This is a genomic window from Shinella sp. HZN7 (assembly GCF_001652565.1).
Classification (GTDB): domain Bacteria; phylum Pseudomonadota; class Alphaproteobacteria; order Rhizobiales; family Rhizobiaceae; genus Shinella; species Shinella granuli.
The window spans coordinates 1,511,604-1,622,407 of sequence record NZ_CP015736.1; the positions used below are offsets into that span (position 1 = coordinate 1,511,604).

113 protein-coding genes, 7 tRNA genes and 1 pseudogene (1 of these 121 only partly in view) are annotated in these 110,804 nt (G+C 63.8%); 76 read left to right on the forward strand and 45 right to left on the reverse strand.

Annotated features, from left to right (window positions below; all coding sequences use genetic code 11):
* The 4 genes from gatB to shn_RS07295 all read left to right on the forward strand — a co-directional run.
* A protein-coding gene (gene gatB, locus shn_RS07280) for an Asp-tRNA(Asn)/Glu-tRNA(Gln) amidotransferase subunit GatB (RefSeq protein ID WP_064332481.1) crosses the window boundary here: on the forward strand, positions 1-1,417 show its 3' portion. Its footprint begins 86 nt before the window's first position; only the last 1,417 of its 1,503 coding nucleotides appear in the window; its start codon lies beyond the left edge, outside the window; it ends in the stop codon at positions 1,415-1,417.
* Between the two features lie 66 nt (positions 1,418-1,483).
* On the forward strand, positions 1,484-1,984 hold the full coding sequence (locus shn_RS07285; RefSeq protein WP_064332482.1) for a GNAT family N-acetyltransferase: 501 nt from the start codon (positions 1,484-1,486) through the stop codon (positions 1,982-1,984).
* Between the two features lie 153 nt (positions 1,985-2,137).
* The gene (locus shn_RS07290) at positions 2,138-2,533 is read left to right on the forward strand and encodes an NADH:ubiquinone oxidoreductase subunit NDUFA12 (protein ID WP_064329820.1); all 396 of its coding nucleotides are present in this window, start codon (positions 2,138-2,140) and stop codon (positions 2,531-2,533) included.
* Positions 2,534-2,711: 178 nt separating this feature from the next.
* Positions 2,712-3,167: a DUF2155 domain-containing protein gene (locus tag shn_RS07295; protein ID WP_064332483.1), complete on the forward strand. Its 456-nt coding sequence runs from the start codon at positions 2,712-2,714 to the stop codon at positions 3,165-3,167.
* Between the two features lie 229 nt (positions 3,168-3,396).
* Here shn_RS07295 and aat read toward each other — a convergent pair whose 3' ends face one another.
* From aat to shn_RS07320, 5 genes are all read right to left on the reverse strand, one after another.
* Positions 3,397-4,011 carry a leucyl/phenylalanyl-tRNA--protein transferase gene (gene aat, locus shn_RS07300; protein WP_064329821.1) on the reverse strand — a complete coding sequence of 205 codons (615 nt, stop codon included), beginning with the start codon at positions 4,009-4,011 and terminating at the stop codon, positions 3,397-3,399.
* 12 nt (positions 4,012-4,023) lie between these two features.
* On the reverse strand, positions 4,024-5,370 hold the full coding sequence (gene accC / locus shn_RS07305; RefSeq protein ID WP_064329822.1) for an acetyl-CoA carboxylase biotin carboxylase subunit: 1,347 nt from the start codon (positions 5,368-5,370) through the stop codon (positions 4,024-4,026).
* Between the two features lie 10 nt (positions 5,371-5,380).
* Entirely contained in the window at positions 5,381-5,842 is a 462-nt protein-coding gene (accB, locus tag shn_RS07310) for an acetyl-CoA carboxylase biotin carboxyl carrier protein (RefSeq protein WP_064329823.1), read from the reverse strand.
* Positions 5,843-5,864: 22 nt separating this feature from the next.
* Positions 5,865-6,302, reverse strand: coding sequence for a type II 3-dehydroquinate dehydratase (aroQ, locus tag shn_RS07315; RefSeq protein ID WP_064329824.1), 438 nt, complete (start codon positions 6,300-6,302; stop codon positions 5,865-5,867).
* Positions 6,303-6,453: 151 nt separating this feature from the next.
* Positions 6,454-7,212, reverse strand: a complete 759-nt coding sequence (locus tag shn_RS07320; RefSeq protein WP_064329825.1) for a DsbA family protein — start codon at positions 7,210-7,212, stop codon at positions 6,454-6,456.
* Positions 7,213-7,418: 206 nt separating this feature from the next.
* Between shn_RS07320 and shn_RS07325 the strand changes: the two genes are divergently transcribed.
* On the forward strand, positions 7,419-8,570 hold the full coding sequence (locus tag shn_RS07325) for a pyridoxal phosphate-dependent aminotransferase (protein ID WP_064329826.1): 1,152 nt from the start codon (positions 7,419-7,421) through the stop codon (positions 8,568-8,570).
* A gap of 82 nt (positions 8,571-8,652) precedes the next feature.
* Here shn_RS07325 and shn_RS07330 read toward each other — a convergent pair whose 3' ends face one another.
* Both shn_RS07330 and shn_RS07335 read right to left on the reverse strand, forming a co-directional pair.
* Complete coding sequence (locus tag shn_RS07330) at positions 8,653-9,417, reverse strand: SDR family oxidoreductase (RefSeq protein ID WP_064329827.1); 765 nt, start codon at positions 9,415-9,417, stop codon at positions 8,653-8,655.
* 131 nt (positions 9,418-9,548) lie between these two features.
* On the reverse strand, positions 9,549-12,428 hold the full coding sequence (locus shn_RS07335) for a ribonuclease E/G (RefSeq protein WP_064329828.1): 2,880 nt from the start codon (positions 12,426-12,428) through the stop codon (positions 9,549-9,551).
* Positions 12,429-13,062: 634 nt separating this feature from the next.
* Between shn_RS07335 and shn_RS07340 the strand changes: the two genes are divergently transcribed.
* The 3 genes from shn_RS07340 to prfB all read left to right on the forward strand — a co-directional run bounded on the left by shn_RS07340 (position 13,063) and on the right by prfB (position 18,248).
* Positions 13,063-14,304 (forward strand): N-acetylmuramoyl-L-alanine amidase, encoded by a 1,242-nt coding sequence (locus tag shn_RS07340; protein ID WP_064329829.1) that lies wholly within the window; start codon positions 13,063-13,065, stop codon positions 14,302-14,304.
* Positions 14,305-14,567: 263 nt separating this feature from the next.
* A complete protein-coding gene (locus shn_RS07345; protein ID WP_064329830.1) occupies positions 14,568-17,015 on the forward strand; it encodes a penicillin-binding protein 1A in 2,448 nt (815 codons plus the stop codon).
* 101 nt (positions 17,016-17,116) lie between these two features.
* Positions 17,117-18,248, forward strand: a protein-coding gene (gene prfB, locus shn_RS07355; RefSeq protein WP_133033364.1) for a peptide chain release factor 2 whose coding sequence is annotated in 2 segments (ribosomal slippage) — positions 17,117-17,185 and positions 17,187-18,248 — 1,131 coding nt in all. Because the reading frame shifts where the segments join, the coding sequence is not laid out codon by codon here.
* A 114-nt stretch (positions 18,249-18,362) separates the two neighbouring features.
* Here the strand turns inward: prfB and shn_RS07360 are convergent.
* The 5 genes from shn_RS07360 to shn_RS07380 form a co-directional block, all read right to left on the reverse strand.
* Entirely contained in the window at positions 18,363-18,857 is a 495-nt protein-coding gene (locus shn_RS07360) for a hypothetical protein (protein WP_064329833.1), read from the reverse strand.
* 34 nt (positions 18,858-18,891) lie between these two features.
* A complete protein-coding gene (locus shn_RS07365; RefSeq protein WP_064332484.1) occupies positions 18,892-19,665 on the reverse strand; it encodes an NAD kinase in 774 nt (257 codons plus the stop codon).
* A 124-nt stretch (positions 19,666-19,789) separates the two neighbouring features.
* Positions 19,790-19,984 (reverse strand): hypothetical protein, encoded by a 195-nt coding sequence (locus shn_RS07370; protein WP_064329834.1) that lies wholly within the window; start codon positions 19,982-19,984, stop codon positions 19,790-19,792.
* Positions 19,985-20,208: 224 nt separating this feature from the next.
* Positions 20,209-20,284 (reverse strand) — tRNA-Thr (locus shn_RS07375).
* Between the two features lie 54 nt (positions 20,285-20,338).
* Entirely contained in the window at positions 20,339-21,286 is a 948-nt protein-coding gene (locus shn_RS07380; RefSeq protein ID WP_064329835.1) for a LysR family transcriptional regulator, read from the reverse strand.
* 131 nt (positions 21,287-21,417) lie between these two features.
* Between shn_RS07380 and shn_RS07385 the strand changes: the two genes are divergently transcribed.
* Positions 21,418-22,041 carry an FMN-dependent NADH-azoreductase gene (locus shn_RS07385; RefSeq protein ID WP_064329836.1) on the forward strand — a complete coding sequence of 208 codons (624 nt, stop codon included), beginning with the start codon at positions 21,418-21,420 and terminating at the stop codon, positions 22,039-22,041.
* A gap of 72 nt (positions 22,042-22,113) precedes the next feature.
* Here shn_RS07385 and rlmB read toward each other — a convergent pair whose 3' ends face one another.
* A complete protein-coding gene (gene rlmB, locus shn_RS07390; RefSeq protein WP_064329837.1) occupies positions 22,114-22,989 on the reverse strand; it encodes a 23S rRNA (guanosine(2251)-2'-O)-methyltransferase RlmB in 876 nt (291 codons plus the stop codon).
* A 307-nt stretch (positions 22,990-23,296) separates the two neighbouring features.
* Here rlmB and shn_RS07395 point away from each other — a divergent pair.
* From shn_RS07395 to rpoC, 13 genes are all read left to right on the forward strand, one after another.
* Positions 23,297-23,381, forward strand: a tRNA-Tyr gene (locus shn_RS07395).
* Between the two features lie 25 nt (positions 23,382-23,406).
* A tRNA-Gly gene (locus tag shn_RS07400) sits at positions 23,407-23,480 on the forward strand.
* Between the two features lie 217 nt (positions 23,481-23,697).
* On the forward strand, positions 23,698-24,873 hold the full coding sequence (gene tuf, locus shn_RS07405; RefSeq protein ID WP_064329838.1) for an elongation factor Tu: 1,176 nt from the start codon (positions 23,698-23,700) through the stop codon (positions 24,871-24,873).
* A 303-nt stretch (positions 24,874-25,176) separates the two neighbouring features.
* Positions 25,177-25,833: a hypothetical protein gene (locus tag shn_RS07410; protein WP_064329839.1), complete on the forward strand. Its 657-nt coding sequence runs from the start codon at positions 25,177-25,179 to the stop codon at positions 25,831-25,833.
* Positions 25,834-25,967: 134 nt separating this feature from the next.
* Positions 25,968-26,043: transfer RNA gene (locus shn_RS07415), tRNA-Trp, on the forward strand.
* 191 nt (positions 26,044-26,234) lie between these two features.
* Positions 26,235-26,435, forward strand: coding sequence for a preprotein translocase subunit SecE (secE, locus tag shn_RS07420; RefSeq protein WP_064329840.1), 201 nt, complete (start codon positions 26,235-26,237; stop codon positions 26,433-26,435).
* Positions 26,436-26,451: 16 nt separating this feature from the next.
* Positions 26,452-26,982 carry a transcription termination/antitermination protein NusG gene (gene nusG, locus shn_RS07425; protein ID WP_064329841.1) on the forward strand — a complete coding sequence of 177 codons (531 nt, stop codon included), beginning with the start codon at positions 26,452-26,454 and terminating at the stop codon, positions 26,980-26,982.
* A gap of 202 nt (positions 26,983-27,184) precedes the next feature.
* Positions 27,185-27,616, forward strand: coding sequence for a 50S ribosomal protein L11 (gene rplK, locus shn_RS07430; protein ID WP_064329842.1), 432 nt, complete (start codon positions 27,185-27,187; stop codon positions 27,614-27,616).
* A 2-nt stretch (positions 27,617-27,618) separates the two neighbouring features.
* Complete coding sequence (rplA, locus tag shn_RS07435; RefSeq protein ID WP_064329843.1) at positions 27,619-28,311, forward strand: 50S ribosomal protein L1; 693 nt, start codon at positions 27,619-27,621, stop codon at positions 28,309-28,311.
* Between the two features lie 354 nt (positions 28,312-28,665).
* On the forward strand, positions 28,666-29,184 hold the full coding sequence (gene rplJ / locus shn_RS07440) for a 50S ribosomal protein L10 (protein WP_064329844.1): 519 nt from the start codon (positions 28,666-28,668) through the stop codon (positions 29,182-29,184).
* A gap of 60 nt (positions 29,185-29,244) precedes the next feature.
* Entirely contained in the window at positions 29,245-29,622 is a 378-nt protein-coding gene (rplL, locus tag shn_RS07445) for a 50S ribosomal protein L7/L12 (RefSeq protein WP_064329845.1), read from the forward strand.
* 254 nt (positions 29,623-29,876) lie between these two features.
* Positions 29,877-34,016, forward strand: a complete 4,140-nt coding sequence (gene rpoB, locus shn_RS07450; protein WP_064329846.1) for a DNA-directed RNA polymerase subunit beta — start codon at positions 29,877-29,879, stop codon at positions 34,014-34,016.
* 154 nt (positions 34,017-34,170) lie between these two features.
* The gene (gene rpoC, locus shn_RS07455) at positions 34,171-38,382 is read left to right on the forward strand and encodes a DNA-directed RNA polymerase subunit beta' (RefSeq protein WP_064329847.1); all 4,212 of its coding nucleotides are present in this window, start codon (positions 34,171-34,173) and stop codon (positions 38,380-38,382) included.
* Between the two features lie 61 nt (positions 38,383-38,443).
* Here rpoC and shn_RS07460 read toward each other — a convergent pair whose 3' ends face one another.
* Entirely contained in the window at positions 38,444-39,694 is a 1,251-nt protein-coding gene (locus shn_RS07460) for a helix-turn-helix transcriptional regulator (RefSeq protein ID WP_145925882.1), read from the reverse strand.
* A gap of 207 nt (positions 39,695-39,901) precedes the next feature.
* Between shn_RS07460 and shn_RS37515 the strand changes: the two genes are divergently transcribed.
* From shn_RS37515 to shn_RS07470, 3 genes are read left to right on the forward strand one after another with little or no spacing between them, the layout of a single operon-like run.
* Complete coding sequence (locus shn_RS37515) at positions 39,902-41,371, forward strand: M10 family metallopeptidase C-terminal domain-containing protein (RefSeq protein ID WP_064329849.1); 1,470 nt, start codon at positions 39,902-39,904, stop codon at positions 41,369-41,371.
* Positions 41,346-41,567, forward strand: coding sequence for a hypothetical protein (locus tag shn_RS36345; protein ID WP_133033373.1), 222 nt, complete (start codon positions 41,346-41,348; stop codon positions 41,565-41,567). Before shn_RS37515 ends, shn_RS36345 begins: the two co-directional genes overlap by 26 nt.
* A gap of 32 nt (positions 41,568-41,599) precedes the next feature.
* Positions 41,600-42,649, forward strand: a complete 1,050-nt coding sequence (locus tag shn_RS07470) for a cytochrome-c peroxidase (RefSeq protein ID WP_064329850.1) — start codon at positions 41,600-41,602, stop codon at positions 42,647-42,649.
* Positions 42,650-42,664: 15 nt separating this feature from the next.
* Here the strand turns inward: shn_RS07470 and shn_RS07475 are convergent, their stop codons facing one another.
* Entirely contained in the window at positions 42,665-42,961 is a 297-nt protein-coding gene (locus shn_RS07475; RefSeq protein ID WP_023514254.1) for a hypothetical protein, read from the reverse strand.
* 543 nt (positions 42,962-43,504) lie between these two features.
* Here shn_RS07475 and rpsL point away from each other — a divergent pair.
* The 31 genes from rpsL (at position 43,505) to rplQ (ending at position 62,879) form a co-directional block, all read left to right on the forward strand.
* Positions 43,505-43,876, forward strand: coding sequence for a 30S ribosomal protein S12 (rpsL, locus tag shn_RS07480; RefSeq protein ID WP_022719193.1), 372 nt, complete (start codon positions 43,505-43,507; stop codon positions 43,874-43,876).
* 55 nt (positions 43,877-43,931) lie between these two features.
* Positions 43,932-44,402, forward strand: coding sequence for a 30S ribosomal protein S7 (rpsG, locus tag shn_RS07485; RefSeq protein WP_023516514.1), 471 nt, complete (start codon positions 43,932-43,934; stop codon positions 44,400-44,402).
* 32 nt (positions 44,403-44,434) lie between these two features.
* Positions 44,435-46,534, forward strand: coding sequence for an elongation factor G (gene fusA / locus shn_RS07490; protein ID WP_064329851.1), 2,100 nt, complete (start codon positions 44,435-44,437; stop codon positions 46,532-46,534).
* Between the two features lie 65 nt (positions 46,535-46,599).
* Complete coding sequence (tuf, locus tag shn_RS07495) at positions 46,600-47,775, forward strand: elongation factor Tu (protein ID WP_064329852.1); 1,176 nt, start codon at positions 46,600-46,602, stop codon at positions 47,773-47,775.
* A 190-nt stretch (positions 47,776-47,965) separates the two neighbouring features.
* Positions 47,966-48,274, forward strand: a complete 309-nt coding sequence (gene rpsJ, locus shn_RS07500; protein ID WP_003507767.1) for a 30S ribosomal protein S10 — start codon at positions 47,966-47,968, stop codon at positions 48,272-48,274.
* A gap of 158 nt (positions 48,275-48,432) precedes the next feature.
* Complete coding sequence (gene rplC, locus shn_RS07505) at positions 48,433-49,116, forward strand: 50S ribosomal protein L3 (protein WP_024270438.1); 684 nt, start codon at positions 48,433-48,435, stop codon at positions 49,114-49,116.
* A 12-nt stretch (positions 49,117-49,128) separates the two neighbouring features.
* A complete protein-coding gene (gene rplD, locus shn_RS07510; protein ID WP_064329853.1) occupies positions 49,129-49,749 on the forward strand; it encodes a 50S ribosomal protein L4 in 621 nt (206 codons plus the stop codon).
* Positions 49,746-50,039, forward strand: coding sequence for a 50S ribosomal protein L23 (locus tag shn_RS07515; RefSeq protein WP_064329854.1), 294 nt, complete (start codon positions 49,746-49,748; stop codon positions 50,037-50,039). Before rplD ends, shn_RS07515 begins: the two co-directional genes overlap by 4 nt.
* A 30-nt stretch (positions 50,040-50,069) precedes the next feature.
* Positions 50,070-50,906 (forward strand): 50S ribosomal protein L2, encoded by an 837-nt coding sequence (gene rplB, locus shn_RS07520; RefSeq protein WP_064329855.1) that lies wholly within the window; start codon positions 50,070-50,072, stop codon positions 50,904-50,906.
* 15 nt (positions 50,907-50,921) lie between these two features.
* Positions 50,922-51,200 carry a 30S ribosomal protein S19 gene (rpsS, locus tag shn_RS07525; protein WP_023517272.1) on the forward strand — a complete coding sequence of 93 codons (279 nt, stop codon included), beginning with the start codon at positions 50,922-50,924 and terminating at the stop codon, positions 51,198-51,200.
* A gap of 2 nt (positions 51,201-51,202) precedes the next feature.
* Complete coding sequence (gene rplV / locus shn_RS07530; RefSeq protein ID WP_023514179.1) at positions 51,203-51,592, forward strand: 50S ribosomal protein L22; 390 nt, start codon at positions 51,203-51,205, stop codon at positions 51,590-51,592.
* Entirely contained in the window at positions 51,592-52,323 is a 732-nt protein-coding gene (gene rpsC, locus shn_RS07535) for a 30S ribosomal protein S3 (protein ID WP_064329856.1), read from the forward strand. The genes rplV and rpsC overlap by 1 nt, the downstream gene beginning before the upstream one ends.
* A 38-nt stretch (positions 52,324-52,361) precedes the next feature.
* Entirely contained in the window at positions 52,362-52,775 is a 414-nt protein-coding gene (gene rplP, locus shn_RS07540; protein WP_024270440.1) for a 50S ribosomal protein L16, read from the forward strand.
* Positions 52,776-52,787: 12 nt separating this feature from the next.
* On the forward strand, positions 52,788-52,988 hold the full coding sequence (rpmC, locus tag shn_RS07545) for a 50S ribosomal protein L29 (RefSeq protein WP_024270441.1): 201 nt from the start codon (positions 52,788-52,790) through the stop codon (positions 52,986-52,988).
* 12 nt (positions 52,989-53,000) lie between these two features.
* Positions 53,001-53,237: a 30S ribosomal protein S17 gene (gene rpsQ / locus shn_RS07550; RefSeq protein WP_024270442.1), complete on the forward strand. Its 237-nt coding sequence runs from the start codon at positions 53,001-53,003 to the stop codon at positions 53,235-53,237.
* 238 nt (positions 53,238-53,475) lie between these two features.
* Positions 53,476-53,844 (forward strand): 50S ribosomal protein L14, encoded by a 369-nt coding sequence (rplN, locus tag shn_RS07555; RefSeq protein ID WP_018328276.1) that lies wholly within the window; start codon positions 53,476-53,478, stop codon positions 53,842-53,844.
* Between the two features lie 12 nt (positions 53,845-53,856).
* Positions 53,857-54,168 (forward strand): 50S ribosomal protein L24, encoded by a 312-nt coding sequence (rplX, locus tag shn_RS07560; protein ID WP_064329857.1) that lies wholly within the window; start codon positions 53,857-53,859, stop codon positions 54,166-54,168.
* Positions 54,161-54,718: a 50S ribosomal protein L5 gene (gene rplE / locus shn_RS07565; RefSeq protein ID WP_064329858.1), complete on the forward strand. Its 558-nt coding sequence runs from the start codon at positions 54,161-54,163 to the stop codon at positions 54,716-54,718. Before rplX ends, rplE begins: the two co-directional genes overlap by 8 nt.
* A 34-nt stretch (positions 54,719-54,752) precedes the next feature.
* Entirely contained in the window at positions 54,753-55,058 is a 306-nt protein-coding gene (rpsN, locus tag shn_RS07570) for a 30S ribosomal protein S14 (RefSeq protein ID WP_064329859.1), read from the forward strand.
* A gap of 12 nt (positions 55,059-55,070) precedes the next feature.
* On the forward strand, positions 55,071-55,469 hold the full coding sequence (gene rpsH, locus shn_RS07575) for a 30S ribosomal protein S8 (RefSeq protein ID WP_064329860.1): 399 nt from the start codon (positions 55,071-55,073) through the stop codon (positions 55,467-55,469).
* A 42-nt stretch (positions 55,470-55,511) separates the two neighbouring features.
* Positions 55,512-56,045, forward strand: coding sequence for a 50S ribosomal protein L6 (gene rplF / locus shn_RS07580; protein WP_064329861.1), 534 nt, complete (start codon positions 55,512-55,514; stop codon positions 56,043-56,045).
* Between the two features lie 12 nt (positions 56,046-56,057).
* On the forward strand, positions 56,058-56,420 hold the full coding sequence (rplR, locus tag shn_RS07585) for a 50S ribosomal protein L18 (RefSeq protein WP_064329862.1): 363 nt from the start codon (positions 56,058-56,060) through the stop codon (positions 56,418-56,420).
* Between the two features lie 127 nt (positions 56,421-56,547).
* Positions 56,548-57,114, forward strand: coding sequence for a 30S ribosomal protein S5 (gene rpsE, locus shn_RS07590; protein WP_023515494.1), 567 nt, complete (start codon positions 56,548-56,550; stop codon positions 57,112-57,114).
* A gap of 13 nt (positions 57,115-57,127) precedes the next feature.
* Positions 57,128-57,331, forward strand: a complete 204-nt coding sequence (gene rpmD / locus shn_RS07595) for a 50S ribosomal protein L30 (RefSeq protein ID WP_064329863.1) — start codon at positions 57,128-57,130, stop codon at positions 57,329-57,331.
* Positions 57,332-57,342: 11 nt separating this feature from the next.
* Complete coding sequence (rplO, locus tag shn_RS07600; RefSeq protein ID WP_064329864.1) at positions 57,343-57,822, forward strand: 50S ribosomal protein L15; 480 nt, start codon at positions 57,343-57,345, stop codon at positions 57,820-57,822.
* Between the two features lie 315 nt (positions 57,823-58,137).
* Positions 58,138-59,478, forward strand: coding sequence for a preprotein translocase subunit SecY (secY, locus tag shn_RS07605; protein WP_064329865.1), 1,341 nt, complete (start codon positions 58,138-58,140; stop codon positions 59,476-59,478).
* On the forward strand, positions 59,475-60,059 hold the full coding sequence (locus tag shn_RS07610) for an adenylate kinase (protein ID WP_064329866.1): 585 nt from the start codon (positions 59,475-59,477) through the stop codon (positions 60,057-60,059). Before secY ends, shn_RS07610 begins: the two co-directional genes overlap by 4 nt.
* A gap of 228 nt (positions 60,060-60,287) precedes the next feature.
* The gene (gene rpsM / locus shn_RS07615) at positions 60,288-60,656 is read left to right on the forward strand and encodes a 30S ribosomal protein S13 (RefSeq protein WP_064329867.1); all 369 of its coding nucleotides are present in this window, start codon (positions 60,288-60,290) and stop codon (positions 60,654-60,656) included.
* A gap of 249 nt (positions 60,657-60,905) precedes the next feature.
* On the forward strand, positions 60,906-61,295 hold the full coding sequence (gene rpsK, locus shn_RS07620; RefSeq protein WP_023513823.1) for a 30S ribosomal protein S11: 390 nt from the start codon (positions 60,906-60,908) through the stop codon (positions 61,293-61,295).
* 103 nt (positions 61,296-61,398) lie between these two features.
* Positions 61,399-62,409, forward strand: coding sequence for a DNA-directed RNA polymerase subunit alpha (locus tag shn_RS07625; RefSeq protein ID WP_064329868.1), 1,011 nt, complete (start codon positions 61,399-61,401; stop codon positions 62,407-62,409).
* 44 nt (positions 62,410-62,453) lie between these two features.
* Positions 62,454-62,879: a 50S ribosomal protein L17 gene (gene rplQ / locus shn_RS07630; protein ID WP_023517174.1), complete on the forward strand. Its 426-nt coding sequence runs from the start codon at positions 62,454-62,456 to the stop codon at positions 62,877-62,879.
* Positions 62,880-63,066: 187 nt separating this feature from the next.
* Here the strand turns inward: rplQ and msrQ are convergent, their stop codons facing one another.
* Both msrQ and msrP read right to left on the reverse strand, forming a co-directional pair.
* Complete coding sequence (msrQ, locus tag shn_RS07635) at positions 63,067-63,702, reverse strand: protein-methionine-sulfoxide reductase heme-binding subunit MsrQ (RefSeq protein ID WP_064329869.1); 636 nt, start codon at positions 63,700-63,702, stop codon at positions 63,067-63,069.
* Positions 63,702-64,643: a protein-methionine-sulfoxide reductase catalytic subunit MsrP gene (msrP, locus tag shn_RS07640; RefSeq protein WP_064329870.1), complete on the reverse strand. Its 942-nt coding sequence runs from the start codon at positions 64,641-64,643 to the stop codon at positions 63,702-63,704. The genes msrQ and msrP overlap by 1 nt, the downstream gene beginning before the upstream one ends.
* Before the next feature lie 194 nt (positions 64,644-64,837).
* Here msrP and shn_RS07645 point away from each other — a divergent pair, with 194 nt between their 5' ends.
* Together shn_RS07645 and shn_RS07650 are read left to right on the forward strand one after the other, a co-directional pair.
* Positions 64,838-66,241 carry a DegQ family serine endoprotease gene (locus shn_RS07645; protein WP_064329871.1) on the forward strand — a complete coding sequence of 468 codons (1,404 nt, stop codon included), beginning with the start codon at positions 64,838-64,840 and terminating at the stop codon, positions 66,239-66,241.
* A complete protein-coding gene (locus tag shn_RS07650) occupies positions 66,238-67,545 on the forward strand; it encodes a replication-associated recombination protein A (RefSeq protein ID WP_064329872.1) in 1,308 nt (435 codons plus the stop codon). Before shn_RS07645 ends, shn_RS07650 begins: the two co-directional genes overlap by 4 nt.
* Positions 67,546-67,560: 15 nt before the next feature.
* Here shn_RS07650 and shn_RS07655 read toward each other — a convergent pair whose 3' ends face one another.
* A complete protein-coding gene (locus shn_RS07655; RefSeq protein ID WP_064329873.1) occupies positions 67,561-67,878 on the reverse strand; it encodes a DUF1883 domain-containing protein in 318 nt (105 codons plus the stop codon).
* 266 nt (positions 67,879-68,144) lie between these two features.
* Between shn_RS07655 and shn_RS07660 the strand changes: the two genes are divergently transcribed.
* Positions 68,145-69,089 (forward strand): alpha/beta fold hydrolase, encoded by a 945-nt coding sequence (locus shn_RS07660; protein WP_064329874.1) that lies wholly within the window; start codon positions 68,145-68,147, stop codon positions 69,087-69,089.
* 111 nt (positions 69,090-69,200) lie between these two features.
* On the opposite strand, the gene shn_RS36350 is transcribed toward shn_RS07660, so the two are convergent.
* The 4 genes from shn_RS36350 to shn_RS07670 all read right to left on the reverse strand — a co-directional run bounded on the left by shn_RS36350 (position 69,201) and on the right by shn_RS07670 (position 71,389).
* Positions 69,201-69,377 carry a hypothetical protein gene (locus shn_RS36350; RefSeq protein WP_162852978.1) on the reverse strand — a complete coding sequence of 59 codons (177 nt, stop codon included), beginning with the start codon at positions 69,375-69,377 and terminating at the stop codon, positions 69,201-69,203.
* 98 nt (positions 69,378-69,475) lie between these two features.
* Positions 69,476-70,114, reverse strand: a complete 639-nt coding sequence (locus shn_RS07665) for an alpha/beta family hydrolase (protein WP_064329875.1) — start codon at positions 70,112-70,114, stop codon at positions 69,476-69,478.
* A gap of 47 nt (positions 70,115-70,161) precedes the next feature.
* A complete protein-coding gene (locus tag shn_RS36355) occupies positions 70,162-70,332 on the reverse strand; it encodes a hypothetical protein (protein WP_162852979.1) in 171 nt (56 codons plus the stop codon).
* A gap of 64 nt (positions 70,333-70,396) precedes the next feature.
* On the reverse strand, positions 70,397-71,389 hold the full coding sequence (locus shn_RS07670; protein WP_168168896.1) for an endonuclease/exonuclease/phosphatase family protein: 993 nt from the start codon (positions 71,387-71,389) through the stop codon (positions 70,397-70,399).
* A 257-nt stretch (positions 71,390-71,646) separates the two neighbouring features.
* Between shn_RS07670 and shn_RS07675 the strand changes: the two genes are divergently transcribed.
* Positions 71,647-72,105 (forward strand): hypothetical protein, encoded by a 459-nt coding sequence (locus shn_RS07675; RefSeq protein WP_064329877.1) that lies wholly within the window; start codon positions 71,647-71,649, stop codon positions 72,103-72,105.
* Positions 72,106-72,167: 62 nt separating this feature from the next.
* Here shn_RS07675 and shn_RS07680 read toward each other — a convergent pair whose 3' ends face one another.
* The 5 genes from shn_RS07680 to shn_RS07700 all read right to left on the reverse strand — a co-directional run bounded on the left by shn_RS07680 (position 72,168) and on the right by shn_RS07700 (position 79,661).
* Complete coding sequence (locus shn_RS07680; RefSeq protein WP_064329878.1) at positions 72,168-75,986, reverse strand: vitamin B12-dependent ribonucleotide reductase; 3,819 nt, start codon at positions 75,984-75,986, stop codon at positions 72,168-72,170.
* A 626-nt stretch (positions 75,987-76,612) separates the two neighbouring features.
* Positions 76,613-77,194, reverse strand: a complete 582-nt coding sequence (locus shn_RS07685) for a hypothetical protein (RefSeq protein WP_064329879.1) — start codon at positions 77,192-77,194, stop codon at positions 76,613-76,615.
* Between the two features lie 184 nt (positions 77,195-77,378).
* Positions 77,379-77,876, reverse strand: a complete 498-nt coding sequence (gpt, locus tag shn_RS07690; RefSeq protein WP_064329880.1) for a xanthine phosphoribosyltransferase — start codon at positions 77,874-77,876, stop codon at positions 77,379-77,381.
* Positions 77,877-77,997: 121 nt separating this feature from the next.
* Positions 77,998-78,840: a universal stress protein gene (locus shn_RS07695; RefSeq protein WP_064329881.1), complete on the reverse strand. Its 843-nt coding sequence runs from the start codon at positions 78,838-78,840 to the stop codon at positions 77,998-78,000.
* A gap of 65 nt (positions 78,841-78,905) precedes the next feature.
* Positions 78,906-79,661 (reverse strand): competence/damage-inducible protein A, encoded by a 756-nt coding sequence (locus shn_RS07700; RefSeq protein WP_064329882.1) that lies wholly within the window; start codon positions 79,659-79,661, stop codon positions 78,906-78,908.
* A 171-nt stretch (positions 79,662-79,832) separates the two neighbouring features.
* Here shn_RS07700 and wrbA point away from each other — a divergent pair, with 171 nt between their 5' ends.
* The 3 genes from wrbA to shn_RS07715 all read left to right on the forward strand — a co-directional run bounded on the left by wrbA (position 79,833) and on the right by shn_RS07715 (position 81,724).
* Positions 79,833-80,432, forward strand: coding sequence for an NAD(P)H:quinone oxidoreductase type IV (wrbA, locus tag shn_RS07705; protein ID WP_064329883.1), 600 nt, complete (start codon positions 79,833-79,835; stop codon positions 80,430-80,432).
* Positions 80,433-80,556: 124 nt separating this feature from the next.
* Positions 80,557-80,641, forward strand: a tRNA-Leu gene (locus shn_RS07710).
* A gap of 264 nt (positions 80,642-80,905) precedes the next feature.
* Positions 80,906-81,724: a hypothetical protein gene (locus shn_RS07715; RefSeq protein WP_064329884.1), complete on the forward strand. Its 819-nt coding sequence runs from the start codon at positions 80,906-80,908 to the stop codon at positions 81,722-81,724.
* A gap of 70 nt (positions 81,725-81,794) precedes the next feature.
* Here the strand turns inward: shn_RS07715 and shn_RS07720 are convergent, their stop codons facing one another.
* The 4 genes from shn_RS07720 to shn_RS07735 all read right to left on the reverse strand — a co-directional run bounded on the left by shn_RS07720 (position 81,795) and on the right by shn_RS07735 (position 85,676).
* Positions 81,795-82,802 (reverse strand): inorganic phosphate transporter, encoded by a 1,008-nt coding sequence (locus tag shn_RS07720; protein WP_064329885.1) that lies wholly within the window; start codon positions 82,800-82,802, stop codon positions 81,795-81,797.
* Positions 82,802-83,446, reverse strand: a complete 645-nt coding sequence (locus tag shn_RS07725) for a DUF47 domain-containing protein (RefSeq protein WP_064329886.1) — start codon at positions 83,444-83,446, stop codon at positions 82,802-82,804. The genes shn_RS07720 and shn_RS07725 overlap by 1 nt, the downstream gene beginning before the upstream one ends.
* 115 nt (positions 83,447-83,561) lie before the next feature.
* Entirely contained in the window at positions 83,562-84,140 is a 579-nt protein-coding gene (locus shn_RS07730) for a hypothetical protein (protein WP_064329887.1), read from the reverse strand.
* Between the two features lie 81 nt (positions 84,141-84,221).
* A complete protein-coding gene (locus shn_RS07735; RefSeq protein ID WP_064329888.1) occupies positions 84,222-85,676 on the reverse strand; it encodes a TrkH family potassium uptake protein in 1,455 nt (484 codons plus the stop codon).
* 260 nt (positions 85,677-85,936) lie between these two features.
* On the opposite strand from shn_RS07735, the gene ilvA reads away from it, so the two are divergent.
* The 3 genes from ilvA to shn_RS07750 all read left to right on the forward strand — a co-directional run bounded on the left by ilvA (position 85,937) and on the right by shn_RS07750 (position 89,026).
* A complete protein-coding gene (gene ilvA, locus shn_RS07740) occupies positions 85,937-87,184 on the forward strand; it encodes a threonine ammonia-lyase (RefSeq protein WP_064329889.1) in 1,248 nt (415 codons plus the stop codon).
* Between the two features lie 114 nt (positions 87,185-87,298).
* On the forward strand, positions 87,299-87,613 hold the full coding sequence (locus shn_RS07745; protein ID WP_064329890.1) for an HlyU family transcriptional regulator: 315 nt from the start codon (positions 87,299-87,301) through the stop codon (positions 87,611-87,613).
* Positions 87,614-87,778: 165 nt separating this feature from the next.
* Entirely contained in the window at positions 87,779-89,026 is a 1,248-nt protein-coding gene (locus tag shn_RS07750; protein WP_064329891.1) for a diguanylate cyclase, read from the forward strand.
* Here shn_RS07750 and shn_RS07755 read toward each other — a convergent pair.
* Positions 89,023-89,484 carry an Lrp/AsnC family transcriptional regulator gene (locus tag shn_RS07755; RefSeq protein ID WP_064329892.1) on the reverse strand — a complete coding sequence of 154 codons (462 nt, stop codon included), beginning with the start codon at positions 89,482-89,484 and terminating at the stop codon, positions 89,023-89,025. The genes shn_RS07750 and shn_RS07755 overlap by 4 nt on opposite strands.
* A gap of 165 nt (positions 89,485-89,649) precedes the next feature.
* On the opposite strand from shn_RS07755, the gene ald reads away from it, so the two are divergent.
* Positions 89,650-90,768: an alanine dehydrogenase gene (gene ald, locus shn_RS07760; RefSeq protein ID WP_024270452.1), complete on the forward strand. Its 1,119-nt coding sequence runs from the start codon at positions 89,650-89,652 to the stop codon at positions 90,766-90,768.
* Positions 90,769-90,817: 49 nt separating this feature from the next.
* On the opposite strand, the gene shn_RS07765 is transcribed toward ald, so the two are convergent.
* The 8 genes from shn_RS07765 to shn_RS07800 all read right to left on the reverse strand — a co-directional run bounded on the left by shn_RS07765 (position 90,818) and on the right by shn_RS07800 (position 98,087).
* Positions 90,818-91,285 carry a DUF1203 domain-containing protein gene (locus shn_RS07765; RefSeq protein ID WP_064329893.1) on the reverse strand — a complete coding sequence of 156 codons (468 nt, stop codon included), beginning with the start codon at positions 91,283-91,285 and terminating at the stop codon, positions 90,818-90,820.
* 71 nt (positions 91,286-91,356) lie between these two features.
* Positions 91,357-92,391, reverse strand: coding sequence for a phosphotransferase enzyme family protein (locus shn_RS07770; RefSeq protein ID WP_064329894.1), 1,035 nt, complete (start codon positions 92,389-92,391; stop codon positions 91,357-91,359).
* Positions 92,392-92,589: 198 nt separating this feature from the next.
* The gene (locus tag shn_RS07775; RefSeq protein ID WP_064329895.1) at positions 92,590-93,150 is read right to left on the reverse strand and encodes an OmpA family protein; all 561 of its coding nucleotides are present in this window, start codon (positions 93,148-93,150) and stop codon (positions 92,590-92,592) included.
* A 98-nt stretch (positions 93,151-93,248) separates the two neighbouring features.
* Positions 93,249-93,839, reverse strand: coding sequence for a GNAT family N-acetyltransferase (locus shn_RS07780; protein ID WP_064329896.1), 591 nt, complete (start codon positions 93,837-93,839; stop codon positions 93,249-93,251).
* The gene (gene sseA / locus shn_RS07785; RefSeq protein ID WP_064329897.1) at positions 93,839-94,693 is read right to left on the reverse strand and encodes a 3-mercaptopyruvate sulfurtransferase; all 855 of its coding nucleotides are present in this window, start codon (positions 94,691-94,693) and stop codon (positions 93,839-93,841) included. Before sseA ends, shn_RS07780 begins: the two co-directional genes overlap by 1 nt.
* 219 nt (positions 94,694-94,912) lie before the next feature.
* A complete protein-coding gene (locus shn_RS07790) occupies positions 94,913-95,650 on the reverse strand; it encodes an alanyl-tRNA editing protein (protein WP_064329898.1) in 738 nt (245 codons plus the stop codon).
* Between the two features lie 5 nt (positions 95,651-95,655).
* Positions 95,656-96,696, reverse strand: coding sequence for a cysteine synthase A (locus shn_RS07795; protein WP_064329899.1), 1,041 nt, complete (start codon positions 96,694-96,696; stop codon positions 95,656-95,658).
* Positions 96,697-96,821: 125 nt separating this feature from the next.
* Positions 96,822-98,087, reverse strand: a complete 1,266-nt coding sequence (locus tag shn_RS07800) for a cyclopropane-fatty-acyl-phospholipid synthase family protein (RefSeq protein WP_064329900.1) — start codon at positions 98,085-98,087, stop codon at positions 96,822-96,824.
* A gap of 224 nt (positions 98,088-98,311) precedes the next feature.
* On the opposite strand from shn_RS07800, the gene shn_RS07805 reads away from it, so the two are divergent.
* Positions 98,312-98,524: a hypothetical protein gene (locus shn_RS07805; protein ID WP_064329901.1), complete on the forward strand. Its 213-nt coding sequence runs from the start codon at positions 98,312-98,314 to the stop codon at positions 98,522-98,524.
* Between the two features lie 78 nt (positions 98,525-98,602).
* On the forward strand, positions 98,603-98,794 hold the full coding sequence (locus tag shn_RS07810; protein ID WP_064329902.1) for a hypothetical protein: 192 nt from the start codon (positions 98,603-98,605) through the stop codon (positions 98,792-98,794).
* Between the two features lie 83 nt (positions 98,795-98,877).
* Here shn_RS07810 and shn_RS07815 read toward each other — a convergent pair.
* Positions 98,878-98,952 (reverse strand) — tRNA-Asn (locus tag shn_RS07815).
* Between the two features lie 164 nt (positions 98,953-99,116).
* Between shn_RS07815 and shn_RS07820 the strand changes: the two genes are divergently transcribed.
* Together shn_RS07820 and shn_RS07825 are read left to right on the forward strand one after the other, a co-directional pair.
* Positions 99,117-99,401, forward strand: coding sequence for a hypothetical protein (locus tag shn_RS07820; RefSeq protein ID WP_064329903.1), 285 nt, complete (start codon positions 99,117-99,119; stop codon positions 99,399-99,401).
* Positions 99,402-99,471: 70 nt separating this feature from the next.
* Positions 99,472-99,948, forward strand: coding sequence for a DUF2938 domain-containing protein (locus shn_RS07825; RefSeq protein ID WP_064329904.1), 477 nt, complete (start codon positions 99,472-99,474; stop codon positions 99,946-99,948).
* 210 nt (positions 99,949-100,158) lie between these two features.
* On the opposite strand, the gene shn_RS07830 is transcribed toward shn_RS07825, so the two are convergent.
* The 4 genes from shn_RS07830 to exbB form a co-directional block, all read right to left on the reverse strand.
* Positions 100,159-100,437 (reverse strand): hypothetical protein, encoded by a 279-nt coding sequence (locus shn_RS07830; RefSeq protein ID WP_064329905.1) that lies wholly within the window; start codon positions 100,435-100,437, stop codon positions 100,159-100,161.
* A 144-nt stretch (positions 100,438-100,581) separates the two neighbouring features.
* Positions 100,582-100,655: transfer RNA gene (locus shn_RS07835), tRNA-Cys, on the reverse strand.
* Positions 100,656-100,853: 198 nt separating this feature from the next.
* Complete coding sequence (gene exbD, locus shn_RS07840) at positions 100,854-101,291, reverse strand: TonB system transport protein ExbD (protein ID WP_064329906.1); 438 nt, start codon at positions 101,289-101,291, stop codon at positions 100,854-100,856.
* Positions 101,292-101,295: 4 nt separating this feature from the next.
* Complete coding sequence (exbB, locus tag shn_RS07845; protein WP_064329907.1) at positions 101,296-102,339, reverse strand: tonB-system energizer ExbB; 1,044 nt, start codon at positions 102,337-102,339, stop codon at positions 101,296-101,298.
* 310 nt (positions 102,340-102,649) lie between these two features.
* Between exbB and shn_RS07850 the strand changes: the two genes are divergently transcribed.
* The 5 genes and pseudogenes from shn_RS07850 (at position 102,650) to shn_RS07870 (ending at position 110,609) form a co-directional block, all read left to right on the forward strand.
* Positions 102,650-103,300, forward strand: coding sequence for a protein-L-isoaspartate O-methyltransferase (locus tag shn_RS07850; protein WP_133035428.1), 651 nt, complete (start codon positions 102,650-102,652; stop codon positions 103,298-103,300).
* A gap of 258 nt (positions 103,301-103,558) precedes the next feature.
* The gene (locus shn_RS07855; protein WP_064329909.1) at positions 103,559-104,959 is read left to right on the forward strand and encodes a TolC family outer membrane protein; all 1,401 of its coding nucleotides are present in this window, start codon (positions 103,559-103,561) and stop codon (positions 104,957-104,959) included.
* Between the two features lie 210 nt (positions 104,960-105,169).
* Positions 105,170-105,934, forward strand: a complete 765-nt coding sequence (locus shn_RS07860) for a PopZ family protein (RefSeq protein ID WP_064329910.1) — start codon at positions 105,170-105,172, stop codon at positions 105,932-105,934.
* Positions 105,935-106,073: 139 nt separating this feature from the next.
* Positions 106,074-109,001, forward strand: a complete 2,928-nt coding sequence (locus shn_RS07865) for a valine--tRNA ligase (protein ID WP_064329911.1) — start codon at positions 106,074-106,076, stop codon at positions 108,999-109,001.
* Positions 109,002-109,359: 358 nt separating this feature from the next.
* Positions 109,360-110,609 (forward strand): annotated as a pseudogene (locus tag shn_RS07870) (OmpP1/FadL family transporter).
* Positions 110,610-110,804: the final 195 nt, after the last annotated feature.

A 110,804-nucleotide genomic window follows, 5' to 3' on the forward strand; every position in this document is an offset into this window, starting at 1 on the left:
GGTGCACGCCCAGGTCCTCTCCAATTCCAAGCTGTTCTCCGGCGCCTCCACCGAATTCGGCAAGGCGCCGAACGCCAACGTCTCGCTCGTCGATGCAGCCATGCCGGGCATGCTGCCGGTCATCAACGAGGAATGCGTCAAGCAGGCCGTGCGTACCGGCCTCGGCCTGAAGGCGCAGATCAACCACCGCTCGATCTTCGACCGCAAGAACTACTTCTATCCGGACCTGCCGCAGGGCTACCAGATCTCCCAGTTCAAGGACCCGATCGTCGGCGAAGGCAAGATCACGATCTCGCTCGGGCCTGACCGCCAGGGCAACTTTGAAGACATCGAGATCGGCATCGAGCGCCTGCACCTGGAGCAGGACGCCGGCAAGTCGATGCACGACCAGCATCCGACCATGTCCTATGTCGACCTCAACCGTTCGGGCGTCGCGTTGATGGAGATCGTCTCCAAGCCGGACATGCGCTCGTCGGACGAGGCGAAGGCCTATATGACGAAGCTGCGCTCCATCGTGCGCTATCTCGGCACCTGCGACGGCAACATGGACGAAGGCTCCATGCGCGCCGACGTCAACGTCTCCGTGCGCCGTCCGGGCGAAGCCTTCGGCACGCGCTGCGAGATCAAGAACGTCAACTCCATCCGCTTCATCGGCCAGGCGATCGAATACGAAGCCCGCCGCCAGATCGGCATCCTGGAGGACGGCGGCACCATCGACCAGGAAACCCGCCTCTTCGATCCCGGCAAGGGCGAGACGCGCTCCATGCGCTCGAAGGAAGACGCGCACGACTATCGCTATTTCCCCGATCCGGACCTCCTGCCGCTGGAATTCGACAACGAGTTCGTCGGCAAGCTGCTCGCCGGCCTGCCGGAACTGCCCGACGACAAGAAGATCCGCTTCGTCAAGGATTTGGGCCTGTCCGTCTACGACGCCTCGGTGCTCGTCTCGGAAAAGGCGATCGCCGACTACTACGAGGCCGTGGCCGCCGGCCGTGACGGCAAGATCGCCGCCAACTGGGTCATCAACGACCTGCTGGGCGCCTTGAACAAAGACGGCAAGGCCATTGAAGAGACTCCGGTTTCACCCGGACAGCTTGGGCAGATCATCGATCTCATCAAGGACGGCACGATTTCCGGCAAGATCGCCAAGGACCTCTTCGAGATCGTCTGGAACGAGGGCGGCAACCCGGCGGAGATCGTCGAGGCGCGCGGCCTGAAGCAGGTGACGGATACCGGCGCCATCGAGAAGGCCGTCGACGAGATTATCGCCGCCAATCCGGACCAGGTCGAGAAGGTGAAGGCCAAGCCCACGCTTGCCGGCTGGTTCGTCGGCCAGGTGATGAAGGCGACGGGCGGCAAGGCCAACCCGCAGGCGGTGCAGGCCCTCGTCAAGGCCAAGCTCGGCATCGAGGACTGAAGCAGTTCCAGGAACGGTGTGAAGCGGTTTTCCGTCCGGAATCGCTTCGAAACAAAGGAATTTTCCATGTTCTTCGTCCGCACGGCCTCCGAGCGCGATCTGGCGAAGGTCAGCGCGCTCCTGGCCGAGACGTGGCACGCCACCTATGACGCGCTTTATGGCGCCGACAAGGTGAGCGAGATCACCGCGCGCTGGCATGCCGTGCCCGCGCTGAAGGCCCGGCTGGAGCGCAAGGACAGCGAGTTCGTCGTCGCCGACAACGGCAGGGAGCTTGCCGGCATGGGGTATGCGGCCATGGCGAAGGACCGGCCGAAGGTGGCGTTCCTGCATCAGCTCTACGTGCTGCCGCGCTACCAGCGCCAGGGCATCGGCCGCGACATGTTCGCCGAGCTCGAGACCTGCTTCCCGGATGCCAGCACCATGCTCCTGGAGGTCGATCCGCGCAACGAGGCGGCGGTTGCCTTCTACCAGGCGCACGGCTTTGCCAAGGTGGGCGAGGCGCAGCATACGGCGGACGCCGTCTCCGGCGTGCCGCTTGATGTCTACGAGAAGCCGCTCGGCGGCTGACCCGCGGCGAAAAGCCGGGGGCGAAGGGGCGGGAATCGCTGGACATTCCGGTGGTCTCGCGCCATAAGCGAAAGAAAGATCGCCCGCTTTCCGCGGGCGGCCCAACAGTCTCGGGCCGCGCTTCCGGCACGGCCCTGCCAAGGACGCCAGCCCATGAACCTTCTCAAGCAGATTTTCACCTGGTGGAACGGTCAGACGATCGGCACCCGCTTCCATACCTGGCGCTTCGGCACCCGGGTCGGCCAGGACGAATTCGGCAATGTCTATTACCAGGGCGGCAAGGATTCCGAAGGCCGCACGCGCCGCTGGGTGATCTACAACGGTTATGCCGAAGCCTCCGCCATTCCTGCGGGCTGGCATGGCTGGATGCACCACCGCACCGACGTTTCCCCGGCCGACGAGACGTACCAGGCCCGCGAGTGGGAAAAGCCGCACCGCCAGAACCCGACCGGCACCGCCCAGGCCTACCGCCCGCCGGGTTCGCTTGCCGCCGCCGGCGAGCGCCCGCGCGTGACGGGCGACTACGACGCCTGGACTCCGGGCAACTGATACCGATTTGGCCACATTTCGCCGCTAGAGCAATTCCAGCAAAAGTGCGTAGCGATTTTGCGTCGGGAATTGCGTTAAAACAATGAGTTAGAGCATTTCCGCTTTTCGGGGAAAAGCGGAAATGCTTCAGCTCCAGGCGACCGGCGAACGCCGGGGCGGTTCGCAGGAGATGGCATTCATGACATCAGGGTTTTTCTCGGCAAACGCCCGATGGCGGTTCCTTGTCGCCGCGCTTGCCGTGGCCGCCGCGGGCGCCGGGCTGATGCCCGTGGCCGCCGAGGCCGCCCGCATCGAGAACCCGGTCGCCGTTTTCTCCGGCATCGACAAGATCACCGGCCGCATCACCAATTTCGACGTCTATATCGGCGAGACCGTGCAGTTCGGCGCGCTCCAGGTGACCCCGAAGGTCTGCTACAGCCGGGACGACACCGAGGCGCAGAAGGTGACCTCCTTCGTCGAGGTCGACGAGATCACGCTCGACCGCAAGATCCGCCGCATCTTCACCGGCTGGATGTTCGCTGACAGCCCCGGCCTCAACGCCGTCGAGCACGCCGTCTATGACGTCTGGCTGACCGAGTGCAAGGCAAAGTCCGACGTGCCGCCGCCGGAAGATTCCCAGGCGAAGACCCAGTAAGGCGCTTTCCACGAATGTTGCGTCTGCGGCTGTGGATCCTCGGGTCAAGCCCGAGGATGACGGAGGGGAGGCGTTGGCTTCCTCCCATCGAACGGTTCGGCATGCAGCACCGGAACGATGCGGCATCGCGCGGTGCGGCATACCGGGTGGCTGCTTTGTCGCTGACTTCCCTTCTTGCGTCATCCTCGGGCTTGACTCGAGGACCCACGACCCACGGCACGCCTTTTCGTCAAAACGGCAGATGCGGCGAGGCCAAGGCGTTTGCCAGCATGTCCTCATACTCGATTTTCGGCACATCGATCGCGCCGAACGTCTTCAGGTGCTCGGTTGTGAACTGCGTGTCGAGCAACCGGAAGCCGCGCGCCTTCAGCCGCTCGACGAGATACACGAGACAGATCTTCGACGCATCCGTGCGCCGCGAAAACATGCTCTCGCCGAAGAAGGCGGCACCGAGCGAGACGCCGTAGAGGCCGCCGACGAGGTTTTCCCCCTCCCAGGCTTCGACCGAATGGGCGTGGCCCATGCGGTGCAGCGTGCCGTAGAGCGACCTGATCTTGGCGTTGATCCAGGTCGACGGCCGATCGGGCGCGGCCGCCGCGCAAGACGCGAGCACGGCGTCGAAGGCGGTGTCGAAGCGGATGTCGAAGGGCTTCTTGCGGATCGTCTTGGCGAGGCTGCGCGAGACGTGGAACTCATCGAGCAGGATGACGCCCCGCATGTCCGGCTCGACCCAGAACAGCTCCGGGTCGTCGGCCGAATCGGCCATCGGGAAGAGCCCGATGGAATAGGCGCGCAGAAGCAGGTCCGGGGTGATTTCCGGGTGCCGGCTGCGTCGCCCTGCCATGACCGACGCCCCTCAGGCGTCGGTCTTGCTGGCCAGATAATTCTCCAGCCAGTGGATGTCGTAGTCGCCGTTGGCGATGTCCTGGTTGCCGATCAGGTCCTGGAAGAGCGGCAGCGTCGTCTTGATGCCGTCGATGACGAATTCGTCCAGCACGCGGCGCAGGCGCATCATGCATTCGACGCGGGTGCGGCCGTGCACGATGAGCTTGCCGATCAGGCTGTCGTAGTAGGGCGGGATTTTATAGCCCTGATAGGCGCCCGAATCGACGCGCACGCCAAGGCCGCCCGGCGCATGGAAATGCGTGATCGTGCCCGGCGAGGGAACGAAGGTGCGCGGATCCTCCGCATTGATGCGGCACTCGATGGCATGGCCGGAAAAGACGATGTCTTCCTGGCTGACCGACAGGCCGGCGCCGGAGGCGACGCGGATCTGCTCGTGCACGAGGTCGATGCCGGTGATCGCCTCGGTGATCGGGTGCTCCACCTGCAGGCGGGTGTTCATCTCGATGAAGTAGAACTCGCCGTTCTCGTAGAGGAACTCGATCGTGCCGGCGCCGCGATATTTCAGCTTCTTCATGGCATCGGCGCAGACCTGGCCGATCTTCATGCGCTGTTCCACATTGAGGGCGGGGGAGTTGGCCTCTTCCCAGACCTTCTGGTGGCGGCGCTGCAGCGAGCAGTCGCGCTCGCCGAGATGCACGGCATTGCCCATGCCGTCGCCGACGACCTGGATTTCGATATGGCGCGGCTTGCCGAGATACTTTTCCATGTAGACGGCGTCGTTGCCGAAGGCGGCGAGCGCCTCGGAGCGGGCCGTGGAGACGGCTTCTTCAAGGTCCGCCTCGGACTTGGCGACCTTCATGCCGCGCCCGCCGCCGCCGGCGGTGGCCTTGATGAGCACGGGAAAGCCGATCTTGCGGGCGACTTCCAGGGCGTTCTCCGGCTTCACCTCGCCGTCGGAGCCCGGAACGACGGGGATGCCGAGTTCCTGCGCCGTCTGCTTGGCGGTGATCTTGTCGCCCATGATGCGGATGTGCTCCGCCGTCGGGCCGATGAAGGTGATGCCGTGCGCGTCGAGGATTTCCGCGAACTTGGCGTTTTCCGAGAGGAAGCCGTAGCCCGGATGCACGGCGTCGGCGCCGGTGATCTCGCAGGCCGCGACGATCTGGTGGATGTTCAGATAGCTCTCGCGCGACGGGGGCGGGCCGATGCACACGCTCTCGTCGGCGAGGCGCACATGCATGGCGTCGGCATCTGCCGTCGAATGCACGGCGACCGTGGCGATGCCGAGCTCCTTGCAGGCCCGAAGGACCCGAAGGGCGATTTCGCCGCGGTTGGCAATGAGGACTTTGGAGATCATGGGGGCCGCCTTATTCGATGACGATCAGCGGTTCGCCGTATTCGACGGGGCTTGCATCGGAGACGAGGATTTCGGTGACCTTGCCGGAGCGCGGCGCCGGAATCTGGTTCATCGTCTTCATGGCTTCGATGATGAGGATGGTCTGGCCTTCCTTGACGCTCGCGCCGACCTCGATGAAGGGGCGGGCGCCCGGGGCGGGCGAGAGATAGGCCGTGCCGACCATCGGCGCCGTGACGGCGTTCTTGTTGCTGCGCGCATCGGCGACCGGAGCGGCGGCGACGGCAGCCGGTGCGGCGAAGGCCGGAGCGGGCGCGGCGATCGGCGCCTGGACGAATTGCGGCGTGCCGGCGCGCGAGACGCGGATGCGCAGGTCGTCCTGCTCCACTTCGATCTCGGTGAGGTCCGTCTCGTTGAGGATGTTGGCGAGATCGCGGATGAGCGCCTGATCGATGCCGTGTTTCTTGTCAGCCATGGAAATGAGCCTCTTGTTTTTCTTATTTCGTGATGGACGAAAGCGCGTGGAGCGCAAGGATGTAGCTGTGCGCGCCGAAACCGCAGATGACGCCCTTGACGGCGGGTGCGATCATCGACGTGTGGCGGAATTCTTCGCGGGCATGCACATTGGAAAGATGCAGTTCGACCACCGGGATCTTGATGGCGCGGATGGCGTCGTGCAGGGCGATCGATGTGTGGGTATAGGCACCGGCGTTGATGGCGATGCCGGCGGCGGTGTCGCCGCCTTCGTGGATCCAGTCGACCAGGTCGCCTTCATGGTTGGACTGGCGGAACTCGACGGCAAAGCCCAGCCTCTCGCCCTCCGCCTTGCAGAGCGCCTCGATGTCCGCAAGCGTATGCCCGCCATAGATGCCGGGTTCGCGTTTGCCGAGGGCGTTCAGGTTGGGACCGTTGAGCACGAACAGGGTGGAAGCCATTCACAATTCCGCATGCTGGAAAGACAAGTACCTATAGACCGGCGGTTTCCACAGGGAAAGCCCCAAGGGCAGGGGCTTTGCCGGTCAAAGGAGGCGATGTCCACAAGCAGCAACGGCTGAACACGGCCAGCATGGCAGGAAGATGGCGGTTTCAGCAGGTCGCCTTGCCGCAGGCCCTCACATTGGCGATCTTTTCGCGAAGATCGTCCGCGCCCACCGCGCCGAACACCATCTCCTGGCCGAGCACGTAGGAGGGCGTGCCGGTGATGCCGAGTTCGTTGGCCAGCGAATAGGCCTCGCGCACTGCGCCGTCATGCGGCTTGTCGGCCATGGTCTTGCGGACATCCGCCTCGGCAAGGCCCATCGTTGCGGCAAGCGCGATGGCGCTTTCCTCCGTCGCGCGACCCTCGTTGCCAAGCAGCGCGCGGTGGAATTCGCCGTATTTTTCCGGCGCGAGGTCACGCACGGCGGCGCTCACCTTGTGGGCGGCGAGCGAATCGGGGCCGAGGATCGGCAGTTCCTTCAGCACGAAGCGGACGTTGCTGTCCTCTTTCAGGATCTCGTCCATGTCGGAGAGCGCGCGCTTGCAGTAGCCGCAATTGTAGTCGAAGAACTCGACGATGGTAACGTCGCCCTCCGGGTTGCCGAGCGCGATGTCGTAGGGCGAGGAGAAGATCGCCTTCTCGTTGTCGGTGATGGCGGACTGGGCCTTCGCCTGCTGCTGCGCTTCCTGCTTCTTCTGCAGGGCTTCCTGCACGTCCAGCAGAATCTCCGGGTTCTCGACGAGGTATTCCTTGATGAACTCGCCGATTTCCTTCTTCTGCGCATCGTCGAGGGCAAGGGCGGGCAGGGGGGCTGCGACCGAGAGGGTAAGGGCTACGGTGGCCGCGAGCTTCGTCTTGAATGTCATGTCTTTCCTGTCCTCGTCGTGATGCGCCGGAGAAGTGCCATTGGCGGCCCTGCACGTCAATGCGGACCGCGGCGCCTTCAACGACCTTATGGCCGGGCAGGCGCAAACGATAGGGTAAAAACGGCGGATTTTCGGCTCTCGCGGGATTGTGAAGGCGGGCATCTTGCGGCAGGAAGACGCGACCCGAAGAACCGGAAGGCAGTCCCATGAAACTCTCCCGCCGCGGCGCCGTCGAACCCTTTCACGCCATGGATGTGCTGGCCGAGGCGACGAAGCGCCGTGCCGCCGGCCGGCCGGTGATCTCCATGGCCGTCGGCCAGCCCGTGCATCCCGCGCCGGAGGCGGCGCGAGAGGCGGCCCGCCGCGCGCTCGACGTCGGCCGCATCGGCTATACGGATGCGCTCGGCCTGCTTTCGCTGCGCCGCGCCATCTCCGATTTTTACCGGCGCCATCACGGCGTTTCCGTCGATCCGGGCCGAATCGCCATCACGACGGGCTCGTCGGCCGGCTTCAACCTCGCCTTCCTGGCGCTGTTCGATGCCGGCGACCGCGTCGCCATCGCGCGGCCCGGCTACCCCGCCTATCGCAACATCCTCGCCGCGCTCGGCATCGAGACGGTGGAGATCGAGGTGAACGCGGAGAACGGCTTCACGCTGACGCCGGCAGCGCTGGAAGCGGCCGTCGCCGCCCATGGCCGCATCGACGGCGTGCTGCTCGCCAGCCCCGCCAATCCGACCGGCACGGTAACCGGCCGCGCCAACCTTTCCGCGCTCTCCGCCTATTGCCGGGAAAACGGCATCGCCTTCATCTCGGACGAGATCTATCACGGCCTCACCTTCGTCGGCGAAGAGGCGACGGCGCTGGAATTCGGCGAGGAGGCGGTCATCATCAACTCCTTCTCGAAATACTATTGCATGACGGGCTGGCGCATCGGCTGGATGGTGCTGCCGGAAGCGCTGGTGCGCCCGGTCGAGCGTATCGCGCAGAGCCTCTACATCTCCGCGCCGGAGCTTTCGCAGATCGCGGCGGAGGCCGCGCTGGGGGCGGAGGCGGAACTCAACGTCTATCGCGACGCCTACCGGGAGAACCGCGACTTCCTGGTGAAGCGCCTGCCGGAAATCGGCTTTGCCGTCGCCTCGCCGATGGACGGTGCCTTCTACGCCTATGTGGATGTCAGCCGCTTCACCAATGACAGCATGGCCTTCGCCCGCCGCATGCTGGCGGAGACCGACGTCGCGGCGACGCCCGGCGCCGATTTCGATCCGCAGGACGGGCATCATACGATGCGCTTCTCCTATGCCGGATCCTTCGAGGAGATGAGCGAGGCGGTCGACCGCCTCGCGCGCTGGCTCGCCTGAAGCGGGAAAAGTGATGCCGTTTCAGGCGCTTGTGGCGCGAAACGGAATCACTCCCGCAAGGCCCTGATTCTCCCTGTGAGCCTCAGATCCGGTTGATCGACACGCCGCCGTCGACGAGCATCGCCGTGCCGGTCGTGAAGCTGGAGGCATCCGAGCAGAGGAAGAGCGCCGCCTGGGCGATCTCCTCCGGCGCGGCGATGCGCTTGAAGGCATTGAGGCCGGCGATGAAATCGCGGGCCTCCGGCGTGTTCGCCACCTCCCGCCCCATCGGCGTGTCCGTCGCGCCCGGCAGCAGCGCATTCACGCGGATGCCCTTGCGCCCGTATTCCGAGGCCAGCACCTGCACGAGGCCGACAAGGCCGGATTTCGAGGCGGCATAGGCGGCAAGCCCCGGAAAACCCGCCGTGTAGCCGACGAAGGTCGAGGTGAAGACAAGGCTGCCGCCACCCCGCGCCTCCAGAGCCGGTAGCTGGTACTTGGCGGCAAGGAAGCCGCTGGTCAGGTTGACGGCGACGACGTTCTGCCATTCGGCAAGCGAAAGGCCGGTGAGAGGACCGACCGGGCCTGTCGTGCCCGCATTGTTGAAGGCGATGTCGAGGCCGCCGAATTCGACCTGTGCCGCGTCGACCAGCGCCTTGTGGTGCGCCTCCTCGCTCACGTCGCCCGGCACCGCAATGGCGGCGCCACCTGCCGCGCAGATGTCGCTGGCGAGCTCTTCGAGCTGCCCGCGCCTGCGGGCGGACAGCACGAGCCTTGCGCCCTGCCGGGCAAAGAGAAGCGCGGCGGCGCGGCCGATACCGGAACTGGCGCCGGCGATGATGGCGATCTTGTTGTCGAGGCGGGGCATGGAATTCTCCCTTGCTGGTTTCCTGCGGCCCGGATGTCGCAGAAGGGAGCGGCGGGAACCACCCGATTCCCGCAGACGAAAAAAGACCCGGACGATGCCGGGTCTTTTGATTTTCTGGATGCAGGCGGTTCTTAGAAGAAGCCGCGGCGCTGCCACCAGCCGCCCTTCTTGGGCTTTTCCGCTTCCTCGGCCGGCGCCGCTTCCTTCGCCGTCGAGGATTTCACCACCGGCTCGGAGGCGATCTTGGAGAGATCACGGTTGGCGCGCACGGGCTTGGCCGGCTCCTGGAGATCGGCGGCGGCCACTTCGACTTCCGGCTCGGCCGGCGTCACCTCTTCGACGGGGGCCGCGGCGACCGGTTGGGCCTCGATCTCGCTGCGGGCAGCCTCGTCGGTGGCGACCTCTCCGGCGGCCTTGGCACGGCTGCGGCGGGCACGCTTCGGCTTGGCCGGCGGCTCTTCGGCAACGGCCTCGACCGGGGCTTCCTCCGCGGCGACGGTCACTTCAGCGACCTCCACCTCGACGGCCACGCCCTCTTCGGCTTCATCTGCCTCGCCACCGGCGTCCTCGGCCTCTTCCGCGCCGGCTTCGACCGAACCGTCCTCGAGACGGTTGCGGCGGCCGCCACGCTTGCCGCGGCGGCGTCGCTTACGGCGCTCGGACGTGTCGTCGGCCTGTGCCTGGGATGCTTCCACACCCTCTTCGCCATCGGCATCGTCGTCGTCGAGCACATCTTCATCGCCGGCCTGCTCGCCGCCGAAGGAGGCGGTGTCGGTGCCTTCGCCATTCTCGCGGCCACGGCCACGGCGGCGGCGGCGGCGCTTGCGCTTGTTGCGGCCGTTCTCGTCGGAGGAGGACGACGCCGAGGCGGACTGCGCAGCCGCAGCGGGACGCGCTTCTTCCTCTTCCTCGTCGATCTCGTCTTCGATCTCGATGTCGTCGTCTTCGGGCTCGGGCTCGAAATGCAGGATCTGCTCGATCTTGACCGGGTTCTCGACGGCCTCGCCGCGGTCGATCGCGAAATGCTGCGCGCCGACATGGGCATCCGCCTCGATGATGATGGCGACGCCGAAGCGGCCCTCATAGTCGATGATCGTGCCGCGCTTGTGGTTGAGCAGGTAGAGCGCGATGTCGGGCGTGGTGCGCACGGTGATGTTGTGCGTCGTGTTCTTGAGCAGATATTCCTCGATGCCGCGCAGGACATGCAGCGCGACCGACGACTGCGAGCGCACATGGCCCGTGCCGTTGCAGTGCGGGCAGGTCTGCATGGTGGATTCGAGGACCGAGGCGCGGATGCGCTGGCGCGACATTTCCAGAAGGCCGAAATGCGAGATGCGGCCGACCTGGATGCGCGCGCGGTCGTTCTTGAGATGGTCCTTCAGGCGCTTCTCGACGGCGCGGTTGTTGCGCTTCTCCTCCATGTCGATGAAGTCGATGACGACGAGGCCGGCAAGGTCGCGCAGGCGAAGCTGGCGCGCCACTTCCTCGGCGGCTTCCAGGTTCGTCTGGAGCGCGGTCTCCTCGATGGAGTGCTCGCGCGTCGAGCGACCGGAGTTGACGTCGATCGAGACGAGCGCCTCGGTCTGGTTGATGATGATGTAGCCGCCGGATTTCAGCGTCACCTGCGGCTGCAGCATGCGGTCGAGTTGGGCCTCGATGCCCGAGCGCGAGAAGATCGGATGCACGTCGCGATAGGGCTGCACGACCTTCGCATGGCTCGGCATCAGCATCTTCATGAAGCTTTTCGCTTCGCGATAGCCTTCCTCGCCGGCGACGATGATCTCGCTGATGTCCTTGTTGTAGAGGTCGCGGATCGAGCGCTTGATGAGCGAGCCTTCCTCATAGACGAGGCAGGGGGCCGTGGAGGCGAGCGTCAGCGTGCGGACGTTCTCCCACAGGCGCATCAGGTACTCGAAGTCGCGCTTGACCTCGACGCGGGTGCGGTTCGCGCCGGCGGTGCGCAGGATGACGCCCATGCCCTGCGGAACCTCGAGGTCGCGGGCGATCTCCTTCAGGCGCTTGCGGTCCTGCAGGTTGGTGATCTTGCGGGAAATGCCGCCGCCGCGTGCCGTGTTCGGCATCAGGACGGAGTAGCGCCCGGCGAGCGACAGGTACGTGGTCAGCGCCGCGCCCTTGTTGCCGCGCTCTTCCTTGGCGACCTGCACGAGCAGGATCTGGCGGCGCTTGATGACTTCCTGGATGCGGTACTGCTTGCGCGGCTTGCGCTGCACGCGGTCCGGAACCTCTTCCATCGCGTCTTCGGCGCCGACGGATTCGATGACTTCCTTCTCCTCGCCGTGATGATCGTCGTCATCGTCGTCGTCATCGCGGCGACGGCGGCCGCGCGAGCGCTCGGCGGGCTCGGAGATCTCGTCGGTGTCGACAGCCATGGCCATCGCGCCGCCGGGTGTCTCGTCGTCGCCGCTTTCGGCGGGGGCGGCGGCCTCTTCGGCAGCCGGCGCGTCCTCGGCCTTCGCCTTGGCCTTGCGCGGGCGGCGCGGTTTCTTCGGCTTTTCGGCCGGGGCCTCTTCCGCAGGGGCGGCAGCGGCTTCGGCAACCTCGGGCTCGGCGGCGGTCTCGACAACCTCGACCTCTGCCTCTGCGGCCGCGGCGACCGGCGCCTCTTCGGCAGCCGCCGGGGCTTCGGCAACCTCCGCCGTTTCCGTATCCTCGGAAAGATCGGTGGCCGTCTCGACCGGTTCGATATCGTCGTCGCGACGATGTTCCTCGGCCTCGGCCCTCAGCAGGGCCTGACGGTCGGCAAGCGGGATCTGGTAGTAGTCCGGATGGATTTCGGCGAAGGCCAGGAAGCCGTGGCGGTTGCCGCCGTAGTCGACGAAGGCCGCCTGGAGCGACGGTTCGACGCGTGTGACCTTGGCAAGGTAGATGTTGCCGCGGATCTGTTTCTTGTGTTCGGATTCGAAGTCGAATTCTTCTATGCGGTTTCCGCGTACGACAACGACGCGCGTCTCTTCAGCGTGAGACGCATCGATAAGCATTTTCTCTGCCATGTAGATTGAGCTCCTCGGCGCAGCCGCAATCCTGGCGGCGAACCGTTCCCATCTAGGGAAGTGCCGGGGGAGGAGAGGGATGCGCCGGATATGTAAGTTCTCGTCGGGCCCCGGTGCGGGGTTGGCGGACGGAGGGCGGCCGGTACGCGAACGCCCCGGTGCCTGTTACCCTCTGATAAAATCCGCTGTGACAACATCAACGTCCAACGAGAATGCCTGTGCCATAGACCTGATCGGTCCGATGAAATTGCCCTTGGGTAAGGGCGTTTGGTGGAAATCCACCTTGACTGTTCCGGCCACCGCCGGTTTACGCGATCTTATCGGCCGGGAAAAAGCGGTGCGACGGCGGATGAAGGCCCGGTTCGGCGCCAAGCCCCGAAGGAGTGGCTGCCTGCTCTAAGCGATTCTATCCCGTCTATTCTTTTTCCCTGATTTTGCTTTTATGGCGGATATGTCACAATGGCAAGGGAAAAGCCAAAAGCGTCATAATCTTGATGGAATTGCCCCTATGGCTGCTGAGGCGCTGCGGCATTTCCCCTTGGCAAGCTTCGGTTAACCATATGGGGGCATCTATGGGTCTCGTCCTGTGCCGCATCGCGCGGTTTCCACGCGTTTGAACGGACTGCCAGTGGTGATGCTACGCCTTCTGACCGAAACCCTTGCCCGCGTCGCGGCCGGCGCGATCGTCGCCGCACTCAGCCTGTCGCTCGTCACGCCCGCCCTTGCCGTTTCGGCCTCGGCCGCGCCGCTGCTCGCCTTTTCCGCGCGCATTGCCGGTGACGATGCCCGCACCCGCCTCATCATCGATTTCGACCGCAAGCCGGACTTCAAGGTCCACTACGTTGCCAATCCCTACCGCGTGCTGATCGACCTGCCGGAAACCGATTTCGGCGTGAAGGCGGAAGAGCTGGAGGCGCGCGGCATCTTCTCCGACATCCGCTACGGCACGATGGCCGCCGGCCGCTCGCGCATCGTCCTGACCGCATCGCGCCCGGTCGGCGTCGTGCTGGCCGAGGTGCAGGAAGAAGAGGGGGCGGCGAGCTACCGGCTGGTCGTCGACACGGCGATCGTCACCGACCAGGCCTTCCAGGGGCTGATGGAGAAGCAGAGCTGGCAGGAAGCGGCCGTATCGCCAGGAGCCGAACAGGCGTCCGTCATGCTGCCCGGCAGCCGGGCGGACGGCCCCTTCGTCATCGCGGTCGACGCCGGCCATGGCGGCATCGACAACGGCGCGCGCGGCGCCGTCACCAAGACGGAGGAAAAGCACGTCACGCTCGCCTTCGCCCGCCAGCTTACCGAGGCGCTGAACGCGCTGCCCGGCACGCGCGCCATCCTCACCCGCGACAAGGACGAGTTCCTCTCGCTCTCGCAGCGTGTGCAGCTTGCCCGCAACGAGGGGGCGAACCTGCTCATCTCCATCCACGCCGACACGCTGAAGCAGAAGGACATCCGCGGCGCGACGGTCTACACCATTTCCGACAAGGCCTCCGACAGCCTCGCGGCCAGCCTTGCCGAGCGGGAAAACCTGTCCGACCAGATCGCCGGCATCTCCTTCGTCGACGAGCCGGCCGAAGTGGCCGATATCCTGCTCGACCTGACGCGCCGCGAGACGCAGGCCTTCTCGATCAACCTCGCCCAGAGTGTCGTCAGCAATTTCAAGGACCAGGTGCTGCTGATCAACAATCCGCATCGCCATGCGGGCTTCCGCGTGCTGACCGCGCCGGACGTGCCTTCGATCCTGCTCGAACTCGGCTTCATGTCGAACAAGGACGACGAGCAGTTGCTGATCGATCCGGCCTGGCAGAAGAAGGTCGCGGGTCTCGTCGCCAGGGCCGTGGAACAGTACCGCGCGACGGTCGTCGCCAACGGTGGCTGAGGTTTTTCGGCGCGCAGGGGCGGAACGTGCTAGGTTTGCCTGTGCCGGAAAAGTGACAGCGGCCGCCATTGTGCGGTGGCGAAGCCCGGATGCATGCTGTAAGCCCTATTTTCCTCACATTCCGCTCGCTAGACGGGAACGAGAAAATGGGGTGACTCGTCCTCGACGGGAGCGCGCAACGGCCGGATGAGCCGGGGGCGTACAAGGCCGGGCAGCAGGTCTGCCCGATGACATTATAAGCATAAGGCATCGGTAACTGGCTCATGATCAGACTGATTGGATATTTCTTCGGGATTGGCGCCGTCTTCTTCCTCGCCGTGGCGGGCGCGGTCGCGCTCTATCTCGGAAGTGTCACCAAGGATCTTCCCGATTATGAGGTCTTGAACAGCTATGCCCCGCCGGTGACGACGCGCGTGCATGCCGGCAACGGCGCGCTGATGGCCGAATATGCCAGGGAACGCCGCCTCTACCTGCCGATCCAGGCGATCCCGGACCGCGTCAAGGCCGCCTTCCTCTCCGCCGAGGACAAGAATTTCTACCAGCATCCCGGCGTCGACGTGACCGGCCTCTTCCGCGCCATCGTGGTCAACGTGCAGAACATGGGGTCCGGCCGCCGTCCGGTCGGCGCATCGACGATCACCCAGCAGGTCGCCAAGAACTTCCTGCTTTCCTCCGACCAGACCATCGACCGCAAGGTCAAGGAAGCGATCCTCTCCTTCCGCATCGAGCAGGCCTATTCCAAGGACCGCATCCTCGAACTCTATCTCAACGAGATTTTCTTCGGGCTGAATTCCTACGGCATCGCCGGCGCGGCGCTCACCTATTTCGACAAGTCCGTCACCGAGCTGACGATCGCCGAGACCGCCTATCTCGCCGCCCTGCCGAAGGGCCCGTCGAACTACCATCCCTTCCGCCGCACCGAGGCCGCCATCGAGCGCCGCAACTGGGTCATCGACCGCATGGTCGAGAACGGCTACGTCACCCAGAGCGACGGCGCGGATGCCAAGGCACAGCCGCTCGGCGTGACGCCGCGTCATCGCGGCTCCTATCTCTTCGCCTCGGAGTTCTTCTCCGAAGAGGTCCGCCGCCAGATCATCGAGCGCTATGGCGACAACGCGCTCTACGAGGGCGGTCTTTCGGTGCGCACCTCGCTCGATCCGCGCATCCAGGTTGCCGCCCGCAAGGCGCTGCAGAAGGGCCTGCTCAGCTATGACGAGCGCCGCGGCTTCCATGGCCCGATCAAGACGATCGAGATCGGCGGCGACTGGGGCGTGGAACTCGCCAAGGTCGACTCGCTGTCCGACGTGCCGGAGTGGAAGCTCGCCGTCGTTCTCGCCGTCGATGACGGCGGCGCCGATATCGGCCTCCAGCCGAGCAAGGAAGCCTCCGGCAAGGTCGTCGAGGAGCGCGTGACCGGCCGCATCGAGGCCAAGGCCATGACCTGGGCCTACCGTTCGGCCAAGGGCGACCGCAAGACGGCGAAATCGCCGGCCGGTGTCTTCACCGTCGGCGACGTCGTCTATGTCGAGCCGCTGGAAGACGGCACGTACCGCCTGCGCCAGCCGCCGAAGGTGCAGGGCGGCCTCGTCGCCATGGACCCGCATACCGGGCGCGTGCTCGCCATGGTCGGCGGCTTCTCCTATGCGCAGTCGGAATTCAACCGCGCCTCGCAGGCGATGCGCCAGCCGGGCTCCTCCTTCAAGCCCTTCGTCTACGCCGCCGCGCTCGACAACGGCTATACGCCGGCTTCCGTCATCATGGACGCGCCGATCGAGATCGTCGCCGGCGGCCAGGTCTGGCGCCCGCAGAACTATGGCGGCGGGGCTGCCGGCCCCTCGACGCTGCGCCTCGGCATCGAGCGCTCGCGCAACCTGATGACCGTGCGCCTTGCCAATGACATGGGCATGAACCTCGTCGCCGAATATGCCGAGCGCTTCGGCATCTACGACAAGATGTATCCGGTGCTTTCCATGTCGCTCGGTTCCGGCGAGACGACCGTGCTGCGCATGGTCTCGGCCTATTCGGTGCTCGCCAATGGCGGCAAGCAGATCAAGCCCTCGCTGATCGACCGCATCCAGGACCGCTACGGCAAGACGATCTTCCGCCACGAGGAGCGCACCTGCGAGAACTGCAACGCCAATGACTGGGAAAACCAGGAAGAGCCGGTGCTGGTCGACAACCGCGAGCAGGTGCTCGATCCGATGACCGCCTACCAGATCACCTCGATGATGGAGGGCGTCGTCACGCGTGGCACGGCCGCCGGCAAGATCAAGCTCGACCGCCCGACCGCCGGCAAGACCGGCACGACCAACGACGAGAAGGACGCCTGGTTCGTCGGCTACACGCCGGATCTCGTCGCCGGCCTCTATATCGGCTTCGACAGCCCGGCCCCGCTCGGCCGCGGCGCGACGGGCGGCTCGCTCTCTGCGCCGATCTTCAACGAATTCATGCAGGCCGCCCTCGAAGGCACGCGCCCGACGAAGTTCATCGTGCCGGAAGGCATGCAGTTCATCGCCGTCAACCGCAAGACCGGCATGCAGGCCTCCGAGGGCCAGCCCGACACGATCATGGAAGCCTTCAAGCCCGGCACGGGCCCGGCCTCCGTCTTCTCGGTCATCGGCGGTGAGGACTATGCCAGCCCCGAGGAGATCCTGAGGAGCTCGCCGCAGGCCAACCAGGCGGTGACGGGCGGCAGCGGCGGCCTGTTCTGATCAAGCGATGATCCGGTTCGAGGGCGGGCGCGGGGCTTTACATCCGCGCCCGCCCTCTCTATTTCACGGCCACCGAAATAGCATTGAAGAAGAAGGCGGATATGCGCGCGGAAATCGAGAACATCGTCGACGAAATCAAGCAGGCCATAAGCCTGCTGAGGAGGCATCTTTGACTGGGATCAGGCGCTGAGACGACTGGACTGGTTGAACAACAAGGCAGAGGATCCGACCCTCTGGAACGACGCCCAGGAAGCCCAGAAGCTGATGCGCGAGCGCCAGCAACTGGACGAGGGCATCAATGGCGTCAAGGCCATCGAGCAGCAGCTCAAGGACAATATCGAGCTCATCGAGCTCGGTGAGGAAGAGGGCGACGCTGACATCGTCAAGGAAGCCGAGAACGCCCTGAAGGTGCTCAAGGTCGAGGCCGCGCGCAAGCAGGTCGAGGCCATGCTGTCCGGCGAGGCGGATGCCAACGACACCTATCTCGAAGTGCATTCCGGCGCCGGCGGCACGGAAAGCCAGGACTGGGCGAACATGCTTCTGCGCATGTACACCCGCTGGGCGGAGCGCTCGGGCTACAAGGTGGAGCTGCTGGAAGTCCATGACGGCGAAGAGGCCGGCATCAAGTCCGCGACGATGCTCGTCAAGGGCCACAATGCCTATGGCTGGCTGAAGACCGAATCGGGCGTGCACCGTCTCGTGCGCATCTCGCCCTATGACAGCAATGCGCGCCGCCACACCTCGTTCTCGTCGATCTGGGTCTACCCGGTCGTCGACGAGTCGATCAACATCGAGGTCAACGAAAGCGACTGCCGCATCGACACCTACCGCTCCTCCGGCGCCGGCGGCCAGCACGTCAACACGACCGATTCGGCCGTGCGCATCACGCATATCCCGACCGGCATCGTGGTCGCCTGCCAGCAGGAGCGCTCGCAGCACAAGAACCGCGCCAAGGCCTGGGACATGCTGCGTGCGCGCCTCTACGAAGCGGAACTGAAGAAGCGCGAGGAAGCCGCCAACGCCGAAGCCGCCTCCAAGACGGATATCGGCTGGGGCCACCAGATCCGCTCCTACGTCCTCCAGCCCTACCAGTTGGTCAAGGACCTCAGGACCGGCGTCGAAAGCACCGCTCCCTCGGATGTGCTCGACGGCGAGCTCAACGAGTTCATGGAAGCCGCACTCGCCCACCGCGTCAACGGCGGGGCGGACGCGGTCGTGGACGACCTGAACTGAAATCTTCAATAAACGACATCGTGACGGGCGCTTCGGCGCCCGTTTTTCGTTCGATGATCCTGCAACCCCTCCGTCGCCCGAGGATGACCGAGGAAAGGTTGCAGGCGCCCGGTCTCAGTTCGTCGCCCGCTCGATCTTGATCTCGCCGAGGTCGTCGATCAGCACCGTCCAGCCCTCGGGCTCTGCGGCCTTGGGGTCCGTCTTCAGATAGACCGTTGCGAAAAGCCCCGGCTGCGTGGTGATGCCGGACGAATTCTCCGGCCGGATGTCCGTCACATAGGGTTTCATCGCCGAAAATTCCTCCAGCACCGTGGAGGAGGCGATCTTCGGGCCTTCGGCGGTCGCCTCGATCTGCTGGAGGTGGACCTGCGCCGTGCCATCCGGCTGGCGCGCCGCGACCAGCTTGTAATAGCCGCGGCGCAGGGCGGCGGGCTCCTGCGTCTCGGCCGCGGTCTCCGCGTCTTCCTCGTCCGTCTCCACCGGCTCCTCCCAGAAGCCGGTGGAGACGACGAAGGTGATGGTTTCCGCGACCGGCGATTCCTGCGCGAAGGCGGGCGGTCCGGCAAGGAAAAGCAGGGTGAGGGCGGTGGCAAGTGCGTGCCGCGTCATGGCGAAACTCCTGTCCCTGGTCTGGATAACCGTGTCAGTAGTCGAACTGTTCGGCAAGAATCCGGTCGGACCAGGAATGATCGGGATCGGAAAGGATATGCGCCGAAAGTCCGGCCGATTCGGCAATGCGCACCGACGTCACCGATTTGACCTCGGTATTGTCGGCCACCGCATTGACCGGCCGCTTCTCCGCCTCCAGCACCTCGATTTCCACCGTCACCTTGTTGGGCAGCAGCGCGCCGCGCCAGCGCCGCGGCCGGAAGGCGCTGACGGGCGTCAGCGCCAGCAGCGGCGCTTCCAGCGGCAGGATCGGCCCATGGGCGGAAAGGTTGTAGGCGGTCGAGCCCGCGGGCGTCGCCAGCAGCAGCCCGTCGCAGATCAGTTCCTCCAGCCGCACCCGCCCGTCGACGCTGACGCGCAGCTTTGCCGCCTGGTAGGACTGGCGGAAGAGATAGACCTCGTTGATGGCGAGCGCCCGGCGCTCCTGGCCGCTCGCGTCGCCGGTGATCATCTCCAGCGGGCGGAAGGCGTTCTCCACCGCACCTTCGATGCGGTCGGGCAGATCCTTCGGGTCGTAGCGGTTCATCAGGAAGCCGATGGAGCCGCGGTTCATGCCGTAGACGGGCTTGCCGGAATTCATCGTCGTGTGCAGCGTCTGCAGCATGAAGCCGTCGCCGCCGAGCGCGACGATGACATCGGCCTCTTCCGGATCGGCGTTGCCGTAGATCGAGATCAGTTCGGTGCGCGCTTCCTGCGCTTCGGCCGCCTGCGAGGCGACGAAGGAGAGGGAGTTGAAGTTACGCGCCATGCCGTCGATCCGCATCCTCTGAGCAAGCCTGCGGCGCGTCCTGCACCCGAGGCCCGTCTTTGTCGCATGCCTTTACGGCATGCGCATCTGAAAAATATGACAGCACGTCGTGAGGCGACAGCGCTCAGGTCCCGGCCGGCCCGGCCCGCTCCTCCAGCTTTTTCAGCACGGCCTGCCCGTTGGCGGCTGCCTCCATCGGCGTGCCGAACGGCCCCTTCACGGGATAGGTGACACCGCGGAAGGTCAGCGAATAGAAATATTTCCCGTCGATCCGCTTCTCGACCACCACCTTCGAAACCGGTCCCTTGTCGTCCGCCACCTTCGTTCCTCCGCCATGGGTTTCGCGCGATAGCCGGTGTCGGCCGATGCTGCGAAACGGAAATGCAGGCCCCCGAGGCGCCCGTCGATCAAACGCCTATAGGCCAGTCGGCAATGGACGGCAATGTGGAAGGAGGTGGTGTCGCGAAAACAAAACGGTGCGTCGAAGCGGAGCGCAGGCGAACCGGCGCGATGGCTTGGCGGGCGGCGTCGCGCAAACAAAAATGGTGCCCCCACCAGGACTCGAACCCGGGACCCCCTGATTACAAATCAGGTGCTCTACCAACTGAGCTATAAGGGCACTCAGCGAGGGAGTTAGCATATTCTCCGCCGCTGTAAAGGGAAAAGGGCGGGTTCAGATCGACCAGTTGCTGTCCAGCGCGGTTATCGGGACGATTTCCTGGCAGCGCTCCATGGAGCGGGGCAGGTTTTCCGCGAGGTGGTCGATGAGGGCGCGCACGGCCGGCAGCATGCCGTGGCGTGAGGTGAAGACGGCGTGCACGGTTGATTCCGCGCTCGACCATTCCGGCAGCACCGGCATCAGGAAGCCGCTGCGGAAGCCGCGTTCCACGATCATGTCCGGCAAGAGGGCAAGGCCGATGCCCTCGATCGTGGCCCGTTCCAGCACGCTGAAATCCGAGCACAAGAGCACCGGGGAGTGGGCGACGTCGTAGACGTCGCCGTTCTTGTGGAAGAGCGTCCAGATCGCCCTGGGGCTGTTTTCCTGCATGGAGAGCGTGGGAACGCGGCCGATCGTTTCGAGGTCGATCGGGCCATGCTGCTCCAGAAAGCGCGGGCTTGCCGCGAGGTAGCGCCGCGTGCCGGCAAAGCGGCGCACGATCAGCGACTGGTCCGTGTCGTACCCGTCGCGCACGCGCAGCGCGATGTCTATGCGCTCCTCGATGAGATCGACCGCGCGGCCGGTGGTGAGGATGGAGAGGCGCACCCCGGGATAGCGCTTCATGAAGCTCGGCAGCACGTCGGCCACCATGGGCGCAAAGCCGGGCGGCATCGACAGGCGCACCGTGCCGGCCGGTTCCGCCTTGGCGACCGCGATCACGGCCTCCGCCGCCTCCACGCCGGAAAGCACCGCCTCGCAGCGCTCGTAGAAGGACTGGCCGATATCGGTGATGGCAAGCTTGCGGGTGGAGCGCTCGATGAGGCGCACGCCGAGCTGCTCCTCAAGAGCGGCGATGCGCTTGCTGATCTTGGACTTCGGCACGGACAGCGCATTCGCCGCTGCTGTAAAGCCCTTGTGGCGCACCACGGCGGCGTAGAGCGCGAGATCGTTCAGGTCCTGCATGGCTATCTCCGGGCGGTTTTGCGAATTATTGTTTCCCGGGTGAAACAGTCAATTGGATTTTTGCTGTCTAATCGCGCGATTGTTTTCGGAACATATGTGTCGCACCCAAACCGAAACGAAGGTGCTGACCCATGAACATCCTCCATATCGATTCCGGCATTCTCGGCGAGCACTCCGTCTCCCGCCGCCTGACGGCCGCCGTCGCCGCCCAGATCAAGGCCGAACAGCCGGCCGCCACCATCACCTATCGCGACCTTGCCGCCGATCCGCTGCCGCACCTGTCCGGCGCCCATCTGATGGCCGCCAATGCGAAGCCGGAAGAGGTCGACGCGCAGATCGCCGCCGACGTCGCCGAAGGCAAGGTGGTGCTCGACGAGTTCCTGGCCGCCGACACGATCATCCTCGGTGTGCCCATGTACAATTTCTCCTTGCCGAGCCAGTTGAAGGCCTGGATCGACCGCATCGCCGTTTCCGGCAAGACGTTCCGCTACACCGCCGAAGGCCCCGAGGGCCTCGCCAAGGGCAAGAAGGTCATCATCGTCTCCACCCGCGGCGGCCACTATTCCGCCGGTCCGGCGGCCGCCATGGACCACCAGGAAAGCTATCTGAAGGCCGTGCTCGGCTTCCTTGGCATCACGGATGTGGAAGTGGTGCGTGCCGAAGGCCTGAACCTCAGCCCCGATTCGAAGATCGAGGCTATTTCCGAGGCCGAGCGCACCATCAATGATCGCGGTTCCCTGAAGCTTGCCAGCTAAGCGCCGTTCCTCGACATGCAAAACGCCCGCCGGTGGAAACCGGCGGGCGTTTCGCATTTGCGCGTGGCCGGTTCAGCTCAAGAGATGCCGCTGCGTGGCATAGAGCGCGATCGCCGCGGCGTTCGAGACGTTGAGCGACTTGATCGCGCCGGGCATGTCGAGCCGGGCGAGCGCCTTGCAGGTGGCGCGCGTCTTCTGCCGCAGGCCCTTGCCCTCCGCACCCATGACGAGCGCGATGCGGTCGCCGGACAGCGTGCCTTCCAGCGGCTCAGGGCCTTCCGAATCAAGGCCGATCGTCAGGAAGCCGAGCTTGTGCAGCTCCTCCAGCGCGTCGGCGAGATTGGTGACCTGGATATAGGGAATGAGTTCCAGCGCGCCGGACGCGGTTTTGGCGAGCACGCCCGATTCGGTCGGCGAGTGGCGCTGCGTCGTGATGACGGCGCCGGCATTGAAGGCCACCGCCGAACGCATGATGGCGCCGACATTGTGCGGATCCGTCACCTGGTCGAGCACGAGCAGCAACGGGCTGTCCTTCAGCGCTTCCAGCCGGCGCACGGGCAGGGGGCGCGTCTCCAGCATCACGCCCTGGTGGATCGCTTCCGGGCCGAGCACCTTGTCGAGGTCGGACGGCAGCACGGTCTCGATAGGATAGGGCAGGGTGGAGAAATCGGGCAGCTCCAGCCGCTGCGCGGCGTTCTGGCTCACCGAAAGCTTGATGATCTTGCGCTCCGGATTGTCCAGCGCCGCGCGCACCGTGTGCAGGCCGTAGAGATAGACCTGGTCGGGCGTCAGGGCCGGTGCCTTCCAGCCTTCCGCCTGCTTGCGGCGGCGGTCGTCCCTGGGCGTCGGAATCTCGCCGCGCTCGCGCCGCTGGTCGCGATGCGCCCGGCGCAGCTTGGCATAGTGGGTGTCTTTTGCGGACTTGCCGCCAGTGTCGTCTTTGCTCATGCGGCCTTATAGACCAAGTCGCATCGAACTGTGCAGCGGTTTTGCGCAAGGGATGGGCAAAAAACGGAAAAACAGGGAGCAGGAGGCGCCTGGGCCCGCGCGCGGCACGCTCCCGGCGGGACGCCGGCGGCCCGCCAGCCGCGCCGGCCGGCCGCCGATTGGGGACGATGATGTTTTTCGCAATTTTTTCCGTAGCCTCGTGTTGACAGGACGATTTGTGCCCGTCATATACGCCGCCAGATCGAAGGCGCCGCCCACAAGGCACTGCCCGCCGGTCGACACTGGTCGCTTGATCCCGACGGAATATGGAGGGATGCCCGAGTGGTTAAAGGGGACGGACTGTAAATCCGTTGGCTCAGCCTACGTTGGTTCAAATCCAACTCCCTCCACCATTCTGTCAGACGGATCAAGGCCCCCGCGGGTATAGCTCAATGGTAGAGCAGCAGCCTTCCAAGCTGAATACGCGGGTTCGATTCCCGCTACCCGCTCCAGTTTTCCTTCAGAAAAAGAATCAGCGTTCCGCTCTAAGGCCCTGCCTTGAAAAAGCGATTCCGCATCCCGATCTATCGTCCATCCGGCTTGCCCCAGCCCGTTTCCGGCATGTTTCCCCTGTGCATTTAAGGCTTGCGCATTCGTTGCGAAAGCCTTAAACGCCTGCCAAACCGGACGGGCCGGTTAGCCCAACTTTCGTTCAGTAGGAATAAAAACATGGCAAAAGGTAAGTTTGAGCGCACTAAGCCTCACGTAAACATCGGCACGATCGGCCACGTTGACCATGGCAAGACGTCGCTGACGGCAGCGATCACGAAGTATTTCGGCGAGTTCAAGGCGTATGACCAGATCGACGCCGCCCCGGAAGAAAAGGCCCGCGGCATCACCATCTCGACGGCGCACGTCGAGTACGAGACGCCGAACCGTCACTATGCGCACGTCGACTGCCCCGGCCACGCCGACTACGTCAAGAACATGATCACCGGTGCTGCCCAGATGGACGGCGCGATCCTGGTCTGCTCTGCCGCTGACGGCCCGATGCCGCAGACCCGCGAGCACATCCTGCTCGCCCGCCAGGTCGGCGTTCCCGCCATCGTCGTGTTCCTCAACAAGGTCGACCAGGTCGACGACGCCGAGCTGCTCGAGCTCGTCGAGCTGGAAGTGCGCGAACTTCTGTCGTCCTACGACTTCCCGGGCGACGACATTCCGATCATCAAGGGCTCGGCTCTGGCCGCGCTCGAAGATTCGGACAAGAAGATCGGCGAAGACGCGATCCGCGAGCTGATGGCCGCCGTCGACAGCTACATCCCGACGCCGGAGCGTCCGATCGACCAGCCGTTCCTGATGCCGATCGAAGACGTGTTCTCGATCTCGGGCCGCGGCACGGTCGTCACGGGCCGCGTCGAGCGCGGTATCGTCAAGGTCGGTGAGGAAATCGAGATCGTCGGCATCCGCCCGACGACGAAGACGACCTGCACGGGCGTCGAGATGTTCCGCAAGCTGCTCGACCAGGGCCAGGCCGGCGACAACATCGGTGCGCTGCTGCGCGGTGTGAACCGTGACGGCGTCGAGCGTGGCCAGATCCTGTGCAAGCCGGGTTCGGTCAAGCCGCACAAGAAGTTCAAGGCCGAAGCCTACATCCTGACGAAGGAAGAAGGCGGCCGTCATACGCCGTTCTTCACGAACTACCGTCCGCAGTTCTACTTCCGCACGACGGACGTGACGGGCATCGTGACGCTGCCGGAAGGCACGGAAATGGTGATGCCGGGCGACAACGTGACGGTTGATGTCGAGCTGATCGTTCCGATCGCGATGGAAGAAAAGCTGCGCTTCGCGATCCGCGAAGGCGGCCGCACCGTCGGCGCCGGCATCGTCGCCTCGATCGTCGAGTAATATCGGGTCTTTGACCGGATGAAGGCCCCGCGGGAGACCGCGGGGCCTTTTTGTTTTCAAGCGCTTTGAAATGGTGTGCTTTTTTAGCCATTGGCGATAACTCGTCAGGTCTGGGGATAGAGGCGATCGGCGCCAGCGGGTAGATTTGCCGCGTCGCCTGGAGCGACATGGCCTGGACGGTGAACCGCAGGCCCGGCGCCGAGGGATCGTTTCGATCCCGTATATTGCGGCGGCGCCCCTGCGTGTGGCGGGCACGGGCCGTGCCGCGCGCATCACGGCAACCAGACATGGGCCTGAACCTCGATGACCTCTTTTGCAGGCGCGGCGCGCGCAGCGCTCGCTCTCTCGACGATTCTCCTGATTCCGCCGGCCGGCGCGGCCAGGGCGGAGGATTCCCTCGTCATCTGGTCCCCGGCAAAACTGTCCAGCTATGCCTATCGCCTGCGCCTGGGCGCCAAGGCCGCCACGGCGGCCGAGATGAGCGCCGGGGTGGACATCTCCGTCACCGCGTCCTCCAGCGGCCGCATCCGCGACACGCGCGACAATGCGCGCCTCTGGGCGGAGATGCGCGGGACGGGACAGTCCGGTGCAGAGCGCAACGTCACGGCCGGCTACAATCCGCTGACCGGCCGGGTTTCGGCGAGCGCGGGCCTCTCCCGCCGCTGGATGGCAACGCCCTCCATCGATATCGTCCTCACGCCCGCCGTCTCCGCCGATGCCAACATGCGCAGCGGCGATCGCGGCGCGGTGCGCGTGACGCAGCAGGCGCGCATCCAGGCGCTGCCGACCGGAACGTCCTTCGTCGCCACCGGTTCGACCGCCAGCGGACAGAAGCACATCGGCGCGGAACTCGGCGTCGAGCAGCGCGTCTTCGACTGCCTCGACCTCGGCGCCTCCGTGCGCCGGCAGGACATGAGGCTGGTCGGCGCGGTCAGGGCGCGGCTTCGTTTCGCCTGGTGAGGACGCCGGGGGAGGGCGCTTGGCGCTAACCTGTGAAAAAATCTCGTCTTCGGGCTTGCCAAGTCGATCCGTGCGCCGTAAAGACGCCATGCCTTGCCGGCGACAGGTGTTTCACCACGGAGCGGCAGGCAGCTAGGGGTATAGCTCAGTTGGTAGAGCGGCGGTCTCCAAAACCGCAGGTCGGGGGTTCGAGCCCCTCTGCCCCTGCCATTTTCACCGGACAGCGCGGACGACTTGCAGCGACGGGAAAGATGGCATGACGGCGTTCGGCCGTCATAATTCGTTAAAAGTCCGGTTGCCTCTTGTGAAAAAGGGAATCGGGCTTTATGTAGGGCAAAACAGACACGCGGTGCGTGGGGCTGATAATTCAGCTTTACGTGCCGTAATGGCGTGGACATTCAATGGCATCGAAAACAAATCCGATTGCGTTTCTGCAGCAGGTTCGCTCCGAGACGGCGAAAGTGACTTGGCCCTCGCGGCGCGAGACGATGATCTCGACCGTCATGGTGTTCGTCATGGTCTTCCTGGCTGCAGTGTTCTTCTTCGCTGCGGACCAGTTGATTGGCTGGCTGATCGGCCTCGTCCTCAGCGCCAGCGTCTGATTGGTTGGAGATGAACATGGCTTCCCGTTGGTACATCGTCCACGCCTATTCGAATTTCGAGAAGAAGGTCGCAGAGGACATCGAGAACAAGGCGCGCCAGAAGGGCCTTGATCACCTGTTCGAGAAGATCCTCGTGCCGACCGAAAAGGTTGTCGAGGTGCGTCGCGGCCGCAAGGTCGATTCGGAGCGCAAGTTCTTCCCCGGCTACGTGCTGGTGCGGGCGAACCTGACGGACGAAGCGTACCACCTCATCAAGAATACGCCGAAGGTCACGGGATTCCTCGGTTCGGACAACAAGCCGGTTCCGATCCCGGACAGCGAGGCCGAGCGCATCCTGTCGCAGGTCCAGGACGGCGTCGATCGTCCGAAGCCTTCGGTCTCGTTCGAGATCGGCGAGCAGGTCCGCGTTTCCGACGGTCCGTTCGCCTCGTTCAACGGCACCGTGCAGGATGTCGACGAGGAGCGGTCGCGCCTCAAGGTGGAAGTGTCGATCTTCGGCCGCGCCACCCCGGTCGAGCTGGAATACGCTCAGGTCGAAAAAATCTGATTTCAGTGGCGTCCCGGGAGGGCGCCGCTCGTTTGAAATCCGGCCCTTTCCGGAGGGTTGGCGGCGGAAGTTTCCGCCATTCGCGTGGAAGGGAAGGCGGCCTGTAGCCGGGCGCCCGGACCGCACCACGCAACCGCAGCCGCCGGTCCCAGGATCGGCATCACGGGCCGGGCAACCGGTCGCATTCTGAAAGGCAGAGAAAATGGCTAAGAAAGTTGCAGGCCAGCTCAAGCTTCAGGTCAAGGCAGGATCGGCGAACCCGTCCCCGCCGATCGGCCCGGCGCTTGGTCAGCGTGGCATTAACATCATGGAATTCTGCAAGTCGTTCAACGCGGCGACGCAGGAAATGGAAAAGGGTATGCCGATCCCGGTCGTCATCACCTACTACCAGGACAAGTCCTTCACCTTCGTGATGAAGCAGCCGCCGGTGACCTACTTCCTCAAGAAGGAAGCCAAGATCCAGTCCGGCTCGAAGACCCCGGGCAAGGGCGGTTCCGTCGGCAAGCTCACCAAGGCTCAGATCAAGTCGATCGCCGAAGCCAAGATGAAGGATCTCAACGCCGCCGATATCGAAGGCGCAATGGCGATGGTCGAGGGTTCTGCCCGCGCCATGGGCCTGGAAGTGGTAGGTTGATCATGGCCAAGGTAGCAAAGCGTCTCCAGAAGATCCGCGAAGGCATCGACCCGACCAAGCTCGTCGCCCTTTCGGACGCCATCTCGCTCGTCAAGGAGCGTGCCGTCGCCAAGTTCGACGAAACCGTCGAGATCGCCATGAACCTCGGCGTCGACCCGCGCCACGCAGACCAGATGGTCCGCGGCGTGGTCAACCTGCCGAACGGTACCGGCCGTGACGTTCGCGTCGCCGTCTTCGCACGCGGCGCCAAGGCCGACGAAGCCAAGGCCGCCGGCGCGGACATCGTCGGCGCCGAAGACCTGCTCGAGATCGTCCAGGGCGGCAAGATCGATTTCGATCGCTGCATCGCGACCCCGGACATGATGCCGCTCGTCGGCCGTCTCGGCAAGGTTCTCGGCCCGCGCGGCATGATGCCGAACCCGAAGGTCGGTACGGTGACCATGGACGTTACCGGCGCCGTCAAGGCGTCCAAGGGCGGCGCTGTCGAGTTCCGCGTCGAGAAGGCCGGTATCATCCATGCCGGCATCGGCAAGGCCTCCTTCGACGCCAAGGCTCTGGAAGAGAACATCAAGGCTTTCGCCGACGCCGTCATCAAGGCGAAGCCGGCTGGCGCCAAGGGCAACTACGTCAAGCGCGTTGCCATCTCTTCGACGATGGGCCCGGGCGTGAAGATCGACCCGGCGACGGTTGCCTGATTTAGGCGCCTGATTTTTTCAGATCCCGCTCCGGCTGGATCGCAAAAGAATTCCCGGCCTTAGTCAGGCCGGGAATTTCCGGGGAAACCCGGAACTCCTGTCCGAGATTGCAGGTGGTTAGGCCTTAATCACGTTGCCTGCATGAGACGGGTGAGACCTGGATTTCACTCAGCGTCGGATGACGCGGAATTCGGTTCGAACCTACCTTGCCTGTGTCGCGGCCCTCGGGTCGAGCGCGGGGGACAGGATCCTCGAGCGTCGCTCGGGATCTTCTTTTTAAGCGGATCCCTGGCGGCAAAGGCAAACCCGGCAGGTCCCGTGAGAACTCACGGTCCTGTCAACTGGAGATAGGCAGTGGAAAGAGCGGAAAAACGCGAATTCGTCACGGAGCTGAATGAAGTCTTCAAGGCTTCCGGTTCGGTTGTCGTGGCCCGCTATGCCGGCATCACCGTTGCACAGATGAACGATCTTCGTACGAAGATGCGTGCAGCTGGCGGTACCGTCAAAGTCGCGAAGAACCGCCTGGCCAAAATTGCCCTTCAGGGTACGGAGTCGGAAGGGATGTCTGATCTCTTCCAGGGTCAGACGCTCATTGCATATGCAAATGATCCGATGATCGCTCCGAAGGTAGCCATGGACTTCGCCAAGACCAACGACAAGCTCGTTGTGCTCGGCGGCGCCATGGGTGCGACCACACTCGACGCAGAAGCAGTCAAGTCGCTTGCGACCCTGCCTTCGCTCGACGAGCTGCGTGCAAAGCTGCTGGGCCTTCTCAATGCCCCGGCAACGCGCGTCGCCACGGTCGTTGCAGCACCGGCAAGCCAGCTTGCCCGCGTGTTCGCAGCCTACGCCAAGAAGGACGAAGCCGCGTAAGGCGGTTTTTCGCTGTAAATCAAACACACCAGTTCGAACCGAACAAAAGGACTTAAGAAAATGGCTGATCTCGCAAAGATCGTTGAAGACCTCTCCTCGCTGACCGTCCTGGAAGCTGCTGAGCTTTCCAAGCTTCTCGAAGAGAAGTGGGGCGTTTCGGCTGCAGCTCCCGTTGCTGTTGCTGCTGTTGGCGGCGGCGCTGCCCCGGCTGCTGCTGAAGAAGAAAAGACCGAATTCGACGTGATCCTCGTTGACGCTGGCGCCAACAAGATCAACGTCATCAAGGAAGTTCGCGGCATCACGGGTCTCGGCCTCAAGGAAGCCAAGGACCTCGTCGAAGGCGCTCCGAAGCCGGTCAAGGAAGCCGTCTCCAAGGCTGAAGCCGCTGACCTCAAGAAGAAGCTTGAGGACGCCGGCGCCAAGGTCGACGTCAAGTAATATCGGAATGCGGTGGGAGAGGGTTTCGACCCTCTCCCATTGATGATTCCTCCGAACTGATTACCCAAAAGCCGCGAAAACCGGCTTTTGGGTAATGGGTTCTTCAAGAGGATGGTCTTCCGCCGAGCGATTGGGCAATCCGGCCCGTGGCCTGGCAGGCGAGACGAGATTGAACCAACCCATTGGTCGACGGGATCGACTGGCCAGCGAACCCCGTCCGTTGCAGGCCCGGATGCAAATTTGAAGGAGCGACGATGGCTCAGACCCTTTCGTTTAACGGTCGTAGGCGCGTACGCAAGTTTTTTGGAAAAATCCCTGAAGTCGCAGTCATGCCGAACCTCATCGAGGTTCAGAAGGCATCCTACGACCAATTCCTGATGGTTGAAGAGCCTGCCGGCGGTCGCCCGGACGAGGGCCTTCAGACCGTTTTCAAGTCGGTCTTCCCGATCACCGACTTCTCCGGCGCTTCCATGCTCGAATTCGTTTCCTACGAATTCGAACAGCCGAAGTTCGACGTCGAGGAATGCCGCCAGCGTGATCTGACCTATGCAGCGCCGCTCAAGGTGACGCTGCGTCTCATCGTGTTCGATATCGACGAGGATACGGGCGCCAAGTCCATCAAGGACATCAAGGAACAGAACGTCTACATGGGCGACATGCCGCTCATGACCGACAACGGCACGTTCATCGTCAACGGCACCGAGCGCGTCATCGTCTCCCAGATGCACCGTTCGCCGGGCGTGTTCTTCGACCACGACAAGGGCAAGAGCCACTCGTCGGGCAAGCTGCTCTTCGCGGCCCGCGTCATCCCGTACCGCGGCTCCTGGCTCGACATCGAGTTCGACGCCAAGGACATCGTCCATGCCCGCATCGACCGTCGCCGCAAGATCCCCGTCACCTCGCTGCTCATGGCGCTCGGCATGGACGGCGAAGAGATCCTGTCGACCTTCTACACGAAGTCGCTCTACCAGCGCGACGGCGAAGGCTGGCGCATTCCCTTCAATCCGGACGCGCTGAAGGGCCAGAAGGCCGTCTCGGATCTGGTGGATGCCGACACCGGCGAAGTCGTCGTGGAGATCGGCAAGAAGCTGACGCCGCGCCTCCTGAAGCAGCTCTCCGAAAAGGGCCTCAAGGCCCTCAAGGCGACGGACGACGAGCTTTACGGCAACTATCTTGCCGAGGACATCGTCAACTACTCGACGGGTGAGATCTATCTCGAAGCCGGCGACGAAATCGACGAGAAGACCCTGCCGGTCATTCTCGCGGCCGGTTTCGACGAAATCCCGGTCCTCGACATCGACCACATCAATGTCGGCGCCTATATCCGCAACACGCTTGCCGCAGACAAGAACGAGAACCGCCAGGACGCGCTGTTCGACATCTACCGCGTCATGCGTCCGGGCGAGCCGCCGACCATGGATTCGGCCGAAGCCATGTTCAACACGCTGTTCTTCGATGCGGAGCGCTACGACCTCTCCGCCGTCGGCCGCGTGAAGATGAACATGCGCCTCGACCTCGACGTCGCCGACACGGTCCGCACGCTGCGCAAGGAAGACATCCTCGCCGTCGTGAAGATGCTGGTCGAGCTGCGCGACGGCAAGGGCGAGATCGACGACATCGACAACCTCGGCAACCGCCGTGTCCGTTCGGTCGGCGAACTGATGGAGAACCAGTACCGTCTCGGCCTGCTGCGCATGGAGCGCGCGATCAAGGAACGCATGTCCTCGATCGAGATCGACACGGTGATGCCGCAGGACCTGATCAACGCGAAGCCGGCGGCTGCCGCCGTTCGCGAATTCTTCGGTTCCTCGCAGCTCTCGCAGTTCATGGACCAGGTGAACCCGCTTTCGGAAATCACCCACAAGCGCCGTCTTTCGGCCCTTGGCCCGGGTGGTCTGACCCGCGAGCGCGCCGGCTTCGAAGTCCGCGACGTCCACCCGACCCACTATGGCCGTATTTGCCCGATCGAGACGCCGGAAGGCCCGAACATCGGTCTGATCAACTCGCTCGCCACCTTCGCCCGCGTCAACAAGTACGGCTTCATCGAAAGCCCGTACCGCAAGATCGTCGACGGCAAGGTGACGACCGATGTGGTCTACCTCTCCGCCATGGAAGAGGCCAAGTACCACGTCGCCCAGGCCAACTCGCCGCTCAACGACGACAACTCCTTCTCGGAAGAGTTCGTCGTCTGCCGTCACGCCGGCGAAGTCATGCTCGCCCCGCGCGACCAGATCAACCTGATGGACGTTTCGCCGAAGCAGCTCGTTTCGGTGGCGGCCGCGCTCATCCCGTTCCTTGAGAACGACGACGCGAACCGCGCGCTCATGGGTTCGAACATGCAGCGCCAGGCCGTGCCGCTTCTGCGTGCGGAAGCCCCGTTCGTCGGCACCGGCATGGAGCCGATCGTCGCCCGTGACTCGGGCGCTGCCATCGCGGCCCGCCGCGGCGGCGTCGTCGACCAGGTCGACGCGACCCGTATCGTTATCCGCGCCACCGAAGACCTCGATCCGTCGAAGTCGGGCGTCGATATCTACCGGCTGCAGAAGTTCCAGCGTTCCAACCAGAACACCTGCGTCAACCAGCGCCCGCTGGTCACCGTCGGCGACGTTCTGAACAAGGGCGACATCATCGCGGACGGTCCGTCGACCGACCTCGGCGACCTCGCGCTCGGCCGCAACGCGCTCGTCGCGTTCATGCCGTGGAACGGCTACAACTACGAAGACTCGATCCTGATGTCCGAACGCATCGTCTCCGACGACGTGTTCACCTCGATCCACATCGAGGAATTCGAAGTCATGGCCCGCGACACCAAGCTGGGCCCGGAAGAAATCACGCGCGACATTCCGAACGTTTCGGAAGAAGCGCTGAAGAACCTCGACGAAGCCGGTATCGTCTATATCGGCGCAGAGGTTCAGCCGGGCGACATCCTGGTCGGCAAGATCACCCCGAAGGGCGAAAGCCCGATGACGCCGGAAGAAAAGCTCCTGCGCGCCATCTTCGGTGAAAAGGCCTCCGACGTGCGTGACACCTCCATGCGCATGCCGCCCGGCACCTTCGGCACGGTCGTCGAGGTTCGCGTCTTCAACCGCCATGGCGTGGAGAAGGACGAACGCGCGATGGCGATCGAGCGCGAGGAGATCGAGCGTCTCGCGAAGGACCGTGACGACGAGCAGGCGATCCTCGACCGTAACGTCTACGGTCGTCTGACCGACATGCTGCGTGGCCACGTCGCCGTCGCCGGCCCGAAGGCCTTCAAGAAGGGCACCGAGCTTTCGAATGCCGTGATCTCCGAATATCCCCGCTCGCAGTGGTGGATGTTCGCCGTCGAGGACGAGAAGGTCCAGGGCGAGATCGAAGCGCTCCGCGGCCAGTACGACGAATCCAAGTCGCGCCTTGAACAGCGCTTCATGGACAAGGTCGAGAAGGTCCAGCGCGGCGACGAGATGCCTCCGGGCGTCATGAAGATGGTAAAAGTCTTCGTCGCCGTGAAGCGCAAGATCCAGCCGGGCGACAAGATGGCCGGCCGTCACGGCAACAAGGGCGTGGTCTCGCGCATCCTGCCGATCGAGGACATGCCGTTCCTCGAAGACGGCACGCATGTCGACATCTGCCTGAACCCGCTGGGCGTGCCTTCGCGCATGAACGTCGGCCAGATCCTCGAAACCCACCTTGCCTGGGCTTGCGCCGGCATGGGCAAGAAGATCGGCGACCTGCTCGACGAGTATCGCAAGACCATGGACATCTCCGACCTGAAGCGCGAGCTGACGGAAGTCTACGAGAGCGAAGCCAAGGACGAAGTCGCCCATTTCGACGACGCCGCCCTGGTCAAGCTGGCCGAGCAGTCCCGCAAGGGCGTCTCCATCGCAACGCCGGTCTTCGACGGTGCGCATGAACCTGATGTCGCCAGCATGCTGGAGCGTGCGGGCCTTGCGTCCTCGGGCCAGTCGGTTCTCTACGACGGCCGTACGGGCGAGGCTTTCGACCGCAAGGTGACCGTCGGCTACATGTACATGATCAAGCTGAACCACCTTGTCGACGACAAGATCCATGCGCGCTCGATCGGTCCGTACTCGCTCGTTACCCAGCAGCCGCTGGGCGGCAAGGCGCAGTTCGGCGGCCAGCGCTTCGGGGAAATGGAAGTCTGGGCGCTCGAAGCCTACGGCGCCGCCTACACGCTCCAGGAAATGCTGACCGTGAAGTCGGACGACGTCGCGGGCCGCACCAAGGTGTACGAGGCGATCGTGCGTGGCGACGACACGTTCGAGGCGGGCATTCCGGAGAGCTTCAACGTTCTCGTCAAGGAAATGCGCTCGCTCGGCCTGTCGGTCGAACTGGAGAACTCGAAGGTCGACGCGAACGCGGAAGCCGGCCAGCTTCCCGACGCCGCGGAATAAGCCTTGATAGGGTGCGCGCCGAAGGGCGCGCACCGTTTCCGCCTCCGCCGGTCGGCGAGGGGCGGCTCATCCGTTTCGAGCAGCCTTGCGGCACCCGGGTATCGCCGCAATTGGTTGCTAAGCAGAGGGCCATTGGCCCACGAAGGAGATAGGCATGAACCAAGAGGTCATGAACCTTTTCAACCCGCAGGTGCCTGCGCAGACGTTCGATTCCATCCGGATCTCGATCGCGTCTCCGGAAAAGATTCTTTCCTGGTCGTACGGCGAGATCAAGAAGCCGGAAACCATCAACTACCGCACGTTCAAGCCGGAACGCGACGGCCTGTTCTGCGCGCGCATCTTCGGGCCGATCAAGGACTACGAGTGCCTGTGCGGCAAGTACAAGCGCATGAAGTACAAGGGCATCATCTGCGAAAAGTGCGGCGTCGAAGTCACGCTGTCGCGCGTTCGCCGCGAGCGCATGGGCCATATCGAGCTGGCCGCGCCCGTCGCCCACATCTGGTTCCTGAAGTCGCTGCCCTCGCGCATCGCGACGCTGCTCGACATGACGCTGAAGGATGTCGAGCGCGTTCTCTATTTCGAGAACTACATCGTGACCGAGCCGGGCCTCACCGCGCTCAAGGAAAACCAGCTTCTTTCCGAAGAAGAATACATGATCGCCGTCGATGAATATGGTGAAGACCAGTTCACGGCGATGATCGGCGCCGAGGCCATCTACGAGATGCTCGCCTCGATGAACCTCGAGCGGATCGCTGGCGACCTGCGTTCGGATCTGGCGGAAACCACGTCGGATCTGAAGCAGAAGAAGCTGATGAAGCGCCTGAAGATCGTCGAGAACTTCATGGAATCCGGCAACCGTCCGGAATGGATGATCATGAAGGTCGTTCCGGTGATCCCGCCGGACCTGCGTCCGCTCGTCCCGCTGGACGGCGGCCGTTTCGCGACGTCGGACCTCAACGATCTCTACCGCCGCGTCATCAACCGCAACAACCGTCTGAAGCGCCTCATCGAGCTGCGCGCGCCGGGCATCATCATCCGCAACGAGAAGCGCATGCTTCAGGAATCGGTTGACGCCCTGTTCGACAACGGCCGCCGCGGCCGCGTCATCACCGGCGCCAACAAGCGTCCGCTGAAGTCGCTGTCCGACATGCTCAAGGGCAAGCAGGGCCGCTTCCGCCAGAACCTGCTCGGCAAGCGCGTCGACTATTCCGGCCGTTCGGTCATCGTGACCGGCCCGGAACTCAAGCTGCACCAGTGCGGCCTGCCGAAGAAGATGGCGCTGGAACTCTTCAAGCCGTTCATCTACGCCCGCCTCGACGCCAAGGGTTTCTCCTCGACCGTCAAGCAGGCCAAGAAGCTGGTCGAGAAGGAAAAGCCTGAGGTCTGGGATATCCTCGACGAGGTCATCCGCGAGCATCCGGTTCTCCTCAACCGCGCGCCGACGCTGCACCGCCTGGGCATCCAGGCCTTCGAACCGATCCTGGTCGAAGGCAAGGCGATCCAGCTGCACCCGCTCGTCTGCACGGCCTTCAACGCCGACTTCGACGGCGACCAGATGGCCGTCCACGTTCCGCTTTCGCTGGAAGCCCAGCTTGAAGCGCGCGTGCTGATGATGTCGACGAACAACATCCTGCATCCGGCGAACGGCGCACCGATCATCGTTCCCTCGCAGGACATGGTTCTCGGTCTCTACTATTTGTCGATCATGAACCAGAACGAGCCGGGCGAAGGCATGGCCTTCTCCGACATGGGCGAACTGCACCATGCGCTGGAAAACAAGGTCGTCACGCTGCACGCGAAGATCCGCGGCCGCTACAAGTCGGTCGACGGTGAAGGCAAGGCCTACAGCAAGATCTACGAGACGACGCCCGGCCGCATGATCATCGGCGAGCTGCTGCCGAAGAACGGCAACATCCCGTTCGACATCTGCAACCAGGAAATGACCAAGAAGAACATCTCCAAGATGATCGACACGGTCTACCGTCATTGCGGCCAGAAGGACACGGTCATCTTCTGCGACCGCATCATGCAGCTCGGCTTCGCCCACGCCTGCCGCGCCGGCATCTCGTTCGGCAAGGACGACATGGTCATTCCGGACACCAAGGCGAAGATCGTCGGTGACACCGAAAATCTCGTCAAGGAATACGAGCAGCAGTACAATGACGGCCTGATCACCCAGGGCGAGAAGTACAACAAGGTCGTCGACGCCTGGGGCAAGGCCACCGAAAAGGTCGCGGAAGAGATGATGGCGCGCATCAAGGCCGTCGAATTCGACCCCGCGACCGGCCGCCAGAAGCCGATGAACTCGATCTACATGATGTCGCACTCCGGCGCCCGCGGTTCTCCGAACCAGATGCGCCAGCTTGGCGGCATGCGCGGCCTCATGGCCAAGCCCTCGGGCGAGATCATCGAGACGCCGATCATCTCGAACTTCAAGGAAGGCCTGACCGTGAACGAGTACTTCAACTCGACGCACGGCGCCCGCAAGGGTCTGGCGGACACCGCCTTGAAGACCGCGAACTCCGGTTACCTGACCCGCCGTCTCGTCGACGTCGCGCAGGATTGCATCGTCACGCATGTCGACTGCGGCACCGACAAGGGCCTCACGATGACGGCGATCGTCGATGCCGGCCAGGTCGTGGCTTCGATCGGCACCCGCGTTCTCGGCCGTACGGCGCTCGACGATATCGATCATCCGGTCACGGGTGCGCGCATCGTCGATGCCGGCAAGATGATCCTCGAAGCGGACGTCGTCGAGATCGAGAAGGCTGGCATCCAGTCGATCCGTATCCGTTCGGCGCTGACCTGCGAGATCCAGACCGGCGTCTGCGGCGTCTGCTACGGTCGCGACCTTGCACGTGGCACGCCCGTCAACATGGGCGAGGCCGTCGGCGTCATCGCGGCACAGTCGATCGGCGAGCCGGGCACCCAGCTCACCATGCGCACCTTCCACCTGGGCGGCACGGCGACCGTGGTCGACCAGTCGTTCCTGGAAGCCTCGTATGAAGGCACGGTGCAGATCAAGAACCGCAACATGCTGCGCAATTCCGACGGCGCACTCGTCGCGATGGGCCGCAACATGGCGATCACCATCCTCGACGAGCGCGGCGTGGAACGCTCCGCCCAGCGCGTCGCCTACGGTTCGAAGATCTTCGTCGACGACGGCGACAAGGTGAAGCGCGGCCAGCGTCTCGCCGAGTGGGACCCCTACACCCGTCCGATGATGACGGAAGTGGAAGGGACGGTTCACTTCGAAGACGTCGTCGACGGCATCTCGGTCCTGGAATCGACGGACGAATCCACCGGCATCACCAAGCGCTCGGTCATCGACTGGCGCTCGACGCCGCGCGGGACGGACCTGAAGCCGGCCATCGTCATCAAGGACAAGAACGGCGCCGTCGCCAAGCTGTCCCGCGGTGGCGAAGCCCGCTTCCTGCTCTCGGTCGATGCGATCCTCTCGGTCGAGCCGGGCCAGAAGGTCTCCCAGGGTGACGTTCTTGCCCGCTCGCCGCTGGAAAGCGCCAAGACCAAGGACATCACCGGCGGTCTGCCGCGCGTTGCCGAACTGTTCGAAGCCCGTCGTCCGAAGGACCACGCCATCATCGCCGAGATCGATGGTACCGTCCGCTTCGGCCGCGACTACAAGAACAAGCGTCGCGTGACGATCGAGCCGGCGGAAGACGGTGTCGAGCCGGTCGAGTACCTGATCCCGAAGGGCAAGCCCTTCCACCTTCAGGACGGCGACTATATCGAAAAGGGTGACTACATCCTCGACGGCAACCCGGCGCCGCACGACATCCTGGCGATCAAGGGCGTGGAAGCACTCGCTTCCTACCTCGTGAACGAAATCCAGGAAGTCTACCGTCTGCAGGGCGTCGTGATCAACGACAAGCACATCGAGGTGATCGTTCGCCAGATGCTGCAGAAGGTCGAGATCACGGATGCAGGTGACAGCACCTACATCGTCGGCGACAATGTCGACCGGATCGAGCTGGAAGACGTCAACGACGCCCTGATCGAGGAAGGCAAGAAGCCGGCCTATGGCGAACCGGTCCTTCTCGGTATCACCAAGGCGTCGCTGCAGACCCCGTCCTTCATCTCGGCCGCCTCGTTCCAGGAGACCACCAAGGTCCTCACGGAAGCGGCGATCGCCGGCAAGACCGACGGCCTGCAGGGCCTCAAGGAAAACGTCATCGTCGGCCGCCTCATCCCGGCCGGCACGGGCGGCACCATGACCCAGATCCGCCGCATCGCGACGGCCCGCGACGAGATGATCCTCGACGAGCGCCGCAAGTCGACAGGCGCCGGCGTCGCCACCCCGATGCTGGCGGACCTCGCCGGCGGCGAGGGTGCAGCAGCCGAATAAGGCTGGATCACGTGAAAAATGCAAAACGCCGGGCGATGAGCCCGGCGTTTTCGTTTCGGCGTCATCCGCTGTGGAAGCGGACAAGCAGGACGCAGAGTTCCGATTGCTTTGCGGTTCCCGTCTTCTGGAAAACCTGCTTCAGCCGCTGCCGCGCCGTCTCGAAGGTGATGCCGAGGCAGGTTGCCGCGTCGGTGAGCGACAGGCCATCACCCAGCGCCGCCGCAAGCCGCGTCTCGGCGGGCGTCAGGCGGAAGAGGCGGGCAAACTCTGCGAGATCGCTGGAAGATGGCCGAGCTGAGAGGTTGGTCAGCCGCAGCAGGATTTGTGGGCGCGGGGCCAGAAGTCGCTGGACGGGATCCACGGGCAGCCGGATCAGGGAAAGCAGCCATTTCGTGGCGCCGTCGTCCCAGCCGAGGCGCGATGCCTGAAAGAGGGGGGAGGATGCCAGGTCCTTGACCAGGCGGGCGATCCGTTCCGACAGAGCCTTGTCTCGGAACAGCAAACGTCCGCCGCGGGAGCCGGCAAGAGCGTCCTTCTGCAACATGCGCAAGGCTTCGCCATTGGCTTCGGTGATGCGCAGCATCGGGTCGATGACGAGGGCCGGACCCTTGTCGTGATCGATGAGGGCGGCCCGGGCGATGACACCGTCGCCGGCCTGCTGCAAACTGCGGGATATGTGGATCGCCCGTTCGAGGGGGCCGCGAAGCTGCGCGAGGATTTCTGTGCAGGCCGTTGCATAGTGTTCGAAATAGGCTTCCGCGCAATGCATGGGCAGGTAGATCGTGTCGATCGGACTGGCGTCGATCTTCAGGCCCATGCCTGCGGTGCGCGCGTCCGCCTTGTGAAGCCAGTCATTGTAGAACTCCGTATGCCGAAGGGTTTTGGAGGGCATGCTGTTTTCGGAATTCAGGATCTCGCCGCTTTTCAGACCCCGCCAATAGTCGCCGTAGGGGTTTATTTGGGCATAATACCGCGAATAGCTTTCCAGCAGCGAGGGATCGAGGTTCCAGGCGGTCGCATGGTTGATCCGGTCGTGCAAGAAATCCTGGTTGACCAAGGCAAAATAGGCATTCGGAAAAGCGGAATGAAACACCCGCAACGCCTGTTCCCAAGGTTCGGCGCCAACGGCGGCAAGCTCCAGCGCCTCGCCGATCTCGGTGGCGATCGTGCGTATCCTGTGCGCGTCAAAAGACTCTCCCACCCGGTCCCTCCGTGGTCGTTCGACTGCTCCGTCTATCAAGAGTAGCTTATTCACGTGCAAGGTCAATTTGCAGCTGATGCGCAACTCCCAAATGGGGGTCGCGGTGCGCACCCGTTTTGTTCCATGCTGGGTTGAAGGACGGAGAACGATCGAGGGATCCTTGTGGTCCGTGTTGCACGCGCAGCCCCGGCTGCGCTGCACGCAGGACCTGGACATTCTGTGCATGCCCGCCCGGCTGCGGCCGGGACCACGCGCTTTCTCCATCCTCAAGGGAAGCATCGACGGCGCCGAAGCCTGTCGGCTGGAAGGAGAAAAGGCATGGCAAACATCACATTCGGCAAGGCCCTCACGGACTGGGGGTGGCTGGAAGATTTCTACGATATGAAAACGCTGAAACTGGTCTCGAAGACGGCCACCAAGGCCGTTTTTCGCGATGGTGATGGCGATCAGATCGTTCTCACCGGCAAGGGGCTCACATTCAAGGGCGACCTTGCGACGAAGGGGACGGTGACGGGCGCCGACTTCATCGCCGGCTCCGGCGACAAGTACCTGACCTTCACCAAGGGAGACTTCGAGGCCAAGGAGCTTCTCCTCGAAATCGTGAAGAACAAGGATTTTTATGGCCTTCTTTCGGACCTGACGGCGGGCGACGACGTCATCACCGGGGGCGGCAGCGGTGATGACATCATCATCGGGAAAAATGCCGGCGATGACCGCATCCTCGGTGGCGGTGGCGACGATTTCATCAAGGGCTCGGCCGGCGACAACTACATGGACGGCGGCAAGGGCTGGGATGATCTAAGCTACGAAGAGACCTACTACGACAAGGGCAATGCCAAAAAAGGCATCGTTCTCGATGCGACCAAGGGGACCGTCCAGAATAGCTGGGGCGGAACCGACAAGATCAAGAATTTCGAGGGATATCGCGGCTCCCACAATAGCGACAAGTTCATCGGAGCCAGCAAGGACGAATCGTTCATGGGCTTTGCCGGCAAGGATGACATCGACGGCGGCAAGGGTTTCGATGAGGTCTATTATCACAGAGACCAGAAATTCGGAGGGAAGAAAGGCATCGTCGTCGATCTGGAAAAGGGGACGATCAAGGACGGTTTTGGCAGCACGGATACGGTGAAGAATATCGAAGCCGTCTTCGGCACATTCTTCAACGACAAGTTCAAAGGCGACGCGAAGGATAATCACTTCCGAGGCCTCAGCGGCAAGGACAGTTTCGACGGCGGCAAGGGATCCGATACGATCAATTTCCACTTCTGGGATGATCTCGGCCAGAAGGGTGCTGTCGTCGATCTCCGCAAGACGACCAACAACATCCTGAACGACGGTTTCGGCAACAGGGAAACGGCCAAGAACATCGAAAACCTTGAAGGCTCGGATTTCGCCGACGACTTCACGTTGGGCAAGGCCGACGGCTATGTCGATGGGCGTGGCGGTGACGATCGGCTGGTTGCGGGGGCGGGAGAGAACTGGATGCGCGGCGGGGACGGCGCGGATATGTTCGTGTTCCTTTCCGCCAAGCACTCAACCGCCTCGAAGAACGATATCATCAGCGACTTCAACCGCAAGGAAGGGGATCGGATCGACGTCTCGAAGGTCGCCGATTTCGACTTCATCGGCAAAAAGGGCTTCACCGGCGCCGGAAACGAACTGAACTATGCCGTCAAGAAGGGGGAAACGTTCATTTCAGGCGATATAGACGGCGACAAAAAGGCTGATTTCGTCGTCAAGCTCGATGGCAAACATACGCTTGTCGAGGGTGATTTCATCCTTTGACGATCCGGCCGCATCGACCAGCACGATGCTGATGGAACCTTGGCCGGCGGCGAGGACGCTGATGCCGAGTAAAAAGCTGCCACTTTTGACGATTGAAAAGGCCGCCCGAAATATTTCGGGCGGCTTTTTGTTTATGCGCAAGGACAGGGCAGGGCGGCTTGATCTGGCGCAAGTGGCAAGATTGGAGCGGTTCTAAAGTCCATTCGTACCCAACGAATGGAGGTAGCCATGAAAATCCTGCTGGCGACGGTCGCCGCATCGGTCATTGCGACCGCGGCCCTTGCCGCCGATCCGGTTCCGGCCGATCTGCGCGCGACGGCGCTCGACATCTTCAAGCCCTTGCCGTCGACCTATCCGGCGGTCAGCGACAATCCGATCACGCCGGAGAAGATCGACCTCGGCAAGGCGCTGTTCTTCGATCCGCGGCTTTCGGCCTCGGGCGTCTTCTCGTGCAATTCCTGTCACAACCTGGCGACGGGCGGCGACGACAACCTGGAAACCTCGATCGGCCATGGCTGGCAGAAGGGACCGCGCAACTCGCCGACGGCGCTGAATGCCGTCTTCAACGAGGCCCAGTTCTGGGACGGGCGCGCGGAAGACCTGAAGGCGCAGGCGAAGGGGCCGATCCAGGCGGGCGTCGAGATGGCCAATACGCCCAACCAGGTCGTCGCGACGCTGAAGTCGATGCCGAAATATGTCGAGTGGTTCACCGCGGCCTTCCCGGGCGAAGCCGACCCGGTGACCTTCGACAACATGGCCAAGGCCATCGAGGCCTTCGAGGCGACCCTGATCACGCCGGCAGCCTTCGACGCCTATCTCAACGGCGACGAGGGCGCGATGACGGTGGAGCAGAAGGAGGGGCTTGCGCTCTTCATCGACAAGGGCTGCGCGTCGTGTCACAGCGGCATCAATCTCGGCGGCAACGGCTATTACCCGTTCGGCCTCATCGAGAAGCCCGGCGCCGAGGTGCTGCCGGAGAACGACAAGGGCCGCTTTGCCGTGACGGCGACGGCGGACGATTCCTATGTCTTCCGCGCCGCGCCGCTGCGCAACGTCACGCTGACGGCACCGTATTTCCACTCGGGCAAGGTGTGGAACCTGAAGCAGGCCGTCGCGATCATGGGCACCTCGCAGCTCGGCGAGGACCTGGCGGATGCCGACGTGGACCGGATCGTCGCCTTCCTCGGCACGCTGGAAGGCCGGATGCCCGACGTGGTCTATCCGGTGCTGCCGGCAGAGACGGATGACACGCCCCTGCCGAGCGGCGAAATCAAGTAAGGAAGCGGGCGGTCATCAGGCAAACCGGATGATCGCCACTTCTCCTTCGAGCGCGCCCTTGTAGGCGGAGGCATGCGGCTCGTCCTCCGGCACGCCGGTCAGGGTGCCGATCTGGTCCAGGTCGGCTTCCAGGAAGCCTTCCTCGGAGAGCGCGTTCAGCGCCTCGCGCACGGCGGTGTCGTCGTCGGGCGCGCGCAGCATGACGTGGATGTCGATGCCCTCGTCGCCCTCGCGCTCATAGGCCTTGCCGATGATGATGAAGACCATCGGGTCGTCGAGCGTATTGTTGTCGTTGTCGGCATTGGCCGCCATGGCGGGCTCCTTTCGGGTCGATGATGCCGGTTCTATAAAGGCTAGGGCGGCAAGGCCCAAATGCAAAATCGGCGGGCGCACCAAAAGGTGATTCCCGGATACGCTCGCCGCGCACCATCGCGCGCAGTTGATTCCGTCTTCACGCTTCCTTAATGTTCTCCGGCGATGGCTGGTGCAGCCGGTATACACCCCGAAAGGGGCAGGGGAGGCCGCCGAAAGCCCTGCTTTTCAGGCAGGCCAGCCATTCCACCCCGGGATTCTTTCGCCCCGCCCCTTGACCTTTTGCCCTTAAGTCAGTAGACCGCACGCCATCAGAGCCTATGTGAGGCTGGCTGGTTCGGAACGACTCGTTCTGAAGTTCGCCTCAAACAGGGCTCGACGCACGTTGAGAACATGAATGCTGCACGCATGACGCTGATATGGCGTCCTCTGCCTATGGAGGTCATCCGCAAAAGCGGAGTGGCCTTTTATTGCGCATGAACACGCGTGTGGCCATGTATCCGCCCGCAAGGGTAACGAGACACGATTGCAAGGGATGGTTCTATGCCTACCGTAAACCAGTTGATCCGCAAGCCGCGCCAGGCGTCGGTAAAGCGCAACAAGGTTCCTGCTCTGCAGGAAAACCCCCAGAAGCGCGGCGTATGCACCCGCGTCTACACGACGACCCCGAAGAAGCCGAACTCGGCTCTGCGTAAGGTCGCCAAGATCCGCCTGACCAATGGCTTCGAAGTCATCGGCTACATCCCGGGCGAAGGTCACAACCTGCAGGAACACTCCGTCGTCATGATCCGTGGCGGCCGCGTGAAGGACCTTCCGGGTGTGCGCTACCACATCATCCGCGGCGTTCTCGACACCCAGGGCGTCAAGAACCGCAAGCAGCGCCGCTCCAAGTACGGCGCGAAGCGTCCGAAATAATACAGTAACCGGCGCCATTTCGCTGGTCGGAACCATTTGAAGAAAGACGAAAAGTATGTCCCGTCGCCATAGAGCAGAAAAGCGCGAGATCAATCCGGACCCGAAGTTCGGCGATCTCGTCGTCACCAAGTTCATGAACGCCATCATGCTGGACGGCAAGAAGTCCGTCGCCGAAACGATCGTTTACGGCGCCTTCGATGTCGTTCAGGGCAAGGCAAAGGCCGATCCGCTCGGCGTGTTCCATTCGGCTCTCGACAACGTCGCGCCGCACGTCGAAGTGCGCTCGCGCCGCGTTGGTGGTGCGACGTACCAGGTTCCGGTCGATGTTCGTCCGGAGCGCCGTCAGGCTCTGGCCATCCGCTGGCTGATCGCCGCTGCCCGCAAGCGTAACGAAACGACCATGGTCGAGCGCCTCTCCGGCGAACTCATGGACGCAGCGAACAATCGCGGCAGCGCGGTCAAGAAGCGCGAAGACACGCACAAGATGGCCGACGCCAACCGCGCCTTCTCGCACTACCGCTGGTAACCGAAACTAGACGTCTCGAAAGGAGTCCGTTAATGGCTCGCGAATACAAAATCGAAGACTACCGAAATTTCGGTATCATGGCGCATATCGACGCCGGCAAGACGACGACGACCGAACGCATCCTCTACTACACCGGCAAGTCCCACAAGATCGGCGAAGTCCATGACGGCGCCGCCACGATGGACTGGATGGAGCAGGAGCAGGAACGCGGCATCACCATCACGTCCGCTGCCACCACGACCTTCTGGAAGGGCCGTGACGGCAAGACCCGCCGCTTCAACATCATCGACACCCCCGGCCACGTCGACTTCACCATCGAAGTCGAGCGTTCGCTGCGCGTGCTCGACGGTGCGATCGCCCTTCTCGACGCCAACGCAGGCGTAGAGCCGCAGACGGAAACCGTCTGGCGCCAGGCCGAGAAGTACAACGTTCCGCGCATGATCTTCTGCAACAAGATGGACAAGACCGGTGCGGACTTCTACCGCTCGGTGTCCATGATCAAGTCGCGCCTCGGTGCGACCGCCGTCGTCATGCAGTTGCCGATCGGCGCTGAAAGCGAATTCAAGGGCGTCGTCGACCTGATCGAGATGAACGCCCTCGTCTGGCGCGATGAATCGCTCGGCGCCCAGTGGGACGTCGTCGAGATCCCGGAAGACATGAAGGAAAAGGCCGAGGAGTACCGCGAGAAGCTCATCGAGACCGTCGTCGAGATCGACGAGGCCGCGATGGAAGCCTATCTCGAAGGCAACTACCCGGACAACGACAAGATCCGCGAACTCGTTCGCCGCGGCACCATCGACGTGAAGTTCCACCCGATGTTCTGCGGTACCGCGTTCAAGAACAAGGGCGTCCAGCCGCTGCTCGACGCCGTCGTCGACTACCTGCCGTCCCCGGCGGACATCCCGGCGATCAAGGGCATCGACGTGAAGACGGAAGCCGAGATCGAGCGTCACGCCGATGACGCCGAGCCGCTCTCCATGCTCGCCTTCAAGATCATGAACGACCCCTTCGTCGGTTCGCTCACCTTCGCCCGCATCTATTCCGGCAAGCTCGAAAAGGGCACGTCGGTCATGAACACGGTCAAGGAAAAGCGCGAGCGCGTCGGCCGCATGCTGCAGATGCACTCCAACTCGCGTGAAGACATCGAAGAAGCCTTCGCGGGCGACATCGTTGCTCTCGCCGGCCTCAAGGACACGACGACGGGCGACACGCTCTGCGATCCGCTGAAGCCGGTCATCCTGGAGCGCATGGAATTCCCCGAGCCGGTCATCCAGATCGCGATCGAGCCGAAGACCAAGAACGACCAGGAAAAGATGGGCCTTGCCCTGAACCGCCTGGCCGCCGAAGACCCGTCCTTCCGCGTCAAGACCGACGAAGAGTCGGGTCAGACGATCATCGCAGGCATGGGTGAACTTCACCTCGACATCATCGTCGACCGCATGCGTCGCGAGTTCAAGGTCGAAGCGAATGTCGGCGCCCCGCAGGTTGCCTATCGTGAGACGATCACGCGCAAGACCGAGAAGGACTACACGCACAAGAAGCAGACCGGTGGTACCGGCCAGTTCGCCCGCGTGAAGCTCGTGTTCGAACCGAACCCGGATGGCGAAGATTTCCTCTTCGAATCCAAGATCGTCGGCGGTGCTGTTCCGAAGGAATACATCCCGGGCGTCCAGAAGGGTATCGAAAGCGTTCTGTCCTCGGGTCCGCTCGCAGGCTTCCCGATGCTCGGCGTCAAGGCGACGCTCATCGACGGCGCCTTCCACGACGTCGACTCCTCGGTCCTCGCCTTCGAAATCGCATCGCGTGCCTGCTTCCGTGAAGCATCCCGTGAAGCCGGCGCCCAGCTGCTGGAGCCGATGATGAAGGTCGAAGTCGTGACGCCGGAAGACTATGTCGGCGACGTCATCGGCGACCTGAACTCCCGCCGTGGCCAGATCCAGGGCCAGGAATCGCGCGGCGTCGCCGTGGTGATCTCCGCCAACGTGCCGCTGGCCAACATGTTCAAGTACGTGGACAACCTGCGCTCGATGTCGCAGGGCCGCGCCCAGTACTCGATGGTCTTCGACCACTATGCGCCGGTTCCCTCGAACGTCGCGCAGGAAATCCAGGCAAAGTACTCCGGTCAGAAGTGACCGGGGTGCGCCCCCAAACATTCGTATGAATTTCCCTTTGCGGGATCAGGAACGGAGAGCCGGAAATGGCAAAAGGTAAGTTTGAGCGCACTAAGCCTCACGTAAACATCGGCACGATCGGCCACGTTGACCATGGCAAGACGTCGCTGACGGCAGCGATCACGAAGTATTTCGGCGAGTTCAAGGCGTATGACCAGATCGACGCCGCCCCGGAAGAAAAGGCCCGCGGCATCACCATCTCGACGGCGCACGTCGAGTACGAGACGCCGAACCGTCACTATGCGCACGTCGACTGCCCCGGCCACGCCGACTACGTCAAGAACATGATCACCGGTGCTGCCCAGATGGACGGCGCGATCCTGGTCTGCTCTGCCGCTGACGGCCCGATGCCGCAGACCCGCGAGCACATCCTGCTCGCCCGCCAGGTCGGCGTTCCGGCGATTGTCGTGTTCCTCAACAAGGTCGACCAGGTCGACGACGCCGAGCTGCTCGAGCTCGTCGAGCTGGAAGTGCGCGAACTTCTGTCGTCCTACGACTTCCCGGGCGACGACATTCCGATCATCAAGGGCTCGGCTCTGGCCGCTCTCGAAGATTCGGACAAGAAGATCGGCGAAGACGCGATCCGCGAGCTGATGGCCGCTGTCGACGCCTACATCCCGACGCCGGAGCGTCCGATCGACCAGCCGTTCCTGATGCCGATCGAAGACGTGTTCTCGATCTCGGGCCGCGGCACGGTCGTGACGGGCCGCGTCGAGCGCGGTATCGTCAAGGTCGGTGAGGAAATCGAGATCGTCGGCATCCGCCCGACGACGAAGACGACCTGCACGGGCGTCGAGATGTTCCGCAAGCTGCTCGACCAGGGCCAGGCCGGCGACAACATCGGTGCGCTGCTGCGCGGTGTGAACCGTGACGGCGTGGAGCGTGGCCAGATCCTGTGCAAGCCGGGTTCGGTCAAGCCGCACAAGAAGTTCAAGGCCGAAGCCTACATCCTGACGAAGGAAGAAGGCGGCCGTCATACGCCGTTCTTCACGAACTACCGTCCGCAGTTCTACTTCCGCACGACGGACGTGACGGGCATCGTGACGCTGCCGGAAGGCACGGAAATGGTGATGCCGGGCGACAACGTGACGGTTGACGTCGAGCTGATCGTTCCGATCGCGATGGAAGAAAAGCTGCGCTTCGCGATCCGCGAAGGCGGCCGCACCGTCGGCGCCGGCATCGTCGCTTCGATCGTCGAGTAAGACGTAAGGCCTGAGGCCGCTGAAATAGGAAGGGCAGGGTTCCGATCCTGCCCCTCCGGTCTTTGAAAATTTAGCGGACTGGCCTTTCGGCAATTGTGTTTTCGTGTGCGTTCCTTTATGGGAACCGCCAGAATCAAAAAGCGCGCTTTCCCAAGAGAATCGCGCGGATAACGAACTAAGGAAAAGTCGTATGAACGGCCAGAACATCCGCATCCGCCTCAAGGCGTTTGACCACCGGATCCTTGATGCCTCCACGCGTGAGATCGTGTCGACGGCAAAGCGCACCGGCGCAAGCGTCCGCGGTCCCGTTCCGCTCCCGACCCGTATTGAAAAGTTCACGGTCAACCGCTCGCCCCACGTCGACAAGAAGAGCCGTGAACAGTTCGAGATGCGCACCCACAAGCGCCTGCTCGACATCGTAGATCCGACGCCGCAGACCGTTGACGCTCTCATGAAGCTCGACCTTGCGGCCGGTGTAGACGTAGAGATCAAGCTCTAAGTCCGGCGCAAGCCGAAATAACAAGGAAGGTACGTGGCGTAAGCCGACGTCTTCTGAAAACGGGAAACCCGACGGCGAAGAAGCCCGAGTGGAATCCTTAAACCAAGAGGCATGACGGGACGTCACGCTCCCGCCAGGACTTCTAAGAGGATTGAACCATGCGTTCAGGTGTGATTGCACAGAAAGTAGGGATGACTCGCGTCTATAATGACGCAGGTGAGCACATCCCTGTAACAGTATTGCGACTGGACAACGTCCAGGTCGTTGCCCAGCGTACGCAGGACAAGAACGGCTACACGGCCGTCCAGCTCGGCGCCGGCTCTTCCAAGGTGAAGAACACGGCAAAGGCACTGCGCGGCCAGTTCGCCGCCGCAAGCGTCGAGCCGAAGGCCAAGCTCGTCGAGTTCCGCGTTTCGGAAGACAACCTCATCGAGATCGGTGCGGAGCTGACCGCCAGCCATTTCGTCGCGGGCCAGCTCGTCGACGTCACCGGCACCACGATCGGTAAGGGTTTCGCCGGTGCCATGAAGCGCCACAACTTCGGCGGTCTTCGTGCAACGCACGGCGTCTCCGTTTCGCACCGCTCGCACGGTTCGACCGGTAACAACCAGGACCCGGGCAAGGTCTGGAAGGGCAAGCGCATGGCCGGCCACATGGGCCAGACGCGCGTCACCACCCAGAACCTCGAAGTCGTCTCCACCGACGAAGAGCGCGGTCTCATCCTCGTCAAGGGCGCAGTCCCGGGCTCCAAGGGCGCCTGGATCGTCGTTCGTGACGCCGTCAAGTCCGGCACCCCGTCCGACGCGCCGCGTCCGGCCGCCGTGCGCGCCGCAGCCAAGTAAGGGAGCCTGATCATGGATCTCAAAGTCACGACCCTCGACGGGAAGGACGCCGGCAAGGTCTCCCTCTCCGACGCGATCTTCGGCCTGGAGCCGCGCGAAGACATCATCGCCCGCGTCATCCGCTGGCAGCTCGCCAAGAAGCAGCAGGGCACGCACCAGTCGCTGACCCGCGGTGAAGTTTCCCGCACCGGCGCCAAGATGTACAAGCAGAAGGGTACGGGCCGCGCTCGTCACCATTCGGCGCGCGCTCCGCAGTTCCGCGGCGGTGCCAAGGCTCACGGCCCGGTATCCCGCAGCCACGCCCACGACCTGCCCAAGCAGGTTCGCGCGCTCGGCCTGCGTCACGCCCTCTCGGCCAAGATCAAGGCTGACGACGTCATCATCGTTGACGACCTCGTCGCCGCGGAAGCAAAGACGAAGGCTCTGGCCGGCGCATTCGCTTCGCTCGGCCTCACCAATGCCCTCTTCATCGGCGGCGCAGAACTTGACGGCAACTTCAAGCTCGCAGCACGCAACATCCCGAACGTGGATGTTCTTCCGATCCAGGGCATCAATGTTTACGACATCCTGCGCCGCGGCAAGCTCGTGCTCTCCAAGGCTGCTGTAGAAGCCCTCGAGGAGCGGTTCAAATGACGGATCTTCGCCACTACGATGTGATCGTATCCCCCTCGATCACCGAAAAGTCGACGCTGGTCTCCGAAAACAACCAGATCGTCTTCAACGTTGCCAAGCGCGCTTCCAAGCCTGAAATCAAGGCTGCGGTCGAAGCACTCTTCGGCGTCAAGGTCACGGCTGTGAACACGCTCGTCCGCAAGGGCAAGATCAAGCGTTTCCGCGGCTTTTCCGGCCGGCAGGGAGATGTCAAGAAGGCTATCGTCACGCTCGCTGACGGTCAGTCCATCGACGTCTCCACCGGGCTCTAATCGGGCAGTCGGATAAAAGGAAACAGAAAAATGGCATTGAAAAGCTACAACCCGACCACTCCGAGCCAGCGTCAGCTGGTCATCGTCGACCGGTCGGGCCTTTACAAGGGCAAGCCCGTAAAGGCTCTGACCGAAGGTCTCTCCAAGAGCGGTGGCCGTAACAACCTCGGTCGCATCACCGCCCGCTTCATCGGCGGCGGTCACAAGCGCACCTACCGTCTCGTCGACTTCAAGCGTCGCAAGTTCGACGTCGAGGGCACGGTCGAGCGTCTGGAATACGACCCGAACCGCACGGCGTTCATCGCTCTGGTGAACTATGCCGACGGCGAGCAGGCCTATATCCTGGCCCCGCAGCGCCTGGCAGCCGGCGACAAGGTCATCGCCTCCAACAAGGCGGTTGACGTCAAGCCCGGCAACACCATGCCGCTGCAGTACATCCCGGTCGGTTCGATCGTTCACAACGTCGAGATGAAGCCGGGCAAGGGCGGCCAGATCGCCCGCTCCGCCGGCACCTTCGTCCAGCTCGTCGGTCGCGACCAGGGCATGGCGATCCTTCGCCTGAACTCCGGCGAACAGCGCCTGGTTCACTCGTCCTGCCTTGCAACGGTCGGCGCCGTGTCGAACCCGGACCACGGCAACATCAACGACGGCAAGGCCGGTCGTACCCGCTGGCGCGGCAAGACCCCGCACAACCGCGGTGTCGTCATGAACCCGGTCGACCACCCGCACGGTGGTGGTGAAGGCCGCACCTCCGGTGGTCGTCACCCGGTATCCCCGTGGGGCAAGCCCACCAAGGGCAAGCGTACCCGCTCGAACAAGTCGACCGACAAGTTCATCATGCGCTCGCGCCACTTGAAGAAGAAGTAAGAGAGGTAGTCAGGAATGGCTCGTTCAGTATGGAAAGGCCCGTTTGTTGACGGCTATCTTCTCAAGAAGGCTGAGAAGGTTCGTGAAGGCGGTCGCAGCGAAGTGATCAAGATCTGGAGCCGTCGCTCCACGATCCTGCCGCAGTTCGTCGGTCTCACCTTCGGCGTCTACAATGGCTCGAAGCACATCCCGGTGGCCGTCAACGAAGACATGGTCGGCCACAAGTTTGGTGAATTCGCTCCCACCCGGACCTACTATGGTCATGGTGCGGACAAGAAGGCGAAGAGGAAGTAACGATGGGTAAGGCTAAAGCCGAACGTCGGCTGAAGGATAACGAGGCGCAGGCCATCGCGCGCACGATCCGCGTCAGCCCCCAGAAGCTCAACCTGCTTGCTGCGCTCATCCGCGGCAAGAAGGTCGACCGGGCTCTCGCCGAGCTCGAGTTCTCGCGCAAGCGTAGCGCCGAGACCGTCAAGAAGACGCTCGAGTCTGCGATCGCCAACGCAGAAAACAACCACGACCTCGACGTTGACTCGCTCATCGTCGCTGAGGCGTATGTCGGCAAGTCGATCGTCATGAAGCGCTTCGCCGCTCGTGGCCGCGGCCGAGCATCGCGGATCGAGAAGCCTTTCTCGCATCTGACGATCGTCGTCCGTGAAGTCGAAGCCAAAGGGGAGGCCGCATAATGGGCCAGAAGATTAATCCGATCGGTTTCCGCCTCGGCATCAACCGTACCTGGGACAGCCGCTGGTTCGCCGACAACGCCGAATACGGCCAGCTGCTCCACGAAGACCTGAAGATCCGCAAGTTCGTTCAGGACGAGCTGAAGCAGGCCGGTATCGCCAAGGTCGTCATCGAGCGCCCGCACAAGAAGTGCCGCGTCACGATCCACTCGGCTCGCCCGGGTCTGATCATCGGCAAGAAGGGTGCGGACATCGAGAAGCTCCGCAAGAAGCTTTCCGAGATGACGAACTCCGAAACGCACCTCAACATCGTTGAAGTGCGCAAGCCGGAAGTCGACGCGACCCTCGTTGCCCAGTCGATCGCCCAGCAGCTCGAACGCCGCGTGGCTTTCCGCCGTGCGATGAAGCGCGCTGTTCAGTCCGCGATGCGTCTTGGCGCCGAAGGCATCAAGATCACCTGCGCCGGCCGTCTCGGCGGCGCGGAAATCGCCCGTACGGAATGGTATCGCGAAGGTCGCGTTCCGCTTCACACGCTGCGTGCGGACATCGACTACGGTACGGCCGAAGCCGAAACCGCATTCGGCATCTGCGGCATCAAGGTCTGGATCTTCAAGGGCGAAATCCTTGAGCACGACCCGATGGCCTCGGAGCGTCGCGCAAGCGAAAGTGACAGCCAGGGTCCCGCAAGCCGTGAACGCGGCGACCGCGGCGACCGTCGTCGTGAAAACGCGTAACAGTCGCGTTTGGCAGCCAATATCGGAGAAGTAAAAAAATGTTGCAGCCAAAGCGTACCAAGTACCGCAAGCAGTTCAAGGGCCGCATCAAGGGCGTCGCCAAGGGCGGCTCCGAGCTCGCCTTCGGCGAGTTCGGCCTGAAGGCTCAGGAACCGAACCGCGTGAACGCTCGCGAGATCGAAGCGGCCCGCCGCGCGATCACCCGTTACATGAAGCGTGCCGGCCGTGTGTGGATCCGCGTGTTCCCCGACGTTCCGGTCACCGCCAAGCCGACGGAAGTCCGCATGGGTAAGGGTAAGGGTTCGGTCGAATACTGGGCGGCCAAGGTCAAGCCCGGCCGTATGATGTTCGAGATCGACGGTGTTTCCGAGGAGATCGCCCGTGAGGCGCTTCGTCTCGGCTCGGCCAAGCTCTCGGTCAAGACGCGCTTCGTACAGCGCATTGCAGAGTAAGGAGCGAGGGCCATGAAAGCCGCAGACGTCAAGGCGCTGAGCGCCGACCAGCTCAACGAAGAGCTTGCCAAGCTGAAGAAGGAGCAGTTCAACCTGCGCTTCCAGAAGGCCACCGGCCAGCTCGAGAAGACCTCGCGCATCAACGAAGTCCGCAAGGATATCGCGCGCGTCAAGACCATTGCCCGCCAGAAGGCGGCAGAAGCCAAGGCCTAAGGACCGAATAATATGCCGAAACGCATTCTGCAGGGCACTGTTGTCAGCGACAAGAACGACAAGACCGTTGTCGTGCGCGTCGAACGCCGTTTTGCCCATCCCCTGCTTCAGAAGACCGTTCGCCGGTCCAAGAAGTACAAGGCGCATGACGAAACCAACCAGTACAAGGTCGGCGACGTCGTTTCCATCCAGGAATGCGCGCCCATTTCCAAGGACAAGCGCTGGACCGTCGTGTCGGCCCACGCTTAATAACAGCGGAATTTGCGCCGGGCCCTTGTGTTCGGCGCAGAAATCTGTATGAAGCAGCGCAAGGACGCTCGGAATCACGAGCGTCTTTTGCTTTGAGCGCACGGAAGGTCCCATCGGCTCGCCGATCTGAGGAAACCACCCTGGCAAGAGACCATCCCGCGCGAAAACATGAATTTCCATAAGCTGGACCAGGGGGCTTTTGCCCAACCAGTCCGGTAAAACAAGAAGGCGACCTGACATGATTCAGATGCAGACTAACCTCGACGTCGCGGATAATTCCGGCGCACGTCGTGTCATGTGCATCAAGGTGCTGGGCGGCTCCAAGCGCAAGTACGCTTCGGTCGGCGACATTATCGTCGTCTCGATCAAGGAAGCGATCCCGCGCGGCCGCGTGAAGAAGGGTGACGTGATGAAGGCGGTCGTCGTGCGCACCGCCAAGGACATCCGCCGCCCCGATGGCAGCGTCATCCGTTTTGACAACAACGCAGCCGTCCTGATCGACAACAAGAAAGAGCCGATCGGCACCCGTATCTTCGGACCGGTTCCGCGCGAACTCCGCGCCAAGAACCACATGAAGATCATCTCGCTGGCTCCGGAAGTACTGTAAGGAGCGATGGCTATGCAAAAGATTCGTAAGGGCGACAAGGTCGTCGTGCTCACCGGCAAGGACAAGGGCCGTACCGGTGAAGTTGTTCAGGTCATGCCGAAGGAAGACCGCGCGGTCGTCAAGGGGATCAACCTGGTGAAGCGTCACCAGCGCCAGACCCAGACCCAGGAAGCCGGCATCATCACCAAGGAAGCTTCGATCCACCTGTCGAACATCGCGATCGCCGACCCCAAGGACGGCAAGCCGACCCGCGTCGGCTTCAAGATCGAAGGCGACAAGAAGGTTCGTGTAGCAAAGCGTTCGGGAGTGTCGATCGATGGCTGACACCAAGTATGAGCCGCGCCTCAAGAAGGAATACGTCGAGCGTATCCGCAAGGCGCTTCAGGAGCAGTTCTCCTTCGCCAACGAGATGCAGATCCCGCGTCTCGAAAAGATCGTCATCAACATGGGCGTAGGCGAAGCAACGGCGGACTCGAAGAAGCCCACCGTTGCTGCAGCCGACCTCGCAGCGATCGCCGGCCAGAAGCCGGTCATCACGCGCGCTCGCAACTCCATCGCGGGCTTCAAGGTCCGTGAAGGCATGCCGATCGGCGCGAAGGTCACCCTGCGCGGCGCCCGCATGTACGAATTTCTGGATCGCCTCGTGAACATCGCGCTGCCCCGCGTACGCGACTTCCGTGGTCTGAACCCGAAGTCCTTCGATGGCCGTGGCAACTTCGCCATGGGTATCAAGGAGCACATTGTGTTCCCGGAGATCAACTACGACAAGGTTGATCAGATGTGGGGCATGGACATCATCGTTTGCACGACGGCAAAGACGGACGACGAAGCACGGGCTCTTCTGAAAGAGTTCAACTTCCCGTTCCGCGCCTGATCCGTAACGACAAGCGTAAAGAAGGATAACTGTTATGGCGAAAACGAGCGCAGTTGAAAAGAACAAGCGCCGCCGCAAACTGGTCGCCAGCCAGGCCGCTAAGCGTGCCGCCCTCAAGGCGATCATCCAGAACCAGGCTCTTCCGATCGAAGAGCGCTTCAAGGCGACCCTGAAGCTTGCCGAACTGCCGCGCAATGGTTCCAAGACCCGCATCCGCAACCGGTGCGAAGTCACGGGCCGTCCGCGCGCATTCTATCGCAAACTCAAGATGTCGCGTATTGCGCTTCGCGAACTGGGCAATCTCGGCAAGGTGCCGGGCATCGTCAAGTCGAGCTGGTAAGGAGACGGGCACATGGCAATGACTGATCCTTTGGGCGATATGCTCACCCGTATCCGCAACGGCGCCGCACGCCGCAAGTCGAGCGTTTCGACGCCGGCTTCCAAGCTGCGCGCCCGTGTTCTGGACGTCCTTCAGGCTGAAGGCTACATCCGTGGATATTCGGAAGTCGAATTCGGCAACGGCAAGGCCGAGCTGAACATCGAACTCAAGTACTATGAAGGCGCATCCGTGATCCGCAAGATCGACCGCGTCTCCAAGCCGGGCCGCCGGGTCTATGTCTCGGTCAAGTCCATTCCGCAGGTCGCGAACGGCCTCGGCATCACCATCCTTTCGACCCCGAAGGGCGTGATGGCCGATCACCAGGCACGCGAACAGAACGTTGGTGGCGAGATTCTTTGCTCGGTCTTCTAAGGCTGAGCAGGAATTTCCATAACGAACAGACAGGATAAAACAATGTCTCGTATCGGTAAGAAGCCCGTTCCGGTTCCCGCTGGTGTCACCGCGACCGTCGATGGTCAGAAGGTCACCGCGAAGGGCCCGAAGGGCGAACTGTTCTTCGTCGCGAACGACGAAGTTTCGGTGAAGCTCGAAGACAACTCCGTTGTCGTCCAGCCGGTCAACGACTCGAAGGACGCTCGTTCCAAGTGGGGCATGTCCCGCACGATGGTCGAGAACATCTTCAAGGGCGTCAAGGACGGCTACGAGCGCAAGCTCGAAATCAACGGCGTCGGTTACCGCGCGTCGCTCCAGGGCAAGAACCTGCAGCTGGCACTCGGCTTCAGCCACGACGTGGTCTACCAGACGCCGGAAGGCATCTCGATCGCTGTTCCGAAGCCGACGGAAATCATCGTTTCCGGCATCAACAAGCAGCAGGTCGGCCAGGTCGCCGCGGAAATCCGCGAATACCGTGGCCCCGAGCCCTACAAGGGCAAGGGCGTCAAGTATGCCGAAGAGCGGATTGTCCGCAAAGAAGGCAAGAAGAAGTAAGGATCACGCGAAATGGCTAGCAGGAAAGAAGCTCTCCAGCGCCGCGCCAACCGCGTGCGCCGTTCCATCAAGGCGGTCGCCAATGGCCGTCCGCGCCTGTCGGTTCATCGCTCGTCGAAGAACATCTACGTACAGGTCATCGATGACGTGGCCGGCAAGACGCTTGCGTCCGCCTCCACGCTCGACACCGATCTGCGCTCGTCTCTGAAGACGGGCGCCGACACGGCAGCAGCCGCTGCCGTCGGCAAGCTCATCGCCGAGCGTGCCGTCAAGGCAGGCGTCAAGGAGGTCGTTTTCGACCGTGGCGCCTTCATCTATCACGGCCGCATCAAGGCTCTCGCCGAAGCTGCCCGTGAAGGTGGTCTGAACTTCTGATCATTCGGCCGGGCGCCTGGTGCGCCCCGCCGATCCTCAGCAGGGTATCGGTCGCTTCCATTGCTGAAATGGGGGCGACTTTCGTCAATCTGCCGATTGCACCCGGAAAAGAAAAAGGAAAAGGACAATGGCACAGGAAAAGCGCGGTCGCGATGACCGCCAGAACCGCGAAGAGCGCGACAGCGAGTTTGTCGACAAGCTCGTCGCGATCAACCGCGTCGCGAAGGTCGTCAAGGGCGGCCGTCGTTTCGGTTTTGCAGCGCTCGTCGTCGTCGGCGACCAGAAGGGTCGCGTCGGCTTCGGCCACGGCAAGGCACGTGAAGTTCCGGAAGCGATCCGGAAGGCCACGGAAGCCGCCAAGCGCGACCTGATCTTCGTTCCGCTGCGCTCCGGCCGCACGCTGCACCATGACGTGCACGGCCGCCACGGCGCCGGCAAGGTTCTGCTTCGCTCGGCCAAGGCCGGTACCGGTATCATCGCGGGTGGCCCGATGCGTGCCGTCTTCGAAACGCTCGGCGTTCATGACGTCGTCGCCAAGTCGACCGGCTCCTCGAACCCGTACAACATGATCCGTGCGACGTTCGACGCTCTCAAGAGCCAGATGCACCCGAAGGACATCGCGGCACAGCGCGGCATGAAGTACGCCACGCTGCAGGCCCGTCGTGCGTCCGCCGGCGTCGCTTCCGAAGAATAAGGAGCTGTGAGCCATGGCTAAGAAAGAAACCGCAAAGAAGACGGTGACTGTCGAGCAGATCGGCAGCCCCATCCGCCGTCCGGCCATCCAGCGCGCAACGCTGGTCGGCCTGGGCCTCAACAAGATGCATCGGGTTCGCACGCTGGAAGACACCCCGTCTGTCCGCGGCATGATCCGTGCCGTCCAGCACCTCGTTCGCGTCGTCGAAGAGAAGTGAGGGGATAGATCATGAAACTCAACGAAATCAAGGACAACGAAGGCTCCTCGAAGAACCGCAAGCGCGTCGGTCGCGGTATCGGTTCCGGCAAGGGCAAGACCGGTGGTCGCGGTGTCAAGGGTCAGAAGGCCCGTTCCGGCGTCGCCATCAACGGCTTCGAAGGCGGTCAGATGCCCATCTACCGTCGCCTGCCGAAGCGCGGCTTCAACAACATCTTCGCATCCGACTTCGTCATCGTGTCCCTGGACCGCGTCCAGAAGGCGATCGATGCCGGCAAGCTCGATGCCAAGGCGACCGTTGATGCAGCCGCCCTCAAGGCCGCCGGCGTTATCCGCCGCGAGAAGGACGGTGTCCGCATCCTCGCCGACGGCGAACTCAAGGCCAAGGTGGCCTTCGAAGTCGCCGGCGCCTCCAAGCCGGCGATCGAGAAGATCGAAAAGGCTGGCGGCTCGGTCAAGCTGCTCTCGGCCGCTGCGGAAGCCGCCGAATAATTCGACGAAATTATCGCCCGGTGTGCTTCACACCGGGCGATTTTGCTCCCATATGTGAGCCTCACAACGACGGCCGGGATTCTTCTCCCCGCTGTTGTCCGGAATTAAAAGCCAGGGTGAGGCCGGGATTGCTTGACAATCCGCGTTTCAACCGGTTTAGGCTCCATCCGCCCGCTTTGCTGCACCGGCAGAGGGGCAAGACCAATTTCAGCATGGTCCATCGGTCCGAGGAGGGGCGAGGGGGCGTGCCAACGGATCAGCCAATCCGGACCTGGCCGGGCTCCCCGCCGCCGGATCGGCTTCGCGGAGAAATGCATGGCTTCGGCAGCGGAACAACTTGCCTCTAATCTCAACTTCTCGACTTTCGCCAAGGCGGAAGATCTGAAGAAGCGTCTCTGGTTCACGCTGGGCGCGCTGCTCGTCTATCGCCTCGGCACCTATATCCCCCTGCCGGGCCTCAACCCCGAAGCCTTCGCGCAGGCCTTCCGCGGCCAGTCGGGCGGCATTCTCGGCCTCTTCAACATGTTCTCCGGCGGCGCCGTCGAGCGCATGGCGATCTTCGCGCTCGGCATCATGCCGTACATCTCCGCCTCGATCATCGTGCAGCTCATGACATCGGTCGTTCCCTCGCTGGAGCAGTTGAAGAAGGAAGGCGAGCAGGGCCGCAAGATCATCAACCAGTACACCCGCTACGGCACGGTGCTGCTCGGCACGCTGCAGGCCTACGGCATCGCGGTCGGCCTTGAGAGCGGGGCAGGGCTGGTCAACGATCCGGGCTGGTTCTTCCGCATCTCCACCGTCATCTCGCTGCTCGGCGGCACCATGTTCCTGATGTGGCTGGGTGAGCAGATCACCTCGCGCGGCATCGGCAACGGCATCTCGCTGATCATCTTCGCCGGCATCGTCGCCGCCCTGCCGAGCGCACTCGCCGGCACGCTGGAACTCAGCCGCACGGGCGCCCTTTCGATCGGCGTGGTCATCGCCGTCGTGGTCATGGCCATCGGCGTCATCGCGCTCATCGTCTTCGTCGAGCGGGCCCAGCGCCGGCTTCTGATCCAGTATCCGAAGCGACAGGTCGGCAACCGCATGTTCCAGGGCGACACCTCGCACCTGCCGCTGAAGCTCAACACCGCGGGCGTCATCCCGGCGATCTTCGCCTCCTCGCTGCTGCTGCTGCCGGCAACGCTGGCAGGCTTCTCGAACACGGCCGAGCTGCCCTCCTGGGCAACGATGATCATCGCCGCCCTCGGCCACGGCCAGCCGCTCTACATGCTGCTCTATGCGGGCATGATCGCCTTCTTCGCCTTCTTCTACACGGCCATCGTCTTCAATCCGAAGGACACGGCCGACAATCTGAAGAAGCATGGCGGTTTCATTCCGGGCATTCGTCCGGGCGAGCGCACCGCCGAATATATCGATTACGTGCTGACCCGCATCACGGTCATCGGCGCGCTCTATCTTGTCTTCGTCTGTATCCTTCCCGAAATTCTCATCGCGCAGACCGGGGTGCCATTCTACCTTGGTGGTACGTCGCTTTTGATTGTTGTCAGCGTGACCTTGGATACTGTAGCACAGATACAGGGCCACCTGATTGCTCAGCAGTATGAGGGGCTGATCAAGAAGTCGAAGCTGCGTGGAGGTAAGAGGGGACGATGAGACTGATTTTTCTGGGACCGCCGGGTGCTGGCAAGGGGACACAGGCCAAGCTCCTGACGGAGAAGCACGGTATTCCGCAGCTCTCCACGGGTGACATGCTGCGGGCGGCCGTCGCCGCCGGCACCGATGTCGGCAAGCGCGCCAAGGCCGTCATGGATGCCGGCCAGCTCGTCTCCGACGCCATTGTGAACGAGATCGTGTCCGACCGAATCGGCGAGGCCGACTGTGCCAGGGGCTTCATCCTCGACGGTTACCCGCGCACGGTTCCGCAGGCCGAGGCCCTCGACCGGATCCTCGCCGGCAAGGGCCTCTCGCTCGATGCCGTGATCGAGCTGAAGGTCGACGAGGATGCGCTGGTCAAGCGCATGGAGACCCGCGTGGCCGAGACGATCGCCGCGGGCGGCACCGTTCGCTCCGACGACAATCCGGAAGCCTTCAAGCGCCGCTTGACGGAATACCGCGAAAAGACCGCGCCGCTGTCGAACTACTACGCTTCGACCGGCAAGCTCCAGACGGTCGACGGCATGGCCAATGTCGACAAGGTGACCGCGGAGATCGCCGGAATCCTGGAGAACGCCTGAGATCAGGCGAAAAAGGACCGGCCGGGAGTTGACTTTTTCGGCCGATTCCCCTTATGACAGCGCCAACTCGCGACACACCATTGCGATCGGCGCGGATTTCAGAAGAACGAAGTCCGGGTGCGGTCGTTTTCGACATGTCCCGAACCTCAATTGAACAGCGGCCTTCTCGGTCGTATCGAATGAAGAAGACCACTTGCCGGATGGCAACTGGAAGCAAGGAGAACAGGCGTGGCACGTATCGCTGGCGTCAACATCCCGACTGCAAAACGCGTCGTCATCGCGCTGCGTTACATTCACGGGATCGGCCCGAAGTTTGCACAGGAAATCATCGAGAAGGTCGGCATCCCGGCCGATCGTCGCGTTCACCAGCTCACGGACGCAGAAATCCTGCAGATCCGCGAAGCCATCGACCGCGACTACCAGGTCGAAGGCGACCTGCGTCGCGAGACCTCGATGAACATCAAGCGTCTCATGGACCTCGGTTGCTACCGTGGCCTGCGTCACCGCCGTGGCCTTCCGGTCCGCGGCCAGCGCACGCACACCAATGCCCGCACCCGCAAGGGTCCGGCAAAGGCCATCGCAGGCAAGAAGAAGTAATTTCCCGGAAACGGGGAACGGGAGGCTGGCGCGCCGCGCCGGCCTCTTTTGAGTTTCGAGCGGGGCCTTGCCTTACATCTGGCCAGGGTCCCGGTCGGTGGAGCTGCTGGCACTACGGCAGTGACGATATCGCCGCACGCATCGCCTTCCTGGGCATGCGTGCACATTACTGTTCAGGACAGGGGTTCGCCCCGGTCCGGTGGAGCCGCTGGCATTACGGCGGTGTCGAGATCAACGAAAGGACTATCCATGGCCAAGGAAGCCGCACGCGTCCGCCGTCGCGAACGCAAGAACATCACCTCGGGTGTTGCTCACGTCAATTCTTCGTTCAACAACACGATGATCACCATCACCGACGCACAGGGCAACGCCATTGCCTGGTCGTCGGCCGGTGCGAAGGGCTTCAAGGGTTCGCGCAAGTCGACCCCGTTCGCCGCCCAGATCGCTGCCGAAGACTGCGCCAAGAAGGCCCAGGAACACGGCATGAAGTCGCTGGAAGTCGAAGTCTGCGGTCCGGGTTCCGGCCGTGAATCGGCTCTGCGCGCCCTCCAGGCTGCCGGCTTCATGATCACGTCGATCCGCGACGTGACCCCGATCCCGCACAACGGTTGCCGTCCGCGCAAGAAGCGCCGCGTCTGATCATCGCATTCGAATTGCCGTGGAAGCCGGGTGACGGCTTCCGCGGATCTTCAGGGCTCGGCCGTCACGATTGGATGGTGGCGGCGAACGGAAGGCAAAACATATGATCCAGAAAAACTGGCAGGAACTGATCAAGCCGAACAAGGTCGAGTTCACCTCCTCCGGCCGCACCAAGGCAAGCCTTGTTGCCGAGCCGCTGGAGCGTGGCTTCGGCCTGACCCTCGGCAACGCGCTGCGTCGCGTTCTCCTGTCGTCGCTGCGCGGTGCGGCTGTCACCGCCGTGCAGATCGACGGCGTGCTGCACGAGTTCTCGTCCATCCCGGGCGTCCGGGAAGACGTGACCGACATCGTGCTCAACATCAAGGAAATCGCCATCAAGATGGATGGCGACGACTCGAAGCGCATGGTCGTGCGCAAGCAGGGCCCGGGCGTCGTGACGGCTGGTGACATCCAGACGGTCGGCGACATCGAGATCCTGAACCCCAACCATGTCATCTGCACCCTCGACGAGGGCGCGGAAATCCGCATGGAGTTCACGGTCAACAACGGCAAGGGCTATGTCCCGGCCGACCGTAACCGTTCCGAAGACGCGCCGATCGGCCTCATCCCGGTCGACAGCCTGTATTCGCCGGTCAAGAAAGTGTCCTACAAGGTGGAAAACACCCGTGAAGGCCAGGTTCTCGACTACGACAAGCTGACGATGACCATCGAGACCGACGGTTCCGTCACGGGCGAAGATGCGATCGCGTTCGCGGCCCGCATTCTCCAGGACCAGCTCTCGGTCTTCGTCAATTTCGACGAGCCGCAGAAGGAAGCCGAGGAAGAATCGGTCACCGAACTGGCGTTCAACCCGGCGCTCCTCAAGAAGGTCGACGAACTGGAACTTTCCGTCCGTTCGGCGAACTGCCTGAAGAACGACAACATCGTCTATATCGGCGATCTCATTCAGAAGACCGAAGCCGAAATGCTTCGCACTCCGAATTTTGGTCGCAAGTCGCTGAACGAAATCAAGGAAGTTCTCGCTTCCATGGGCCTGCACCTCGGCATGGAAGTGCCGGCCTGGCCGCCCGAGAACATCGAAGATCTCGCCAAGCGCTACGAAGACCAATATTAACCATCAAACGGCAGGCAATAGCCTGCATGTGAAGGAGAACCGAGATGCGCCACCAGAATTCCGGTCGCAAACTCAACCGTACCGCCAGCCACCGCAAGGCGATGTTCGCCAACATGGCTGCTTCGCTCATCCAGCATGAGCAGATCGTCACCACCCTGCCGAAGGCGAAGGAAATTCGCCCGATCGTCGAAAAGCTCGTCACCCTCGGCAAGCGCGGCGACCTGCACGCTCGCCGCCAGGCGATCTCGCAGATCCGCGACGTTGCCGTCGTTTCGAAGCTGTTCGACGCGATCGCCACGCGCTACGCCAGCCGCAACGGTGGCTACCTGCGCATCATGAAGGCCGGCTACCGCCACGGCGACAACGCCCCGCTCGCCGTCATCGAGTTCGTTGACCGCGACGTCGATGCCAAGGGCGCAGCCGACAAGGCCCGCGTTGCTGCTGAAGCAGACGCCGCCGAAGCCGCCTGATCTTTCGGGATGCAGAATTGAGAAAGGCCGGGAGAGCGATCTCCCGGCCTTTTCGTTGTGGGCGTTTGGAAGTCCCTCATCCCCCTGCCGGGACCTTCTCCCCGCAGGCGGGGAGAAGGAGGAAGACGGCGCGCCCATCGTTCCTCGCCCCTTTACGGGGAGAGGATGCCGGCAGGCAGGTGAGGGGCTATGCCCGATTGAACTGCGGCCTGCCGTCGCCCCCGCGTCTCCAGCGGTTGAAGCGTGGCCGTATCGGACGCCAAAGGAGCAGGAGGATGACGAGGCCGATATAGCTCCACGGCTCCGGCCCGACGACCTTCACCGACATGGCGAAATGCAGCGCGCCGGCGGCGGCGATGACATAGACGAGCCGGTGCAGCTTCACCCAGCGCGGCCCGAGCCGGCGGATCGACCAGGCATTGGAGGTCAGCGCCAGCGGGATGAGCAGCACGAAGCCGGCCATGCCGATGGTGATGAAGGGCCGTTTGGCGATGTCGGCGAGGATTGCCGGAAAATTCAGGTACTGGTCGAGCAGCATGTAGGTCAGGAAATGCATCAGCACGTACCAGAAGGCGAGAAGCCCGAGCGCCCGGCGGTAGCGGATCCAGTTGATGCCCAAAAGATCGCGGATCGGCGTGATGGCGAGCGTGGCGACGAGGAAGCGCAGCGCCCAGAGGCCGAGCAGGTGCTCGAATTCCTTGACCGGATTGCCGGGCAGGCGGCCCGTCGCGCCGAGCCAGAAACCCCAGGCCGCCGGCACGAGGCCGACGGCGTAGAGCAGCCAGATAGAGGCGGCATGGTATTTGCGGGGCAGGGTGAGCATCAGTAGTTCGCCCTGAGGTCCATGCCGCTATAGAGGCCGGCGACGTCTTCCGCATAGCCGTTGAAGGGCAAAGTCGGCCGGCGGTTGGCGCCGAAGAAGCCGCCTTCGCCGATGCGGTTCTCGCTCGCCTGGCTCCAGCGCGGATGGTCGACCTCCGGATTCACATTGGCGTAGAAGCCGTATTCGCCGGGCGCGGCGAGATTCCAGGTGGAGGGCGGCTGCCTGTCGGTGAGCGTGATCCTGACGATCGACTTGATGCCCTTGAAGCCGTATTTCCATGGAACGACGAGGCGGATCGGCGCGCCGTTCTGGTTCGGCAGCGTCTTGCCGTAGACGCCGACGGACAGGATCGTCAGCGGATGGCGCGCCTCGTCGAGCCTGAGGCCCTCGACATAGGGCCAGGACAACGACTGGAAATAGCCGGACTGGCCGGGCATTTCCTCCGGCCTGACGATGGTTTCGAAGGCGACATATCTTGCGTCGCCCAACGGCTCCACCTTGTCGAGCAGGCTGGCGAGCGGAAAGCCGACCCAGGGGATGACCATCGACCAGGCCTCCACGCAGCGCATGCGGTAGACCCGCTCCTCCAGCGGCAGGGCCATCAGCTCTTCCAGGCCGAATTCCTTCGGCTTGCCGACGAGCCCGTCGACCTTCACCGTCCAGGGTGTCGGCCGGAACTTTTCCGAATTGGCGATCGGGTCGCCCTTGCCCATGCCGAATTCATAGAAATTGTTGTAGCTGGTCACGTCCTTTTCAGGCGTCAGCGCCTCGTCCACCGCGTAGGTCGATTTCGCCGCCTTCAGGGCTTCCGCGAAAGCGGGCGCCCCCGATGCCAGGAGCGCACCGCCCGCCGCTGCCGCCAGAAACGAGCGGCGCCCAAGGAAACAGTGTTCCGGCGTGATCTGCGAAGCGGGGATGCGGGGCGGGCGGTAGAGAGACATGGCGGGCTCGATCTGTTCGGTTGCTTTGCCTGACACCTACGTAAACGCGGCCCTTGTCGTTTCAACGGCAGCGAAAGATTTGTGGCGACCACATTTTCGTGCGCGCCGCGTGAGATCGCCGCGATCTCTGCGGTTTGCCTTTTTTCCTGCGAGATCCTATCTGATCGTGACGCAGAAACGAAGGAGACTCGTCCATGCCGAACGTCCGCATCCTGCTTGCCGCCCCGCTTGCCGTTGCTCTCGCCCTTGCGGCGCCCGCAATGGCCGAGGAGCGCACCGTGCCGCAATCGCGCACGGAAATGCAGCTCTCCTTCGCGCCGCTGGTCAAGCAGGTCGAGAGCGCCGTGGTCAACGTCTATGCCGAGCGCGTCGTCGAGCGCCGCTCGATCTTCGACGGCGATCCCTTCTTCGAGGAATTCTTCGGCCAGCGCATGCCGAACCGCAGCGAGAAGCAGTCCTCGCTCGGTTCGGGCGTCATCGTCGGCGCAAAGGGCATCGTGGTGACGAACAACCATGTCATCGAGGGTGCGAGCGACATCAAGGTCGCGCTGGCGGATGGCCGCGAATATGAAAGCACCGTGGTGCTGAAGGACGAGCGCGTCGACCTTGCCGTCCTGAAGATCAAGGCGGATGCGGATTTCACCGCATTGCCGCTCGGCGACAGCGATGCCGTGCAGGTCGGCGATCTCGTGCTGGCCATCGGCAATCCGTTCGGCGTCGGCCAGACGGTGACGAGTGGCATCGTCTCGGCGCTGGCGCGCAACCAGGTCCGTTCCGGCGATTTCGGCTTCTTCATCCAGACGGACGCGTCGATCAATCCCGGCAATTCCGGCGGCGGCCTCATCAACATGAACGGCGAACTGATCGGCATCAACACGGCGATCTTCTCGCGCGGCGGCGGCTCGAACGGCGTCGGCTTCGCCATTCCGGCCAATCTCGTGAAGACCTTCGTCGCCAGCGCCGAAAACGGCAGCGCCACCTTCGACCGCCCGTTCATCGGTGCCACCTTCGATGCGGTGACCTCGGAGGTCGCCGAGGCGCTCGGCCTGAACCGTGCCCGCGGCGCGCTGATCTCGCAGGTGCAGGCCGGCAGTCCGGCGGAAAAGGCCGGCATGAAGCCCGGGCAGGTGGTCACCGCCGTCAACGGCGTTCCGGTCGAGCATCCCGACGCGCTCGGCTATCGCCTCACGACGGTCGGCATCGGCGGCACGGCACGTGTCACGGTCGTCGCCAACGGCAAGGAGGAGGACCTGACGCTCTCCCTCGACCGTGCGCCCGAGACGACGCCGCGCGACGAGCGGCTGATCGACGGCCGCAACCCCTTCTCCGGCGCGGTCGTCGCCAATCTCTCGCCGCGCGTGGCAGAGGAACTGCGCATGCCGGCCAGCCGGACCACGGCCGGCGTCGTCGTCACCGAGGTCAATCGCGGCTCGCCGGCCGCGCGCATCGGCCTGCGGCCGCGCGACATCATCATCGCGCTCAACGGCACGGAGGTCGCCTCGACCGAAAGCCTCGCCTCGCTCGTCAACGAGGACCCGTCCATCTGGCGCGTCGAGATCGAGCGCGACGGCCAGCGCATCCGCCAGTTCTTCCGATGAGCGACCTCTTCGCCCCGCGTGAACCGGAGGAGATGGCGGCAAAGCGGCCCCTGGCCGATCGCCTGCGCCCCCGCACGCTGGGCGAGGTGTCGGGCCAGGAGCACCTGACGGGTCCCGACGGCGTGCTCTCGCGCATGATCGAGGCGGGCTCGCTCGGCTCGATGATTTTCTGGGGCCCGCCCGGCACGGGCAAGACGACGGTGGCGCGCCTCCTGTCCGGCGAAACGGGGCTTGCCTTCGAGCAGATCTCGGCGATCTTCTCCGGCGTCGCCGATCTCAAGAAGGTGTTCGAGGCCGCGCGCCAGCGCCGCATGGGCGGTCGGCAGACCCTGCTCTTCGTCGACGAGATCCATCGCTTCAACCGCGCCCAGCAGGACAGTTTCCTGCCGGTCATGGAGGACGGCACGATCGTGCTGGTCGGCGCGACGACGGAGAACCCGTCCTTCGAGCTCAATGCCGCGCTACTCTCCCGCGCCCGCGTGCTGACTTTCAAGCCGCATGACGAACAGAGCCTTGAGGAGCTTCTGAAACGCGCCGAGGCGATCGAGGAAAAACCGCTGCCGCTCGACGAAGAGGCGCGCGCCTCGCTGCTGCGCATGGCCGATGGGGACGGGCGGGCGGTGCTGACGCTTGCCGAGGAGGTCTGGCGCGCCGCCCGCGCCGGCGAGACCTTCGGGCAGGACGATCTCTTCCGCATCGTCCAGCGCCGGGCGCCCGTCTACGACAAGTCGCAGGACGGCCACTACAATCTCATCTCCGCGCTGCACAAATCCGTGCGCGGCTCCGATCCCGATGCGGCGCTCTACTATCTCACCCGCATGCTGGATGCCGGCGAGGACCCGCTGTTCCTGTGCCGTCGCATGGTGCGCATGGCGGTGGAGGATATCGGGCTTGCCGATCCGCAGGCGCTCGTCGTCTGCAATGCCGCCAAGGATGCCTATGATTTCCTCGGCTCGCCGGAGGGGGAACTGGCGCTGGCGCAGGCCTGCGTCTATCTCGCCACCGCGCCGAAATCGAACGCCGTCTACACCGCCTACAAATCCGCGATGCGCGCGGCGAAGGAAAACGGCTCGCTGCTGCCGCCGAAGCACATCCTCAATGCGCCGACGAAGCTGATGAAGGGCGAAGGCTATGGCGATGGCTATCGCTACGACCACGACATGCCGGACGCCTTTTCCGGGCAGGATTATTTCCCGGAGAAGATGGGGCGGAAAACCTTCTACGATCCGCCCGAGCGCGGCTTCGAGCGGGAGCTGAGGAAGCGGCTGGAATGGTGGGCGAAGCTGCGCCGGGAACGCGGCTGAGGCCCGCCGCGGCCGTCAGGAGGCGGCGCTGAAGCGCTGCACGGGCTTGTGCGGGGCGAGCGGCACGACCTTGATCGACGATTCGGCCTTGCCAGGATGCCCCTCCATGTCGACCACCACATGCCAGTGGCCGTTTTCCGGGATCTTCAGCCGGATCGGCGATTGCTTGGCGACGCCGCCGAGGAACTTGTGCTGGCGGGCATTCTTGAAGAGATCGAAATTGCCATGGCTCATCAGCCGCACATTGGCGATGGCCGAGAGCGTGATCTCGATCACCGTACCGGCGCGCTGCATGTCGAGGTCGTAATGCGTGTAGGAGAAGCTGTGTGCCATGGTCTGCCCGGATATATCTGGTTTTGCGCTAATATTCGCACGCCCGGGTTAATGTTCCCTTCCGCGGAGGCAGGGCGTGGCGACCGGAAATAGAACAGCCTTTTCAATCTGTTGTCGCAGGAAGCGGATTCGATCCGGCAAGGACTTGAATCCTCTTTACAGGCGTCTGCCGAAAATTTTGCGCGCCCTGTCGGAGTGACGTCCCCGGCCGCGTCCTTGGAGCATGAAGCCGGCAGCGCCGCCGGCCGGAACCCGAGGAGACAGACATGCCGAAGATGACCATCATCACCCTTCTGACCGCCGCCCTTGCCGCCTTCGCCCCGCTTTCGGCGCAGGCGGAGGATGTGACCGAGAACCCGTTGCAGGGCGAGGCCGGCAGGCCGGACAAGGCGGGGCACCTGACGGTGAACGGCATCGACTACTATTACGAGATCCGCGGCAAGGGCGAACCGCTGCTGCTGCTGCATGGCGGCCTCGGCCAGATCGAGATGTTCGGCGCCAACCTCAAGACGCTGCAGGACAACCGCCAAGTGATCGGCGTCGACCTGCAGGGCCATGGCCGCACGCCGCTCGGCACGCGTCCGATCGACATTGCCGCCATCGGCGCCGATATGGCCGAGCTCGTGGAGGAACTGGGCTACGACAAGGTCGACGTGCTCGGCTATTCCTTCGGCGGCGGCGTGGCGCTGCACATGGCCGCCGGCGCGCCGGACAAGGTGCGCCGCCTCGTCATCGCCTCGGCGCCCTTCGCCAGGAACGGCTTCTTCCCGGAAATGCTGCCGCAGCAGGAGGCGGTCTCCGGCGCGATGGCCGAGATGATGAAGGAAACGCCGATGTACAAGTCCTATGCCGCCGTCGCGCCTGATGTCTCCGAGTTCCCGAAGCTGCTCGACGCCATGGGCGCGGCGATGCGCGTCGACTACGACGCCTCCGATGCGGTGGCAAAGCTCGCCATGCCCGTCATGCTGATCTTCGGCGACAGCGACATGATCCGCCCGGAGCATATCGTCGAATTCTACCAGAAGCTCGGCGGCGGGTTGAGGGATGCCGGCTGGATGCGGGAGAACATGGTGAAGAACCGCCTCGCCATCCTGCCGGGCCTCACCCATTATGAGACCTTTGCGGCCCCGGCGCTTGTCGGCACGGCCCTGCCGTTCCTCAATGGCGAAACCGGCGCGCAAAGCTGGGCCGGGCAGGTGAGCGGCGAATAACCGGAAAGGAGAAGCCCGGATGCACTCCCATGCATCCGGGCTTCCGCGCGTCCGTGAGGCCGTCTGCGAGCGGCGGCCACACATCGATCGACCCCAGATCGGGGGCGCCGGCTAGTGGCAGACGCGGACGCGTTTGACGATCAGGTTGCCGTAGTAGTCGTAGCTCTTGATCTTCTTGATGAAGCAGGCGGGCTGGTAGTCGTAGCTGTAATAGCCGGCCTGTGACGGCGCGGCGAAGCCGGCGACGGCGGTGAAGGCGATGGCGGCGGCAAGGATGAGATTGCGCATGTTAAGGTCCCCTCTGGTTCGGTCGGGATGGTTCGTTCCATCCAGTGACCGAACCTTCGCATGGGACGGTTTTGGGCGCTGTTCCGTGTGGAACAGGGTCAGCCGAGATCTGCTGCCCAGGCCTTCACGGTGCGGGCCATGGTCGAAAGGTGATCGGCGGCGGTAAAGCCGGAGACGCTCTTGCGGGGCTTGAGGTCATGGTCACCGTCTTCCAGCCACAGGAAGCGGATGCGCTCCGGCAGCCCATAGCCCGGCACCTCGTCCTTCGTGCCGAAGGGGTCGCGGGTACCCTGGCAGATGAGGATGGGCGTCGTCAGCGTCATCAGGTGGGCCGTACGCAGTTGCGCCGGCTTTTCCGGCGGGTGAAACGGATAGCCGAGGCAGAGGAGGCCGGCGATGCGCCCTTCCGCAAAAAGCCCGTCCGCCACCATGCTGGCGACGCGGCCGCCCATCGACTTGCCGCCGATGACGAGCGGCCCCTTGGCGGCGAGATCCGTGACGGCCGCGCGAAATTCCGGGTTCAGCGTCTCTGCCCGGGGCGGCGGCCGGCGGCTGCCCTCGGTGCGCCGGGCGGCCATGTAGGCGAATTCGAAGCGCGCGACGCGCAAGCCCTCGGCCGCAAGAGCCTCCGCTGCCCCGTTCATTGCCGCCGAATCCATCGGCGCTCCGCTGCCATGGGCAAGAAGCAGGGTGACCGCGGCGTCGTCCCGGCCGGTGAAGAGGAAAGCGCTGCTCATCGCTGCTCAGGTCATTCGCGGTGAGGTCCGGGTCTGCGCGCGACCGCTCACTTGGCGTGATCCTTGACGTCGCCGGGGGCGATCGGGTCGCTGGCCGGAAAGGTCTCTTCCAGCGCCTCTTCCAGATAATCGTCCTGCTCGGCTTCGGCCGACTTGTGCTTCTGCCGGGCGCGTTCCTCCTCGAGCGACGCTTTGGGACTGTCCTTTTCCGTCGGCATGATCGTCTCCCTCAAAATGGTTTCACCCTTCTAAGATAGGGTATTTTCGCGCCCGGGCGAGGGGTCAGTTTTCCGGCAGCGCGAGCTCGACGATGACGGGCAGGTGGTTCGAGCCGAAATTCGGGCCGACGCGGTGTGCCCGCACAGAAATATCCGGCGAGACGGCGACATGGTCGATCGAGGCGCCGATATAGCCGATCGTATCGAACCTCGGGCTGAAGCGCGTGACCGGCTGCAGCCAGCCGCCCGCGGTGGAGGCAAGGCCTGCCTGCTTGAGGAAGGTGCGGAAGAAGGGCGACCAGGTCGGCGTGTTCCAGTCGCCTGCGGCGATGACCGGCGCCGTCTCGAGATCGCCACGCACCGCATCGGCGGCGGCCGAAAGATAGGCATTGCGGTCGCGCCACTGCCACGGCCGGCGCGGCGTTTCGGGGTGGAAGGCATAGAGGAAGAGCGGCTTGCCGCGCATGTCCAGCTCCAGCCGCAGCGGCTGCTTGTAGGCGCGTTCCTCGATGAAGGCGCGCTTCAGCGCGGTCTCCGAGCGGATCGGCAGGGCGGAGAAGACCTTGATGGCATCCCGCGCGAGCGTATCGCGGCTGCTTTCGTAGGCATAGAGGTCGGCGGCGGCGAGCGCCTGCTCCCAGCGCGCGGTCGTCTCCTCCAGAATGACGATATCGGGTTTTTCCCTGCGCAGCAGCGCGATGAAGGCGGCCGGATCCTGCACATTCTGTCCGAAGAGATTGGCGGTCAGCACCTTCAGGCCGCTGGTGGCGGCAGAGGTCCGGGCGGTCGGCACGTCAGCCGCCGGTATCAGGGCGATGGCAAGGCCGACGCCGGCAATCACGATCGCCTTCAGGCGCCGCGTCACCAGGGCCGCGACGACGAGCAGGCTGCCCGCGGCGATGACATAGGGCCAGGCGAAGGTGAGCAGGTCGACGAGCCAGAACCGGTCGGCGGCAAGCACGACGATGCTGACGGAAAAGAGGTAGGCAATGACGCCCGGCAGGACGAGGGCGCGGTAGGCAAGGGCAATCGGCCCGCGGCGCGGCGCTATCGGCATCGACTGTTCCTTCTGCATCACGGGACGGCAGGTCGATTCCCGTAACGGGAGGCTTGCATGTACCCCGCCCTTTCCGACACCGCAATGACATCATGCTTCAGCCCGCAGGTTCGCGGGAGAGATCGCGCCATCGCGGCAGCCTTGAAATGATTTTTCCCTCTCTCGTCCGTTTCGGTTTCAAGTTTGGCATGGCTTTCCAAGCAGTCGCTTGCGCGAAAACAATCGCGGTCATAGGTCTGCGGCGAAAAGGAGGGACCATGAACATCATCGAGACGCCGGATATGTGGGTATTGTGCCTGAAACGCCGCCTCCGCATTCCCGAGATCCGGCAGGCGGCGACGGAACTTGCACCGATCATCGAGAAGGCGATCGGCGACCACGGCCTCACCGTCGCCGGCCCCTGGACCTTCCTAGCCCATGGCCTTCCGAAGGACGGCAGGACGCCATTCGACTGGCAGATCTGCCGCCCGGTGGAGAGGCCGGAAGAATACGCAGGCGCGGTGGAGCTGCGCCATCTCGAACCCACCATCGTCGCCTCGCGGGTCCATCAAGGATCCCTGCGCACGCTCTTCACCCAGGGTTATGCACCGCTGGTCGCGGAGATCGAACTGTCGCGGCACGTCTTCTCCGGCGAAAGCCGGGAGGTCTATCACGGCTGGAACGGGTCGGGCGCCACCTGCCACAGGATCGAGATCCAGTTCGAACTTGCCCGCTGAATGAAAAAACCCGGGGATCATTCCCCGGGGTTCTGCTTTATCCTGTTGCCGAAGAGCTGGGATCAGCTGCAGCCGCTCGTCGAGCCGCAGGTGTCGCACTTCTCGCAGGTGCCGTTGCGCACCATCGTGAAGTTCTGGCACTCGGAGCACATGTTGCCGGTGTAGCCCTGGGCGATGGAGCGCATGCGGCGCTCGTTCTCCAGCTTCTTGGCGTCGGCCTTGGCGCTGGCGGCTTGGGCGGCGGCCTTGTCGGAGAAGAGGGCGGTGATGCTCTCGGTTGCTTCCTCGGCCGTTTCGTCCGCGATCTCCTCGGCAAGTTCGGCCGCGCGCTCCTCGTAGTCGCGCTTGAAGGCAACGATCTCGGAGGAGGAGATCGCCGTCACCGGCTCGATCTTGCGGGCCGCGCTGCCGGCGAACGAGGTGATGTTGCTGACGGACGAGGCCTTGGCCGGGGCGGCGGTGGCGGCGCCCTTGGGTTCTGCCAGCGGGCGATCGCCGCCCTGGCCGCCCTGGATGAGCGTCGGCTTGTGGCCGCGCGTCCAGCCGGTCGAGATCAGGTTCGTCTTGCCTTCCTGGATGCCCTTGCCGAGCGCCGTGTTGGAGAAGTCGGACGTATCGACATGGGCAAGGTCGTGGCGGCCGAGATAGGAGACGGCAAGCTCGCGGAAGACATAGTCGAGGATCGACGTCGCGTTCTTGATCGCGTCGTTGCCCACGACGATGCCGGCCGGCTCGAACTTGGTGAAGGTGAAGGCCTCCACATATTCCTCCAGCGGCACGCCGTACTGCAAGCCGAGCGAGATGGCGATGGCGAAGTTGTTCATCATCGCGCGGAAGGCGGCGCCTTCCTTGTGCATGTCGATGAAGATCTCGCCGAGGCGGCCGTCGCCGAATTCGCCGGTGCGCAGATACACCTTGTGCCCGCCGATGACGGCCTTCTGGGTGTAGCCCTGGCGGCGGTTCGGCAGCTTCTCACGCTCGCGCACCACGCGCTCGATGATCTTCTCGACGATCTTTTCCGTGACCGCCACGGCCTGGGCGGCGGCCGGGCTTGCGACCAGCGTCTCGACGGCGTCGTCCTCGTCCTCCGCGTCCTCGATCAGCGAGGCGTTGAGCGGCTGGGACAGCTTCGAGCCGTCGCGGTAGAGGGCGTTCGCCTTCAGCGCGAGCTTCCAGGAGAGCATGTAGGCGTTCTTGCAATCCTCGACGGTCGCCTCGTTCGGCATGTTGATCGTCTTGGAGATGGCGCCCGAGATGAACGGCTGGGCGGCCGCCATCATGCGGATGTGGCTTTCGACCGAAAGGTAGCGCTTGCCGATCTTGCCGCAGGGATTGGCGCAATCGAAGACCGGCAGGTGTTCCGCCTTGAGGAAGGGGGCGCCTTCCAGCGTCATCGCGCCGCAGACATGGATATTGGCAGCCTCGATCTCCTTCTTGGAGAAACCGATATGCTCCAGCAGGTTGAAGGACATGTCGGCGAGCTGTTCGTCCGAGACCTTCAGCACGTCCTTCAGGAAGTCGGCGCCGAGCGTCCACTGGTTGAAGGCGAACTTGATGTCGAAGGCGGACTTCAGGCCGGCATTGACGGCCTCGATCTTGTCTTCCGGAAAACCCTTGGCCTTCAGCGAGCCGGGGTTGACGGCGGGTGCCTGGTTGAAATTGCCATGGCCGACGGCATAGGCCTCGATCTCGGCGATCTGGCTTTCCGAATAGCCGAGCGTGCGCAGGGCTTCCGGAACGGCGCGGTTGATGATCTTGAAGTAGCCGCCGCCGGCGAGCTTCTTGAACTTCACCAGCGCGAAGTCGGGCTCGATGCCGGTGGTGTCGCAGTCCATGACGAGGCCGATCGTGCCGGTCGGCGCGATCACGGTCGTCTGGGCATTGCGGTAGCCGTGCTTCTCGCCGAGTTCGACGGCCTTGTCCCAGGCGGCGACGGCATGGGCGACAAGCGCCTCATCCGAGCAATCGGCATGGACGAGGGCGACCGGGTTCACCGAAAGGGCCTCGTAGCCGGCGGTCTCGCCATAGGCGGCGCGGCGGTGGTTGCGCATGACGCGCAGCATGTTGTCGCGGTTCGGCGCGAAATTCGGGAAGGGGCCGAGTTCGCTGGCCATCTCGGCCGAGGTCGCATAGGCGACACCGGTCATGATGGCGGTCAGGCTACCTGCGATGGCGCGGCCTTCGGCCGAGTCATACGGAATGCCCGAGGACATCAGCAGGCCGCCGATATTGGCATAGCCGAGGCCGAGCGTGCGGTATTCGTAGGAGAGCTCGGCGATCTGGCGCGACGGGAACTGGGCCATCATCACCGAGATTTCGAGCACGATGGTCCAGAGACGGACGGCGTGTTCGTAGTCGGCGATGTTGATCTTCTTCGTCGCCGCATCCTTGAACTGCAGGAGGTTCAGCGAGGCGAGGTTGCAGGCCGTGTCGTCGAGGAACATATATTCCGAGCACGGGTTCGACGCGCGGATCGGGCCGGCGGCCGGGCAGGTGTGCCAGTCGTTCATCGTCGTGTTGAAGTGCAGGCCCGGATCGGCCGAAGCCCAGGCGGCGTAGGAGATCGATTCCCACAGGTCCCGCGCCTTCAGCGTCTTCATGACCTTGCCGTCCTTGCGGGCGGTGAGGTGCCAGTCGCCGTCATTTTCGACGGCGCGCAGGAAGTCGTCCTTCAGCGAGACGGAATTGTTCGAGTTCTGGCCGGAGACGGTGAGATAGGCTTCCGAATCCCAGTCCGTGTCGTAGGTCTTGAACTCGATGTCCTTGTAGCCCTGCTTGGCGAACTGGATGACGCGCTTGATGTAGTTTTCCGGAACCTGGTCCTTCTTGGCGGCACGGATCTCGCGCTTGAGGGCCGGGTTCTCGGCGGGATCGAAGCAGGCGTCGTTGTCGGCCGAGCAATTCACGCAGGCCTTCATGATGGCCTTGAGGTGCTTGGCAACGATCTTCGAGCCGGTGACGAGGGCCGCCACCTTCTGCTCTTCCTTGACCTTCCAGTTGATGTAGTCCTCGATATCGGGATGGTCGATGTCGACCACGACCATCTTGGCCGCGCGGCGCGTCGTGCCGCCCGACTTGATGGCACCGGCCGCGCGGTCGCCGATCTTCAGGAAGCTCATCAGGCCGGAGGAACGGCCGCCGCCCGAAAGCCTTTCGCCTTCGCCGCGCAGGTGCGAGAAGTTGGAGCCGGTGCCGGAGCCGTATTTGAAGAGGCGGGCTTCACGCACCCACAGGTCCATGATGCCGTTCTCGTTGACGAGGTCGTCCTCGACGGACTGGATGAAGCAGGCGTGCGGCTGGGGATGCTCGTAGGCGGACTTGGACTTGGTAAGCTTGCCGGTGAAGGGGTCGACATAGAAATGGCCCTGGCCGGGGCCGTCGATGCCGTAGGCCCAGTGCAGGCCCGTGTTGAACCACTGCGGCGAGTTCGGGGCGACGCGCTGCGTGGCGAGCATATAGGCGAGTTCGTCCTTGAAGGCGGCAGCGTCTTCCTCGGAAGCGAAATACTTGCCCTTCCAGCCCCAGTAGGTCCAGGTGCCGGCGAGGCGGTCGAAGACCTGGCGGGCGTCGGTTTCCGAGCCGTAGCGCTCACCCTCGGGGAGCGCCTTCAGGGCTTCGGTGTCCGGCACGGAGCGCCACAGGAAGGAGGGGACGTCGTTCTCCTCGACCTTCTTCAGGCGTGCCGGCACGCCGGCCTTGCGGAAATATTTCTGCGCGAGGATGTCGGCGGCGACCTGGGAGAACTGGGCCGGCACGTCGATATCCGCAAGGCGGAAGACGATGGAGCCGTCCGGGTTCTTGATCTCGCTCACGGCCTTGCGGAATTCGATTTCCGCATAGGCCGACTGGCCGGGTTTGGTGAAACGACGTTCTATGCGCATTGTCCGTTGTCCTTCGCTGCCGCATCCTGCCTCAAAAACAGGGCGCAATTTATCCCCGTCCGGCCGCAATAGCTTGCAGCCAGCCCAAATCGTCCAGTCCGTGCGGGAAAGCCGATCGATCTCGACTTCCTGTATCTTGTGCTGAGTATGGCTGCAAATACTAAATATAGTATCAACAGCTTCTTTTTTCCAGCCCAATCGGATGCGGTGGCGTTTCAGGAAAACGTGCGCGAGAAAACCCGTGCGGCGAGCGGATCATCCACCCGGCCACATGCGCATGATACGCGATTTCATGATGAGAACCGACCTCGTAACACTCCGGTCCAGTCGCCGCCGCAACTTGGATTTCATTAACCTCATCTGGCCGATTCCCGTCAAGGGCTGGTTTGTGAAGGAAGTTTGAACGCTACATCTTGTGCCTGTCGGCTGTGGAAAATGGGGACATCGCCGGATGCCTGAAAAATCAGCGGGTTCCGGGCAAAAGGGGGGAAGCGGCGGCACGCGGCTGTGGAAAAGCGAGAAAAATTACAGGTAAATTTCCGGGGTCTTTTCCACCCCCCGACTTCAGGGAATAGCCACCCGGACGGAGTTGTGATCCGTGGATAAAGTGATTCTCTTCCGTAACGTCAGAGCGCGTCGAGATTGACGCCGACGGTGATGGCCCCGATGACGGCGCCGGTTGCCGGGTCGCGGAGCGGCAGGCTCGCCTGGGATTGCATGAGCTGGGTGGACTCATCGCGCTCCGCCTCCTCTATATGGAGGGCGCCGGTGCCGAAGCTCTTCTGCCATTTCGCTTCGTCCCCCTGCCAGTAGTCGGAGGTGACGTCGCTCTGGCCGACGTTCAGGCCGCGATTGTCCATGACGAAGATTTCGGTGATGAGGCCTTCCGCCGCCTGCTGGCGGCCCTTGAGGTAGAGCGAGAGGGGATTGGAGAGCTGTGCCTCGATCATCGGCCGGTCGGCGCTGGAAAGCTCGCTGCGCCAGCGGGCGTCGAGATCGTCGATCTCCGCCCGGCCGAGCCCGGCATGGGCGGCGTTCTGGGCGATGACGGCATTGAGGATCGCGGGCTCGTCAAGCCAGGGGCGAACGTTCGCGTCGATGAAGTCGGCGACCGCGGTGACCCGCACGTCCTGCTGCGCGCCGGCCGTCTCGCTGAAGAGCAGCACGCCGACGAGAGCTGCCGCGATTGCCGGCCTTGCGTAGCGCATCCGTGCCCATGCCTCCCATCACCGCAGAGGCGCGGTGAATATAAGCACTATCTTTGTCAGGAATTGCGGAAAGATTAAGCCGGCAGGTGCGGTCCGCATCCACCGGCCATCAGCGAAAAAAAACGCCGGATCAGCATGTTGCGTCGTAGCGCGACTGCTGTTTCACGCCGTCGCACATGGCGGCTCAGCCGCGCGTGCCCTTGGCGATCGGCTCCTGGTAGGTGAAGCCCATGTCCCAGGGGAAGTAGATCCAGGTGTCCTGGCTGACCTCGGTGACGAAGGTGTCGACCAGCGGGCGGCCCTTCGGCTTGGCATAGACGGCGGCGAAATGCGCCTTCGGCAGCATGGCGCGCACCTCGGCGGCGGTCTTGCCGGTATCCGTCAGGTCGTCGACGATGAGGATGCCTTCGCCACCTTCCTTGCTGAGTTCCTCCGAGATGCCCTTCAGGACATGCATTTCACCCTGCGAGACATAGTCATGATAGGAGGCGACACAGACGGTCTCGATGACGCGGATGTTCAGTTCGCGCGAGACGATCGCCGCCGGCACGAGGCCGCCGCGGGTGATGCAGACGATCGCCCGCCACTCACGCCCGCCATCCGCCAGCCGCCAGGCAAGCGCGCGCGCGTCGCGATGAAACTGATCCCAGGATACGGGGAAGGCTTTGTCGGGCAGCGACATGGCGGGCTCCTGATAGGCAGAAAAAGAAGATTCCTTCTCCGTAGCGCAGTTCGGCACCCATGAAAATCATCGCCCGGCCGCAGAAGCCGGGCGATCCACAGCGAAGTCGCGGCGATACGGCCTACCGCGACATCAGCGTCGGCACGCGGGCATGGCGCATCATGGCGCTGGTGACGCCGCCGAAGAGGCGCTGGCGCAACCGCGAATGGCTGTAGGCGCCCATGACGATGAGGCCGGCATCGATGTCCGTCGCGCGCCGGTTCAGCACCTCGGCCACCGAATGGCCGCCGGAGGCGCCGGAGGCGACCGTCGTCTTGACGCCGTGGCGGGCGAGCGTCGCCGCAAGCTCGGCGCCGCAGAAATCGCGCGACTGCATGGCGTTTTCCGGCGGGTCGACGGTGAAGATCTCCACCTCCTTCGCGCCCGTCAGGAAGGGCAGGGCGTCGAAGGCGGCGCGGGCGGCCTCGCGCGAACCGTTCCAGGCGAGCAGCACGCGCTCGATCGGCGCGGGACCGGCCGGGGCGTTGGAGACGAGATAGAGCGGGCGGCCGCTCTCGTAGAGCAGGTCCTCGATGTCCTCGCGCGCCGGGCCGTCGAGATCGGGGTCGAACTGGCCGGCAATGACGATGTCGGCGCCGCGCGCACTGTCGATGACGCCGGCGGAGGCATAGCCGGCGGTGCCGGTGAAGAGGCGCCATTCATAGGAGATGTCGTCGCGTTCGCAGCGCGACTTGAAGGCCTGCTCGACCTCGCGCGACTGGCGCTGGGCGCGCTCCTGCAAATCCAGCACGGCGTTCGGGTCGGGATATTCCATAGGCGCGATCAGCGTGACCACGACCGGCGCTTCCGCATGGATGCCGATGACATGGCCGCCCGTCTCGCGCGCAAGCGCCAGCGCGTGGTCCGTCACCTTGCCGGCGTCCTCGGCGGCGCTCAGCACCGCCACGATGGTCTTGTAGGTCATTTCGGCCTCCTGTTCTGGGTCTCTGGAAGCATGCGCCTGCCGTTGTCGCCAAACCTTGATCGGGATCAAGACGCAGCCTTGGCCGCGGCGATTTCGGCAATCATCTGAAGTATATCACGTTCGGCCGCTTCCGCCGGAGCGTCTTCGCGGCTGCGGATGACGATTTCCGTCGAGAAGCGGTTCTCGCTGAAGCGCGGATAGGAGCCGATGCTGGTTTCGGGATGCTTCTTCTGGATCTCCGCCAGCGCGCTGCCGATGTCGCCCTCGCCGAAGGGCGAGGCGACGGAGCGCGAGAGCATCGGCACGCCGCCTTCAAGCTTCGGCACGACGGTGCCGAGCATGGCGGTGAAGACCTGCGGAACGCCGGCCATGACATAGACATTGCCGATGTGGAAGCCCGGCGCCGTCGAGACGGCGTTCTCGATATGGACGGCCCCCTCGGGCATGCGCGCCATGCGCTGGCGCGCCTCGTTGAACTCGACGCCGCGGCGCTCGTACATGGCGCCGAGCAGCTGCATGGCGAGCGGATCGTGCCGGCAGGGCACGCCGAAGGCCTTCGAGACGGCATCCGCCGTGATGTCGTCATGGGTCGGGCCGATGCCGCCGGAGGTGAAGACGTAGGTATGGCGGGCGCGCAGCGCATTCAGCGCCTCGACGATCGCGTCCTCGTCGTCGCCGACGATGCGCACCTCCTTGAGGTCGATGCCCGCGAGGAAGAGCATGTCGGCAAGCTGGCCGATATTCTTGTCCTTGGTGCGCCCGGAGAGCAGTTCGTCGCCGATGGCGAGCATGGCGGCGGTGGCGATGGGGCGGGAACTCATGGGCGCTCTCTGAAGTTCGGACAGAAATGCCGACCGGAAGGGACGGCATTGTCAATGGCGGGTGAACAGTCTGTCGACCGGGCAGCCGCTGGGGGACCGCCACCCCGAAGTGCTACATCCAAGGGGACGCCGCGATCAAGCGGAAAGGCATCATCGAAACAGGAGACGACGATGGCAAACGTACTGGTTCTTTACTACTCGGCCTATGGCCATATCGAAGCCATGGCCTATGCAGTGGCGGAAGGCGCGAAGTCGGCCGGTGCCGAGGTGACCGTCAAGCGCGTTCCGGAGCTGGTGCCGGAAGAGGTGGCGAAGGCCTCGCACTTCAAGCTCGACCAGAAGGCCGAGATCGCCACCGTCGACGAGCTGGCCGGCTACGATGCCATCATCGTCGGTGCCGGCACGCGCTTCGGCACGGTCGCCTCGCAGATGCGCAATTTCTGGGACCAGACGGGCAGCCTCTGGGCACAGGGCAAGCTGGTCGGCAAGGTCGGCTCGGTCTTCACCTCCTCGGCCACCCAGCACGGCGGCCAGGAATCGACCATCCTCGGCTTCATCCCGACGCTGCTGCACCACGGCCTCGTCGTCGCCGGCCTGCCCTATGCCTTCCAGGGCCAGATGGGCGTCGAAGCCGTCAAGGGCGGCTCGCCCTACGGCGCCTCGACGATCACCGACGGCGACGGCTCGCGCCAGCCCTCGGAGATCGAACTGGACGCCGCCCGCTTCCAGGGCGCTCATGTCGCCAGGATCGCGGCAAAACTCTCGGCCTGATGCTCTCCTGAAGCATCGCCGATGAAGAGGGTGCGGCCCGCATCAGGGCTGCGCCCTTTTTCTGTTTCGAGAAGTCGGCCGAGCCTATTGACGAAGCGGGCGTACTCCCCGAAAAGCAGGCTAGGCGGGCGTGGCGAAACTGGTAGACGCAAGGGACTTAAAATCCCTCGGCCTTGGCTGTGCGGGTTCGATCCCCGCCGCCCGCACCACTGTTTGCCCCGCGAACGCCGTTCGGCGCCGGAGACGGGTGATTCGCAGGCCGAGGGGATCGCGGATACGGCGAAGTGCGATCGCCACCGGCTGCCCTTGAGACGTTTCCATCGCTCCCTGCCCGGAATGTGCCGGCCTTGCAACACATCGCCGTCTCCGTCCACGCGGCAAGACGCAATCCAGAGTCGGTCTCTTGCAAGGTGAAGAAACTCTCGTTTTATTAGCGCCCAATGTTTCAACTTGAGGCAACATTGGGGGCATAGATGAAATTTCCGAAATATTTGACGAAGGCCTATCTGCAGAAGACTTACGGTTCGCTGAACGGGGTCGGTGATTTTACGGTCAAGCTGACCAAGTACAGCCAGACCTCCACGACGCTGAAGGCCACCGTGGAGATCGACAGCAGCTTCGGCGACAGCACCACCGACATCCTGATGAAGGTGGGCAAGACAACGACGAGCCTGTCGCTGAAGATCAAGGGGGAGGGCTATAGCAGCACGCTGGCCTATTCCACGGCGCAGACGAAGGCCGGAATCACCATCAAGGCGACCTATACCGACAGCTTCAAGACCAAGATGAACTACAGCCTCAACCTCGAAAAGGATGGGGATTTCAGCAAGTTCAAGCTGGTCTATGCCCTCGGCACCGAGAAGATGACCATCACCTCGACGAAGATTGCCGGCGACGTGGTGACGTTCAAGGCGGTGGACGGCGACGGCGACGTGATCGGCACCGCCAAGCTCAACCTCAAGGCCTTCGGCGACTATTACGACAAGAGCGACAAGTATCTCTTCGAATCGGCCAAGACCGCCGAGCTCTTCAGCAAGCTCCAGCTCAAGTTCACCAGCGTGAAGAAGAAGGCGGGCGAGCCGGCGGACGACGATCACGGCGGTGCCGACGCCTTCGTGTTCAAGAAGGTGGCGGCAGCCGGCAGCGACCACGGCGATGCGGCCTTCGCCGCCCGGCCCTTCGCCATCGACGATGCCTCGGGCGCGACCGGCTCCGACGCGTTCGACTTCCTCGCCTCGCAGGATCACGGCCAGCCGGTCCATGTGGCCAAGCATGTGCCGGACCTTTTCTGATCCGGCTTGAAACGGCACGCCGGGAACGGCGGAAGCGGCAACGCTTCCGCCGTTCTCGTTTCAGAAGGCCTCAGCCGGTGACGGCGTTGATGACGAGGAAGAAGAGGGCGGAGATCGCGGCGGCGGACGGCAGCGTGATGATCCAGGCCCAGACGATGTTGCCGGCGACGCCCCAGCGCACGGCCGAAACGCGCCGGGCGGCGCCGACGCCGATGATCGCGCCGGTGATCGTATGCGTCGTCGAGACCGGGATGCCGAGCCAGGTGGCGGCGAAAAGGGTGATCGCCCCGCCGGTCTCCGCGCAGAAACCCTGCATCGGGTTGAGGCGAGTGATCTTGGAACCCATCGTGTGCACGATGCGCCAGCCGCCCATCAGGGTGCCGAGCGCCATCGCCGCCTGGCAGGTGATGACCACCCAGAAGGGCACATGGAACTCGCCGCCGAGATAGCCCTGCGAGAAGAGCAGCACGGCGATGATGCCCATGGTCTTCTGCGCGTCGTTGCCGCCATGGCCGAGCGAATAGAGCGAGGCCGAGATGAACTGCATGACACGGAAGGTGCGGTCGACGGCGAACGGCGTCTGGCGCACGAAGAGCCAGGAGACCGTGAGCACCAGGATCAGCGCCAGCAGGAAGCCGATGGCGGGCGACAGGAAGATGGCGCTTGCCGTCTTGATGAGGCCGCTCCAGACGACGGCCTCGAAGCCGGTCCTGGCAAGGCCCGCGCCGACGAGGCCGCCGATGAGGGCGTGCGAGGAGGAGGAGGGGATGCCGAAGATCCAGGTGACGACGTTCCAGATGATCGCGCCCATCAGCGCCGCGAAGATGACGAGCGGGTTGACGATGCCGGGATCGATGATGCCCTTGCCGAGCGTCTCGGCGACATGCAGGCCGAAGAACAGGAAGGCGATGAAGTTGAAGAACGCCGCCCAGATGACGGCATATTGCGGGCGCAGCACGCGCGTCGAGACGATCGTGGCGATCGAGTTCGCCGCATCGTGCAGGCCGTTCAGGAAATCGAACAGCAGCGCGATGCCGACGAGGCCGACGAGCAGCGGAAAGGCGAGGGTGGCGTCCATCAGACGTTCTCGATCACGATACCGCTGATTTCATTGGCGACGTCCTCGAAGCGGTCGACGACCTTCTCCAGCTCGCCATAGATCTCGCTGCCGATGATATAGGCCATCGGATCGGTCTTGCCGTATTGCCTGAAGAGGTCTTTCAGCCCCTGGTCGTGCAGCTCGTCCGAGCGGCCTTCGACGCGGGTGACCTCCTCGGCGATCGAGGTGAGGCGGCCGGCATGCACGCCCACCTTGTCGAGCAGCGGAATGGCCTCGGCGACGAGATGGGCGGCCTTGACGACGGCGGCGCCCATTTCCTGCATGCCGGGCTGGAAGCTCGTCTGCTCGTAGAGGCGGATGGTCTTGACCGTCTTGTGCATCATGTCGATGGCGTCGTCCATCGACTGGATCAGGTCCTTGATGTCGCCGCGGTCGAAGGGCGTGATGAAGCTGCGGCGCACGGCGAGCAGCACCTCGCGGGTGATGTCGTCGGCCTTGTCTTCCAGTTCGACGATGCGGTTGCAGTGTTCTTCCATGTCCGGCCCGCCGGCAAGGAGCGACTGGAGGGCTTCGGCGGCGCCGACGACGGTGCGGGAATGCTGCTCGAAGAGATCGAAGAAACGGTCCTCGCGCGGCATGAGTTTGCGAAACAGCGAAAGCATGGGTGCCCCTTACGTGGCTGGGGTTGTCATGCGGCTGTCATAATTGACCGTCAACCCGCTGGAAAGCACGGATTCCGGCTTGTCACAATTCTCTGCGTGCCTGTGGAAAAGTCGCTCAGGGAACGATCTTGAACGGCTGCTCGCTGATAGCGACCGCCCCGCTTGCGGCATCGCGGAAGCGATAGCGCAGCACATAGTCGCCGGCCGGTGGGCCGCTGAGATTGAGCGTCAGCTTGGCGAAGACCTCCTGGTTGCGCACGCTGCCCTTGAAATCGAAGGAGCCGAAGGCCTTCTGCTCGGCGAGCACCGTGCCCTTCGGGTCGAGCAGTTCCAGGTCGACGGTGAAATGCGATTCGAGCAGGCCCCCGTCGGCCGGCCGCCAGGTGAGGCCGACCGGCTCGACATAGGAGATGAGTGCCTCGCCCGCCTTGAAGCTCGCTTCCGGCCGCACCGCATACATGCCGTAGCCTTCCGGTGCCGACGAAACGAAGACGGCCTTGCCGATCGAGAAGGGCAGCGTGGCGGCAAAGGCGCCGAAGGCATCGCGGATCGTGTTGTGCGCGCCGACCGTGTCGCCGGCCGCGGCCTGCTCCTCGGCCTTCCTGGCCGCATCCGCAAGGGGGCCGGCAAGGGCGAGCGTGGGCGCGAGCGCGGCGACAAGGGTCATGCGCAACAGGGACTTCGACACGAACATTCCGTCTTCCTCCAGCCGGTTGGCGGCAGGATGCGAAGAAGCTTGGCAACAGTCAAGAACGCCGCGCGGCGCGCGCCGCGATCAGCTCTTCCAGAAGAGCGGTGTGAGGATGACGAGAACGGTGAGGATTTCGAGGCGGCCGAGCAGCATCAGCAGGGAGAGCACGTAGAGCGCGGCGTCGTGGAAGCCGGCGAACGTGCCGGCCGGCCCGATCGCCTGCGTGACGCCGGGGCCGACATTCGACAGCGAGGTGGCGGCGGCCGAGATCGCCGTCAGGATGTCGTAACCCATCAGGCCGAGCAGGATCGCCCCGAGGGCCGAGATCGCGACATAGGTGATGAAGAACAGGAAGACGCTGCGCTGGAAGTCGGCATCGACGGTCATCGTGCCGTAGCGCACGGCATGGATGCCGTCCGGATAGATCAGGCGGTAGAGGCCGGTGCGGATGAAATTGAAGAGGATGATCAGGCGATAGGCCTTCAGGCCCCCGGAGGTCGAGCCCGAACAGCCGCCCATGAAGGTGGCGACGAAAGCGAGTGCCACGATGAAATGGCCCCATTGCGTATAGTCGTCGCTGGCAAAGCCCGTCGTCGACAGGATCGAGGCGACGGTGAAGAAGGCGTGGGCGAGCGCCTCGTGGAAGCTGACGCCGTTTTCCAGCCGCTGGAAGACGCTCGCGGCAATGGCGAAGAACGCGAGATAGCCGAGGAAGACGCGGATCTGCGGGTCGCGCCACGCATCCAGCCGCCCGCGCACGACGAAGAGGATCAGCACCGAGAAGGGCAGGCTGGAGAGCGTCATGAAGAAGGTGGCGGCCCACAGCAGCGGCAGGCTGTTGAAATAGCCGAACGAGGCGTCGTGCGTCGAAAGCCCGCCGGTCGCCACCGTCGACATGGCATGGTTCAGCGCATCGAAGCGGCCCATGCCGAGCGCGGCGTAGACGACGGCGCAAAGCAGGGTGATGCCGACATAGAGGGCGAGGAAGGCGCGGGTGTAGCTCGCGATGCGGGCGAAGGGCTTGTCGGCCGTGTCCGATGATTCGAGCTTGAAGAAGGACATGCCGCCGACGCGCAGATACGGCATGATGAAGAGGCCGAGCGCCAGGATGCCGACGCCGCCGAGCCAGTGCAGCAGCGAGCGCCACATGAGCACGCCCGGCGGCGCATCGTCGAGGCCGGTGATGACGGTGGAGCCGGTCGTGCTGATCGCCGAGACCGATTCGAAGAAGGCCTGCGCGAAGGTGAGGTTCAGCGAGGACAGCCAGAGCGGAATGGCGCCGATGATGCTGCCGGAAAGCCAGAGCATGTTGACGACGAGAAAGCCCATGCGCTTGTTGAAGGGCGGCGGGCCGGCGCGCGTCGCCGCGGCCGTGGCCAGCGAGAGGCCGCCGGTCATGAAGGCGGAGAGGAAGAACACCTCCGAATCGGGATGGCCGTAATAGACATCGATGATGGCCGGGATCAGCATCGCCACGGAAAGATAGATCCCGCTGATCGCTGCGATATTGATGGCGGATCGGAAGATGGTGGCGTTCAAGTTCTGGTCTCGAAGAGGCCATGCTGGCCAGGGCGGGTGGTAACCGTCGCGTCGATATGCCATAGCCTTTGCATCGTCCAAACTCAAGGATGGCGCGCCGGCGCGGGTCCATTCCGGTGCGGACCGGTTCTGCCGCGTGGCTCCCGCGGCGCGGAGCATCGGAAAGGTTTGAAGAATGATCGGCTTTGCCTGCCTCTGTCCTTTCCCGAAGGCGAGATACGCAGTTTTTTGAACCCAATCCATCGAACACGGACCAGAGCATGACATCCGACGTCGACACGGCCATGGAGGCCCTGCGCGGCCTCTTTCCCGAAACGCCGCTCCAACTGAACGAACATCTCTCCGCCCGCTACGGTGCGGAGATCTACCTCAAGCGCGAGGATCTCTCGCCGGTGCGCTCCTACAAGATCCGCGGGGCCTTCAACTTCTTCCGCAAGGTGCTCGCCGACGAGGCCGGCGCGCGCAGCTTCGTCTGCGCCTCGGCCGGCAACCACGCGCAGGGCTTCGCCTTCGTCTGCCGCCATTTCGGCGTGCCGGGCGTGGTCTTCATGCCGGTGACGACGCCGCAGCAGAAGATCGACAAGACGCGCATGTTCGGCGGCGAATTCGTGACGATCAAGCTCGTCGGCGACTTCTTCGACCAGTGCTACAAGGCGGCCCGAGACCATGCGGAGGCGACCGGCGCGCTGATGGTGCCGCCCTTCGACCATGCCGACATCATTGAGGGGCAGGCGACGGTGGCGGCGGAATTCGTCCGGCAGTTGCCCGACGGCAAGCTGCCGGACCTCGTCGTGCTGCCGGTCGGCGGCGGCGGCCTCGCCTCCGGCATAACGGGCTATCTCGACGGCAGGATCGGCCCGTCGAGCTTCCTCTTCTGCGAGCCGGCGGGCGCGCCGAGCCTGCGGCGCAGCCTCGAAAGCGGCGCGGTGGTGACGCTCGACCAGGTCGACAATTTTGTCGACGGCGCCGCGGTCGGCCAGATCGGCGCGCTCAATTTCGCCGCGCTCAGCCGTTTTTCCGCCGACCAAGTGATGCTGCTGTCGGAAAACGCGATCTGCGTGACGATGATCGACATGCTGAACGTCGAGGGCGTGGTGCTGGAGCCGGCCGGCGCGCTGTCGCTGACGGCGCTCGACGCGCTCGGCCGCGAGGCGCTGGAGGGCAAGACGGTCGTCGCCGTCGTCTCCGGCGGCAATTTCGACTTCGAGCGCCTGCCGGACGTCAAGGAACGCGCCATGCGCCATGCGGGGCTGAAGAAATACTTCATCCTGCGCCTTGCCCAGCGCCCCGGCGCGCTGCGCGACTTCCTCAACCTGCTCGGTCCGGACGACGACATCGCCCGCTTCGAATATCTCAAGAAATCCGCCCGCAACTTCGGCTCGATCCTCATCGGCATCGAGACCAAGGCGCCGGAGAATTTCGCCGCGCTGAAGAAGGCCTTCGACGGGGCGGGCCTGCGCTACCAGGACATCACGGAAAACGAGATTCTGGCCAATCTCGTCATCTAGCCTGCCTTTTCCCGCTGCCGCCTCCTCGTCTTTGCCGGTGGAGGGGGCGGCAGCAGGCAGACTATCCACAGCTCTCCCCTTGGAGGCCGCCGCGGCCTGTGTTAGCAATCGGCCATGGCATCGTTCTTTTCAAAACTCTTCGGTCGCGGCGGCGACTCGGCAGCTCCGGCGAAAGTCGCGGAGGAAACCGAGGCCTACAACGACCTCACCCTCGTCGCGGCTCCCATTCCGGAGGGCGGGCAGTACCGCCTTGCCGGCCGGATCGAGAAGCGGGATGGAGAGCGGGTGCTGACCCGCAGCTTCATCCGCGCCGATCTCTTCTCCTCGCGGGACGATACGGTCGCCGCGACCTTCCGCAAGGCAAGGCAGATCGCCGACCAGAACGGTGCCGCGCTCTTCGCGGACGGCGCGGAAAGCCGGCAGGTCTGACGGCTCCAGGGTGGATTTTTCCGTCCGCCCCTGTGAAAACTCATACACAATTGCACGAAGGCGCTGGAGAACCGGCGCAATTGCCTGTATCCGCGGGAAAATCACTTGTTGCGACTCTCCCGGTACGATTAGCTGCCGGGCAATCGAAAATGCTGCGGACCGGCCATGGGCACTGAAAACCTGATCCTGCTTCTCATCGAGGCCGGGTTCTACTTCGTCTTCATGGTGGGCCTTCTGCACCTGCGCCATCAACTGGGCATCGGCATGTTCATCGCCGCGCTCGGCGTCATGCACTTCCTGGAGACCTACCTGGCGGCGGTCTTCTATATCGAACTGCCCTTCGGCGTCATTTCGCCCGGTTCCTCGGTGCTGTTTTCCGGCAAGCTGATGATGATCCTTCTCCTCTATGTGAAGGAGGACGCCTCCGTGGTGCGCGCGCCGATCTACGGCCTGCTCGCCGGCAATTTCCTGACGGTCGGCCTCGGCTTCTTCCTGCGCCACCACCAGACCATCGGCGTGGTGCCCGGCCGCATCGCCGATCTCGCCTTCATCGACGAGATGGGCTGGCTGATGCTGTGGGGCACGACGCTGCTCTATCTCGATTCGCTGGCGATCATCCTGCTCTACGAGCGGCTCGGGCGGGTCTTCAAGAAGAGCACGGCCCTGCGCTTCTTCGTCTCGGGCGTCGCCGTGCTCACCTTCGACCAGATCGGCTTCTTCGCCGCGCTGCATTTCCTGAACGGCGCGCCGACCGAGGTGTTCTGGGGCGGCTGGATCGCCAAGATGCTGGCGGCGAGCGCCTATGCGGTGCTGATCACCGTCTATCTGCATTATTCGCGCATCTCGGCCATTCCTGTCTCACCGCGCCCCATCTCGGACATCTTCGCCGACCTGACCTTCCGCGAGCGCTACGAGGACCTGCTCGACCGCTCCGGCCGGGACGCGCTGACCGGCGTCTATGACCGCAGCCGCCTCGAATACGAGGCGCCGCGCATGCTCTCGGCCATGATGGCGGCGGGCAAGCCGCTGGCGCTGATGATCATCGACGCCGACCACTTCAAGGACGTCAACGACCGCTTCGGGCATCTTGCCGGCGACGGCGTGCTGAAGGAGACCGCCGCCAGCCTGCAGCGGGCCCTTCGCGCCAGCGACCGGCTGTTCCGCTTCGGCGGCGAGGAGTTCGTCGTCATCTGCGAGGACATTGCCCCTGCAGCCGGCACCGAGCGGGCGGAAATGCTGCGCCGGACCGTCGAGGCCGAAATCCGCCGGCCGGACGGCGTGCCGATGACCGTCAGCATCGGCGTCGCCAACAGCTACAGCGACGGCACGACGCTGAACGCCCTGCTTTCGGCCGCCGATGCACGGCTCTACGCCGCCAAGAATGCCGGCCGCAACCGGGTTATTTCCAGCTAGACCCCGACATTCGGCCGGTCGATGATCTCGCGCAACGCAAAGCTCGAATTGATCTTCACCACATGGGGAAGCGCCGACAGCCAGTCGCGGTGGATGCGCTCGTAATCCTCAAGGTCCTTGGCGGCGACGCGCAGGATATAGTCGTATTCGCCCGACATCAGGTAGCAGACCAGCACATTGGGGCAGAGTTTTACCGCCGCCTCGAATTCCGCGAGCGTCTTGGCGAACTGGCCGGACAGCGAGATGTGCACGATGGCGATCATCTTGTAGTCGAGCGCCTTGGGCGAGATGCGGGCATGGTACCCGGTGACGGTGCCGGATTTTTCCAGGATGTCGAGGCGGCGCGAGCAGGCCGAGGGCGACAGGCCGACACGCTCGGCCAGCTCCGCATTGGAGATCCGCCCGTTCTGCTGAATCACCCTGAGGATCGCAGTATCGATTGCATCCAAGTGCGCCATTCGAATTTCCTTCGAAAATTCTGCTAATATCAGGAGAATATTCGACAGGTCGCCGTTTCGCAAACCGGCTTTGCAAGGACATTGCGTCCGTCCTCTGCTTCCATGGTGATCCCCGCCGGGAGCGGCGGCAAGCAAAAACGGGAACAGACTGGGAAAGGAACGCGCATGCGTGTCGGTTGTCCGAAGGAAATCAAGAATCATGAATATCGGGTGGGTCTGACGCCCGGTGCCGTGCGCGAATATGTGGCCCACGGCCACGAGGTTCTCGTCGAGACCAAGGCCGGCGCCGGCATCGGCGCAGACGATGACGCCTATCGCGCCGCCGGCGCGAAGATTGCAGCCACCGCCGCCGATATCTTCCAGAAATGCGACATGGTGGTGAAGGTCAAGGAACCGCAGCCCGCCGAATGGGCGCAACTCCGCGACGGACAGATTCTCTACACCTACCTCCACCTTGCGCCCGATCCGGACCAGACCAAGGGCCTTCTTGCCTCCGGCGTCACCGCCATCGCCTATGAGACGGTGACGGACGAGCGCGGCGGCCTGCCGTTGCTCGCCCCGATGTCCGAGGTCGCCGGCCGCCTTTCCATCCAGGCGGGCGCGACGGCGCTGCAGAAGGCCAATGGCGGCCGCGGCATCCTGCTCGGCGGCGTGCCGGGCGTGCTGCCGGCCAAGGTCGCGATCATCGGCGGCGGCGTCGTCGGCCTGCATGCGGCGAAGATGGCCGCCGGCCTCGGCGCGGATGTCTCCATCCTCGACCGCTCGATCCCGCGCCTGCGCCAGCTCGATGACCTCTTCGGCGGGCGCATCCACACCCGCTATTCGACGATCGACGCGCTGGAAGAGGAGGTCTTCTCCGCCGATCTCGTCATCGGCGCGGTGCTGATCCCCGGTGCGGCGGCGCCCAAGCTCGTCACGCGCGAAATGCTCTCGGGCATGAAGAAGGGCGCGGTCATCGTCGACGTCGCCATCGACCAGGGCGGCTGCTTCGAGACCTCGCACGCCACCACCCATTCCGATCCGACCTACGAGGTCGACGGCGTGGTGCACTACTGCGTCGCCAACATGCCGGGCGCCGTACCGGTCACCTCGGCCCATGCCCTGAACAACGCGACGCTGCATTACGGCCTGCAGCTTGCCGACAAGGGCCTGAAGGCGATCGCCGAGGACCGGCACCTGCGCGCCGGCCTCAACGTACACAAGGGCCGCGTGACGAACCGCCCGGTCGCCGACGCGCTCGGCTACGAGGCCTATGCGCCGGAAGCGGTGCTGAACGTCGCCTGACCGGCCACGGCAACGGACAGGAGGAGGCCCGGAGCGATCCGGGCCTTTTTCATGCCCGCTCGACGCGGCACTGGTAGCAATTGTAGCGGGCGGAGCGGATATGCAGATAGGCGACGTCCTCCCGGGCGAGCAGCGTTGCGGCATGGTCCGGGATGTCGGGCGTCGGCACCACGGCGCCGCTGCCGTAGAGGATGCGGTTTTCCGCCGAATAGCCGCGCACGATGTAATCGCGGCTGGTCAGCATCGGCGGCAGGATTTGCGAGGGCTCATGGGCCGCGCAGGGCTCGGCATGCAGGAAGATCGGCCCGGTTTCCGCAAAGGGCTGCATGGCTGGGAAGGGGCGGTGCGCCAGGATGAGATAGGGTTCCCCGGCGCCGACCATCTGCAGGCAATGACGGCAGGGCACGCCGACGCCGTCGGAGATATGGCGTTCGGGGGAAAGGCCGTAGGCATCCTTGCCGCCGGTCCGGTAGGCGGTGACGGTTTCGGTCGGTATCGGAAGGAAGCGGATGGGCATGGCGGAAGCTCCGGTTGACAGGCCGGCACCTTCCCGTCTTTGCCGAGGCTGCGACACCCGTTTCTTGCGGATCAGGGCGTTTTGCGGAAGAGCGCGTCGCACTGTTCCAGGAGGCGCACGGGATCGATCGCCGGTTCGGCAAGGCAGAGGCCGATCATGGTCCTGGCGATATGCCGGTAATAGGCTTCGTTCTCCCGGGCGGAGGCAATGTTCCTCGTAATGGCCGCACGCCGGTCTCCCGCCCGCGTGCGCATCGAGGCCGGCAGCACGCGCTCGCCGGCCGCCAGCAGGCGATCACGGATGGCGAGGTGGCGGATTCGCTTCTGCCGCGCGGCCAGCAGACGCGTTGCGGCAGTGAAGACGAGATCGGCTGCGTGGCGCTGCCAGATATCGGCGAGGGCGGCGGGGCAGGCGGCAAGATACCCCTGAAGCAGGCTTTGCCGCTGCGCGCTCTGGCGGCAGAAGGGGCGCATCAGCGTGGCGGCAAGTTCGATGCCCGACACGTCATAGGTCATCAGCTCGTAGTCGATCAGGCCGATCGCATGGTCGTCCTGCTCGATGATGTTGCTGCCGTAGAGATCGCCATGGGTGAGCTGGTTGGCGGGGAGCCGGCGCATGCGGGCAAGGCTTTCCTCGATCCAGCGCTGCTCTTCCGGCGTGTGCGCCGCGCCGTTCAGCGAGAGATAGGCCTCGTGCGGCAGCACGGGCCGTCGCCGCTCGAAGAGCGCGCCCGCTGCGGCGCCTTCGATCGCGTTCAGCTTCGCCAGCGTCCCGCCGAGCGCGGCGAGAGCCTTCGGATGGGCCTTGCGCGTCAGCGGCGTGCCGGGCAGGAAGGAGAGCGCCAGCCAGTGGCCGCCGGCCCGCAGCGCCTCGCGCCGCGAGCGGGTGCCGGCACAGACATGCTGGGCGGAAATGCCCGCTTCCTGGAGCCTGCGCACCGCCGCCTCGAACCGCTCCTTCGTCGACTTGCGCAGGAAGAAATGCAGCACATAGGTCTGCTGCTCGAACTCGACGATGCGTTTCTGGATGCTGAGGCGCCGCTTGGTGTGCAGGATGCGCACCCGCTTGCCGAGCAGATCGCGAAGGTCGGGCGTGCGGCTGTCCATGCGAGCGAGAAATTCCGTTTGTCTGCCGATCGATCCGTCCAGCGGATCCGTCGCCTCCGGAATTGCGTGTGACAGTCATATGGCACAGCTCTGACATCGTTTCCAGCGGCGAATTGGTCTCTACCAGTCGCCCGAAAGGCAATCACCGCGGTGTCGGCAGGGGCCGAACCGCGGTGATTGCCGTATTTCCGGCATGCGTCAGCGCACGAACTCGTCGATGCGGCGCAGCGTCACACGCCGGTTGCGCCATTCCTCGCTGAGCGTCTGGACGAGCAGGTAATCCTCGCCATAGCCGACGGTTTCGAGGGCGCGGGAGGGGAGGCCGAATTCCTGCACGAGCAGCCGCTTCAGCGATTCGGCGCGGCGTTCCGACAGGATCTGGTTGGAGGCGGCGGACCCGACGGCATCCGTATGGCCCTCGATCAGGAAGACGGCGCGGCGGCGGCGCCGGAGCAACTGCTCCATGGCGCGGGCGATCTGGCGCACCTTGCCGTATTCCGAGCGCGGGATATCCGCGGAGCCGAAGGCGAAGTTGATCGACTGGATGTTGATCGACGGCGCCGCGCCGCGCAGGTCCGGCCGGCGCTTGAATTCGCGCACCGTCACCCGTTCGTCATCGCGCAGGCGGCGCGTCGGGGCCGCATCGAGCCGGCGCAGGATGATCTCCGAGGACGGGGTTTCCTGCGCAAGCACCAGACCCGGAAGGGCGGGAACGGCGAGGGCGGTGGCGAAGGCGGTCAGAAAGGCGCGACGTTGCATGGCGGTGTTTCCTTGCTCGGTTGATCTTTGTTGGCCGGAAAGTGCCATGCACGAACTGAAGCGGACCTGAACCGTCTGTTGGGTTCCGTTCAGAATGATTAACGCGGTTCGCCGGGCGGCAGGCAATCCCGCTTGGCGAGCGCCAGAAGCTCGGCATCGGATAGCGGGACGATCTCGGTATCCCGCGTGCCGACCGGCGAAAAGCCGAACATCTGGTAGAGCTGCAGCGCGCGCGGATGGTCGAGATTGTTGGTGTCGACCGTGACGCGCGTCGGGCCGAGCGCCCAGGCGGCATAGAGCGTCTGGAGCAGGAACCACTTGCCGATGCCAAGGCCGAGCGCCCGCTCGAACAGGCCGAAATGGGAGAGCTCCACCACCGCGTCGTCGACCTGCAGCAGCTCGAAGAAGCCGGCGGGCGCGCCGTTCACATAGAGCACCGTCACGCTGTTGCGCTTGTCGTGCAGCGTCGCCGCCAGCGTCTCGTCGTCCATGCGCAGCCGGTCGACCCAGTGCCAGCGCCCGCCGACCTGCCGGTAGAGGAAGCGATAGAAGGCGAGCGGGATATCGGGCGCGCTGAGGATGGCGGTGTGCACGTTGACCGGCACCGGCAGGCTCTGCTTCGGCGGCACGGTCATTTCCAGCGTGGTGACATGCACCGCGATCGGCGCGGACTGGGCCTTCTTTGCCATCAGTCTTTCCCCGTCGCCACGGGCGTGTCGTCCCGGCCGCCCCATTCGGACCACGAGCCGTCGTAGAGCGTGTTGTCCTCATGACCGAGAGAATGCAGGGCCAGCGTGATGATCGCGGCGGTGATGCCCGAGCCGCAGGTCGTGACGACCGGCTTGGAGAGGTCGATGCCGGCTTCCTCGAAATGCCGGCGCAGGCTGGCAAGGTCCTTGAACCGGCCGCCCTCGGAGAATGTGCCCGACGGCATGCTCTTTGCGCCCGGCATGTGGCCGGCGCGCATGCCGGCGCGCGGCTCGGCCTCCTCGCCGGTGAAGCGGCCGGCGCCGCGCGCATCGGCGATCTGCCTTGCGTCCGTCGCGACGATGCCGCGCATCTCCTCGAACGAGGTGACCGTATAAGGGTTGAAATTGGTGTGGAAGACCGCCGGTGCCGGCTCCGGCAGGTCGGTCTGAAGCGGCCGTCCCTCCTTCTTCCAGCCATCGAGGCCGCCATCCAGCACGAAGACGTTCTTCGCGCCCATCGTGCGGAACAGCCACCAGACGCGCGGGGCGGTGAAGATGCCGGGGCCGTCATAGACGACGATGGTGTCCGTGTCGGAAATGCCGAGCTTGCCGACTTCTGCGGCAAAGAATTCCGGCGAGGGCACGGTGTGCGGCAGCGTGCCGGAATGATCGGCGATCACGTCCTGGTCGAAGAACACGGCGCCGGGAATGTGGCCTTCGGCATATTCGGCCGCGCCGTTGCGGTTCTGCGCGGGAAGATACCAGGCGGCATCGACGATGCGGAATTCCGGCGCGCCAAGCTGCTTTTCCACGAAATCCGCCGAGACGACGAACCGGCTCCTGTCGTTGGACATGGTCTTCTCCCTTTCAGGCCGGCAGTGTCCCGCATCCGCCGCGGCGCGGGAAGTGCACTGCAAGAAATTGAATATGCTGCAAATATCCTAGAGCATTTCTGCGCTGCTTCGAACCGCGAAAACGCTCTATCCTTTTGTTTCAACGCAATTCCCAGCGCAAAACCGCTGCGTATTCCTGCTGGAATTGCCCTTGGTCGATTTACCGTGGAGCCTGTCGCGTCAGGCCTCCGGTGTTCCGAAGCGGATGCGGAACCGGCGGTTCTCCTTGCCCTTCTTCTCGATCTTGGCGATGTGGATGGCGCCCACTTCCTGGGTTTCGGACACATGGGTGCCGCCGCAGGGCTGGCTGTCGACAGCGGAATTTTCGCCGATGCACACGAGGCTGACCCGACCGAGGCCCATCGGCGGGCGAACGTTCTTCGATTTCACGATGCCGGGATTTTCGGCAAGCTCCGCATCGGTGATCCACTGCACGAAGACCGGATGGTTTTCGCGCACGAGCGCCATCAATCTGGCCGTGACCTCGTCCTTGTCGATCGTCTCCGTCATGTCGAAATCGACGCGGCTGTCCTCCTCGCCGACGGCCGCGCCGGTGATCGGGTAGGGGCAGACGACGGAGAGCAGGTGACAGGCCGTGTGCATGCGCATCAGCTTGTAGCGGCGCGCCCAGTCGATATGGGCGACGATCGTCTCGCCGACGATCGGCAGCGCCTCGCCTTCGAGCGGGCGATGGAGGATGATGTCCTTGGTCGCGCCGGTCACTGCCGGGCCGAGCGCGATGCGGCTGCCGTCGGCGCGCTCCAGGAAGCCGCTGTCGCCGGGCTGGCCGCCCGACGTCGCGTAGAAACAGGTCTGGTCGAGTTCGATGCTGCCGTCCTGGTGCACCGCCGTCACCACCGCCTCGTTCGTCGAAAGATAGAAATCGTCGCGGAAGAGGGCAGTGGTGGTGAGGGACATGGGACCTATTCGACCGGCTGGTAGGGGACCTTGATCCCCGATTTCGCCTTCAGCCATGCCGGAACGGGCAGGCCCTTCGAATCGAGGAAGTCCGCGTTGAAGAGCTTCGACTGGTAGCGGTTAGCATAGTCGCACAGGATCGTCACGATCGTGTGGCCGGGACCGAGGTCCCGGGCGAGCCGGATCGCGCCGGCAATGTTGATGCCGGTGGAGCCGCCGACGGCGATGCCTTCCTTCTCGATCAGGTCGAAGACCAGCGGAACGGCCTCCGAATCGGGGATCTGGTAGGAATAGTCGGGCGTGAAGCCTTCCAGATTGGCCGTGATGCGGCCCTGGCCGATGCCTTCGGTGATGGAGCTGCCGGAGGATTTCAGCTCGCCATGCGCATAATAGTTGTAGAGGGCCGCGCCATCCGGGTCGGCAAGGGCGATCTTGATGTTGGGGTTCTTCGCCCTGAGGCCCGCCGCGACGCCGGCAAGCGTGCCGCCCGAGCCGACGGCTGAGACGAAGCCGTCGACCTTGCCGTCGGTGTCGCGCCAGATTTCCGGCGCCGTCGTCTCGATATGGGCGTCGCGGTTGGCGACGTTGTCGAACTGGTTCGCCCAGATCGCGCCGTTCGGCTCGGTCTTGGCGAGCTGCTCGGCAAGGCGGCCGGAGAGTTTCACGTAGTTGTTCGGGTTCTTGTAGGCAACGGCCGGCACCTCGACGAGCTCGGCGCCGAGCAGCCGCAGCGCGTCCTTCTTCTCCTGGCTCTGCGTTTCCGGGATGACGATGACGGTGCGGTAGCCGAGCGCCTGCGCGACGAGGGCAAGGCCGATGCCCGTATTGCCCGCCGTGCCCTCGACGATGACGCCGCCCGGCCGCAGGGCGCCGGACCGCTCCGCCGCCCGGATGATCGACAGCGCCGCCCGGTCCTTGACCGATTGGCCGGGGTTCAGGAACTCCGCCTTGCCAAGGATCTCGCAGCCCGTCGCCTCCGAGGCCCCCTTGAGCCGGATCAGCGGCGTGTTGCCGATTGCATCCAGAACGGACGGAAGAATTGCCATGGGACCCGAGCCTCGCGTTATCTGCCTAGATTGGAAAGCGTCTTTTCGGCCGGCAAGCGGCGCATTGCAAGAAATCGTGTTCCCGTGGAGCGACCTTCCAGAGGGATTTTTTCCATGTCTGTCCGTCAGCCAGGGGACCGGGTATAGACGACCTGGCGAACGTCGATGTTGCGCGCCCGGAAACCCGCCTCGCAATAATAGAAGTAGAACTCCCAGAGCTTGCGGAAGCGCTCGTCGAAGCCGAGCGGCACGATGCACTCCCAGGCGGCCCAGAAGCGGTGGCGCCATTCGGCGAGCGTGCGGGCATAATCGTGGCCGAAGCCGATGTCGGAGGCCGTCGCGAGCCCGACCTGCCGGCCGAGGGAGGCGAGATGCTCGCGGGTCGGCAGCATGCCGCCGGGAAAGACGTATTTCTGGATGAAATCCGGATTGGCCCGGTATTCCGCATAGGCCTCCTGCAGGATGGTGATGATCTGCAGGCCCGCCCGGCCGCCCGGCTTCAGGCATTCGCTGAGTTTTGAGAAATAGGCCGGCCAGTAGCGTTCGCCGACCGCCTCGAACATTTCGATGGAGACGATGCGGTCATAGGTGCCGGTCTCGTCGCGGTAGTCCTGGAACTTCAGCTCGACCCGGTCGGCAAGGCCGGCCTTCGCCATGCGCTCGCGCGCGAAGGCGAGTTGCTCGCGGCTGATCGTCAGGCCCGTCACCTTGCAGCCGATCTCGCCTGCGGCGAACTCGGCAAAGCCGCCCCAGCCGCAGCCGATCTCCAGCACATGGTCGTTCGGGCCGATGCCGGTCGCCTCGGCCAGCGCGCGGTATTTGGCGACCTGGGCCGAGGTGAGGTCGTTCGCCCCGCCCGAATAGAGCGCGGAGGAATAGGTCATCGTCGGGTCGAGCCACTGCGAATAGAACTCGTTGCCGAGATCGTAGTGCGCCGAGATGTTGCGCTTGGAGCCGCGGCGGGTGTTGGCGTTCAGCCAGTGGCGGAATTTCTCCACGAGGCGGAGGAGGCCGCGCGGCCCGTTGGTATAGTTGCGGCCGACATTCGTATTGACGAGGAAGAGTTCGAGGAAGGCGCCGGCATCCGGGCTTTCCCAGTCGCCGTCCATATAGCTCTCCGCGACGCCGATCGTACCGGCGCTGACGGCGCGGTGGACGAGGTTCCAGTTGTTGAGCCGGACGAGGGCGTGGGGGCCGGGGGTCTTGCCGCGGATCACGAAGGTCTGTCCGTCCGGCACGGTCATGGCCAGCGCGCCGGTCTCCAGGCCCAGGAGGCCGCGCAACACCATCCTGGCGCGCAACGGCAGGCGCTTCGTGCGTTCGGCAAAATTGGCGGCCGTCAGTGTTTCGTGCTCGGAAAATGCCTTTTCTGAAATCATTTCAGTCGTCATCGATTGCCCCTCTGCCAACCCGACGTTGGGTGAAGGCTATCGTCAATGGCGGCGAACGCCAAGACGTGAATCGTGACAGGCCGGATCATGAAGGGGATGGTTGCGGATCGCAAAAGCGGCGGGTTTTAACGATCTGTTAGCAAACATGGTTAATTTTGCGTCTATCCGGCGTCGGCGGGAACGCAAATCCCGTTCGGCCGTTTGGAGGGAAAACGGGAGAGAGCATGATGTTTTTCGGATTTTTTCAGGCGAACCCGGCCACGCCAGAGGACGACATTGCAACCGGCACCTATGCGGATGGCGCGATCGGAACGCCGCTCGCCGACCTTTCGGCCCCGCCGCGCGACCGAAGCCAGGTCTTCCGCCGCACCCTCAAGGACCGGGACTACAGCCTCTCCCGCAAGGCCGGCCAGTCCGGCGCCGGAATGGTGGCCTGATACGAAGGGCGCCGGGAACAAAGCCTTGCCCCGGCGCGTTCCTTCCCTGTTCGAATACCGAACGGAGGAGGCACCCGGATGACGCATCACATCGACAATCGCCGGTTCACGCCCCCTAAGTCCCGCCATGTCCTCGACGTCATCGAACATTGCCGCAGGAACGGGCTGGGCAAGGCTGAGGAGCGCAAGCTGCTCCTGCTCTTCGGCCGCTTCGCCAGCCGCCACGAACTCCAGATGAACACGAAGCGCCCGCCGGCCAGCCCACGCTAGGCGATGCGGCTTTACAGAGCGGAAATCTGCCGATGGCTGAAAAGCAGAAGGGCCGCGCTATCCAGCGCAGCCCTTCAAGAATCTGGCTCCCCGGGCCGGATTCGAACCGGCGACCTGTCGATTAACAGTCGAATGCTCTACCGCTGAGCTACCAGGGATCATCCGCTCGCCGCGGAGTGAGCGCGTAATACAAATGCCTGATCGATTTGCCAAGCGCTTTTTGACAAAAAAATGCACGAGACTTGATTGATTGTGGAGAAGTCTCCAACTGGGAGATGGACGAGCCTTGGAAAACCAGGCGTTTGCGTGAAATGGACGGCGGATGACGACGCGAAAAACAAATATGCATTTCGGGATAGATCCCCGCACGCGGGAGATCGTGATCGGCTCATTGCGGATGAAACTGCCGGAATCGCGTTGGCTGCGCACCACGATCGGCGTCCTTCTCGTCGTCGGCGGTCTTCTCGGCTTCCTGCCGGTGCTCGGATTCTGGATGGTGCCGCTCGGCCTTCTGGTGCTTTCGCACGATTCCCCCTTCGTCCGCCGCCAGCGACGCCGGCTTGCCGTCTGGTGGGCGACCCGCAAGGCGCGGCGCAGTGCGCGCTGACGGGCTTTGTTGCATCGCCGGGACGGACCTGCTCTAACCGGGCAAGACAAGCTTTGGGCAAGGGGCGCATATGGAACTGCTGTTGAAGGGCGTGGCGATCGGCATCGGCGCCACCGTGCTGATGGACCTGTGGGCGGTTTTCCTCTGGAAGGTCTTCCGCCAGGCGCGGCCGAACTGGGCGCCGGTCGGCCGCTGGTTCTGGCACCTGAAGAACGGCATCGTCTTCCATGACGATATAGGAAAGGCAGAACCCCATACGTCGGAGCTCGCGCTCGGCTGGATCGGCCACTATGCCGTCGGCATTCTCTATGGCGTCATTCTGGCGCTGATCGTCGGGCAGGCCTGGTTCGCCGCCCCGACCTTCCTGCCGGCCTTTATCCTCGGCATCGTCACGGTCGGCGCCGGCTGGTTCCTGCTCCAGCCCGGCCTGGGGATCGGCGTGGCGGCGTCGAAGCTTCCCAATGCCAATCAGGTGCGGGTGCTCAATCTGGTTTCGCACACGGTTTTTGCCCTGGGGCTCTACGGAACGGCATTGTTGCTGCGGTGAGGGCAGGGCGCCGCATCGAGGTGCACGGCAGCCGTTCCGGCGTCTCAGGGGGCGTATGGGACGGCCAGCGTGGTCTCGCGGCAGCGACGTGACGTCAATCGGTCGCCCGACCCCGATCTAACGTTATCGGCAGTCGCGTCCCGCGCTGCTTCTGACAGGTTGTGGCGACCTCGTCCACCCATCCCGGCCTTTTCGTGCGCCCTGAACCGCTTACCGTCCCAGGCCGAACTCGACGATGTCGATTCTGCGCCGGGAGAGCAGTTCCAGGGAACGATCCGGCGCGATCCGGTAAACCTCCAGATATTCATCGCCGAACTGGTCGCGGAACCGGTGTTCGAAGGTACTGCCGATCGGCGCCTTCGTCAGCTTCGTCCGCGGCTGGCCCTTGTAGATGATACTCCCGGGAATCGGCTCCAGAGCGGAAGCGGCGGTGCAGCCCGTCAGGGCAAAGGCGATGGCGATGGCCGCGACGGTCTTGAGACTGGGCATCGGACTCTCTCCTGTTCATCTCGCTCGACCCGGCCGAATGCGAGCAGCCTGGTTCCGGGCAAAGCGCATGACGATGCGCTCAATACCATACGTGGGATATTGGGCAGTAAAATCAAGCCGGTAGATTATATAAAGGGGAGAGAGTGGAGGCCTCGCCGAGAATCGAACTCGGGTGCAAGGATTTGCAGTCCTCTGCGTAACCACTCCGCCACGAGGCCGTCCGTTTGCTATAAAGCGAGTGGTGCCGGGCGTTTAGAACGAATTGAGAAAGGGCGCAAGGGGCTTATTCCGAACACGCGGTTTTTTTCATCCGCGCGGATGTTCGCGAAGCATTCGTTGCCCTCGCCGGCAATCCGGCATGCGGCACGAGAAGGCCATGGGGCAGGGCGGCGCGCCCGCAGGCGCGCCTCGCCTTCTTATTGCTGCTGCGCCGGGGCGCCGCCTTCGAGGCCGACGAGGGCGATCTTGCCGTATCCGGCCGCGCGCAGCAGGTTCATCACATCCATGACATTGCCGTAGTCGACGGCCTTGTCGGCGCGCAGCAGGATGCGGGCCTCCTTGTTGCCTTCCGTCACCGCGTCGAGCTCCGGGCCGAAATTGTCGCGGGCGATCGCGCCATTGCCGATCGAGACCGTCAGGTCCTTCTTCAGCGTCATGAAGACCGGCTTGTCCTCGCGCGGCGTCGGCTGGGCGACGGAGGAGGGCAGGTCGACATTGATGTCGACGGTGGCGAGCGGGGCGGCCACCATGAAGATGATGAGCAGCACCAGCATGACGTCGATGAACGGCGTCACGTTGATCTCGCTGTTCTCCTCCAGGTCGTCGCCGCCGCCTTCCTTGATCTTGCTCGCCATGATGTCACCCGATCTTCACGACGGAGCCGGCGGCCCGTTCGTTGCGCTGCGTGCCGTGGCGCAGCGAGCGGCGCATGTCGAGGTCGCGGCTGGCCAGCCGCTCGATGGCGGCCGAGGCATCGGCAAGGTTCTGGCGGTAGCCGGTGATGGCGCGGGCGAGGAAATTGTAGATCACGACGGCGGGAATGGCGGCGACGAGGCCGATGGCCGTCGCCAGCAGCGCCTCGGCGATGCCGGGCGCGACGATGGCAAGGTTCGTGGTCTGCGCCTTCGAGATGCCGATGAACGAATTCATGATGCCCCAGACGGTGCCGAACAGGCCGACGAAGGGCGCCGTGGAGCCGATGGTGGCCAGCAGGCCCGTGCCCTTGGCGATGCGACGGCCGGCATGGACTTCCATGCGGGTGAGGCGCGAGGAGATGCGCTCCTTCACGCCGCCGTCCGAAACGTGGTCGAGCACGGGTTCGGAGGCTTCCATTTCCTCGCGGGCAGCGCGCGTCATGCGCGCGACGGTGCCGCGGTTGCGGCCGAGCGCCTGCTCGCCGTCTTCGAGGCCCCGGGCGACGATGAGCTGCCGCACGGCGCGGCTGGCGGAGCGCTGGGCTGCCGCCAGTTCGACGAGCTTGGCAAGAAGCACGGCCCAGGTGACGACGGAGGCGAAGGCAAGGCCGATCATCACGCCCTTGACGACGATGTCGGCCGCCATGAACATGCCCCAGGGGGAAAGGTCGTGCGGCAGGCCGGCCTGCCGCTCGCCGGCGCCGGCATCATCGACGGCATCGAGCTCGGTCGCGTCCTCGCCGTCGAAATCCTCGTCGGCCGCGGTCGCCGTGTCGCCGGCCACGGGCCGCGATGTCGTGGTCGTCGTCGTGGAGGCGCCGCTGGACTGTCCGGCTTCCGGCTGGCCATCTGTCTGGGCGGAGGTTCCCTGCACCTGGCCCTGGGTTTCCTGGGCCTGGGCCAGGACGGCCGGCGGAGTGGCGAGCGCCATCAGGATGATCGCGAATAGAAGTCGAGACCGTTTCAGCACGGTGTATTCCTCTTGCATGTCTCAATTCAAACGGTGCCCGTTCGAAAAACGGGCATGGTGCGGACGCCAGGCGCCGCGAAAACCTGACTGCTCAATACGACATTATGGCGGGGGCAGGCAATAATATGTTGAGTAATTTATTCATGATAAGCTCCGGAAAGTCCTGCAGCCGGCCGGGGCGAAACCGCGGAGGCGCGGTTTTTGCGCGCAGACGATCGCCGCCTATGGACACCCGGCCCGAAACCGCTCTAAGAGAATTGCGACGCATCCGGCATCGCAACCGGGCCTTCGTGCCGCGGTCTGCCGCTTACTCACAGGGCTAGAGATGATTGACTACAAAGCAGCGCGCACGAAGATGGTGGACAACCAGATCCGTACGACGGACGTCACGGCGCATGAAGTGCTCGACGCCTTCCTGACCGTCGCGCGCGAGGAATTCGTGCCCGCGGCCGTCAAGCCGCTCGCCTATATCGACGACGATATCCAGATTGCCCCCGGCCGCTACCTGATGGAGCCGTCGCCGCTCGCCAAGCTGATCCAGCTCGCCGAGATCGCCGCCACCGATGTCGTGCTGGAGGTCGGCTGCGGCACCGGCTATGCCTCGGCCATCCTCTCGCGCCTCGGCAGTTCCGTCGTGGCGCTGGAGAGCGATGCGGCGCTGGCCGCGAGCGCGACGGAAACGCTTGCCCGCCTCGGTTACGACAATGTCGCCGTCGTCACCGGCGATCTGGAGGCCGGCTATGCGCCGGAAGCGCCCTATGAGGTGATCTTCGTGCATGGCGCGGTGGAATTCGTTCCGCAGGCGCTCTTCGCCCAGTTGCGCGACGGCGGCCGCCTCGTCGTCGTCGAGGGGTATGGCAACGCCTCGCAGGCGCGGCTCTATATCAAGGAAGGCGGGCGCGTTTCCGAGCGCAACGTCTTCAACACCGCCGTCAAGCCGCTGCCGGGCTTCCGCAAGGCCAGGGAATTCGTGTTCTGAGCCAGTGCCGATGCGCACCCTTCCTGCAGGCCCGTTTGTTGCACTTTCGCAACGGGCCTGCCCTATTGTCGTTACCAAATCCTTCCTGACAGGCCTGACGACTGTTCCTGAATGAGTGAAGAGGCATTATCGCGGGCGGAGCGGACCCGTCCGCGGCCGGCCACCGATGCCGGATGAGATGTGCCCGGCCTTCGCGCCGGTGAGAAATGTGTGTAGGCAGCTCTCGCGACGGGCTGGCCAGGATCGGAGTTTCGTACTGTGTCCCTTCTTCGTCGAACCGCCCTTGCGCTCGCGCTCGCCACCGCCGTCCACGTCCTGCCGCATGCGGCGCTTGCCGAAACGCTGGCCGGCGCCATGGCCAAGGCCTACGAGAACAACCCGGACCTCAACGCCGCCCGCGCCGCCCTGCGCGCCATCGACGAGAACGTGACGATCGCCAAGTCCGGCATGCGGCCGCATGTGACGGGCGTGGCGGAGGCGGAAGCCAGCCGGACGAACCTTGATGTGCGGCCTCCTCGCGGCATTTTGGGAGGACAGGCCGGTCGGCAGACGGACTATGTCGCCTCCAGTTATGGCATCACGATCAGCCAGCAGGTCTTCGATGGCTTCCAGACGCTCAACCGTGTCAGGGCGGCCGAGGCGAATGTTCTGGCGAACCGCGAATCCCTGCGGGCTCAGGAAATCTCCATTCTTCTGGCGGCTGTGGAGGCCTACGCCAATATCGCGCGCGACCAGACGATAGTGTCCATCCGCAAGCAGAACATCGCCTTCCTGCGCGAACAGGTGAACGCCGCCAATGCGCGCCTCAATGTCGGGGAGGGGACGCGGACCGACGTCAGCCTCGCCGAGGCGGAACTGGCCTCCGCAAAGGCGTTGCTGACAGCAGCCGTCTCGTCGCTGAAGCAGAGTGAGGCGGCATATGTGCAGATCGTTGGCGAAATGCCGAAAGGTATCAAGCAGCCGTCGCCTGCCAAGAAGGCCATGCCGGGTTCGCTTGATAACGCCGTGGCGACGGGTATGCGCGAGAATCCGAATATTCTTGCTGCCATGCGCGGTGTTGACGCTGCCGGCTACAATGTGAAGGAGGCTGAAGGCGCCATGCTGCCGGGCGTCTCCCTGCAGGGAAGTGTCTATAAATCGGTCAATTCGGAAGATGGCCCCGCCGACAATCTGCGTGGGGCGGTATCTGCCCGCCTGACCGTTCCGCTCTATCAGGGCGGCGCGGAATACGGTCAGATTCGCCAGGCCAAGGAGCGGCTGGGCGAAAGCCAGTTGCTCGTCGATTCCGCGCGCATGGAAGTCCAGCGCACGATCGCCTCGGCGCATGCGCAATATGAGGCGGCAAATGCCTCGATCGCGGCCATCCGCGCGCAGATCGAGGCCGCCAACCAGGCGTTGAACGGTGTCATCGAGGAGCGAAATGTCGGCCAGCGCACGACGCTGGACGTGCTCAATGCCCAGCAGAACGTGCTCGATGCGCAGGAAGACCTTGCCGCCGTGCAGCGCAATGCGGTCGTGGCGAGCTATTCGCTGCTCGCCGCCACGGGCAGCCTGACGGTGCGCAGCCAGGGGCTGGAGGTCGCGGAATACCGCGCCGAAGTGCACTACGAGGCCGTCAAGGACAAGTGGTTCGGCCTGAGAACCGTCGACGGCAAGTAAGCCGTTTCCCGCAAGGCGAGATGGGGTTCCTGCGGCAGCGCGGGGCGATGGCGATCGCCTTGCCCTTGGCAGGGCAAACAAAACTGTGCATCACTGGGAACACATGATTCGCGGCGATTTAGTTCGTCGTCGAACTCGCCTAGGGTTTTCGTGATGTCCGGCAGGTCCCGTAGAGGCTGGCCAGGGACGCCGCAGAGAACGGGGATAGAAATGGCTCAGCCAAATGTCGCGCGTGAACCGTCCATGGATGAAATCCTGGCGTCCATTCGCAAGATCATCGAGAACAACGAAGCCATGCCGGACCTTGCGGCCGATGCCGAGGACGACGGCGGCTTCGACATCACGACGGAGAGCGAGGGCCGCACCCTGCTCGATCATCCGGGCGTGGTCGAACAGTTCCATGCCGAAGAACACCGCTCTGCCGCTGCCCAGCCGGTCCCGCGTGCCGAACCGGCGCAGGGCGGGCAGCCGGCCCTGTCGCTTGCCGATGTCGCCGCCCGTGTTCGCGCCGCCTCCGAGCGCCATGTCGCCAGCCGCGAGATGCCGGAGCCCGTTTCCGCCGAGCCGGTGCAGGCGCCGGCACGGGAGGAAAATCCGATCGTGACCGCGCGCATGGCAGCCAATGCCGGCCGCGTCGTGCCGGCATTCGAAACCGTCGCGAAGGCCGAGCCTGTCGCCGAAGCGGTGGCGGCGCCGATAGTCGAGCCGATCGCCGAGGAACGCGCCGCCGAGCCGGCTGCCGCCAGCCGGGATGTCGCCGCGATCGTCTCCCCGGATGTCGGCGCGCGCGTGGCCCAGTCCTTCGGCGCGCTGGCGCAGGCGCTCGACGCCGGCCCGCGCCGCTCCTTCGACGAGATCGCCGAGGAGATGCTGCGCCCGATGCTGCAGGAATGGCTGGACGACAACCTGCCGACGCTCGTCGAACGGCTGGTGCGCGAAGAGATCGAACGGGTGGCGCGCGGCCCGCGCCGCTGACCGACGCCGCCAATTCTTCAAAAGATTGGTTTAAGCCGCGCCGGAGCCCCCGGGGCGGCTTTTCTTCTGATATTGTTGACTTCGCCCCGGCCATCCGGTTTAGAAAACGCAACCGACAAACAGCAGGCCACGCACGAAAATGCTTGAAAAGAACTATGATTCCGCAGCGGTCGAGCCGCGCATTGCCAAGGCATGGGAAGAGGCGGACGCGTTCCGCGCCGGCGAGGGTGCAAAACCCGGCGCCGAGACCTTCACCATCGTGATTCCGCCGCCGAACGTGACGGGATCGCTGCATATGGGCCACGCGCTCAACAACACGCTGCAGGACATCATGGTCCGCTTCGAGCGCATGCGCGGCAAGGACGTGCTGTGGCAGCCGGGCATGGACCATGCCGGCATCGCGACGCAGATGGTCGTCGAGCGCAAGCTCGCGGCCGAGAAGCTGCCGGGCCGGCGTGAGATGGGCCGCGAGGCCTTCGTCGAGAAGGTCTGGGAGTGGAAGGCGGAATCGGGCGGCCTGATCTTCAACCAGTTGAAGCGCCTCGGCGCCTCCTGCGACTGGTCGCGCGAGCGCTTCACCATGGACGAGGGGCTGTCCGACGCCGTCCTTGAAGTCTTCGTCTCGCTCTACAAGGAAGGCCTGATCTATCGCGGCAAGCGGCTGGTCAACTGGGATCCGAAATTCGAAACGGCGATTTCCGACCTCGAGGTCGAGAACAGGGAAGTCGACGGCCACATGTGGCATTTCAAGTACCCGCTCGCCGGCGGGGAGACCTACACCTATGTCGAGAAGGATGCCGACGGCAACGTCGTCTTCCAGGAGGAGCGCGACTACATTTCCATCGCGACCACGCGCCCCGAGACGATGCTGGGCGATGGCGCGGTCGCCGTCCATCCCTCGGACGAGCGCTACGCGCCGATCGTCGGAAAGCTCTGCGAGATCCCGGTCGGCCCCAAGGAACACCGCCGCCTCATCCCGATCATCACCGACGAGTATCCGGAACCCGACTTCGGCTCCGGCGCGGTGAAGATCACGGGCGCGCACGATTTCAACGACTACCAGGTCGCCCGCCGCAACAACATCCCGCTCTACCGCCTGATGGACACGCGCGCCGCCATGCGCGCCGACGGCGAGCCCTATGCCTTCTACGCGGCGCAGGCGCTCGACATCGCGAGGACCGGCAACCTGCCGAACGAGGCCGAGGTCGACGACATCAACCTCGTTCCCGACGAATATCGCGGCCTCGATCGCTACGAGGCCCGCAAGCGCATCGTCGAGGCGATCAATGCCGAGGGGCTGGCGGTCACCGTCAAGGATGCCGAAGGCAACGACGTGCCCTTCGTCGAGAACAAGAAGGTCATGCAGCCGTTCGGCGACCGCTCCGGCGTCGTCATCGAGCCGATGCTGACCGACCAGTGGTTCGCCGACGCTGCGACGCTGGCGAAACCCGCCATCGCCTCCGTCCGCGAGGGCCGCACCAACTTCGTCCCGAAGAACTGGGAAAAGACCTATTTCGAGTGGATGGAGAACATCGAGCCCTGGTGCATCTCCCGCCAGCTCTGGTGGGGCCACCAGATCCCGGCCTGGTACGGCCCGGACGGCCAGGTCTTCGTGGAAAAAACCGAGGAGGAGGCGCTGCACGCCGCCATCCAGCACTACATCGCCCATGAGGGCCCGTGGAAGGCCTGGGTCGAGGAGAAGCTGGAGAACTTTGCCCCCGGCGACATCCTGACCCGCGACGAGGACGTGCTCGACACCTGGTTCTCCTCCGCGCTCTGGCCGTTTTCGACGCTCGGCTGGCCGGAACAGACGCCGGAACTGGAAAAATACTACCAGACCGACGTGCTCGTCACCGGTTTCGACATCATCTTCTTCTGGGTCGCCCGCATGATGATGATGGGCCTGCACTTCATGAAGGACGAATTCGGCAATCCGGTCGAGCCGTTCCACACCGTCTATGTCCACGCCCTGGTGCGCGACAAGAACGGGCAGAAGATGTCGAAGTCGAAGGGCAACGTCATCGACCCGCTCGAACTGATCGACGAATACGGCGCGGACGCGCTGCGCTTCACGCTGGCCATCATGGCCGCGCAGGGGCGCGACGTGAAGCTCGACCCGGCCCGCATCGCCGGCTACCGCAACTTCGGCACCAAGCTGTGGAACGCCACGCGTTTTGCCGAGATGAACGGCGTTGCGACCGATCCGAAATTCGTGCCGGAAGCGGCCTCGCTGACGATCAACCGCTGGATCCTGACGGAACTCGCCCGCACCGCGCGCGACGTCACCGAGGCGATCGAGACCTACCGCTTCAACGACGCGGCGAGCACGCTCTACCGCTTCGTCTGGAACCAGTTCTGCGACTGGTACCTGGAATTGCTGAAGCCGGTGTTCAGCGGCGAGGATGCCGCGGCGAAGGCGGAATCGCAGGCCTGCGCGGCCTATGTCCTGGAGGAGATCTACAAGCTCCTGCATCCGTTCATGCCCTTCATGACGGAAGAGCTCTGGGCGCACACGGCCGGTGAGGGCAAGACGCGCGAAACCCTGGTCTGCCACGCCGAATGGCCGTCGCCGGCCTATGGTGACGAGGCGGCCGCCGACGAGATCAACTGGCTGATCGACCTTGTCTCCGGCATCCGCTCGGTGCGCGCCGAAATGAACGTGCCGCCGAGCGCGACGGCACCGCTCGTCATGGTGGGTGCCAATGCGATGACGAGGAAGCGCCTCGAAACGCACGATTCGGCGATCCGGCGCCTTGCCCGTGTCGAGCAGATCCGCCTGGAGGATACGGCGCCCAAGGGCGCGGCGCAGATCGTCGTCGGCGAGGCGACCGCCTGCCTGCCGCTCGGCACGCTGATCGATCTGGCGGCCGAAAAGGCCCGCCTCGAAAAGGCGATCGACAAGGCGAAGGCGGAGGCCGCGCGCATCGAGGGCAAGCTGTCGAACGAGAAGTTCGTCGCCAATGCCAAGCCGGAGGTGGTCGAGGCCGAGCGCGAGCGTTTCGCCGAGCTGGAGCAGCAGCTCGCCAGCCTCGCAGTGGCGCTCGCCCGCGTGAGCGAGGCGGGCTGATTCCCGTAAAATTTGTGGGGAAGCTTTGAAAACCGTGCCGGAACCCCCGGCGCGGTTTTTTATTCGCCGGCTTGCGCGCAATACCGCGGCTGTGTCCGGAATGTGACAGGCGGTCGTCGTTATGGAAAAGATAACTCTTAATTAGCACAAAATTCGTAATCCTTGAAAAATCGTTTCTGGTCGTTCAACTGCTGAGGGTCTTCATGAAAATCTTACGTAATTTTTTGAACACCCAATCGGAAATGAGGGACAAGAACTGGGGTTTGCCAATTTCGCGGTCCTCTTCGATAGTCGGGGTGGAGAGGCGCGACGCAGAGGCAGCTATCGTTTGCGCCGGCGTTTTGCAGGGGAGGATTGCATGAAACGGAAGAACATCAGCCTTGGGATGACGGCGATTGCCCTGCTGGCCGCGACATCCGCGCAGGCCGGCGGCCTGGAGCGTGGCGGGTACAATATCGACCTCTTGTTCGATCCCTCGGACTACGTCTTCGAATCGGCGGTGACCTTCGTCAATCCGCAGCGCGACATGAACAATGTTCGCGACAACATTCCCCTCGACGGCGACCTGAACGGCCTGCCCAGCAACGGCATTCGCGATACGGAAAGCTACTGGGTGCCGCGCATCGGCTTCAAGGCGGCGATCACCGATGCGATCGACTGCATGGCCGACTATTCCCAGCCCTGGGGCGCGCACATCAATCCCGGCCGCAACTGGGCGGGCGCCAACGACAATGTCGAGACCAAGATCGAGAGCCATAACTACGCGGCGACCTGCTCCTATTCCTTCGACATGGGCCGGGCCAGTTCCGCGTGATCGGCGGCGGTTTCTACCAGGAGGTTTCCGGCTTCAAGGACCGCCTCGTCTTCGCCATGCCCGAGGGCTCGCCGCTGAACGGCATGGGCCGCCTGAAGCTGGAAGGCGATGGCTGGGGCTGGCGCGCCGGCATCGCCTACGAGATCGAGGAATATGCGCTGCGCACCAGCCTCGTCTACAACAGCGCGGTGAAGCTCGACGACATCACCGGCACCATGGACCTGCGCCAGGTTCCCGGCGCCGTCCTGCCGGGTTTTGCCGGTGTCAACACGCCGGTCTTCGGCTCTGCCGACATGCCCGATTCACTGGAGTTCAAGTTCCAGACGGGCATCGCTCCGGACTGGCTGGCCTTCGGCTCGGTCAAGTGGACAGACTGGAGCCAGCTGCAGAGCCTGCCTTTCTGCCCGATCGCCACGCGCGGCATCGACTGCCGCACGAGCGGCCCGACGGAGGTGACCTCGCTCGACCTGCTCTATCGCGACGGCTGGACCGTTTCGGGCGGCATCGGCCACAAGTTCAACGACAAGCTCAGCGGCGCCGTGAGCCTGACCTGGGACCGCGGCACGAGCACCGGCATCGGCACGCATGCCGACACCTGGACCGTCGGCACGGGCCTTTCCTATGCGGCGAACGAGAATGTCGAGTTCCGCCTGAGCGGCGCGCTCGGCATCCTGACGAGCGGCTCGTCCGGCCAGATTGTCAAGGACGGCCGCACCTTTGGCCGCCGTGTCTCCTATGATTTCGACAACGACCTGGTGACGGCGATCTCCACGTCGCTGAAGATCAAGTTCTGATCTTTCCGACCAGCAAACGGACAGAATCGGGCCCGGTGTCATCACCGGGCCCTTTTTCTTGGTTAACACTTCGTTGCTTCACGGCAGGCTTGATGGAAAGAGCACAGCGACGCCTGAAAATATGTGACGGAATCGCAACACTTTTTTTCCCAGAGTTTGCTACACATTCGGGGAAGCGACGAAATGTCCATTTCC

Bases quoted from the DNA above. Each gene is read 5' to 3' on its own strand.
- shn_RS07650 (WP_064329872.1), top strand. From the start codon at position 66,238: ATGAGCGACCTCTTCGCCCCGCGTGAACCGGAGGAGATGGCGGCAAAG.
- rpsK (WP_023513823.1), top strand. From the start codon at position 60,906: ATGGCCAAGGAAGCCGCACGCGTCCGCCGTCGCGAACGCAAGAACATC.
- rpsL (WP_022719193.1), top strand. From the start codon at position 43,505: ATGCCTACCGTAAACCAGTTGATCCGCAAGCCGCGCCAGGCGTCGGTA.
- ilvA (WP_064329889.1), top strand. From the start codon at position 85,937: ATGACATCCGACGTCGACACGGCCATGGAGGCCCTGCGCGGCCTCTTT.
- rpoB (WP_064329846.1), top strand. From the start codon at position 29,877: ATGGCTCAGACCCTTTCGTTTAACGGTCGTAGGCGCGTACGCAAGTTT.
- aroQ (WP_064329824.1), bottom strand. From the start codon at position 6,302: ATGGCTTCCACCCTGTTCGTGCTCAACGGTCCCAACCTGAACGCCCTC.
- shn_RS07730 (WP_064329887.1), bottom strand. From the start codon at position 84,140: ATGTTCGTGTCGAAGTCCCTGTTGCGCATGACCCTTGTCGCCGCGCTC.
- rlmB (WP_064329837.1), bottom strand. From the start codon at position 22,989: ATGAGCAAAGACGACACTGGCGGCAAGTCCGCAAAAGACACCCACTAT.
- shn_RS07725 (WP_064329886.1), bottom strand. From the start codon at position 83,446: ATGCTTTCGCTGTTTCGCAAACTCATGCCGCGCGAGGACCGTTTCTTC.
- fusA (WP_064329851.1), top strand. From the start codon at position 44,435: ATGGCTCGCGAATACAAAATCGAAGACTACCGAAATTTCGGTATCATG.
- shn_RS07700 (WP_064329882.1), bottom strand. From the start codon at position 79,661: ATGAGTTCCCGCCCCATCGCCACCGCCGCCATGCTCGCCATCGGCGAC.
- rplB (WP_064329855.1), top strand. From the start codon at position 50,070: ATGGCATTGAAAAGCTACAACCCGACCACTCCGAGCCAGCGTCAGCTG.
- shn_RS07775 (WP_064329895.1), bottom strand. From the start codon at position 93,150: ATGCAACGTCGCGCCTTTCTGACCGCCTTCGCCACCGCCCTCGCCGTT.
- rpsE (WP_023515494.1), top strand. From the start codon at position 56,548: ATGGCACAGGAAAAGCGCGGTCGCGATGACCGCCAGAACCGCGAAGAG.
- shn_RS07715 (WP_064329884.1), top strand. From the start codon at position 80,906: ATGAAATTTCCGAAATATTTGACGAAGGCCTATCTGCAGAAGACTTAC.
- shn_RS07680 (WP_064329878.1), bottom strand. From the start codon at position 75,986: ATGCGCATAGAACGTCGTTTCACCAAACCCGGCCAGTCGGCCTATGCG.
- rpsG (WP_023516514.1), top strand. From the start codon at position 43,932: ATGTCCCGTCGCCATAGAGCAGAAAAGCGCGAGATCAATCCGGACCCG.
- shn_RS07805 (WP_064329901.1), top strand. From the start codon at position 98,312: ATGATGTTTTTCGGATTTTTTCAGGCGAACCCGGCCACGCCAGAGGAC.
- shn_RS07365 (WP_064332484.1), bottom strand. From the start codon at position 19,665: ATGGCGCGTAACTTCAACTCCCTCTCCTTCGTCGCCTCGCAGGCGGCC.
- shn_RS07340 (WP_064329829.1), top strand. From the start codon at position 13,063: ATGCTACGCCTTCTGACCGAAACCCTTGCCCGCGTCGCGGCCGGCGCG.
- rpmD (WP_064329863.1), top strand. From the start codon at position 57,128: ATGGCTAAGAAAGAAACCGCAAAGAAGACGGTGACTGTCGAGCAGATC.
- rplK (WP_064329842.1), top strand. From the start codon at position 27,185: ATGGCTAAGAAAGTTGCAGGCCAGCTCAAGCTTCAGGTCAAGGCAGGA.
- rpsJ (WP_003507767.1), top strand. From the start codon at position 47,966: ATGAACGGCCAGAACATCCGCATCCGCCTCAAGGCGTTTGACCACCGG.
- gpt (WP_064329880.1), bottom strand. From the start codon at position 77,876: ATGTCGCTGCCCGACAAAGCCTTCCCCGTATCCTGGGATCAGTTTCAT.
- accB (WP_064329823.1), bottom strand. From the start codon at position 5,842: ATGGCTGACAAGAAACACGGCATCGATCAGGCGCTCATCCGCGATCTC.
- shn_RS07295 (WP_064332483.1), top strand. From the start codon at position 2,712: ATGACATCAGGGTTTTTCTCGGCAAACGCCCGATGGCGGTTCCTTGTC.
- rpsN (WP_064329859.1), top strand. From the start codon at position 54,753: ATGGCGAAAACGAGCGCAGTTGAAAAGAACAAGCGCCGCCGCAAACTG.
- shn_RS07385 (WP_064329836.1), top strand. From the start codon at position 21,418: ATGAACATCCTCCATATCGATTCCGGCATTCTCGGCGAGCACTCCGTC.
- rplE (WP_064329858.1), top strand. From the start codon at position 54,161: ATGGCTGACACCAAGTATGAGCCGCGCCTCAAGAAGGAATACGTCGAG.
- rplL (WP_064329845.1), top strand. From the start codon at position 29,245: ATGGCTGATCTCGCAAAGATCGTTGAAGACCTCTCCTCGCTGACCGTC.
- shn_RS07765 (WP_064329893.1), bottom strand. From the start codon at position 91,285: ATGCCCATCCGCTTCCTTCCGATACCGACCGAAACCGTCACCGCCTAC.
- rplV (WP_023514179.1), top strand. From the start codon at position 51,203: ATGGGTAAGGCTAAAGCCGAACGTCGGCTGAAGGATAACGAGGCGCAG.
- tuf (WP_064329838.1), top strand. From the start codon at position 23,698: ATGGCAAAAGGTAAGTTTGAGCGCACTAAGCCTCACGTAAACATCGGC.
- exbD (WP_064329906.1), bottom strand. From the start codon at position 101,291: ATGGCGAGCAAGATCAAGGAAGGCGGCGGCGACGACCTGGAGGAGAAC.
- shn_RS07515 (WP_064329854.1), top strand. From the start codon at position 49,746: ATGACGGATCTTCGCCACTACGATGTGATCGTATCCCCCTCGATCACC.
- rpsQ (WP_024270442.1), top strand. From the start codon at position 53,001: ATGCCGAAACGCATTCTGCAGGGCACTGTTGTCAGCGACAAGAACGAC.
- exbB (WP_064329907.1), bottom strand. From the start codon at position 102,339: ATGCAAGAGGAATACACCGTGCTGAAACGGTCTCGACTTCTATTCGCG.
- shn_RS07330 (WP_064329827.1), bottom strand. From the start codon at position 9,417: ATGCCCCGCCTCGACAACAAGATCGCCATCATCGCCGGCGCCAGTTCC.
- rplF (WP_064329861.1), top strand. From the start codon at position 55,512: ATGTCTCGTATCGGTAAGAAGCCCGTTCCGGTTCCCGCTGGTGTCACC.
- rpsS (WP_023517272.1), top strand. From the start codon at position 50,922: ATGGCTCGTTCAGTATGGAAAGGCCCGTTTGTTGACGGCTATCTTCTC.
- shn_RS07345 (WP_064329830.1), top strand. From the start codon at position 14,568: ATGATCAGACTGATTGGATATTTCTTCGGGATTGGCGCCGTCTTCTTC.
- shn_RS07320 (WP_064329825.1), bottom strand. From the start codon at position 7,212: ATGACATTCAAGACGAAGCTCGCGGCCACCGTAGCCCTTACCCTCTCG.
- accC (WP_064329822.1), bottom strand. From the start codon at position 5,370: ATGATCTCCAAAGTCCTCATTGCCAACCGCGGCGAAATCGCCCTTCGG.
- shn_RS07285 (WP_064332482.1), top strand. From the start codon at position 1,484: ATGTTCTTCGTCCGCACGGCCTCCGAGCGCGATCTGGCGAAGGTCAGC.
- msrP (WP_064329870.1), bottom strand. From the start codon at position 64,643: ATGTCTCTCTACCGCCCGCCCCGCATCCCCGCTTCGCAGATCACGCCG.
- shn_RS07410 (WP_064329839.1), top strand. From the start codon at position 25,177: ATGACCTCTTTTGCAGGCGCGGCGCGCGCAGCGCTCGCTCTCTCGACG.
- secE (WP_064329840.1), top strand. From the start codon at position 26,235: ATGGCATCGAAAACAAATCCGATTGCGTTTCTGCAGCAGGTTCGCTCC.
- shn_RS07780 (WP_064329896.1), bottom strand. From the start codon at position 93,839: ATGGCAAAGAAGGCCCAGTCCGCGCCGATCGCGGTGCATGTCACCACG.
- shn_RS07820 (WP_064329903.1), top strand. From the start codon at position 99,117: ATGACGACGCGAAAAACAAATATGCATTTCGGGATAGATCCCCGCACG.
- shn_RS07290 (WP_064329820.1), top strand. From the start codon at position 2,138: ATGAACCTTCTCAAGCAGATTTTCACCTGGTGGAACGGTCAGACGATC.
- shn_RS07685 (WP_064329879.1), bottom strand. From the start codon at position 77,194: ATGCGCTACGCAAGGCCGGCAATCGCGGCAGCTCTCGTCGGCGTGCTG.
- shn_RS07800 (WP_064329900.1), bottom strand. From the start codon at position 98,087: ATGACGACTGAAATGATTTCAGAAAAGGCATTTTCCGAGCACGAAACA.
- rplO (WP_064329864.1), top strand. From the start codon at position 57,343: ATGAAACTCAACGAAATCAAGGACAACGAAGGCTCCTCGAAGAACCGC.
- shn_RS07360 (WP_064329833.1), bottom strand. From the start codon at position 18,857: ATGACGCGGCACGCACTTGCCACCGCCCTCACCCTGCTTTTCCTTGCC.
- shn_RS07720 (WP_064329885.1), bottom strand. From the start codon at position 82,802: ATGGACGCCACCCTCGCCTTTCCGCTGCTCGTCGGCCTCGTCGGCATC.
- shn_RS07665 (WP_064329875.1), bottom strand. From the start codon at position 70,114: ATGAGCAGCGCTTTCCTCTTCACCGGCCGGGACGACGCCGCGGTCACC.
- nusG (WP_064329841.1), top strand. From the start codon at position 26,452: ATGGCTTCCCGTTGGTACATCGTCCACGCCTATTCGAATTTCGAGAAG.
- shn_RS07660 (WP_064329874.1), top strand. From the start codon at position 68,145: ATGCCGAAGATGACCATCATCACCCTTCTGACCGCCGCCCTTGCCGCC.
- shn_RS36350 (WP_162852978.1), bottom strand. From the start codon at position 69,377: ATGCGCAATCTCATCCTTGCCGCCGCCATCGCCTTCACCGCCGTCGCC.
- msrQ (WP_064329869.1), bottom strand. From the start codon at position 63,702: ATGCTCACCCTGCCCCGCAAATACCATGCCGCCTCTATCTGGCTGCTC.
- shn_RS07745 (WP_064329890.1), top strand. From the start codon at position 87,299: ATGGCATCGTTCTTTTCAAAACTCTTCGGTCGCGGCGGCGACTCGGCA.
- shn_RS07325 (WP_064329826.1), top strand. From the start codon at position 7,419: ATGAAACTCTCCCGCCGCGGCGCCGTCGAACCCTTTCACGCCATGGAT.
- rplN (WP_018328276.1), top strand. From the start codon at position 53,476: ATGATTCAGATGCAGACTAACCTCGACGTCGCGGATAATTCCGGCGCA.
- shn_RS07645 (WP_064329871.1), top strand. From the start codon at position 64,838: ATGCCGAACGTCCGCATCCTGCTTGCCGCCCCGCTTGCCGTTGCTCTC.
- shn_RS07810 (WP_064329902.1), top strand. From the start codon at position 98,603: ATGACGCATCACATCGACAATCGCCGGTTCACGCCCCCTAAGTCCCGC.
- shn_RS07790 (WP_064329898.1), bottom strand. From the start codon at position 95,650: ATGTCCCTCACCACCACTGCCCTCTTCCGCGACGATTTCTATCTTTCG.
- rplP (WP_024270440.1), top strand. From the start codon at position 52,362: ATGTTGCAGCCAAAGCGTACCAAGTACCGCAAGCAGTTCAAGGGCCGC.
- rpsC (WP_064329856.1), top strand. From the start codon at position 51,592: ATGGGCCAGAAGATTAATCCGATCGGTTTCCGCCTCGGCATCAACCGT.
- shn_RS07695 (WP_064329881.1), bottom strand. From the start codon at position 78,840: ATGACCTACAAGACCATCGTGGCGGTGCTGAGCGCCGCCGAGGACGCC.
- wrbA (WP_064329883.1), top strand. From the start codon at position 79,833: ATGGCAAACGTACTGGTTCTTTACTACTCGGCCTATGGCCATATCGAA.
- rplX (WP_064329857.1), top strand. From the start codon at position 53,857: ATGCAAAAGATTCGTAAGGGCGACAAGGTCGTCGTGCTCACCGGCAAG.
- rplA (WP_064329843.1), top strand. From the start codon at position 27,619: ATGGCCAAGGTAGCAAAGCGTCTCCAGAAGATCCGCGAAGGCATCGAC.
- shn_RS07830 (WP_064329905.1), bottom strand. From the start codon at position 100,437: ATGCCCAGTCTCAAGACCGTCGCGGCCATCGCCATCGCCTTTGCCCTG.
- shn_RS07750 (WP_064329891.1), top strand. From the start codon at position 87,779: ATGGGCACTGAAAACCTGATCCTGCTTCTCATCGAGGCCGGGTTCTAC.
- shn_RS07380 (WP_064329835.1), bottom strand. From the start codon at position 21,286: ATGCAGGACCTGAACGATCTCGCGCTCTACGCCGCCGTGGTGCGCCAC.
- rplQ (WP_023517174.1), top strand. From the start codon at position 62,454: ATGCGCCACCAGAATTCCGGTCGCAAACTCAACCGTACCGCCAGCCAC.
- shn_RS07860 (WP_064329910.1), top strand. From the start codon at position 105,170: ATGGCTCAGCCAAATGTCGCGCGTGAACCGTCCATGGATGAAATCCTG.
- tuf (WP_064329852.1), top strand. From the start codon at position 46,600: ATGGCAAAAGGTAAGTTTGAGCGCACTAAGCCTCACGTAAACATCGGC.
- shn_RS07335 (WP_064329828.1), bottom strand. From the start codon at position 12,428: ATGGCAGAGAAAATGCTTATCGATGCGTCTCACGCTGAAGAGACGCGC.
- shn_RS07655 (WP_064329873.1), bottom strand. From the start codon at position 67,878: ATGGCACACAGCTTCTCCTACACGCATTACGACCTCGACATGCAGCGC.
- shn_RS07770 (WP_064329894.1), bottom strand. From the start codon at position 92,391: ATGGACAGCCGCACGCCCGACCTTCGCGATCTGCTCGGCAAGCGGGTG.
- rpsH (WP_064329860.1), top strand. From the start codon at position 55,071: ATGGCAATGACTGATCCTTTGGGCGATATGCTCACCCGTATCCGCAAC.
- shn_RS07475 (WP_023514254.1), bottom strand. From the start codon at position 42,961: ATGGCGGCCAATGCCGACAACGACAACAATACGCTCGACGACCCGATG.
- shn_RS07795 (WP_064329899.1), bottom strand. From the start codon at position 96,696: ATGGCAATTCTTCCGTCCGTTCTGGATGCAATCGGCAACACGCCGCTG.
- shn_RS07670 (WP_168168896.1), bottom strand. From the start codon at position 71,389: ATGCCGATAGCGCCGCGCCGCGGGCCGATTGCCCTTGCCTACCGCGCC.
- rplR (WP_064329862.1), top strand. From the start codon at position 56,058: ATGGCTAGCAGGAAAGAAGCTCTCCAGCGCCGCGCCAACCGCGTGCGC.
- aat (WP_064329821.1), bottom strand. From the start codon at position 4,011: ATGGCAGGGCGACGCAGCCGGCACCCGGAAATCACCCCGGACCTGCTT.
- shn_RS07610 (WP_064329866.1), top strand. From the start codon at position 59,475: ATGAGACTGATTTTTCTGGGACCGCCGGGTGCTGGCAAGGGGACACAG.
- rpmC (WP_024270441.1), top strand. From the start codon at position 52,788: ATGAAAGCCGCAGACGTCAAGGCGCTGAGCGCCGACCAGCTCAACGAA.
- ald (WP_024270452.1), top strand. From the start codon at position 89,650: ATGCGTGTCGGTTGTCCGAAGGAAATCAAGAATCATGAATATCGGGTG.
- secY (WP_064329865.1), top strand. From the start codon at position 58,138: ATGGCTTCGGCAGCGGAACAACTTGCCTCTAATCTCAACTTCTCGACT.
- shn_RS36355 (WP_162852979.1), bottom strand. From the start codon at position 70,332: ATGCCGACGGAAAAGGACAGTCCCAAAGCGTCGCTCGAGGAGGAACGC.
- sseA (WP_064329897.1), bottom strand. From the start codon at position 94,693: ATGTCCAACGACAGGAGCCGGTTCGTCGTCTCGGCGGATTTCGTGGAA.
- shn_RS07865 (WP_064329911.1), top strand. From the start codon at position 106,074: ATGCTTGAAAAGAACTATGATTCCGCAGCGGTCGAGCCGCGCATTGCC.
- shn_RS07625 (WP_064329868.1), top strand. From the start codon at position 61,399: ATGATCCAGAAAAACTGGCAGGAACTGATCAAGCCGAACAAGGTCGAG.
- rplD (WP_064329853.1), top strand. From the start codon at position 49,129: ATGGATCTCAAAGTCACGACCCTCGACGGGAAGGACGCCGGCAAGGTC.
- rpoC (WP_064329847.1), top strand. From the start codon at position 34,171: ATGAACCAAGAGGTCATGAACCTTTTCAACCCGCAGGTGCCTGCGCAG.
- shn_RS07755 (WP_064329892.1), bottom strand. From the start codon at position 89,484: ATGGCGCACTTGGATGCAATCGATACTGCGATCCTCAGGGTGATTCAG.
- shn_RS07470 (WP_064329850.1), top strand. From the start codon at position 41,600: ATGAAAATCCTGCTGGCGACGGTCGCCGCATCGGTCATTGCGACCGCG.
- shn_RS07675 (WP_064329877.1), top strand. From the start codon at position 71,647: ATGAACATCATCGAGACGCCGGATATGTGGGTATTGTGCCTGAAACGC.
- shn_RS37515 (WP_064329849.1), top strand. From the start codon at position 39,902: ATGGCAAACATCACATTCGGCAAGGCCCTCACGGACTGGGGGTGGCTG.
- rplC (WP_024270438.1), top strand. From the start codon at position 48,433: ATGCGTTCAGGTGTGATTGCACAGAAAGTAGGGATGACTCGCGTCTAT.
- shn_RS07825 (WP_064329904.1), top strand. From the start codon at position 99,472: ATGGAACTGCTGTTGAAGGGCGTGGCGATCGGCATCGGCGCCACCGTG.